The 115,343-nt window shown below is 57.2% G+C and carries 102 protein-coding genes (1 of these 102 only partly in view); 39 read left to right on the forward strand and 63 right to left on the reverse strand.

What is annotated here, in order from left to right; all coding sequences use genetic code 11:
• Positions 1-164 precede the first annotated feature (164 nt).
• Entirely contained in the window at positions 165-539 is a 375-nt protein-coding gene (locus tag B0H98_RS12065) for a phasin family protein (protein WP_106375318.1), read from the forward strand.
• Between the two features lie 58 nt (positions 540-597).
• On the opposite strand, the gene hda is transcribed toward B0H98_RS12065, so the two are convergent.
• Together hda and B0H98_RS12075 are read right to left on the reverse strand one after the other, a co-directional pair.
• Complete coding sequence (hda, locus tag B0H98_RS12070; RefSeq protein WP_106375319.1) at positions 598-1,302, reverse strand: DnaA regulatory inactivator Hda; 705 nt, start codon at positions 1,300-1,302, stop codon at positions 598-600.
• Entirely contained in the window at positions 1,299-2,411 is a 1,113-nt protein-coding gene (locus B0H98_RS12075) for an AI-2E family transporter (RefSeq protein WP_106375320.1), read from the reverse strand. The genes hda and B0H98_RS12075 overlap by 4 nt, the downstream gene beginning before the upstream one ends.
• Positions 2,412-2,609: 198 nt before the next feature.
• Between B0H98_RS12075 and purM the strand changes: the two genes are divergently transcribed.
• Both purM and purN read left to right on the forward strand, forming a co-directional pair.
• Entirely contained in the window at positions 2,610-3,677 is a 1,068-nt protein-coding gene (gene purM / locus B0H98_RS12080; RefSeq protein WP_106375321.1) for a phosphoribosylformylglycinamidine cyclo-ligase, read from the forward strand.
• Positions 3,674-4,414 carry a phosphoribosylglycinamide formyltransferase gene (gene purN, locus B0H98_RS12085; RefSeq protein WP_106375322.1) on the forward strand — a complete coding sequence of 247 codons (741 nt, stop codon included), beginning with the start codon at positions 3,674-3,676 and terminating at the stop codon, positions 4,412-4,414. The genes purM and purN overlap by 4 nt, the downstream gene beginning before the upstream one ends.
• A 107-nt stretch (positions 4,415-4,521) precedes the next feature.
• Here the strand turns inward: purN and dcd are convergent, their stop codons facing one another.
• From dcd to cobA, 4 genes are all read right to left on the reverse strand, one after another.
• Entirely contained in the window at positions 4,522-5,088 is a 567-nt protein-coding gene (dcd, locus tag B0H98_RS12090) for a dCTP deaminase (RefSeq protein ID WP_106375323.1), read from the reverse strand.
• Between the two features lie 9 nt (positions 5,089-5,097).
• Positions 5,098-5,898 (reverse strand): iron-sulfur cluster carrier protein ApbC, encoded by an 801-nt coding sequence (gene apbC / locus B0H98_RS12095; protein ID WP_106375324.1) that lies wholly within the window; start codon positions 5,896-5,898, stop codon positions 5,098-5,100.
• Positions 5,899-6,043: 145 nt separating this feature from the next.
• A complete protein-coding gene (locus B0H98_RS12100) occupies positions 6,044-7,207 on the reverse strand; it encodes a coiled-coil domain-containing protein (protein ID WP_106375325.1) in 1,164 nt (387 codons plus the stop codon).
• 140 nt (positions 7,208-7,347) lie between these two features.
• Positions 7,348-8,127: a uroporphyrinogen-III C-methyltransferase gene (gene cobA, locus B0H98_RS12105; RefSeq protein ID WP_106375326.1), complete on the reverse strand. Its 780-nt coding sequence runs from the start codon at positions 8,125-8,127 to the stop codon at positions 7,348-7,350.
• 297 nt (positions 8,128-8,424) lie between these two features.
• Here cobA and B0H98_RS12110 point away from each other — a divergent pair, with 297 nt between their 5' ends.
• From B0H98_RS12110 to B0H98_RS12125, 3 genes are all read left to right on the forward strand, one after another.
• The gene (locus tag B0H98_RS12110; RefSeq protein ID WP_106375327.1) at positions 8,425-9,321 is read left to right on the forward strand and encodes a GGDEF domain-containing protein; all 897 of its coding nucleotides are present in this window, start codon (positions 8,425-8,427) and stop codon (positions 9,319-9,321) included.
• 265 nt (positions 9,322-9,586) lie between these two features.
• Positions 9,587-10,777 carry an amino acid aminotransferase gene (locus tag B0H98_RS12120; protein WP_106375328.1) on the forward strand — a complete coding sequence of 397 codons (1,191 nt, stop codon included), beginning with the start codon at positions 9,587-9,589 and terminating at the stop codon, positions 10,775-10,777.
• Positions 10,778-11,003: 226 nt separating this feature from the next.
• Complete coding sequence (locus tag B0H98_RS12125; protein ID WP_106375329.1) at positions 11,004-12,488, forward strand: uracil permease; 1,485 nt, start codon at positions 11,004-11,006, stop codon at positions 12,486-12,488.
• Between the two features lie 7 nt (positions 12,489-12,495).
• On the opposite strand, the gene B0H98_RS12130 is transcribed toward B0H98_RS12125, so the two are convergent.
• The 3 genes from B0H98_RS12130 to B0H98_RS12140 form a co-directional block, all read right to left on the reverse strand.
• Positions 12,496-13,782, reverse strand: a complete 1,287-nt coding sequence (locus tag B0H98_RS12130) for an MATE family efflux transporter (protein ID WP_422822151.1) — start codon at positions 13,780-13,782, stop codon at positions 12,496-12,498.
• Positions 13,783-13,926: 144 nt separating this feature from the next.
• Complete coding sequence (locus B0H98_RS12135; protein WP_106375462.1) at positions 13,927-14,511, reverse strand: YceI family protein; 585 nt, start codon at positions 14,509-14,511, stop codon at positions 13,927-13,929.
• Between the two features lie 124 nt (positions 14,512-14,635).
• Complete coding sequence (locus tag B0H98_RS12140; protein ID WP_106375331.1) at positions 14,636-15,193, reverse strand: cytochrome b; 558 nt, start codon at positions 15,191-15,193, stop codon at positions 14,636-14,638.
• Between the two features lie 361 nt (positions 15,194-15,554).
• On the opposite strand from B0H98_RS12140, the gene B0H98_RS12145 reads away from it, so the two are divergent.
• Positions 15,555-15,827 carry a hypothetical protein gene (locus B0H98_RS12145; RefSeq protein WP_106375332.1) on the forward strand — a complete coding sequence of 91 codons (273 nt, stop codon included), beginning with the start codon at positions 15,555-15,557 and terminating at the stop codon, positions 15,825-15,827.
• 98 nt (positions 15,828-15,925) lie between these two features.
• Here B0H98_RS12145 and B0H98_RS12150 read toward each other — a convergent pair whose 3' ends face one another.
• The 15 genes from B0H98_RS12150 to leuC all read right to left on the reverse strand — a co-directional run bounded on the left by B0H98_RS12150 (position 15,926) and on the right by leuC (position 32,562).
• Positions 15,926-17,125: an O-succinylhomoserine sulfhydrylase gene (locus tag B0H98_RS12150; RefSeq protein WP_106375333.1), complete on the reverse strand. Its 1,200-nt coding sequence runs from the start codon at positions 17,123-17,125 to the stop codon at positions 15,926-15,928.
• Positions 17,126-17,164: 39 nt separating this feature from the next.
• Entirely contained in the window at positions 17,165-18,685 is a 1,521-nt protein-coding gene (gene purF, locus B0H98_RS12155; protein WP_106375334.1) for an amidophosphoribosyltransferase, read from the reverse strand.
• 108 nt (positions 18,686-18,793) lie between these two features.
• The gene (locus B0H98_RS12160) at positions 18,794-19,366 is read right to left on the reverse strand and encodes a CvpA family protein (protein ID WP_106375335.1); all 573 of its coding nucleotides are present in this window, start codon (positions 19,364-19,366) and stop codon (positions 18,794-18,796) included.
• A 3-nt stretch (positions 19,367-19,369) separates the two neighbouring features.
• Positions 19,370-20,047, reverse strand: a complete 678-nt coding sequence (locus B0H98_RS12165; RefSeq protein WP_106375336.1) for an SPOR domain-containing protein — start codon at positions 20,045-20,047, stop codon at positions 19,370-19,372.
• Positions 20,048-20,098: 51 nt separating this feature from the next.
• Entirely contained in the window at positions 20,099-21,379 is a 1,281-nt protein-coding gene (folC, locus tag B0H98_RS12170; RefSeq protein ID WP_106375337.1) for a bifunctional tetrahydrofolate synthase/dihydrofolate synthase, read from the reverse strand.
• The gene (accD, locus tag B0H98_RS12175) at positions 21,372-22,379 is read right to left on the reverse strand and encodes an acetyl-CoA carboxylase, carboxyltransferase subunit beta (RefSeq protein ID WP_106375338.1); all 1,008 of its coding nucleotides are present in this window, start codon (positions 22,377-22,379) and stop codon (positions 21,372-21,374) included. Before accD ends, folC begins: the two co-directional genes overlap by 8 nt.
• A 92-nt stretch (positions 22,380-22,471) precedes the next feature.
• Entirely contained in the window at positions 22,472-23,275 is an 804-nt protein-coding gene (gene trpA / locus B0H98_RS12180) for a tryptophan synthase subunit alpha (protein WP_106375339.1), read from the reverse strand.
• A gap of 21 nt (positions 23,276-23,296) precedes the next feature.
• On the reverse strand, positions 23,297-24,556 hold the full coding sequence (trpB, locus tag B0H98_RS12185) for a tryptophan synthase subunit beta (protein ID WP_422822152.1): 1,260 nt from the start codon (positions 24,554-24,556) through the stop codon (positions 23,297-23,299).
• Between the two features lie 78 nt (positions 24,557-24,634).
• Positions 24,635-25,276, reverse strand: coding sequence for a phosphoribosylanthranilate isomerase (locus B0H98_RS12190; RefSeq protein ID WP_106375341.1), 642 nt, complete (start codon positions 25,274-25,276; stop codon positions 24,635-24,637).
• The gene (gene truA, locus B0H98_RS12195; RefSeq protein WP_106375342.1) at positions 25,276-26,208 is read right to left on the reverse strand and encodes a tRNA pseudouridine(38-40) synthase TruA; all 933 of its coding nucleotides are present in this window, start codon (positions 26,206-26,208) and stop codon (positions 25,276-25,278) included. The genes B0H98_RS12190 and truA overlap by 1 nt, the downstream gene beginning before the upstream one ends.
• A 28-nt stretch (positions 26,209-26,236) precedes the next feature.
• Entirely contained in the window at positions 26,237-27,874 is a 1,638-nt protein-coding gene (locus B0H98_RS12200) for a type IV pilus assembly protein FimV (RefSeq protein ID WP_167392676.1), read from the reverse strand.
• Positions 27,875-28,094: 220 nt separating this feature from the next.
• Positions 28,095-29,207: an aspartate-semialdehyde dehydrogenase gene (gene asd / locus B0H98_RS12205; RefSeq protein WP_106375344.1), complete on the reverse strand. Its 1,113-nt coding sequence runs from the start codon at positions 29,205-29,207 to the stop codon at positions 28,095-28,097.
• 138 nt (positions 29,208-29,345) lie between these two features.
• Positions 29,346-30,425, reverse strand: a complete 1,080-nt coding sequence (gene leuB / locus B0H98_RS12210) for a 3-isopropylmalate dehydrogenase (protein ID WP_106375345.1) — start codon at positions 30,423-30,425, stop codon at positions 29,346-29,348.
• A 34-nt stretch (positions 30,426-30,459) separates the two neighbouring features.
• Entirely contained in the window at positions 30,460-31,107 is a 648-nt protein-coding gene (gene leuD, locus B0H98_RS12215) for a 3-isopropylmalate dehydratase small subunit (RefSeq protein WP_106375346.1), read from the reverse strand.
• A gap of 3 nt (positions 31,108-31,110) precedes the next feature.
• Positions 31,111-32,562, reverse strand: a complete 1,452-nt coding sequence (gene leuC / locus B0H98_RS12220) for a 3-isopropylmalate dehydratase large subunit (protein WP_106375347.1) — start codon at positions 32,560-32,562, stop codon at positions 31,111-31,113.
• Between the two features lie 164 nt (positions 32,563-32,726).
• Here leuC and B0H98_RS12225 point away from each other — a divergent pair, with 164 nt between their 5' ends.
• From B0H98_RS12225 to B0H98_RS12245, 5 genes are all read left to right on the forward strand, one after another.
• Positions 32,727-33,602, forward strand: coding sequence for a LysR family transcriptional regulator (locus tag B0H98_RS12225; RefSeq protein WP_106375348.1), 876 nt, complete (start codon positions 32,727-32,729; stop codon positions 33,600-33,602).
• A 474-nt stretch (positions 33,603-34,076) separates the two neighbouring features.
• Positions 34,077-36,503: a poly-beta-1,6 N-acetyl-D-glucosamine export porin PgaA gene (pgaA, locus tag B0H98_RS12230; RefSeq protein WP_106375349.1), complete on the forward strand. Its 2,427-nt coding sequence runs from the start codon at positions 34,077-34,079 to the stop codon at positions 36,501-36,503.
• The gene (pgaB, locus tag B0H98_RS12235) at positions 36,500-38,464 is read left to right on the forward strand and encodes a poly-beta-1,6-N-acetyl-D-glucosamine N-deacetylase PgaB (protein ID WP_106375350.1); all 1,965 of its coding nucleotides are present in this window, start codon (positions 36,500-36,502) and stop codon (positions 38,462-38,464) included. Before pgaA ends, pgaB begins: the two co-directional genes overlap by 4 nt.
• Positions 38,461-39,711 carry a poly-beta-1,6-N-acetyl-D-glucosamine synthase gene (gene pgaC / locus B0H98_RS12240; RefSeq protein ID WP_106375351.1) on the forward strand — a complete coding sequence of 417 codons (1,251 nt, stop codon included), beginning with the start codon at positions 38,461-38,463 and terminating at the stop codon, positions 39,709-39,711. Before pgaB ends, pgaC begins: the two co-directional genes overlap by 4 nt.
• The gene (locus tag B0H98_RS12245; protein ID WP_106375352.1) at positions 39,701-40,102 is read left to right on the forward strand and encodes a hypothetical protein; all 402 of its coding nucleotides are present in this window, start codon (positions 39,701-39,703) and stop codon (positions 40,100-40,102) included. Before pgaC ends, B0H98_RS12245 begins: the two co-directional genes overlap by 11 nt.
• A gap of 99 nt (positions 40,103-40,201) precedes the next feature.
• Here B0H98_RS12245 and B0H98_RS17330 read toward each other — a convergent pair whose 3' ends face one another.
• Together B0H98_RS17330 and B0H98_RS12255 are read right to left on the reverse strand one after the other, a co-directional pair.
• Positions 40,202-40,339: a nucleotidyltransferase family protein gene (locus tag B0H98_RS17330; RefSeq protein WP_106375353.1), complete on the reverse strand. Its 138-nt coding sequence runs from the start codon at positions 40,337-40,339 to the stop codon at positions 40,202-40,204.
• Positions 40,340-40,552: 213 nt separating this feature from the next.
• Positions 40,553-43,153, reverse strand: a complete 2,601-nt coding sequence (locus B0H98_RS12255; RefSeq protein ID WP_106375354.1) for an SIR2 family protein — start codon at positions 43,151-43,153, stop codon at positions 40,553-40,555.
• A 329-nt stretch (positions 43,154-43,482) separates the two neighbouring features.
• Here B0H98_RS12255 and B0H98_RS12260 point away from each other — a divergent pair, with 329 nt between their 5' ends.
• Positions 43,483-44,796, forward strand: a complete 1,314-nt coding sequence (locus B0H98_RS12260; RefSeq protein ID WP_106375355.1) for a hypothetical protein — start codon at positions 43,483-43,485, stop codon at positions 44,794-44,796.
• On the opposite strand, the gene B0H98_RS12265 is transcribed toward B0H98_RS12260, so the two are convergent.
• Positions 44,793-45,314 (reverse strand): zinc ribbon-containing protein, encoded by a 522-nt coding sequence (locus B0H98_RS12265; protein ID WP_106375356.1) that lies wholly within the window; start codon positions 45,312-45,314, stop codon positions 44,793-44,795. The two genes, B0H98_RS12260 and B0H98_RS12265, sit on opposite strands and share 4 nt — an antisense overlap.
• 161 nt (positions 45,315-45,475) lie before the next feature.
• Between B0H98_RS12265 and leuS the strand changes: the two genes are divergently transcribed.
• From leuS to B0H98_RS12290, 5 genes are all read left to right on the forward strand, one after another.
• Positions 45,476-48,061, forward strand: a complete 2,586-nt coding sequence (gene leuS, locus B0H98_RS12270; protein WP_106375357.1) for a leucine--tRNA ligase — start codon at positions 45,476-45,478, stop codon at positions 48,059-48,061.
• Positions 48,058-48,552: an LPS-assembly lipoprotein LptE gene (locus B0H98_RS12275; RefSeq protein WP_106375358.1), complete on the forward strand. Its 495-nt coding sequence runs from the start codon at positions 48,058-48,060 to the stop codon at positions 48,550-48,552. The genes leuS and B0H98_RS12275 overlap by 4 nt, the downstream gene beginning before the upstream one ends.
• The gene (gene holA, locus B0H98_RS12280; RefSeq protein WP_106375359.1) at positions 48,549-49,616 is read left to right on the forward strand and encodes a DNA polymerase III subunit delta; all 1,068 of its coding nucleotides are present in this window, start codon (positions 48,549-48,551) and stop codon (positions 49,614-49,616) included. The genes B0H98_RS12275 and holA overlap by 4 nt, the downstream gene beginning before the upstream one ends.
• A gap of 103 nt (positions 49,617-49,719) precedes the next feature.
• Complete coding sequence (locus B0H98_RS12285; protein WP_106375360.1) at positions 49,720-50,124, forward strand: PA2779 family protein; 405 nt, start codon at positions 49,720-49,722, stop codon at positions 50,122-50,124.
• Between the two features lie 12 nt (positions 50,125-50,136).
• Complete coding sequence (locus B0H98_RS12290) at positions 50,137-51,066, forward strand: PA2778 family cysteine peptidase (protein ID WP_106375361.1); 930 nt, start codon at positions 50,137-50,139, stop codon at positions 51,064-51,066.
• A gap of 106 nt (positions 51,067-51,172) precedes the next feature.
• On the opposite strand, the gene sthA is transcribed toward B0H98_RS12290, so the two are convergent.
• From sthA to B0H98_RS12335, 9 genes are all read right to left on the reverse strand, one after another.
• On the reverse strand, positions 51,173-52,564 hold the full coding sequence (gene sthA, locus B0H98_RS12295) for a Si-specific NAD(P)(+) transhydrogenase (protein WP_106375362.1): 1,392 nt from the start codon (positions 52,562-52,564) through the stop codon (positions 51,173-51,175).
• An 80-nt stretch (positions 52,565-52,644) separates the two neighbouring features.
• Positions 52,645-52,899, reverse strand: coding sequence for a (Na+)-NQR maturation NqrM (gene nqrM, locus B0H98_RS12300; protein WP_106375363.1), 255 nt, complete (start codon positions 52,897-52,899; stop codon positions 52,645-52,647).
• A 326-nt stretch (positions 52,900-53,225) separates the two neighbouring features.
• Complete coding sequence (gene nqrF / locus B0H98_RS12305) at positions 53,226-54,458, reverse strand: NADH:ubiquinone reductase (Na(+)-transporting) subunit F (protein ID WP_106375364.1); 1,233 nt, start codon at positions 54,456-54,458, stop codon at positions 53,226-53,228.
• A gap of 69 nt (positions 54,459-54,527) precedes the next feature.
• On the reverse strand, positions 54,528-55,145 hold the full coding sequence (gene nqrE / locus B0H98_RS12310; RefSeq protein ID WP_106375365.1) for an NADH:ubiquinone reductase (Na(+)-transporting) subunit E: 618 nt from the start codon (positions 55,143-55,145) through the stop codon (positions 54,528-54,530).
• 1 nt (position 55,146) lies between these two features.
• On the reverse strand, positions 55,147-55,815 hold the full coding sequence (locus tag B0H98_RS12315) for an NADH:ubiquinone reductase (Na(+)-transporting) subunit D (protein WP_106375366.1): 669 nt from the start codon (positions 55,813-55,815) through the stop codon (positions 55,147-55,149).
• Between the two features lie 2 nt (positions 55,816-55,817).
• Positions 55,818-56,639 carry a Na(+)-translocating NADH-quinone reductase subunit C gene (locus tag B0H98_RS12320; RefSeq protein WP_106375367.1) on the reverse strand — a complete coding sequence of 274 codons (822 nt, stop codon included), beginning with the start codon at positions 56,637-56,639 and terminating at the stop codon, positions 55,818-55,820.
• A complete protein-coding gene (locus B0H98_RS12325; protein ID WP_106375368.1) occupies positions 56,639-57,865 on the reverse strand; it encodes an NADH:ubiquinone reductase (Na(+)-transporting) subunit B in 1,227 nt (408 codons plus the stop codon). Before B0H98_RS12325 ends, B0H98_RS12320 begins: the two co-directional genes overlap by 1 nt.
• Positions 57,865-59,214: a Na(+)-translocating NADH-quinone reductase subunit A gene (locus B0H98_RS12330; RefSeq protein ID WP_106375369.1), complete on the reverse strand. Its 1,350-nt coding sequence runs from the start codon at positions 59,212-59,214 to the stop codon at positions 57,865-57,867. The genes B0H98_RS12325 and B0H98_RS12330 overlap by 1 nt, the downstream gene beginning before the upstream one ends.
• Before the next feature lie 312 nt (positions 59,215-59,526).
• Positions 59,527-60,987, reverse strand: a complete 1,461-nt coding sequence (locus tag B0H98_RS12335; RefSeq protein WP_106375370.1) for a glyceraldehyde-3-phosphate dehydrogenase — start codon at positions 60,985-60,987, stop codon at positions 59,527-59,529.
• A gap of 224 nt (positions 60,988-61,211) precedes the next feature.
• Here B0H98_RS12335 and mfd point away from each other — a divergent pair, with 224 nt between their 5' ends.
• Together mfd and B0H98_RS12345 are read left to right on the forward strand one after the other, a co-directional pair.
• Positions 61,212-64,661, forward strand: a complete 3,450-nt coding sequence (mfd, locus tag B0H98_RS12340) for a transcription-repair coupling factor (RefSeq protein ID WP_106375371.1) — start codon at positions 61,212-61,214, stop codon at positions 64,659-64,661.
• 84 nt (positions 64,662-64,745) lie between these two features.
• A complete protein-coding gene (locus tag B0H98_RS12345) occupies positions 64,746-65,873 on the forward strand; it encodes a L,D-transpeptidase family protein (protein WP_106375372.1) in 1,128 nt (375 codons plus the stop codon).
• Positions 65,874-65,976: 103 nt separating this feature from the next.
• Here the strand turns inward: B0H98_RS12345 and B0H98_RS12350 are convergent, their stop codons facing one another.
• The 6 genes from B0H98_RS12350 to B0H98_RS12375 form a co-directional block, all read right to left on the reverse strand.
• Positions 65,977-66,240: an Lpp/OprI family alanine-zipper lipoprotein gene (locus B0H98_RS12350; protein WP_018917296.1), complete on the reverse strand. Its 264-nt coding sequence runs from the start codon at positions 66,238-66,240 to the stop codon at positions 65,977-65,979.
• Between the two features lie 209 nt (positions 66,241-66,449).
• Positions 66,450-67,079: a L,D-transpeptidase family protein gene (locus B0H98_RS12355; protein ID WP_106375373.1), complete on the reverse strand. Its 630-nt coding sequence runs from the start codon at positions 67,077-67,079 to the stop codon at positions 66,450-66,452.
• Positions 67,080-67,236: 157 nt separating this feature from the next.
• Positions 67,237-67,701: a hypothetical protein gene (locus B0H98_RS12360; protein WP_106375374.1), complete on the reverse strand. Its 465-nt coding sequence runs from the start codon at positions 67,699-67,701 to the stop codon at positions 67,237-67,239.
• 117 nt (positions 67,702-67,818) lie between these two features.
• Positions 67,819-68,280, reverse strand: coding sequence for a DUF6586 family protein (locus B0H98_RS12365; protein WP_106375375.1), 462 nt, complete (start codon positions 68,278-68,280; stop codon positions 67,819-67,821).
• Positions 68,277-70,904 (reverse strand): type I DNA topoisomerase, encoded by a 2,628-nt coding sequence (gene topA / locus B0H98_RS12370; protein WP_106375376.1) that lies wholly within the window; start codon positions 70,902-70,904, stop codon positions 68,277-68,279. The genes B0H98_RS12365 and topA overlap by 4 nt, the downstream gene beginning before the upstream one ends.
• A 299-nt stretch (positions 70,905-71,203) precedes the next feature.
• The gene (locus B0H98_RS12375; RefSeq protein WP_106375377.1) at positions 71,204-73,810 is read right to left on the reverse strand and encodes a DUF3141 domain-containing protein; all 2,607 of its coding nucleotides are present in this window, start codon (positions 73,808-73,810) and stop codon (positions 71,204-71,206) included.
• A gap of 243 nt (positions 73,811-74,053) precedes the next feature.
• Between B0H98_RS12375 and B0H98_RS12380 the strand changes: the two genes are divergently transcribed.
• The gene (locus B0H98_RS12380) at positions 74,054-75,037 is read left to right on the forward strand and encodes a LysR family transcriptional regulator (protein ID WP_106375378.1); all 984 of its coding nucleotides are present in this window, start codon (positions 74,054-74,056) and stop codon (positions 75,035-75,037) included.
• A gap of 159 nt (positions 75,038-75,196) precedes the next feature.
• Positions 75,197-76,249 (forward strand): lipoyl synthase, encoded by a 1,053-nt coding sequence (lipA, locus tag B0H98_RS12385; protein WP_106375379.1) that lies wholly within the window; start codon positions 75,197-75,199, stop codon positions 76,247-76,249.
• A 62-nt stretch (positions 76,250-76,311) separates the two neighbouring features.
• Here lipA and lipB read toward each other — a convergent pair whose 3' ends face one another.
• From lipB to B0H98_RS12440, 11 genes are all read right to left on the reverse strand, one after another.
• Positions 76,312-76,965, reverse strand: coding sequence for a lipoyl(octanoyl) transferase LipB (lipB, locus tag B0H98_RS12390; RefSeq protein WP_106375380.1), 654 nt, complete (start codon positions 76,963-76,965; stop codon positions 76,312-76,314).
• Entirely contained in the window at positions 76,966-77,277 is a 312-nt protein-coding gene (locus B0H98_RS12395; RefSeq protein WP_106375381.1) for an HP0495 family protein, read from the reverse strand.
• 57 nt (positions 77,278-77,334) lie between these two features.
• Positions 77,335-78,552: a D-alanyl-D-alanine carboxypeptidase family protein gene (locus B0H98_RS12400; protein WP_106375382.1), complete on the reverse strand. Its 1,218-nt coding sequence runs from the start codon at positions 78,550-78,552 to the stop codon at positions 77,335-77,337.
• Between the two features lie 57 nt (positions 78,553-78,609).
• A complete protein-coding gene (locus tag B0H98_RS12405; protein WP_106375383.1) occupies positions 78,610-79,614 on the reverse strand; it encodes a septal ring lytic transglycosylase RlpA family protein in 1,005 nt (334 codons plus the stop codon).
• The gene (gene mltB, locus B0H98_RS12410; RefSeq protein ID WP_106375384.1) at positions 79,611-80,636 is read right to left on the reverse strand and encodes a lytic murein transglycosylase B; all 1,026 of its coding nucleotides are present in this window, start codon (positions 80,634-80,636) and stop codon (positions 79,611-79,613) included. Before mltB ends, B0H98_RS12405 begins: the two co-directional genes overlap by 4 nt.
• Positions 80,637-80,677: 41 nt before the next feature.
• On the reverse strand, positions 80,678-81,838 hold the full coding sequence (gene rodA, locus B0H98_RS12415; protein WP_106375385.1) for a rod shape-determining protein RodA: 1,161 nt from the start codon (positions 81,836-81,838) through the stop codon (positions 80,678-80,680).
• 3 nt (positions 81,839-81,841) lie between these two features.
• The gene (mrdA, locus tag B0H98_RS12420) at positions 81,842-83,749 is read right to left on the reverse strand and encodes a penicillin-binding protein 2 (RefSeq protein ID WP_106375386.1); all 1,908 of its coding nucleotides are present in this window, start codon (positions 83,747-83,749) and stop codon (positions 81,842-81,844) included.
• Positions 83,750-83,819: 70 nt separating this feature from the next.
• Complete coding sequence (gene rlmH / locus B0H98_RS12425; RefSeq protein WP_106375387.1) at positions 83,820-84,287, reverse strand: 23S rRNA (pseudouridine(1915)-N(3))-methyltransferase RlmH; 468 nt, start codon at positions 84,285-84,287, stop codon at positions 83,820-83,822.
• Positions 84,284-84,670, reverse strand: a complete 387-nt coding sequence (rsfS, locus tag B0H98_RS12430; RefSeq protein WP_106375388.1) for a ribosome silencing factor — start codon at positions 84,668-84,670, stop codon at positions 84,284-84,286. The genes rlmH and rsfS overlap by 4 nt, the downstream gene beginning before the upstream one ends.
• Before the next feature lie 78 nt (positions 84,671-84,748).
• Positions 84,749-85,420: a nicotinate-nucleotide adenylyltransferase gene (nadD, locus tag B0H98_RS12435; RefSeq protein ID WP_106375389.1), complete on the reverse strand. Its 672-nt coding sequence runs from the start codon at positions 85,418-85,420 to the stop codon at positions 84,749-84,751.
• Complete coding sequence (locus B0H98_RS12440) at positions 85,417-86,724, reverse strand: glutamate-5-semialdehyde dehydrogenase (protein ID WP_106375390.1); 1,308 nt, start codon at positions 86,722-86,724, stop codon at positions 85,417-85,419. The genes nadD and B0H98_RS12440 overlap by 4 nt, the downstream gene beginning before the upstream one ends.
• Before the next feature lie 175 nt (positions 86,725-86,899).
• Between B0H98_RS12440 and B0H98_RS12445 the strand changes: the two genes are divergently transcribed.
• The 3 genes from B0H98_RS12445 to B0H98_RS12455 are packed head-to-tail and all read left to right on the forward strand — an operon-like array spanning position 86,900 to position 90,097.
• The gene (locus tag B0H98_RS12445; RefSeq protein ID WP_106375391.1) at positions 86,900-87,748 is read left to right on the forward strand and encodes a hypothetical protein; all 849 of its coding nucleotides are present in this window, start codon (positions 86,900-86,902) and stop codon (positions 87,746-87,748) included.
• Entirely contained in the window at positions 87,745-88,674 is a 930-nt protein-coding gene (locus tag B0H98_RS12450) for a diguanylate cyclase domain-containing protein (RefSeq protein ID WP_106375463.1), read from the forward strand. The genes B0H98_RS12445 and B0H98_RS12450 overlap by 4 nt, the downstream gene beginning before the upstream one ends.
• A gap of 25 nt (positions 88,675-88,699) precedes the next feature.
• The gene (locus B0H98_RS12455; protein ID WP_106375392.1) at positions 88,700-90,097 is read left to right on the forward strand and encodes a bifunctional DedA family/phosphatase PAP2 family protein; all 1,398 of its coding nucleotides are present in this window, start codon (positions 88,700-88,702) and stop codon (positions 90,095-90,097) included.
• Between the two features lie 4 nt (positions 90,098-90,101).
• Here the strand turns inward: B0H98_RS12455 and B0H98_RS12460 are convergent, their stop codons facing one another.
• From B0H98_RS12460 to mpl, 3 genes are read right to left on the reverse strand one after another with little or no spacing between them, the layout of a single operon-like run.
• Positions 90,102-90,722, reverse strand: coding sequence for a LysE family translocator (locus B0H98_RS12460; protein WP_106375393.1), 621 nt, complete (start codon positions 90,720-90,722; stop codon positions 90,102-90,104).
• Positions 90,719-91,390: a flavin prenyltransferase UbiX gene (locus B0H98_RS12465; protein ID WP_106375394.1), complete on the reverse strand. Its 672-nt coding sequence runs from the start codon at positions 91,388-91,390 to the stop codon at positions 90,719-90,721. Before B0H98_RS12465 ends, B0H98_RS12460 begins: the two co-directional genes overlap by 4 nt.
• Complete coding sequence (gene mpl / locus B0H98_RS12470) at positions 91,387-92,772, reverse strand: UDP-N-acetylmuramate:L-alanyl-gamma-D-glutamyl-meso-diaminopimelate ligase (RefSeq protein ID WP_106375464.1); 1,386 nt, start codon at positions 92,770-92,772, stop codon at positions 91,387-91,389. Before mpl ends, B0H98_RS12465 begins: the two co-directional genes overlap by 4 nt.
• A gap of 252 nt (positions 92,773-93,024) precedes the next feature.
• Here mpl and B0H98_RS12475 point away from each other — a divergent pair, with 252 nt between their 5' ends.
• From B0H98_RS12475 to pepQ, 8 genes are all read left to right on the forward strand, one after another.
• Positions 93,025-93,414, forward strand: coding sequence for a glutaredoxin family protein (locus B0H98_RS12475; RefSeq protein ID WP_106375395.1), 390 nt, complete (start codon positions 93,025-93,027; stop codon positions 93,412-93,414).
• A gap of 265 nt (positions 93,415-93,679) precedes the next feature.
• On the forward strand, positions 93,680-95,251 hold the full coding sequence (locus B0H98_RS12480; RefSeq protein ID WP_106375396.1) for an ABC transporter substrate-binding protein: 1,572 nt from the start codon (positions 93,680-93,682) through the stop codon (positions 95,249-95,251).
• Between the two features lie 157 nt (positions 95,252-95,408).
• Entirely contained in the window at positions 95,409-96,458 is a 1,050-nt protein-coding gene (locus B0H98_RS12485; protein ID WP_106375397.1) for an ABC transporter permease, read from the forward strand.
• A complete protein-coding gene (locus tag B0H98_RS12490) occupies positions 96,455-97,396 on the forward strand; it encodes an ABC transporter permease (RefSeq protein ID WP_106375398.1) in 942 nt (313 codons plus the stop codon). Before B0H98_RS12485 ends, B0H98_RS12490 begins: the two co-directional genes overlap by 4 nt.
• Before the next feature lie 7 nt (positions 97,397-97,403).
• Positions 97,404-98,420 carry an ABC transporter ATP-binding protein gene (locus B0H98_RS12495; RefSeq protein ID WP_106375399.1) on the forward strand — a complete coding sequence of 339 codons (1,017 nt, stop codon included), beginning with the start codon at positions 97,404-97,406 and terminating at the stop codon, positions 98,418-98,420.
• Complete coding sequence (locus tag B0H98_RS12500) at positions 98,417-99,484, forward strand: ABC transporter ATP-binding protein (RefSeq protein WP_106375400.1); 1,068 nt, start codon at positions 98,417-98,419, stop codon at positions 99,482-99,484. The genes B0H98_RS12495 and B0H98_RS12500 overlap by 4 nt, the downstream gene beginning before the upstream one ends.
• Positions 99,485-99,533: 49 nt before the next feature.
• On the forward strand, positions 99,534-100,463 hold the full coding sequence (locus B0H98_RS12505) for a LysR family transcriptional regulator (RefSeq protein WP_106375401.1): 930 nt from the start codon (positions 99,534-99,536) through the stop codon (positions 100,461-100,463).
• Positions 100,464-100,496: 33 nt separating this feature from the next.
• Positions 100,497-101,795: a Xaa-Pro dipeptidase gene (gene pepQ, locus B0H98_RS12510; protein WP_106375402.1), complete on the forward strand. Its 1,299-nt coding sequence runs from the start codon at positions 100,497-100,499 to the stop codon at positions 101,793-101,795.
• 92 nt (positions 101,796-101,887) lie between these two features.
• Here pepQ and B0H98_RS12515 read toward each other — a convergent pair whose 3' ends face one another.
• Positions 101,888-102,496 (reverse strand): OmpW/AlkL family protein, encoded by a 609-nt coding sequence (locus B0H98_RS12515; RefSeq protein WP_106375403.1) that lies wholly within the window; start codon positions 102,494-102,496, stop codon positions 101,888-101,890.
• Positions 102,497-103,014: 518 nt separating this feature from the next.
• Here B0H98_RS12515 and B0H98_RS12520 point away from each other — a divergent pair.
• The 3 genes from B0H98_RS12520 (at position 103,015) to B0H98_RS12530 (ending at position 105,942) form a co-directional block, all read left to right on the forward strand.
• Positions 103,015-103,779 carry an SDR family oxidoreductase gene (locus tag B0H98_RS12520; protein WP_106375404.1) on the forward strand — a complete coding sequence of 255 codons (765 nt, stop codon included), beginning with the start codon at positions 103,015-103,017 and terminating at the stop codon, positions 103,777-103,779.
• Positions 103,780-103,902: 123 nt separating this feature from the next.
• Positions 103,903-104,757 (forward strand): AAA family ATPase, encoded by an 855-nt coding sequence (locus B0H98_RS12525; protein ID WP_106375405.1) that lies wholly within the window; start codon positions 103,903-103,905, stop codon positions 104,755-104,757.
• A 3-nt stretch (positions 104,758-104,760) separates the two neighbouring features.
• Complete coding sequence (locus B0H98_RS12530) at positions 104,761-105,942, forward strand: vWA domain-containing protein (protein WP_106375406.1); 1,182 nt, start codon at positions 104,761-104,763, stop codon at positions 105,940-105,942.
• Between the two features lie 19 nt (positions 105,943-105,961).
• Here B0H98_RS12530 and B0H98_RS12535 read toward each other — a convergent pair whose 3' ends face one another.
• Complete coding sequence (locus tag B0H98_RS12535) at positions 105,962-106,531, reverse strand: hypothetical protein (RefSeq protein ID WP_106375407.1); 570 nt, start codon at positions 106,529-106,531, stop codon at positions 105,962-105,964.
• A 161-nt stretch (positions 106,532-106,692) separates the two neighbouring features.
• On the opposite strand from B0H98_RS12535, the gene B0H98_RS12540 reads away from it, so the two are divergent.
• A complete protein-coding gene (locus B0H98_RS12540; protein ID WP_106375408.1) occupies positions 106,693-107,085 on the forward strand; it encodes a RidA family protein in 393 nt (130 codons plus the stop codon).
• Here B0H98_RS12540 and B0H98_RS12545 read toward each other — a convergent pair.
• Both B0H98_RS12545 and B0H98_RS12550 read right to left on the reverse strand, forming a co-directional pair.
• On the reverse strand, positions 107,082-108,533 hold the full coding sequence (locus B0H98_RS12545; protein WP_106375409.1) for a cobyric acid synthase: 1,452 nt from the start codon (positions 108,531-108,533) through the stop codon (positions 107,082-107,084). The genes B0H98_RS12540 and B0H98_RS12545 overlap by 4 nt on opposite strands.
• Before the next feature lie 205 nt (positions 108,534-108,738).
• Positions 108,739-110,814, reverse strand: a complete 2,076-nt coding sequence (locus B0H98_RS12550; RefSeq protein WP_244183128.1) for a S8 family serine peptidase — start codon at positions 110,812-110,814, stop codon at positions 108,739-108,741.
• Positions 110,815-111,485: 671 nt separating this feature from the next.
• Here B0H98_RS12550 and B0H98_RS12555 point away from each other — a divergent pair.
• Positions 111,486-112,406, forward strand: a complete 921-nt coding sequence (locus B0H98_RS12555; protein ID WP_106375410.1) for a glutaminase — start codon at positions 111,486-111,488, stop codon at positions 112,404-112,406.
• Between the two features lie 25 nt (positions 112,407-112,431).
• Here the strand turns inward: B0H98_RS12555 and B0H98_RS12560 are convergent, their stop codons facing one another.
• Both B0H98_RS12560 and B0H98_RS12565 read right to left on the reverse strand, forming a co-directional pair.
• Positions 112,432-112,944 carry an O-acetyl-ADP-ribose deacetylase gene (locus B0H98_RS12560; RefSeq protein ID WP_106375411.1) on the reverse strand — a complete coding sequence of 171 codons (513 nt, stop codon included), beginning with the start codon at positions 112,942-112,944 and terminating at the stop codon, positions 112,432-112,434.
• Between the two features lie 19 nt (positions 112,945-112,963).
• Positions 112,964-113,827, reverse strand: coding sequence for a bifunctional transcriptional activator/DNA repair enzyme AdaA (locus B0H98_RS12565; RefSeq protein WP_106375412.1), 864 nt, complete (start codon positions 113,825-113,827; stop codon positions 112,964-112,966).
• Positions 113,828-113,979: 152 nt separating this feature from the next.
• Here B0H98_RS12565 and B0H98_RS12570 point away from each other — a divergent pair, with 152 nt between their 5' ends.
• A complete protein-coding gene (locus B0H98_RS12570; protein WP_106375413.1) occupies positions 113,980-114,573 on the forward strand; it encodes a LysE family translocator in 594 nt (197 codons plus the stop codon).
• A gap of 15 nt (positions 114,574-114,588) precedes the next feature.
• On the opposite strand, the gene B0H98_RS12575 is transcribed toward B0H98_RS12570, so the two are convergent.
• Positions 114,589-115,343, reverse strand: partial view of an AraC family transcriptional regulator gene (locus B0H98_RS12575; protein ID WP_106375414.1) — the 3' portion only. It continues 61 nt past the right edge of the window; the window shows 755 of its 816 coding nt (coding positions 62-816); its start codon lies off the right edge, out of view; the stop codon is at positions 114,589-114,591.

Here is a 115,343-nt window from a genome sequence, read left to right on the forward strand (position 1 = left end):
GGCTTCAAGGCTAGGTGCCTGACACCTATATTGCACCGCACAAAAGTGACTGCTATGCTGGATAAACAGTGCTTGAACGGCGAGTAAACCGCTATGGGTAATGACATTTGCCTGCCGTTACCGCCTACACGATCAGTACGCCAAACCGCTTCAGGAGCTTTTGAATGAATACTTTCAATACCAACGAAATGAATCAGCAGTTCGATAATCTGTTCATGGCACCGGCTCGCGCTTATGCCGCCCTGACTCTTGATCACGCCGAAAAGATGTTCAATGCACAGATGGATACAACCCACGCCTATGCGCAAGCAGGCATTGCACAGCTTCGCGAGCTGAGCAGCATCAAGGATCCAGAGGCGCTGCGTCAGTACATGGAAAGCCAGCAGCAGGTCGTCAAGGAGATGGCTGAACGCGTGAAGGGCGATGCGGACAAGGTCGTATCGCTTCAGCAGGACTTCTTTCAAAAGGGTCAAAAACTTACTGAAGAGAGTGTCAAACAGGCTCAGTCAGCTGCCGGCAAGATGCGTAAACCGGCCTGATATTCAGCACAGCACTCTGTATCGTTCTATGCCCGCGAATATATTTCGCGGGCTTTTTTTACCAGCCAAGGGCCGATTTGACGAACGGAATGGTCAGTTTTCGCTTGGCAGAAAGAGATGCCTGGTCAAGGGTTTCAATGGCTCGACAAAGCTCGCCAAGCTCGCGCGGGCCGCGGTGCAGAATATAGCGCCCCACGTCATCCGGCAGCTGCAGCCCTCTTACGTGGGCACGCAACTTGAGCGCTGCCAGGCGCGCGTCGTCGTCCAGTGGGTTCAGGTGAAAGGTTACTCCCCAGCTCAACCGCGAAGCCAGATCGGGCAAGGCAACATCCAACTGACGAGGTGGCGCGTTTGAGGCAATGACCAACTGTTTGCCCGCATCGCGCAGCCGGTTGAAGGCGTGAAACAGCGCCTCTTCCCAGCGCTTGCGGCCCACCACATACTCCAGGTCATCAATGGCGACCAGATCAAGCCGTTCGATATCTTCAAGCATGAGTGGCGGAAAATGCCCAAGGTCGGCAAGCGGCAGGTAAAGCGAGCGTTTATCGGCATCGGAGGCAGCGTGGCACGCGGCCTGAAGCAGGTGGCTGCGGCCGCTTCCAGGCGCTCCCCACACGTATATGAACGGTTCCGAATTGGGCTGAAGCTGATGGGTCAAATGCTCAACCAGTGATGCGTTTGCCCCTGAAGCGTAATAGTTATTGAAGGTTGCATCATCGCGCAACCCTACTCCTAACGGCAGCTGTGCCGGCATTCGGCTCATGATGATTCCCTTTCGTCGTGACGACCTAGCCCATCATGGTGGTTCAAAGACGTTAATGAGCGCGGCTCGGCTCTGTAGAGCGTGCTCTGCTTGTAACGGTCGTTCAATTCGCGAAGAAGCACCATGAAAACGGCCGCGGCGGGTAGTGCTAACAGCACGCCGGTAAAGCCGAAGATGTTACCTCCTGCCAGCACGGCAAAAATGACCGCCACCGGATGCAGGCCGATCTTATCACCCAGAAGTTTGGGCTGTAGTATGACACTTTCTGCGGCCTGACCGATACTAAATACCACGATCACTCCCAGTACCGCCCACCACGTACCGAATTGAAATAGCGCGACAATTAGTGCGACTGCAATCCCTACGATAAAGCCCAGAAAGGGAACAAAGCTTACAATGCCAGAAACAAATCCGATCAAGAGCCCAAAGTTGAGGCCCATCAACGTAAGGCCCGTGGCGTAGATCACACCAAGGCATAGCATGACCAGCAGTTGACCGCGTAAAAACGACGCCAGCACTTCATCACAGCGCCTGGCCAGGCGAAAAACATCACTTGCCCACTGGCGCGGTACCAGGCTTGCGATGTTGCTCAGCATCCGGTTCCAGTCAAGCAGAAGATAGAAGGTCACGACGGGAATCAGCGCGATATAGGTGATCCAGGTCATGAATGCCACCCCAGAGCGTCCGATATGGCCAAGCGCCTGGGCAAGGTAGCTGCCCGCATCACGCCAGTTCTCCACCAGCACTTCGCGCACGTTGGTAATTTCGGCACGCAGATCGTAGCCGGTCCACTCCTGGACCTGCGGCGCCAGAACGGTTTCAAACCATGCAAAAATTCCCGGCACGGCCTCCCCCAACTGCTTGATCTGCTGCACGACCAGCGGTATGAAAATCAGCAGACTGGCAGTCAGTACAATCAACAGCACCAGAAACACCAGGCTGACCGCGATGGGACGCTTCATTCCCAACCGCTGAAAATAGTTGGTTAACGGGTCGGCCAGATACGCCAGCACCATGCTGGCCACAAACGGCATCAGCACTGAATTGAGCAGGTATACAAGCCCAACTGCCACCACCAGAAGCACCGCTCCTAACCAGGTATTTCGCATCGTTAGACTCTCCTTCCTGGATTCATCAATTGCGCCATTAGCGTTAGATAATAACAAAAGTTGCGTTAACAAAGACCTTAGCTGCATACCGGCGATGCGGCACGCGGCACTGGATGGTACAATCCGCTGCAGTTAATGCCCGGCACTGGCCAATGCGCCAGCACTACCCGTACTGCTATAGGCTTCACAGGAACTGTCATGACCGAGACTTCCACTTCTCCGGCTACCCCCTCACTCAGCTACAAGGATGCCGGTGTCGATATTGATGCTGGAAACGCCCTGGTTGACCGCATCAAACACGTTGCCAAGCGCACCACACGCCCTGAAGTAATGGGCGGGCTGGGGGGCTTTGGTGCACTATGCGAACTGCCTGCAGGCTACAAGCAACCGGTACTGGTATCGGGCACCGATGGGGTGGGTACCAAACTGCGCCTGGCAATGGATCTTGGCAAGCACGACACCATCGGCATCGATCTGGTGGCCATGTGCGTCAACGATTTGATCGTTGCCGGCGCCGAGCCGCTTCTATTCCTGGACTACTATGCCACGGGCAAGCTGGATGTGGATATTGCCGCTGACGTGGTCACCGGCATTGGTGCAGGTTGCGAGCTTGCAGGCTGCGCGCTGGTTGGCGGTGAAACGGCGGAAATGCCGGGAATGTACGAAGGCAGTGACTACGATTTGGCAGGCTTTTGTGTCGGCGTCGTGGAAAAGTCCGAAATTCTTGACGGCAGCAAGGTGGGCGAAGGCGACGTACTGCTCGGGCTCGCCTCTTCAGGCCCTCACTCCAACGGCTACTCGCTGATTCGCAAGATTCTCGAGGTCAGCAACGCATCTCTGGATACCCAGGTAGACAACGCCCCGCTTGGCGATGCGCTGATGGCGCCGACGCGCATTTATGTAAAATCTCTGCTTTCACTAATGCGCGACACTTCGCTTTCCGTTCATGCCCTGTCGCATATTACCGGCGGCGGTCTGCTGGAAAACATTCCCCGCGTCTTGCCGGACAACCTGGCGGCGCATATCGATATCACTACCTGGCAGCGCCCTGCCGTGTTTGACTGGCTTCAAGCCCAGGGCAATGTCAACGAAACCGAAATGCACCGCGTTCTGAACTGCGGTATCGGCATGGTAGTGGTCGTACCGGCGGCTGAAGCCGAACAGATCATGGCGCATCTTCAGGTTCAGGGCGAAACGGTCTACCGTATCGGTCATATCATCGAACGCCAGAATGACGCCGTGGTGCTGGAGAACCTGTCAGCATGAGCGGTACCGACTACCCAAGCGATACGATCACCGACATGTCGCCGGAACCCGTTGGCGCCCGTCGCGTGGTGGTGCTGATTTCAGGCAGCGGCAGCAACCTGCAAGCGCTGATCGATGCCCAGACCCATGACAGGCTGGGCGGCGAGATTGTAGCGGTTATCTCCAATGAACATGACGCCTACGGCCTGAAGCGCGCCCACGAAGCGGGTATTGAAGCCGTTGCGCTGCCCCACCGCGAATACGATAGCCGCGATGCTTATGATGGTGCGCTGATCAAGGTCATCGAGCGTCATGAGCCTGATCTGATCGTACTGGCGGGCTTCATGCGTATTCTGACGCCGCGCTTTGTGCAGCGTTTTCTAGGCCGCATGCTCAACATCCACCCATCGCTTCTCCCCGCGTACCAGGGCTTGAACACGCATGCCCGGGCACTGGCAGATGGTGTCGCAAGCCATGGCTGTAGCGTGCACTTCGTTACCGAAGAGCTGGATGGTGGCCCGGTCGTGCTTCAGGCGGAGCTCGCAGTTACCGCAGATGACACTGTAGAAACGCTAAAGGAGAAGGTGCATGCCCGTGAGCATCTGATCTACCCGATCGCGGTACAGTGGTGTCTTGAAGGCCGCCTGCAGTTCAGCCCTGAAGGCGCCAAGATGGATGGCCATCTACTGCCGCCCCACGGCATGTGCCTTTCCCATGAGGACGCTGCCGAAGAGCTCGACGAAGACGCCGAAGAGTAGCCGGTAGCCGCTTGGCCCTGTGACTTCGACCCTGTGGCTTAATATCGATGTATTAAAAAAGCCTTACGGGAAACCGTAAGGCTTTTTTTGAAGCATGAAACCCGCTATCAGGTCCGCGGCAGGGTTACACCGCGCTGCCCCATGTATTTCCCCCCCCGATCCTTGTAGGACGTTTCGCACACCTCATCGGATTCCAGAAACAGCATCTGGGCCACGCCTTCATGAGCATAGATCTTGGCGGGCAGATTGGTGGTGTTGGAAAACTCGAGCGTCACGTGACCTTCCCACTCGGGCTCAAGCGGTGTCACGTTGACGATGATACCGCAGCGCGCATAGGTAGACTTACCCAGGCAGATCGTCAATACGTTACGCGGAATGCGAAAATACTCGACGGTTCGCGCCAGCGCAAACGAGTTGGGGGGAATGATGCATACGTCCCCTTTTATATCTACAAAGCTCTTGGCGTCAAACGCCTTGGGATCGACAATGGCCGAGTGGATATTGGTGAATACCTTGAACTCATCGGCACAGCGCACATCGTAGCCGTAGCTTGAGGTGCCGTAGGAAATGACCCGCTGGTCATTTACATAGCGAACCTGCTCCGCTTCAAACGGCTCGATCATGGCATCGCTTTGCGCCATGCGACGAATCCACTTATCTGATTTGATACTCATGCGTTACTTCTACTCGCTAAAAGAAATGGTGGGGCCATTGCTTGCCCCGGCACTCACTGATTGAGCAACCTGACGGGCGATATCGGCAAAGGTCTGGCTGACAGCGCTATCCGGTTCGGAAATAACGCTTGGCTTGCCCGAATCCGCCAGCTCTCGAATCGATAGCGTCAGCGGCAGGCGGCCAAGCACGGCTGTCTGATACTCCTGGGCAATCAGGTCGCCACCACCGGTACCGAAAATGGCGGCTTCATGGCCACACTTTTCGCAGTGATAAAGGCTCATGTTCTCGACCACGCCCAGTACCGGTACGTTGACCTTGCGGAACATCTCGATACCCTTGCGCGCATCCAGCAGCGCGATATCCTGGGGAGTGGTGACGATAACCGCGCCGGATACCGGTACTTTCTGCGCCAGCGTCAGCTGTATATCGCCGGTGCCAGGCGGCATGTCAATCAGCAGAAAATCGAGATTGTCCCACTGGGTCTGGGTCAGCATCTGCTGGAATGCCCCTACCACCATCGGCCCACGCCAGACCATTGCTTCACGGCTATTGACCATGAACGCCATGGACATGGCTTGAAGGCCGTGGGCCTGTAGAGGCAGAAACTTGTTATCACCCGTCGCCTGAGGGCGCACACCCTCTTCAACGCCGAGCATCTGGGCTTGGCTTGGGCCGTAAATATCGGCATCCAGTACGCCAACCCGGTACCCAAGTGCAGAAAGGGCCAGAGCCAGATTCACCGTAACGGTTGACTTGCCCACACCGCCTTTACCCGATGCCACTGCGACAATATGTTTTACGCCGTCCATTTAGTCGCACTCCTCTTGTAGGGGTAGATCATTCGCTTGGGCAAATGATACTCGCTGAGCGCGTTTTCATAAACTAACAAACCAAAAAGCGGATGCTGGTGACCCAGCATCCGCCTGAACGATTATCAAAATGAACAATAAAGCCCTACTGAGCGCTACCTTGTTGCTGGCTGTCGTCAGCATCATTGGCGGCTTCCTGGTTCTGACCATTCTGTTCGGAGCCACTATCATTGGAAGCTTCCCCTTCTGAGGCAGCCTCTTCTTCCTGACCGGCAAGTGTAGGCACTTCGCCGCTTTCGACATCATCGACGCTGCCCAGGCGCTGGTCGAGCGAGGAAAGCTCTTCGCGCCACTCGCGAAGCTGGGTTTCCAGGCGAGAAAGCTGCTCTTCACGCGCCTCGATATCATTTTCGACATTGGCCACTTCATTGCGACCAATATCCAGCGCCACCATCAGGTCGTCCATTTCACTGCGAACCTGGCTCAGGCTCTCGTCTTCCTGCTCACGAAGTTCTGCCAGTGAATCGACTTCGTTTTGCAGCTCATCACGCTCGCTGGTGATCGATTCGCGGCTGCTCTCTATTTCATCGAGCTCGCTTTGGGCAGACGAAATCTGCTCCTGCAGATTGCTGAGCTCTTCATTGGCCTGGCTGATCTGCTCTTCGAGGTTGGAGAGCTCTTCTTCTGCGTTACCTAGCGCGTCAATAGCTTCCTGGCGCTGCTCTTCGGCCTGCTGGCGGGCAGTCTCGGCTTCCTGGCGAGCCTCATCGGCACTTTCGCGCGACGCTTCAATCTGCTGAAGCGTAGATTGTGCTTCATCACGCGTGGCAACGATTTCATCACGCTCATCACGCAGTGACTGCATACCGCTTTCTGCACTTTCAAGCTCTTGGGTCAGAGCGTCGACCTCTTGTTGAAGCGAGTTACGCTCAGACTCCAACGTTTCCAGACGCGACTGGGTTGAGGCGGCCTCGCTCTGGGCATTTTCAAGTGCGGCGGTGGCTTCGTTGCGCTGCTCTTCCAGGGACGCTATTTCAGCCTGAAGGTCGGCCATGTTCGTTTCGGCCTGATCGATCTCCTGGATGCGGCGGCTATAGCGGCGGTTGTCCTGCTCGACGCTTGCCAGCTGCGCTTCAAGGGTTTCAACGCGGTCCTTATGGGTATTGGCATTGGACTGCGCCATGATGGCCCAGATAACCGCAATGGCGGTGATACCGGCCATCGCCCTGACGCGGTTATCCTTGAACAGGCTTTTGGTGCCCAACCGACTTGTAGGCGTGGGGTGGTCTGAGCGGTTTGCTTCTGACATTCTGCGTCCCTCTTTTCTAGGCTACCGATACCAGCAGCGTTAATTGTGCGCTTACCCTGTATGTCTTTACTAGCATACACAGCAAATGGCATCTAGCCAGTCCATTAGCGAATTCAACGTATTAACGCTAAACCCTCTTACTAATGTAGATCATTTCCATGATCAGGCCCGCTCGTCTTCTGCCCTTCAAACCAGGATAGCCTTGAATGCAGTGATACCACGCTGCCCACGATTAAAAGCGCCGGCGATTGGATATGCCCAGCTGTCAATGCGCTCGGCAGACATGCCAACGTTCCCACATGGGTTTTTTGGGCGCTAGTCGTGCCCTGCTCGATGACGGCAAGCGGCGTATCAGACGCCAAGCCATGAACCTGGAGCTTGTCGCTAATCACCTCAACGCTGCTCAAGCCCATGTAGAACACCAGTGTCTGACCCGACCGGGCTAACGCCGCCCAGTCCAGTGCGTTCTCATCACCTGCCACGTGGCCGGTAACAAGGTGTACCTCCTGAGCATGATCGCGGTGGGTCAATGGAATACCGGCATAGGCTGCGCAGCCGGAAGCCGCGGTAATCCCCGGCACGACTTCAACCGCCAGGTTATCGGCCATCAGTGCTTCAAGCTCTTCACCGCCGCGTCCAAAGATGAAGGGGTCACCCCCCTTTAACCTGACCACTCGCTTGCCTTCGCTCGCCCAGCCCACCAGTGCCTGATTGATATCCGCCTGAGGAACGCTATGCATCGAGCGCGCCTTGCCTACATAAAATCGCTGGACGCTTTCAGGTACCAGATCAAGAATCTCCTTACTCACCAGCCGGTCATACACCAGGATATCGGCCTGCTGTAAACGTTTATAGGCTTTCAATGTGAGTAGCTCGGCATCACCTGGTCCTGCCCCTATCAGGCTGACTAACCCGCGCATTCCTTTCCCCTGATCGATGTTTGCTTACGTTAATCTGTAAGCGCATGTTAATGACAACTTGGCTATTAATTGAACAAAGTGGCAGCAAAAATTACACAGAAAAATATATAGTCTAACCTTCATATAATTAAATACACTTAAAAGACGATAAACTCGCTTTTTATAATAAAAAAGAATCTATTAATACTAATTTATTATTAAAAATATACGCATTTGTCAGCAATAGCTTACAACTCAATTACGTAAATAGGGCTAGTCTTCACAGTCATCTTTTGGCATTCGTCTGGAGCTTCACGCATGTCCGTGAAAGACAACCCTACATTCTTGAGCGCTGACGGCTTGGTACCACGGTTACCCGGCGTCGTTTTTCAGTTTTTCCGCTCGTTCAATGGTCATATGAACTTCCCCTATCTCGAAGGAGGCGGAAGTGCGCTTGACTATATCGACCGCGAACAGCTGGCGCTTGATGCGGGTGGCCTGATTGAACATATAACAGGTAATGAATACCCCAAGGTCATGTCGGCCATCGAGCGCTCGGCACGCTGGATGCTACCACTTACCACACGCTTCAAGTTCCCCATGACCGGCACCCGTTCACACTGGATAGCCGTTTCCGCCAATCCTGAACCTACGGTAGAGGGCGTACTGTGGACAGGCTTGATGATGGATATCACCGAACAGGTGGTTGAAGAGCAAAGGCTACGCAAACTGTGCGATACCGATGCGCTTACCGGCCTGCCCAATCGGCGCAAGCTGATGCTGCACCTGTCCCATCTGGCCTCGCTAAGCACGCGCCACGGCACGCCGCTTTCCATCATGATGGTCGATATTGATCACTTCAAGCTGCTTAATGACCGCTGGGGGCATTTACAGGGCGATGAAGTGCTCAAGCAGCTAGCAACAGAAATGAAAAAGCTTTTACGCTGCGAGGACATGGTGGCGCGTCTAGGGGGTGAGGAGTTTATGGTCGTGTTGCCGCTAACACCGCTGCAACAATGCCATAAACTTGCCGACCGTTTACGTCTGTCTGTTTCTCAACAGGATTTTGGTGTGGGTGTAGGCGAAGTGACGCTTAGTATTGGGGTGGCCGAGTATCGATGTGGCGAGCCTTTAATGCACTTTATAGAGCGTACGGACCAGGCACTCTACAGCGCTAAAGATGTCGGACGCGACTGCGTCTGCTTATTACCCTGACCGTATAACGTCGAAGGGCATCAGAGTGGCGGATTGTCGAGCACGATGGCATCATGAAGCTGTCACGATGTTTTACGTCGTGACGCTGCCAACGCGCGGGTATCTACTCAGCGAGTTGGCAAGCCAATCGCGCAGGCTGGATAACGTCCATTGCCTTGCCGGCCAGTTTAAACCCGCCTTGCACGGGTAGCCGCATCGCATCCACTGCCTGCAGCACCTAAATGATTTCCTTCTTGCCGCCAGAACCGACGAGGTAGCTGAGTACATGTTTGAGCATATAGAGCGAGTCCCTGGAGATGCCATTCTCGGGCTGATCGAAGCTTTCAAAAAAGACACCAATCCCCAGAAGGTTGACCTGGGCGTAGGTGTTTACCGCGACTCCAACGGTAATACGCCTGTCATGCGCGCCGTCAAGGAAGCCGAAGCTCGCCTGCTCAAGAATGAAAGCACCAAAACCTATATTGGCTCGCACGGCGCACCGGCTTATGGCCATGTCGTGCTCCCCATGGTACTGGGCGGCGACTCGCCCGTTCTTGCGGCCAACCGCGCAAGCGCAACGCAATCCCCCGGCGGTACCGGTGCACTGCGTCTGGCGGCGGATTTCATCGCCACACAGCTGCCGGGCAAAGGTATCTGGGTGAGCGACCCTACCTGGCCTAACCATCACGGAATCTTCACCTCCGCAGGCATCGAGCTCCATAAGTACCCCTATGTGGATGCCGATAACCGCCTGGACTTCTCCGGCATGCTCAATGCCCTGAAACAGATCCCCGAAGGCGATGTGGTCGTGCTTCACGCCTGCTGTCATAACCCGACAGGCTTCGATCTTTCCCAGGAGCAGTGGCAGGAAGTACTCGAGGTCCTGCGCGAGCGCAAGCTGCTGCCGCTGGTTGATTTTGCCTACCAGGGGTTTGGTGAAGGCCTGGATGAAGACGCTTACGGCGTACGCCTTCTGGCAGAGAAGCTCGATGAAGTCATCATCACCAGCTCCTGCTCCAAGAACTTCGGCATTTACTGCGAGCGCACGGGTTGTCTGATCACCGTTGCCAAGGATGCCGAGCAGATGGAGAACGTACGCTCACAGGTAGCCATCGTTGCCCGTGAAAACTACTCCAATCCGCCGGCTCACGGTGGTGCTATCGTCAGTGAAATCCTGGGCGATGCAGAGCTTACGGACATGTGGCGCGAAGAGCTCACGGAAATGCGTGATCGGATCAATACTCTGCGTCGTGATTTCGTGGAAGCCCTGAAGCCTTATGGACTCGACCAGAAATATGCCTGCGTTGCCGAGCAGCGCGGCATGTTCTCCTACACGGGCCTGACGCCTGAACAGGTTGACCGTCTGCGCGATGAGTTTGGCATCTACATGGTGCGCTCTGGCCGCGCCAACGTGGCGGGCTTCTCGCATGAGAATCTGCCCTACCTCGCCAAGGCGATCGCCGCTGTCAACGAATAAGCCGTACCGGTACGCCCCCTTGACGCCCAGGCTCTGCCTGGGCGTTTTGCGTTGTGAGCATCACGCTTGGGAACGGTTTTAATGTTGTGTACAATTGCGCGCTTGCCGCCAGAGCCTGGGGCGCCCGTGCGGCGTTCCTTTCAGCGCAACACCTGACCGATTAGTCAAATCCAAGGACAACTCGCAGGTAGCGCGCTGACGACATCACTCGTAAACGAGGCCTTTCATGGCGGCTGCCAGCACACACTATCCCTGGTACAAAAAAGAAGACACCGACGCGTTCTTCGCTCTCTTCCAGAACAATATCGCCAACTTCATCGTGATTGCGATCACCATGCTGGGCATGGGGTTTCCAACGTCGATTGTCTATGGGCAGGTGCTCCCGGGGGCGGCCGTTGCCGTCATGGTAGGTAACTTCTACTATGCCTGGAGCGCCGCGCGCCTTGCGCGCAAGGAGAATCGCACCGATGTCACCGCCCTCTCCTACGGTATCTCAACCCCGGTCATGTTCGTCTTTCTGTTCGGCGTACTGCTTCCCGCCAAGCAGCTGACCGGAGATGCGGAGCTTGCCTGGAAGGTCGCGGTAGCCGCCTGCTTTATCAGCGGCGCCATTGAAGCTGCCATCAGCGTGATTGGCCGCTGGGTGCAGTATCATCTTCCCCGCGCCGCCATGCTGGGCGCGGTGGCGGGTGTGGCGCTTACCTTCATCGCCGGTGAAATGCTGTTCAAGACGCTTGAAGTACCGGTAATCGGTCTGCTGGTGCTGGGAATCATCATTATCGGCCTGGTTGCCCGAGTCAGCATGCCGTTCAAATTACCCACCTCTCTGTTCGCCATTGTGATCGGCACGGCCATGGCGTACCTGATTGGCGATGCGGGCAGCGAGCGTTTCAGCGATGCCTTCACTCACCTGGGCTTCTACCCGCTGCTGCCCAACCTGGCCTGGTTCGAAGGTCTTGGCCTGCTGTTTACCGGCATGCTGGCCGTACTGACCGTAGTGCTGCCCATCACGCTCTACAATGCCATTGAAACCATGAACAATGTGGAAGCCATGGAGGCCGCCGGCGACAAGTACGATGTGCGCGAATGTCAGGCCGTGGACGGCGTGGGCACCATGTTAGGCGCCCTGTTTGGTGGCGTATTCCCGACGACTGTTTATATTGCAACGGTAGGAGCCAAATGGATGGGTGCCGGACGCGGCTACAGCCTTCTCAACGGCGCGGTTTATGCCTTGGCGACCATGACAGGCTTGATCGCCGCGCTGGCAGCGATCATTCCGGTATCGGTAGTGGCCCCCATTCTGGTGTTCGTCGGCATGTCGATGATTGCAACCGCCTTCCAGGCCAACGACACGCGCTACTACCCGGCCGTGGCGCTCGCCATGCTGCCCTACTTCGCCAACTACCTGATGACGCGTTTCAACCGGGGCGCCGGTGAGGTGGTCAGTGATATCTCCAGCGCCATCGTCGTGATGGGCCAAGGCGCCATGTTCATGGCCATTCTGCTGGGCGCCATGACGGTGTCGGTGATCGATCATCAGTTCAGAAGAGCCGCGGTGTTTGCAGGTATTGCCGCAGGCTTCTCCTTTGTAGGGTTGATGCACGCGCCAAAGCTTGCCGTCAATGCGGCACCGGAGTTTGTGATGGGCTATCTAGCCATGGCACTGCTGTTTGTTTACTTCTCTTTTCAAGAGGCGCACCGCGTCCGCTGATAGCATCTCAAGCGCTGTATCCCGCCTGCCGTTCGGGGCGGGATAGTATGCGCCGCAACACAACCCAGGCAAAAAGTCCCGCCAGAAGGTTACCCAGCGCTGCCCCGGCAGCCAACCCCAGCCAGCCAAACAGCTGCGCGCCTACCCACAGGCAGGGCAAGTAGAAGACAAACAGCCGCGCGCTGGAAAGCAGCATGGCGCGCAGCGGCCAGCCCAGCGCGTTACCCGCCGAGACCACCAGCATGCATATCCCAAGGGCCGCGTAGCTGGGCAGCAAAAACCGGATTACCAGGGTCAGCTCGCTCTGAACGTTCGGCGTACCTGCCAGTACCAGGGCAAGCCAGGGCGCGCAGAGGGCAAGCAGCACGCCAAGCGTTAGTTGCCAGGCAAGGGCCACTTTCAGCGCCAGGCGCATGAGCTGCTGAATCTGCCCCCAGTCACCGGCACCATAGCAGCGGCCAAGCCAGGGCGGAAGCGACATGGTCATGGCCAGTATGACCATCAGTGAAAGCGTCTCCAATCGGCTGGCAAGCCCCCAGGCCGCGACCTGGGTATCCCCCAGCCCCGCGACTACCGAAATGGTCAGCATACTGGCAAGCGGCGGCATCAGCTGGCTTACCATGGCAGGCGCGGCAATGCCCATGTAGGGTCGCCAGGAGCGCTGGGCTTCCTGCCAGATTCCTACACGGGTTACCCACTGCTTGCGAATCAGCTTTTGGGTGGTTATCAAAAGCCCAAGCGTAAACGCAATACAGGTAGCCCATGCCGCGCCCGGCAGGCCCCAGCCCTCCCATGAGCCCACTCCAAAGATCAGCAGCGGGTCAAGCACCAGATTGGCAACACTGCTTAGCACCATCATCTTGCCCGGTAGCCGCGTATTACCGTGGGCGCGAAATACGCTATACATGAAGTAAAGCAGCGCACCAAGCCATGCCGATAAGAGCTGTGGCCCCCAGTAGATGCGAATGTAGGCAAGCGCCGTCGTATCGGCACCCAGCTGGCGAAAAATGGGCGCATGAAATAACCACAGTCCTATGCAGATCACACCGATGATTACTCCACCGGCAAGCAGTACCAGGCTGCTCAGTCGCTTGGCCCGGGCGTGTTCATTGCCACCCAGAGCGCGCGATATAAGCGCGGCGATAGCAATGCCCATCCCCACCTGAATACCGATGATGAGAAACGAGAGAGGAAAGGTAAATGATTGCGCCGCCAGAGGCGCGGTGCCCAATCGGGCGATGAAAGCACTATCGACAAGTTGAAAACCCAATAACGCCAATACACCAATGGCCATCGGCCATGTCTGGCGCCATAAGGTTATAGCCAACTCGCGCTGTTGCAAGGTGTTACTCAAGCTCGTCACTCCTTTTCAAAATCGCGGGTCATAAACAAAAAAACCACCGCCCGGCAAGGGCGGTGGCGTTTCAAGCATTAACGCTTACTGACGAATGCCTTCAAACGTCACGTAAAGCTCGAGCTCGTGCATCGGCTCGGGGAAATCGCTCATGTCGATGCCGAAATCGCTCAGCGTCAGCGTTGTCTTGCCTTCAAACCCGGCGCGGTAGTTGCCCCACGGGTCATCGCCTTCACCAATAAGAGTAACCGGCATTTCGATTTCCTGGGTTTCACCATGCAGCATCAGGTCACCGGTAAGAACACCTTCGTTATCGCCGGTTGACTCAAAGCCGGTGGAGGTGAACGTGGCGGTGGGATACTCGCTCGCGTTCAGGAAATCATCGCTCAGGATATGACGGTCACGCTCAGCATGGTTGGAATCCAGGCTGTCGACCTTTACTTCAAACTCGACGGAAGAAGCATCCAGGTCATCTTCGTCGTAGGTGAACTGCCCATCAAATTCCTTGAAGCTGCCCAGCAGGTAAGACATGCCCAGATGGCTGATCTTGAACTGGACAAAAGCGTGCTGGCCTTCGGTATCCACCTGATAGTCGGCGGCTTGCGCCTGGCTCAGGGGTACCAGCAATGCAGCAGCAACGGCAGAGGCACATGCAGTCTTTTTCAACATCATCAATATCTCCTTACTTTCCGTAGTAGGCACTGCGAGTATAGTCTGCTCACAGCGTTCAAAACCCGTTTCATCAAACTCTACATGGCAAGCGCAAGTTTGCCATTCCCGGCGGCGTAGATGTTTACATCTGCCTGGGACGATACCAGGGATTGATCATCCGAATCAGCGTATCGTGCTTGTTGATCCAATGATGTTTGAAGGCAGCCAGCGCGTGTCCGGCAGCCAGAATGATCAGTGCCAGTGCGCTGTACCAGTGGATGTCGCCAGCAATGCTGGCCTGATTGGGCAGCCCATGAACCAGGGCTGGCACATCAAACCAGCCAAATACGCTGATACTACGTCCGTTGGCGGTAGAGATCAGATAGCCACTCCCCATGACCAGCAGCAGAATCGCGTAAAGCGCAATATGCCCAAGGTGCGCGGCCAGCTGTTCAAAGCGACTGCCCTCACCGGCAGGCGTAGGCTGCACCAGACGCCAGATAATCCTCGCCACGGTGCCTGCCAGCAATAAAATACCGATCGAGCGATGGACCCAGGGACCCAGGTTGTACCAGCTGTCGTAATAGCCAAGTCCCGTCATCCACCAACCCAGAGCAAACAGGCCAATAATCGCCAGAGCACTCAGCCAATGAAGAAAAACACTTACCACTCCCCAGCGCATGCGCGTGTTACGCCACATCATTTATTCCTCATCGAGCCGCCCGTGTTATTGCAGGGCTATCGGCTTGAGCGTGCCATTAATATGAGGTAAATCTTGAATTTACCTGCAAAGCATACTGATAACGAACATGCATGACTGCTGAAAAAACCAGAACACTTCATTCGTAAAAACCACTGAATAACCCGCTAACAATTTTTACACATGCATGGCTGCCAGCCTTCCTGAAATCGCTCACCACCATTCGATAAAGTAGCAAATAAACGGCAATTTTAATCAATTTTATTATTTGCTTTGCGCGCTTAATATTAGCGCATGCCTTAACACGGCACGTCGAAACGACTTGGTACCGAATTTAAAAAATCAAGAGAGAACGCCACTCATGAAAAAATCTACACTGATCGCCGCTATCGCCCTGACGCTGACCTCTACTGCTGCACTGGCTGAGCAGGGCTCTGGAGAACTCAATGAAATCGTTCACGCCAGCTCCACAGCAGGCTACAGCACCGACGAACTGTACATGACGCCCGCTGACCTGCCGCTGGTCAATGGCGACGCCGCCAAGAACCGCGTTATCGAGCCGAGCTCAGAAGCACATCACGGCAGCCACGACGAGATTGTCCAGTCAGACCTGCCGCACCGCAACGCTTCCTGAAACCGGCTGCCGCTGATTTAAACAGCGCAAGCCCAGGTTACGAAAGCAAAAAACCCACCGCGAGGTGGGTTTTTCGTTATGCGCACGAACGCCTTACATCAACCGGCAGCCAATGCGTCCAGACCTCGTGCCAGGTCGCGCTGTAGATCCTGCTGGCTTTCCAGGCCAACGGCTACACGAATCAACCCGGGGGCGATGCCCGCCGCCTCCTTTTGAACATCAGAGAGACGACCATGGGTAGTGGTTGCCGGATGAGTGATCGTGGTTTTCACATCACCCAGGTTGCCGGTGATCGACAGCAGGCGCGTGGCATCGATTACCTGCCAGGCGCCCTCCTGCCCGTTGATCACTTCAAACCCCAGCACGGCGCCAAAGCCTTTCTGCTGCTGCTTGGCAAGGGCGTGCTGAGGATGCGTTTCCAGACCGCTGTAGTGCACCTTGCTTACCGCGGGATGCTGGTCAAGCCAGCGTGCCAGCGTCAGGGCGTTTTCACAGTGAGCCTTCATGCGCAGCGAAAGCGTTTCAAGGCCCTTGGTAAAGATCCAGGCGTTGAAGGGGCTCATGCACGGGCCACAGGTGCGGACGACGCCAAAGACCTCTTCCAGCAGGTCGTGCCTGCCAACCACCGCCCCGCCAATTGCCCTGCCCTGCCCATCCAGGTACTTGGTCGCGGAGTGAATCACCAGATCGGCACCCAGTGCCAGGGGCTGCTGAAGTACCGGCGTCAGAAAGCAGTTATCAATCGCCAGCAGAGCGTCATGCTTTCTGGCAAGTGCAGCAAGTGCCTTGATATCGGCAACTTCAGAAAGCGGGTTGGACGGCGTTTCGGCAAACAGCAGGCGCGTCTTGGGGGTAATGGCCGCTTCCCAGGCCTGCTGGTTTGAAAGCTCGACGTAGCGTGTAGTAATGCCGAACTTGCCCAGGTACTTGTCGAACAGACTGACCGTTGAACCGAACAGTGAACGCGACGCTACGATCTCATCCCCGGCTGACAACAGTGCAAGGGCGGTGGAAAGAATTGCCGCCATGCCCGAACTCGTGGCCACGCACCGCTCGCCGCCTTCAAGGGCGGCAAGACGACGCTCGAAAGTATGCACCGTGGGGTTGGTAAAGCGCGAGTAGACGTTGCCCGGTTCCTTGCCGCCAAACTTGCGTGCCGCCTCGGCGGCACTTTCATAGACAAAGCTTGAGGTAGGAAAGATCGGCTCGGAGTGCTCCTGCTCGAATGTGCGCTGGTGGCCTGCACGAATCGCCAGCGTCTCCAACGACCAGTCGTCCTGTTGGTTGTCATCCTGCATGGGCGTGCCCCTTATATTCAGTAAACATCACGATCCGGTTCAGTCGTCGAGATCATCGTCCTGGTTATGCATATCCACCAGCGCATGATCGCCGGCGCTCTGATCCTTGGCAGAATCGTTGCGGCTGGCTTCCAGGACTGCAAGGTAGGCCTCGTCGATGTCGCCGGTCACATAATTGCCATCAAACACCGAGCAATCAAAGGCTTCCATTTCCGGATTGACTTCACGGCAGGCATTCTTGAGGTCTTCCAGATCCTGATAGAAGATACGGTCGGCGCCAATCAGCTCGCCCACTTCCTCTTCCGTACGGCCATGGGCGATCAGCTCGACCGCCGCGGGCATATCGATGCCGTACACGTTGGGGTAACGTACCGGCGGCGCGGCGGAGGCAAAGTAGACCTTGCGGGCGCCCGCATCGCGCGCCATCTGAATGATCTGTTTACAGGTTGTGCCACGCACGATGGAGTCATCCACCAGCAGCACGTTCTTGCCCTTGAACTCAACGTCGATGGCGTTGAGCTTCTGGCGCACCGACTTTTTCCGCTGGGTCTGGCCCGGCATGATGAAGGTCCGGCCGATATAGCGGTTCTTCATGAAGCCTTCGCGGTAGGTAACCCCCAGGTGCTGGGCCATCTCGAGTGCCGAGGTACGTGAGGTATCGGGGATCGGAATTACCACATCGATATCGTGATCCGGCCACTCGCTGAGAATACGGTCACCGAGCTTGCGCCCCATCTGCATCCGCGTGCCGTATACGTAGGCGCCGTCGAGAATGGAGTCAGGACGCGCCAGATACACGTGCTCGAAGATGCACGAACGCAGCTGTGGGCGGTCTGCACATACCTGGGTATGGAACTGTCCCTGCATATCGACAAAAATCGCTTCCCCAGGGCCGAGGTCGCGCTCAAGCTCAAAACCGCCCACGTCGAGCGCCACCGACTCGGAAGCGATCATCACTTCCTGACCGCTATCGGTCTGGCGCGTACCGAACACCACAGGGCGAATGCCGTGAGGATCACGAAAGGCCACCATGCCAAAACCGTTGATGATCGCGACCGCCGCGTAGCCGCCCTTGCAGCGCCGGTGCACTCTACGAACGGCATCGAAGATGTCTTCCGCTTCCAGGTGCAGCCCCTGCTTGCCAAGCTCATGGGCAAACACGTTAAGCAGCACTTCCGAATCGGAACTGGTATTGATATGGCGAAGGTCGGTCGAGAACAGCTCCTGCTTCAACTGCTCGGAGTTGGTCAGATTGCCGTTATGCGCAAGCGCAATACCGTAGGGGGAGTTGACGTAAAACGGCTGTGATTCCGCTTCGCTGGAGGAACCGGCGGTTGGGTAACGTACGTGGCCGATGCCCAGGTTGCCCTTGAGGCGAGCCATGTGACGGGTGTGAAATACATCGCGCACCAGTCCGTTGCTCTTGCGCAGTAGGAAGCGTCCCTCGCTCCAGGTCATCATGCCGGCAGCGTCCTGGCCCCGATGCTGAAGTACGGTCAGGGCATCGTAGATTCCCTGATTTACCGCCTGCTTGGCCAGAAGGCCTACTATACCGCACATTCAAGTTACCTCGCTTTAGTGCCATGGCTTGCCAAAACAAGCCCGTACGTTCCTGAAACTCATTTTCAAACTGCCTTTCGCACCGACGGCGCCAAAGGCAGTTGAATACTACTGGCTATTCGCTGGCGGGGGTGTGAACCCTTCGCGGGTTCGAAGCTCCGGCAGGGATATATCGCGCAGTGACGCAGGCGCTTCGGGCAACTCGCGCTCCCACTGGTCAAGCTGACTGACCGCCCAGTCACGCAATTCGATGAAGGTCGGGCGCAGCGTTGCCTGCTGCCACGCCTGAAGCTCGGCAAGCGGCGTCAGGGTGATCAGCACCGTGGCCACCAGCAGAATCACTGCCCCGCGCGCAAGTCCGAATGCAGCGCCCGCAAAGCGGTTTAAAAGCCCCATGCCCACCCATACCACAGCGGCGTGCACCAGGCGAATGACGATGCCGCAGAGCAGGATCACGGCAAAAATCACCAGGGCAAAGGCCAGCACCAGGCGGGCATCGAAGCTTTCGATAAAGCCGCTCATCAGCTCGGCCACCGGCTCGGCAAGCACCCGAGCCACCATCAGCGCGACCACCCAAGCCCCCAGGCCTAGCGCTTCTCGGACAAAACCACGCACAAACCCTGACAGCATTGAAAGCGCCAACACGGCCAGAAAGACAGCATCTATCCACGTCAATGCCATCGTTTAATCTCTAACCCGTACTAATAGACCTTGAACATTGGCTCGCTGCTTGATCAAGGCCATGGCGGCCTCCCCATCTTCAGACGATGCGTAGGGCCCTACCAGTACCGTGGTCAGGTTGTTATCACGCTGACGCTTGAAGACACTGAACCCTTCGCCGGTAAGCTGGCTACCCAGGCGCTCGGCGTTGGCGGCATCGCCAAAGCTTCCCACCTGAACCGCCCACTCGCCCTGCTGCGTCGAGGATGGAGCCGAGGCCGCTGAAGAAGAGCTGCTGCTCTGGCTGCTGCCTTGTGTAGTGCTATTGGAAGCCACCAGATCAGCAATGGGATCGTTTTGAGGTGCGGATCCGCTTGATGAGGAGCTCGGCTCCTGGGTCGTCGCCGTTTCACTCGGCGGGTCGATCCGATCGGTCTGCGGCAGTGCAGGAGAAGCATCGATTGGCGCGTTGACCGCATCACTTGTGGAGACACCGTTCGATGAAGGCGTATTGATGGTTGAGGGCATTTCCGGTATTGCCACGTCACGCCGCGCTGTATCAATAGGCTGTTCGATGATGAACGTCGGCTGAGGCCGCTCTTCGCGAGGTGCCGGATCACTCATCAACCAAGGTACAAAGATCGCCAGTAGGGCAAGCAGGATCACGATACCGCTGATGCGTTCTGTTCTACCGTATTTCATATATCATCTCCCTCAAGCGAACTTGTGCCTTACGCGCGGTACCTGATAAAGCTACTCGGCCTGTGGCAAGGGCCGAGCCAGCAGAGCAGCAACGGTCAGAAAGGACCCGAGTGCCAACACACGATCCTGGGGGGTCAACTGGGATGCCAGGATATCCGCACCACCTTGCGGTGAGTCTGCACAGCCGTAGACGTGCCCACCCTGGGCCTTGATACGCTCGGCAAGCTCGCTTGCCTCCCGCCCCCGCTCACCCTCCAGCGTGACACATACCCAATCCGTAATAAGCGGGGCAAGTGCTGCAATGACGCCATCGGCATCTTTATCATCAAGCATGCCAATCAGCGCCCACTGCCGGCCACCTTCAGGTGGCGCGGGAAGCCGATGTGCCAGGTAGGCGGCGGCATGCGGGTTGTGCCCGACATCCAGGCACCATTGCCCCTGCCACTGCATTCTGCCCGGCAGTTTCACCTGTGCCAGGGCGTTTTGGGTGACGCTGGATTTCAGCACAAGGCCGCTCATGGCGAGCGCCTGAAGCGCCGTTGCCGCATTATCTATCGGCAGACCAGGATCAGGAAGCGCATCGAGCGAAATAGTGTCGCCTTCTGCGGTCAGCCCATGCCAGCACCAGGGCCGACCGGCGGCCAACCCTGCGCTATGGCTGAATGCAAGCCCCAAGCGATACACCGGAGCCGCCATGCCAATGGCGGTTTCCGCCACGCTGCCGGGCAGCGTCTGGCTACCTAGTATCGCGGGTTTTAATGGACGAAAGATACCGGCTTTCTCGAATCCGATCTGAGAGATATCGGTGCCCAGAAAGCTCGCATGATCCTGTGCAATGGTGGTTACCACAGCGACATCGGCATCGATGATATTGACCGCGTCAAGGCGCCCGCCCAGGCCAATCTCCAGCACGGCAAGATCGAGTTCTGTCTGGGCCAGACACCATAGGGCACACAGGGTGCCGGCCTCGAAGTAGGTAAGGCTGACTTCGGGCGCTTGCAGGCGAGCCTGCTCGACACGTTCAAAACCATCAACGAGAGGCTGATCGTCGATCTCCTGCCCGGCAATCCTTACCCGCTCGTTATAGCGCAGCAGATGCGGCGATGAATAAGCTCCTACGCGCAGCCCGTGCGCCAGGGCGACCGCTTCTGCCATGGCAACGGTAGAACCCTTGCCGTTGGTACCTGCAACAACCACGACCCGCTTGGCAATGGGGCTTTCAAGAAGCCCCATACGCTCAGCCACTTCCGAGACGCGCTCGAGACCCATATCGATCCCGACCGGGTGCAGGGTTTCCAGATGCTGAAGCCATTCGGCAAGAGATTTAGCCATTGCGGTGGGCTTCATCGCTCTTGTCGATCGTCTCGTGACCGGCGTCGTTGCGAAGGCCATCGGCGTCAGCAGCAATATGAGCTTCGTCCACCATCGGCTCGGCCACTTCACCAGTAGCGTTCAGCTCTTCGGCGTAAGCCAGCGCTTCCTGATGGGTCAGCTTGCGCAGCACGCCGCCTATCCGGGTGCGCATTTCGTGACGATGCACGATCATGTCTACTGTGCCGTGCTCCAGCAGAAATTCGCTGCGCTGGAAGCCTTCGGGTAGCGTTTCGCGCACGGTCTGCTCGATGACCCGCGGTCCGGCAAAGCCGATCAGCGCATTGGGCTCGGCGATATTCAGATCACCCAACATGGCCAGCGAAGCAGATACCCCACCAAATACGGGATCCGTCAGCACGGAAATATACGGCACACCCGCCTGCTTGAGTTTCTCAAGAGCAGCCGACGTCTTGGCCATCTGCATCAATGAGAACAGCGCTTCCTGCATCCGAGCACCGCCAGACGCGGCAAAGCAGACCAGCGGAATGCCTTCATCGAGCGCGATAGTCGCTGCGCGAACGAATTTTTCGCCAACCACCGCGCCCATGGAGCCACCCATGAAGGTGAACTCGAAGGCAACGGCGACCACCGGCAGGCCATCCAGTTCGCCACGCATGGCAATCAGGGCGTCTTTTTCACCGGTATCCTTCTGCGCGGCGGTCAGGCGATCCTTGTACTTCTTGGAGTCACGGAACTTCAGACGATCAACGGGCTCAAGCTCCGCTGCGATCTCTTCACGCCCGTTTTTATCCAGGAACCAGTCCAAGCGTTTGCGTGCGGTCAGGCGCAAGTGGTGGTCACATTTAGGACACACGCTGTTGTGCTTCTCTAACTCCGGAAGATAGAGAACGGCTTCACACTTGGGACATTTACGCCAGAGGCCGTCGGGCACGCTAGCGCGACGGTCTTTACGCTGGATACGCCCCATGGAGGGCACTATCTTGTCTAACCAGCTCATATCAAAAAGGCTTCCGTTTACGTCAATGCCTGCTAACGCCAGGCTTGATGAGTGTCGTCAATCAAATGCAGTCTAGACGATGAGAGGCAGCTTCAGGCGTCCATTGCAGTACGCATTTCTGCAAGCACGCTTTTTAGCTGTCCCGCGATAATTTCGGGTGTTTCGGCGTTCTCGGCAATACGGTTAACCAGCGCGCTGCCTACAATCACCCCATCGGCCACTTTAGCTACTTCCGCCGCCGTCACACCGTCGCGGATACCGAAACCGACACACAGCGGCAAATCGGTCATCTCGCGAAGCGGCGCCAGATGCTCGGCGACATCGGCTGCATTGAGCGTGGCCGCACCGGTGACTCCTTTAAGCGAAACATAATAAAGGTAGCCTTCACCGTGGGCGCATATTGTAGCGGCTCGCGCAGGGGAAGTGGTAGGCGCGACAAGGAAAATCGCCGCTAAATTACGTACTTTTAACAGCGGACCAAACTCATCGGCCTCTTCGGGCGGCATATCCACCACCAGGACGCCATCCACACCTGCCTTGGCGGCCTTGTCGGCAAAGGTTTCATAGCCAATTCGCTCAATCGGGTTCAGGTAACCCATCAACACCACGGGTGTCGTGGTATCGGCCTGACGAAACTCGGCGACCATGTCCAGCAGATCCACCAATCGCGTTCCCTGCTTGAGCGCGCGCTCGCAGGCTTTCTGAATCACCGGGCCATCCGCCATGGGATCTGAAAATGGCACGCCAAGCTCGATGATATCGGCGCCCGCCTCAACGAGCGCATGCATGAAGCCCACGGTGTACTGAGGTGCCGGATCCCCTGCAGTAATGTAAGGGATCAGAGCCTTGCGACCCTGCTGCTTAAGTTCACTGAAACGCTGATCAATACGGTTCATGTCTGTCCTTGAAAGCTGCCCTTAGAATTCGATACCGTCAATCTTGGCGACCGTCATGATGTCCTTGTCGCCACGCCCGGAAAGGTTGACCACGATATGTTGGTCAGGGCGCATGGTAGGCGCCAGCACCTTGGCATGCGCCAGGGCGTGGGCGGACTCGAGGGCGGGCATGATGCCTTCCATCTGGGTCAGCTCGCGAAACGCTTCCAGCACCTCTTTATCGTTCGCAGCCACGTACTTCACCCGTCCCACGTCTTTCCAGTGCGAGTGCTCGGGACCCACGCCCGGGTAGTCGAGGCCTGCGGATATCGAGTGGGTATCGGACACCTGCCCGGCTTCATCGGACATCAAATAGGTGCGATTGCCGTGGAGTACACCGCGCGGCGCGTTGGAAGCCAGCGGCGCGGCATGGCGGCCAGTCTCGACGCCGTCGCCACCGGCTTCAACGCCATACATCGCCACCGCGTCATCCTCGACAAACGGATAAAACAGGCCGATGGCGTTGGAACCACCGCCCACACAGGCAATGAGCGCATCAGGCAGGCGACCAATCTGTTCAAGCGACTGGCGCCGCGCCTCGCGCCCTACAACTGCGTTGAAGTCACGTACCAGCTGCGGATAGGGGTGCGGGCCAGCCACCGTACCGATGATATAGAAGGTGTTATCGACGTTGGTCACCCAGTCGCGCAACGCTTCGTTCATGGCATCTTTCAAGGTCCGGGTACCCGACTCGACCGGGATGACCCGCGCGCCAAGCAGGCGCATACGATACACGTTGAGCTTCTGACGCTGCACGTCTTCCGCCCCCATGTAGACATCGCACTCAAGGCCCAGGCGCGCCGCAACGGTTGCCGTGGCAACCCCATGCTGGCCGGCGCCGGTTTCGGCAATCACGCGTGGCTTGCCGGTCTTCTTGGCAAGAAGCGCCTGGCCAATCGTATTGTTGACCTTGTGCGCGCCGGTATGGTTGAGGTCTTCGCGCTTCAACCAGATCTGCGCGCCGCCCAGGGCGTTGGACCAGCGCTCGGCGTGATAAAGCGGGGATGGGCGGCCGACATAATGCGCCAGGTCGCGATCAAACTCCGCCTGAAAAGCCGGATCATCGCGCAGGCTCAAATAGATCTTTTCGAGGTCCTCGAGCGCGTAGCTCAGGGTCTCCGACACGAACCGGCCGCCATAAGGCCCAAAATGACCGCGGGCATCAGGCATGCGGGTCAGGTCGCTGAACCGGGTTTCAGGCCTATTTTCAGGTGTACCAGTTGCTGAGACAGTCACAGAGATACCTCACAGATTGCCAGCGCAGGCAAATGTTGAAAAAAACCAGAGTGCGCAGTGGAAAAGATTCACTGCGCGGCGTGCTTAGCGAGCGTCGGCTAACGCTAATTGATTGACGAACATGGCCATCTTTTCGGCGTCCTTGCTGCCAGGCGTGGATTCGATCCCACCTGAAACATCAACGGCATAGGGCGTTACCTGGACCACGGCAGCCGCAATATTGTCTGGCGTGAGCCCTCCGGCGAGAATAACAGGTTTTGCAAGATCCGCGGGAATTCTCGACCAATCAAAGACTTCCCCGGTGCCGCCCGGCGTTCCAGGCCGGTAGGCATCCAGCAGTAGCGCCTGAGCACGGGCGTACTGCGCTGCCGCCTGATGCAGGTCAATACCGTCACGCATGCGCAGCGCCTTTATCCAAGGGCGGTCAAATTGGGTACAAAACGCCGCTGATTCATCGCCATGAAACTGAATCACATCCAGATACGGCAGGCACGCCTTGATAAGCTCGGCAGGCTGATCGACGAACAGCCCAACCCGGGTAACAAAAGCAGGCACGGATTCGGTGAGCGCTGCCAGTTGATCTGGGGTAATGCCACGCTTGCTCGCCGGCCACATGACAAAGCCAAGCGCATCGGCTCCCAGCGAAACCGCTCGCGCAATATCATCGGCACGGGTAAAGCCACAAAACTTGATCCGCGTTCGCTGAGGTCTGGCGCTGTGTGTCATTAACTCTCCTTGGCGGGGTGCGGCGTTTTCTTGGCGAATGTCAGGTTACGCCGTGCCGCTACCCGAGGGCTATCAGGAAGTACACGCTCGCCGGTCCACTCGCCGGTAAACGCGAGCAGGTTGGGGCCCAACGCCTCTTTCGGCAAGTCAAAGCGCTCGTCATAGAGCGAATCGACAAAGTGCAGGCCACATGCCGGTGCCGTCACGTCACCCTTCTTACGATTCCTGAGCGCCAGCAATCGTTCAATATAACCTTCATCCTGGGCACCACGCCCTACACTGACCAAGGCACCGGCTATATTGCGAATCATGTGGTGCAAGAACGCATTGCCCTGGATATCGATCACCACCAGCAGCCCGAAACGCTTGACCTCGACAAAGTGCATCTGTCGCCAGGGCGTTTTTGATTGGCAACCAGCGGCGCGGAAGCTTGAAAAGTCATGCTCGCCGACCAACGCCTGCGCTGCGCGGTGCATGGCGTCGGCATCCAGCGGGTCACGACACCAGGTGACGTTGGTGCGTTCAAGCACCGGGCGACTGATCTGGTTGAGCAGCAGGTAGCGGTAGCGCCTGCCAAGCGCGCCAAGGCGCGAATGGAAATCGTCGGATACCGGCTTGACCCAACGCACTGCTACATCACGGGGCAGATTGGTATTGGCACCAAAAATCCACGCTTTCTCGGTCCGCTCGGCAGGTGGGTCAAAATGAATGATCTGGCGCGTGGCATGAACACCGGAGTCGGTACGCCCGCTGGCATGAATCTGAACCGGCGCGTTCGCCACTTTGGCCAAGGCATCCTCTATTGCCCCCTGAACAGAAGCAGCATGCTTCAAGCGCTGAAAGCCACAAAAGCGCGAGCCGTCGTATTCGATGCCCATCGCCAGGCGGCCTTTCAGCGGATTTTTTTCATCAAAGTGGTAGAACAGGGTCATCAAGCCACGTCATCAAGAGTTTGAAAGGTTAGCTATTATCCCGGCCTCGGGGCTTGAATGCTACCTCTTCGACCTCCCGGCGGGGCAATGCCTGCTCGCTATCAGAAGGTACGGAAGGTGCAAAAACGGTGGGGGTTGCGCGGCCTTGCACACGTGTAAGGTCGCTATAGCGCTGCCCTGTCAGTCCAGCCGCCTGACTTCTCGAGTAATCACTGCTCTGACTCAACGCCTGCTCTTCTTCCAGCAAAGCGGCCTCATGGGCGTGCGAACCTGCACCCGCAGGGTGATCTAGTCCATCGCTCTTCTCATCTCCTGGACTCTTCGAGTTCGAGTATACATTTGCGCCTGCTGACGAAGATAACGGTATATTTTGAGGTGCTGGCGGATTCGGCTCGTTATAGGAGGACATTGTGGTGGTAAAAAGTCCAGGGCCCGGTTGTGATGCGCCCCGCCACTGATCGTCAGTTTCACGCCGCTTGCGAAGCCATATCAAGCCTACCAGCAACAAGCACAGCGCCAGACTGATCAGCGGCCACTGATAGCGCTCCAGCCCGGTCAAAAGATCGTGGGCGGGCTCCTGATGCTGACCATGCAAACCTGCATCAGTGGGCCCGGCGCTGGCAGCCGCGACTGGGCCAGGCAAAGCTGGCTGAGGTTCATCGATGCGCTGTCTTAACGCATCAACGCTTTCGCGCAGCTCTCCAAGCGCCAGGCGCAGCTGCTCACGCTCCGCCTCGGCATGCTGCAAGCGAGCCTGGCTCTCTTCAAGGCGAGCGGTAAGCTCGGCGATAGCGTCAGACGTTGCGGGAGTATCCGCCATGGCGGGTGTATTCAGCGGGGCGCTTACCGCCAACGGCATATCCCCCGCTTCATCGACCTCGCTCGCCTGTGTCAGCAGTGGCTCCACGGCCGATGAAGCGCGCGGGTATTGCCCCGTTCTCACCATGACTTGCACCGCATCAGCGGCATCTGTTCGCGAGCGCGCCAGCGCCTGTTCAGCACCGGGCACGTTCAGCGCCTGCCCCGCCTGCAGGCGGTTAATGTCACCGCGCGGGAAAATGACCGGATTTGCCTGTACCAGCGCGAGCATCATTTGCTGGACGCTGGCCTCGGCAGGCTTGCTGCGCTCGGCAATGCTCCAGAGCGTATCGCCCGCACGTACAAGCGCTTTATCTGCGCTGGTCTCGGGTGACTCCACGCTCGCCGGAGTGGCATGGCGTTCCCATGCGGCACTTTGCGAGTGCTCGTTCTGCCCGTAGCCGGGTGGATCCAGCAGCAGCGTAACAGGATGAGTCAAGCGTCCTTCGGGATACTCGATGTTCAGCAGCAGGTCGATCCAGGACGATGTTATGGGCTGCGCCGAATGGATAGCTATATATCGGCTACCCTGCGTCTGTTTGAGTTCGACGTCTACGCCCTCGGTCCCAGGCATCCATTCAAGCCCCTGCTCCTCGAACGCACTTTTCTCTGCCAGCGAAACATGAATCTCGCTAAGCGGATAGATGTCGGCATCGTGCAACGCTATCGTCGCATTCAAAGGCGCTCGCAAGGTGGAGGCAACCGAAGCAGGCGCCAGCTCAAGCGCACAGGCCGGGAAGCTCGCGGCAGAAAGTGCCAGCCCAGCGGCCACTGTAAACGCCGCCGGTGGCAATAATGGTTTAAACACGTTTGGGTAAGCCCCCTGCTCTTCAGCGCGTCTCACGGCCTTCATTCACGCCAAGTATAATTAACATACATAAAACATAAATACCCGCACCCGCTCATGACGCAGCCTGAAGCTTGATCCTGTTTGGCCCCGTTTTGCTGGTCCAGCACTTGCAAAAAAACGGGGAGCTTCAAAGCTCCCCGTCATGCTTGGTTCTCAGGTCTAACGACCCGAGCGCAGCTTACTGCTCACGCAGGATTTTCAGCATACGCTTGAGCGGCTCCGCCGCGCCCCACAAGAGCTGGTCGCCAACGCTGAAGGCCGAGAGGTATTCACCGCCCATATTGAGCTTACGCAGGCGGCCTACCGGAATATTCAAGGTGCCGGTGGCAGCAGCAGGCGTCAAACCGGCAACCGTGGCCTCTTTATCGTTGGGGATCAGCTTGACCCACTCGTTATGACTGGCGATACGATCCTCGATCTCATCAAGCGGCACATCCTGCTTCAGCTTGATGGTAAAGGCTTGGCTATGCGAGCGCATGGCGCCAATGCGAACGCAAAGGCCGTCGATGGGCACCGGGTGGTCGCCACGACCCAGGATCTTGTTGGTTTCAACGAAGCCTTTCCACTCTTCGCGGCTCTGGCCGTTGTCCAGCTTGGTATCGATCCAGGGCAGCAGGCTGCCAGCCAGCGGGGCACCGAAGTTATCAACCAGGAAATCGTCTCCGCGCATGGCGGCGGTCACCTTGCGGTCAATTTCCAGAATGGCGCTGGAAGGATCAGCCAGCTCGCCGCTTACACTATCGCGCAGCTGGCCCATCTGATTGAGCAGTTCGCGCATGTGCTTGGCACCCGAGCCGGACGCCGCCTGGTAGGTCATGGAGGTCATCCACTCGACCATATCGGCCTCGAACAGACCACCCAGGCCCATCAACATCAGGCTGACGGTGCAGTTGCCGCCCACAAAGGTTTTTGCGCCCTTGGCCAACTGCGCATCGATCACCTTGCGGTTGACCGGATCAAGCACGATGGTGGCATCATCTTCCATGCGCAGCGTACTGGCCGCATCGATCCAGTAGCCCTGCCAGCCGTTCTTGCGCAGATCGGCATACACCTGCTTGGTGTAATCACCGCCCTGGCAGGTAATGATGACGTCCAGCGCCTTGAGCTCTTCAAGGGCAAACGCATCCTTTAGCGGAGGTACGTCCACGCCGATGTCGGGGCCAGGTTGACCCACCTGGGAGGTGGTAAAAAACACCGGCTCGATGCCGCTGAAATCACCATCTTCCTGCATGCGCTGCATCAGCACAGAGCCAACCATGCCACGCCATCCCACGAAACCGACTTTCAACATGTGAAGTCCTCCTGAAAAGAATGAGACCATTATTATACACAAACGCGATACAAAGATCAGACACGACGTCGGCCACCATTACGGTGGCCGCGTCATGACGCCTTTCGGCACTAACGTTTTCGCAGGTGTGAACTTGCGCTACTGCTGTGCAAACGCCGCCAGCACGGCATCGCCCATTTCCACGGTAGACACGCACCGAGTACCTTCAGAGGCGATATCGGCAGTGCGCAGGCCATCATCCAGCACGGCGCCCACGGCGGCCTCAATACGCTCGGCCATGGCCGTCTCGTTCAACGAGTAGCGCAGCATCATGGCTACCGAAAGCATCATCGCCAGCGGGTTGGCAATATTCTGCCCGGCAATGTCCGGTGCGCTGCCGTGGCAGGGCTCGTACATGCCCTGGCCGCTTTCATTGAGCGAGGCTGAGGGCAGCATGCCGATGGAGCCGGTAAGCATGGCGGCGGCATCCGAAAGAATATCGCCAAACATGTTGCCGGTCACGACGACATCAAACTGCTTCGGCGCACGCACCAGCTGCATGGCGGCGTTATCCACGTACATGTGCGAAAGCTCGACATCCGGGTACTCCGGCGCCAGCCGCTCCATTACTTCGCGCCACAGAATGGTCACTTCCAGCACGTTGGCCTTGTCCACCGAACAGAGCTTGCCGCCGCGCTTTTGAGCCATTTCAAACGCCACGCGGCCGATACGCTCGATTTCGCTTTCCGAATAGATGTAGGTATTGAAGCCAACGCGTTCGCCATTGCGCTCCTCGATACCCCGTGGCTGGCCGAAGTAGATGCCGCCGGTCAGCTCGCGCACGATCATGATATCCAGTCCAGCCACCAGTTCGGGCTTGAGGCTCGAGGCGCTCGCCAACTGCGGGTAAAGCATGGCCGGGCGCAGGTTGCCAAACAGCCCCAGATTCTTGCGCAGGCCCAGGAGGCCCTTTTCAGGGCGCTTGGAAAGATCTTCGATCTTGTCCCACTTCGGCCCGCCTACAGCCCCCAGCAAAATGGCGCTGGCCGCCTTGGCCTTTTCAAGCGTCTCAGCGGGCAGTGGCTCACCGTGAACGTCGTAAGCAGAGCCGCCGACCAGCGCCTCCTCGACGTCGATATCCAGACCCGCTTCCTGGCAGGCTTTCAGCAAACGTGCCGCCTGGGCGGCGATTTCAGGGCCAATACCATCGCCCGGCAGCAGTAATACCTTGTGCGTCATGCTTTTTCCTTAACTATAAACGGTGCTACAAGCTTCATGCGGGCTGGCGGAAAAGCCAGGGGCGGGCTTGCTTGTGCTTCTGCTCGAAGGCGCGAATGGCGTCTTCGTCCTGTAGCGTGATGCCGATATCGTCCAGGCCATTGAGCAGGCAGTGCTTGCGAAAGGCATCTACCTCGAATGCCAGCGCTTTGCCATCGGGCGTTATCACGCGCTGGTTCTCAAGGTCGATCTCAAGCCGGTAGCCTTCGCTGGCTTCAACGCCGGCAAACAGCTGGTCCACGTCCTCTTCGCTCAGGGTAATCAGCAAAATGCCGTTCTTGAACGCATTGTTGTAGAAGATATCCGCAAAGCTTGGGGCGATGACCACTCTGAAGCCAAAATCTTCAAGTGCCCAAGGGGCGTGCTCACGAGAGCTGCCGCAGCCGAAGTTACGCCGTGCCAGCAGCACCTCGGCGCCCTTGTAGCGCGGCTGATTCAAGACAAAATCCGGGTTCAGCGGGCGGTTGGAGCAGTCCTGCCCCGGCTGGCCCTCGTCCAGGTAGCGCAGCTCGTCAAACAGGTTGACGCCGAAGCCGGTGCGCTTGATCGATTTCAGAAACTGCTTCGGGATGATCAAATCGGTATCGACGTTGGCGCGATCAAGCGGCGCCACCACGCCATCAAAATGGGTAAACTTTTTCATGGTTCAGGCCTCCTGGGCGTGGGTAGCGTCGTTGGCGGGCAGGCTGCGAACGTCGACGAAGTGGCCGGCAATCGCTGCCGCCGCGGCCATGGCCGGGCTGACCAGGTGCGTGCGCCCGCCGTAACCCTGGCGACCTTCAAAGTTGCGGTTGGAAGTCGACGCGCAGTGTTCACCGGCACCCAGCTTGTCGGCGTTCATGGCCAGGCACATGGAGCAGCCCGGCTCGCGCCACTCGAAACCGGCTTCGATAAAGATCTTGTCCAGCCCTTCCGCTTCCGCCTGACGCTTCACAAGGCCAGAACCCGGCACCACCATGGCAAGCTTGATGGAGTCTGCCACCTTGTTGCCCCGGGCCACCTTGGCCGCTTCACGCAGGTCTTCAATGCGTGAGTTGGTACACGAGCCGATGAACACCTTATCGAGCTTGATGTCGGTAATCTTCTGGTTGGCCTGCAGGCCCATGTACTCAAGCGCCCGGGTATGGCTGCGCTGTACGGTTTCATCCCGCGCGGCCTTGGGGTCCGGCACCTGCCCTGAAATACCCGTGACCATATCAGGGCTCGTTCCCCAGCTTACCTGGGGTTCGATCTCTTCGGCTTTGAGCGTGACCACTTTATCGAACGCGGCATCATGATCGGATACAAGCGCACGCCAGTCGGCAACGGCGGCTTCCCACTGCTCGGCGGTGGGCGCAAAGGGACGCTTGGCAAGATACTCGATGGTGGTATCGTCCACGGCAATCAGGCCCACCCGGGCGCCCGCCTCAATGGCCATGTTGCACACGGTCATGCGGCCTTCCATGGAGAGCGATGCAATGGCGCTGCCGGCAAACTCGATAGCGTACCCCGTACCGCCGGCGGTACCAATCTCGCCGATAATCGCCAGTACCACGTCCTTGGCGGTTACCCCCAGGCCGAGCTTGCCTTCCACCCGCACCTGCATGTTCTTCATCTTCTGGGCCAGCAGACACTGGGTGGCCAGCACGTGCTCCACTTCCGAGGTACCGATGCCGTGAGCCAACGCACCAAATGCGCCATGCGTTGCGGTATGGGAATCACCACACACCACGGTCATGCCCGGCAGCGTCGCGCCCTGCTCGGGCCCGACCACGTGCACGATGCCCTGGCGCGGGTCGTTGATCTTGAACTCTTCGATACCGTACTCGACGCAGTTGTCATCCAGGGTCTGCACCTGAATCAGCGACACCGGGTCCTTGATACCGATGTTGCCTTCGGCGCGCTCCTTCAAGGTGGTCGGCACGTTGTGATCCGGCGTGGCCAGGTTGGCATCCAGGCGCCAGGGCTTGCGCTTGGCAAGTCGCAGGCCCTCAAACGCTTGTGGCGATGTCACTTCATGAAGCAGCTGGCGGTCGATATAGATCAGCGCGGTACCATCATCGCGCTGTTTCACCAAGTGTTGATTCCAGAGTTTATCGTAGAGGGTTTGACCTGACATATGGCTCTCCCGGGCAGCGCCCTGCTAGTTTTTTGCGCCGACGTCTTTGCGTCAGTGATGGTAGGAGTGTTACGCGTGTCGTTCATAAAAGCAATTCATGTTATTTATAGATGTAATTCCATATTGGAATAGCAGCAATCCCACTACCCCACTGCCGGAATCTTATGGATACACAAAGCCTCCAAGCCTTCCTGGCCGTTGCCGAAACCCAAAGCTTCTCCCGTGCCGCCGAGCAGCTCTACCTGACCCAGCCTGCGGTCAGCAAACGCATTGCCGCGCTTGAATCTCAGGTGAACACGCGCCTGTTTGATCGCATCGGCCGACGCATATCGCTTACCGAAGCAGGCCGCCTGCTGCTGCCCCAGGCCAAGCGCATACTCATGGCGGTGGAAGATAGCCGCCGAGCGCTTGCCAATCTTTCCGGGCAGGTGGGCGGGCGGCTGACCCTGGCCACCAGCCACCATATTGGCCTGCACCGACTGCCGCCGATTCTCAAGCGCTACACCCAGCGCCATCCGGAAGTTGAGCTGGATCTTCACTTTCTGGACTCAGAGTTCGCCTATCAGGGCGTGCAGGACGGTACGCTGGAAATGGCGCTGGTGACGCTGGCCCCCCACCCTATCGAACAGCTTCATGTAGTGAAGCTGTGGCATGATCGGCTATGTTTCGTATGCGCGCCGGACCACCCCTTGGCCCATGCATCATCGTTGACGCTCGAGGCACTGTGCCAATACAAGTGCGTACTCCCCGGCGCCATGACGTTTACCCGCACGCTGATTGAAGCGCGCTTTACCCAGGCAGGCCTTGCGTTGCCGGTCAGCATGGCCACCAACTACCTGGAAACCCTGAAAATGATGTGCAGCGTCGGGCTCGGCTGGAGCTTGCTGCCTGAAGGCATGGTGGATAATGAGCTGGTGGAACTCAGCGTCGATACTGCGCCGATTCATCGTCCATTGGGTTATCTGGTGCATACCAACCGAACGCTTTCCAACGCCGCCCAAACCATGATTGACGCTCTGGAAAACACCCGGGAGATATAAAATACGCGTCAGTTTGAGGCCGACTAATACTCCAAGTCTTACTTTTTATAACCAGATTTAAATGAATACTAAAACGCTTGGCATCAGTTTGCATCGACACGATAACCACGTGACGATTCCCACACTTATTGGCAAATCACACTCAACAAGAGAGTCAATTACTTTTAAACAGCATTTACCAAAACAGTAAAAACATAATAGCAGACAATCAAAACAACCACTTGAGCATGCATGATCATTCATTAAAACCCCAGCTACTGGCAAGACCTAAACGATCAAGCGGTCACTCACCATTCGTCATCATTAAGACTTAGCCTGTCCGCTTTTTATCGCTACTAATATCCCCTTCAATATCAACAGATGTGCTAGTTCAGCCTGTTAGATACTCCTATACACTTGGAAGTACGCTTTTATTAATAAATAAGCGATAGCCACTTCCTTCTAGTGCAGGAATAACAGTGTAGGAATAACACCATGTACGGTCGCCATCGCTCGTTACTGCCGATTTGCTTATTTGCCTGCCTCGCCACAGAAACGGCGTATGGGCAAACCACTACCGATGCACAACGAGAAGCCCTGGTGATACAAGCGCGCAATGGTGCGCTGGAAACGTCGATTGCAGACATGCAGATACTCTTTGAGCAAACCCAGAACCGACGCGTGCGTGAGGACCTGATTGCGCTGCTGGTACGTGCCTCCCGTTACCAGCAGGCGCTTGCGGTCTGCCCGGGCTGCGAAGCCGATGACTATAGCGATTCCGAACTTGCCACCTTGGGCGGTGCCGCGCGCAGCGCCGGTGAATACCCCCGGGCACTCCGCCTGTTTCAGACGCTGACCTACCGCAACCCGGCCAACGCCGAAGGCTGGCTGGGTCAGGCGCTGGTTCATACTGACATGGGGGCCTACACCCTTGCCGATATCGCGCTGCAACAGTATAGCCAGGTGGCGGGTAGCACCACGGCAGGTCTTGAAGCGCGCGGCTACCTGGCGGCAAGCACCTCCAATGCCATGCAGGAGCTTCAGGCCCGCCAGGCGCTGGTCGACCAGAATCCAGACAATACCAACGAGCTTCAGGCGCTTTATCGCCTGGCCGTCGGGCTGGGCGCAAGCTCCGCCGCACGTCAGATCATGCAGGCCAACCCGGAAGTCTTCTCGGAAAGCGACCGACTCTGGCTTGCCTACTATGAAGCAGTTACCGACATACGTCTGGGCATTCATACCGACCAGCCTGTCAGAACCCAGAGTGGCCTGACGCTATTGAACCAGGTACTGCGCGACCCAGCCGCACCGCAGGAACTCGTCACCCTGGCCGAATACGACAAAGTCGTGGCGCTTGCCGAACTCAGGCAGTTCCCCGAAGCCGAGGCCCTGGCTGCAAGGCTCCACGCCCAGCAGCGCCAGCTGCCAAGCTATGTCAGCCGCGCCCGTGCCTATGCGCTCAACGGCCTGGGTCGGCCAAGCGATGCCATCCCGCTTTATGAAAGCCTGATTCGGCAAGCTCCGGAGCAGGCAACCAATCCTGATGACCCGCTCAATGAAGGGCTCTTTTATAGCTATACCGATGCCCAGCAGTTTCGTGACGCCGACAGGTTGCTTGCCGCCTGGCGCGCGAAAGAGCCGGAGCAGCGGCTGGACTTTACACGAACCCTGCGCATCGATAACCCCAACTACCAGAAGGTGCTGCTGCTGGATGTGCTGCTGACCGCCTGGCGCGGCGATGCGGGCAAGGCCAGCGAGCAACTGGCTGGCTACCAGGCGCAGGCGCCGGCGGACCCTTATCTATGGTTACTGAAGGGCGACCTTGAGCGCGACCGCGGCTGGCCTCGAAAAGCCGAAGCCTCTTACCAGCAAGCCGAGCAGTTGATGCCACCGGCCCAGCGCGATGCCGCTCGCCACGGAGGGCTGCTTTCCGAACTGCAGCGCGGTCAATGGCGGGGTACCACCACACAGATCGCCGCAGAGATTGCTACCGCCAGACCCAGCCCCACCCGCGATCAGTTGGCCCGCGAGTGGCGCGAACTACGCGCCCCCCAAATAAGCAGCACGGTGGCGCGTAGCGAAGGCGAAGGCAGCGGCACACAGGCTTCACGCGAGTGGCGCTACGAAGTACTGCTGGAAGGCCCGCGCAACCAGAACGGCTCGCGCCCCTTTGCTCAGCGCATCGGCCAGTACGGCGAGTTCGAAGACGAGGCCCTGCATGCCGCCTATACCATTGCCGGTTACGAATGGAACCTGCACCCGGCCACGTTAAGGCTGGCCGCCGGGCAAGGGGCACAGCTCAACGAGGATTTTCTAGCCCTGGCCGAACTGCGCTACGCCGTTTCCGATCACCTGACGACCACGCTGGGTGTCGAGATCAACACACCGGATACCCCTTTACGCGCACTACGCGATGGCGTGAATGCCGACCGCTACCGGGGCGAGCTTGCCTACCGGCGTGACGAGCGGGGCGCCGGTGCGGTTGGTGTCATGGCCACCGACTTCGACGATGGCAACCTGCGCCAGGCCATTTACGGCTACTGGGCCCAGACGCTTTATCACTTCGACCGCTGGCAGATAAACGGGGAAGTTCGCGGCGCGGCCTCGCGTAACGACGAGGTCGAGGCCAGCTATTTCAATCCGCGCAAGGACGCAAGCCTGGGCGGCACGCTATCCGTTGATTACGAGCTGCCGCTTGATTACCGCAAGTCGTTTACCCAGCGCCTTTCCGCCGGTTCAGGTCACTACTGGCAGCAGGATAACGACAGCGAAAACACCTGGACGGTGGGTTATGAGCATCAATGGGAGCTGGCCCCCACGCTAAGTATCGAGTACGGCATATTCAGGCAAAGGGCCGTCTACGACGGTACTCCCGAGTATGACAACAGCATTTCAGCAAGCTTTACATGGAGATTCTTATGAAACACTGGCGCACCTATCTCGTCAGCGCTGCCTTGCTGGTCATGCTGGGGCTGCAACAGGCCCAGGCCGCCCGGACGGCCAACGACTACGTGGTCATCAGCTACCACGATATCGTCGATACCGCGACGACCCCGGACCTGCCCATCTACTCCCAGACCATCACCCGCAACCGGCTGGTCGAACACTTCAACCTGCTCGCCCTAGGCGGCTATCAGCCGGTCAGTCTGCAGCAGATTCTGGATGCCAAGGCCGGCGGCACGCCGCTGCCGGACAATGCCGTACTGTTGACCTTCGATGACGGCTACAGAAGCTTTTACGATATCGTCTTTCCCCTGCTCAAGCTTTATGGCTTTCCGGCGGTGCAGGCGGTTGTCGGCAGTTGGCTGGACGTTCCCGAAGGCGGACGGGTGCCCTACGGCAGCACGACGCTTCCCCGCGAACGCTTTCTTACCTGGGAACAGGTGAAGACTCTGGATGAATCGCCGCTGGTGGAGATCGCCTCGCATACCTACAACCTGCACTACGGGGTAAAGGGTAATCCTATGGGCAATGAACAGGCAGCGGCTGTCACCAGCATCTGGAACACGCAAACCGGCTATGAAAGCGAAGCGGACTATCTGGAGCGCATTCGCGGCGATATGGCACGCACCCAGGAGCAGTTTCAGGCACATATGGGCCGCTCGCCGCGCATGATGGTATGGCCTTACGGCGCCTATAGCGAAGCAACGCTCAATATCGCTGCAGAGTACGGCATGATCTATACCTTCAGCCTGCTGAGTTCGCCCAATCAGCTCAATGACCCCATGCGCACCATCAACCGCTACCTGATTGATCAGGAAACCAGCCTGCAGACCATTGAGGAGATTCTTACCAATCGCGTCTGGGACCCGCAGGCACAGCGTATTGTTCATGTCGATCTGGATTATGTCTTCGATACGGACCCGGTTCAGCAGGAGCAGAACCTTGACCGACTGATCGAGCGCATCTTCAACTACGGTGTTACAACGGTGTACCTGCAGGCGTTCTCGGACCCGGATGGCGATGGCGTGACCGACGCACTCTACTTCCCAAATCGCCACCTGCCGGTCAGGGCTGACCTTTTCAACCGGGTCGCCTGGCAGCTAAAGAAACGTGCAGGCGTCAAGGTATACGCCTGGATGCCCGTGCTCTCCTTTGATCTGGGCGACGATCATCGCTACGTAACCGACTCGCGGACAGGTCTGGAATCTCCCGACCGCTATCGCAGACTTTCTCCCTACGTCGAGGAAAACCGTCAGCTCATCCGCGAGATCTATCAAGACCTTGGCCGGCTGACCAAATTCGATGGACTGCTGTTTCATGACGACGCCTTCCTGAACGATTTCGAGGATGCCAATCCGGAAGCGCTGACCGCCTATGCCCAAGCTACCCTGCCCGCGGATATTGCCGCCATCAACGATGATGACACTCTGATGGCCGCCTGGACGCAGCATAAGACGCAGTTTCTTACCGACTTCACACAGCAGCTTGCCCAGGCTGCCAACTACTACCGCCAGGCAGATAACAAGCAGTTCACCACGGCGCGCAACCTGTATGCCGGCACCGTCATGAACCCTGAAAGCCAGCAATGGTTTTCCCAGGATATCCAGAATTTTGCCGCGGGTTACGATTTCGTTGCGGTCATGGCGATGCCCTACATGGAGCTTGCCGACGACGACCCGGATGGCTGGCTGCGATCACTTGCACGGCGCTCGCTTTCTCAGGTCAGCGCCGATCAGCTGGTATTCGAGCTGCAGACCCAGGATTGGCGTACCCAGACCCCGATCTCCAGTGAAGAGCTGGCCCGCTGGGTGCGCCTGCTGCGCGAAGAAGGCATCAAGCATATTGGCTACTACCCTGACGACTTCCTTCAGAACCACCCGGATATCAATGTACTCCGCCCGGTATTCTCCCTCGGCCGTCGTTTCAGAGCGATCCCATGAACATACTCGACTATCTCGCCATCTTCACGCTGGGTTATCCGAGCATGATGGCCACGATATGGATTTGCGGCGGGGTGTACTTCTACCTTCACTGGGAGCGCAAACAGCCCTGGCCGGCCACGTTTGTCTGGGATGACAGCGCCCCCAACGTGACGGTGCTGCTGCCCTGCTACAACGAAGGCGCCAATGTCGATGAAACGGTTCACCATCTTTTCAAGCAGAACTACCCCAAGATGGACGTTATCGCCATCAATGACGGCAGTACCGATGACACGGGCAGTCGGCTTGACGCGCTGGCGCTCGGCTATCCCAATCTCAAGGTGCTCCATCAGACCAACCAAGGCAAGGCCAGCGCCATGAACAACGGTCTGCGCGAAGTGACCAGCGAGATCATCGTGGGCATCGATGGCGACGCCATTCTCGACTATGACGCTATCCCCTACATGGTGGGCCACTTCATGAGCAGCCCCAACGTCAGTGGGGTGACCGGCAATCCTCGGGTGCGCACGCGCTCCACCGCAATCGGCAAGATTCAGACCGGCGAGTTTTCCGCGATTATCGGTTTGATCAAACGCGCCCAGCGGATCTACGGCATGGTATTTACCATCTCCGGCGTCATCTGCGCCTTCAAACGCTCGGCTCTTGAAAGCATCGGCGGCTGGAATACCGATATGGTCACCGAAGATATCGATGTCAGCTGGCGGATGCAGCTGGCCGGGGGCCAGGTTCGCTACGAGCCGCGCGCCATGTGCTGGGTGCTGATGCCTGAAACCCTGCGCGGCCTGTTCAAGCAGCGCCTGCGCTGGTCACAAGGTGGCGGTGAAGTCGTGATCCGCTACTTTTCCCAGACCGTGCGCTGGAAGAACCGTCGCTTCTGGCCGCTGATGCTGGAGTACATGATCAGCGTGGCCTGGTGCTACTCCGTGATTGCGCTGCTGCTTGCCTGGCTGATTTCTCAAGTAACGCTGCCCATGGCCTGGCCCATCACCACGCGAGTGTTCTCCTACTTCGGCAGCCTCTTGATCGCCATCAGCTTCATTCAGTTTACCGTCAGCTTCTATATCGATAGCCGCTACGACAAGGAAATCTTTCGCTGCGTCTATTGGAGCATCTGGTATCCGTTCGCCTACTGGATTCTCAACATGGCCACGGTGGTGATTGCCTTCCCCAAGGCCATGGTGCGCCGCAAAGGCAAGCTTGCCACCTGGACCAGCCCCGACCGAGGAGAGCGTTTCCATGAACAATAAACTCGTGCCCATCATCATCAATAACCCCTGCCAGAAAGGCTGGGGTTACCGTACCCGCGATGCCGTGATCACGCTTGCCACGCTGATACTCTGGGTACTGGTAATGTCACGCTTATACGTCTTCTTTGTCATGGAAGAAGCCGTTCTGGAGCAGCTCTGCGGCTCCTTCATGATCAAGGCGGTAGGCATTGGCTTCATACTGACGTTTTTCACGTTTCATTGCTGGGCGGTCTATAACCGATACCTGTATACCAGCTACCTGAAAAGCCAGCCGCGTCATGTTGAACAGCCCCCGCTGACGATGGAGGAAAAAGTGCCAGTCGACGATATCACTCCCCCGATACCGCAAGCGCAAACAACGCAAGAGGCGCATCGCCATGTAACCCATTAGCCTGAAAGTGACAGGCGTGCAGCGTATGGTTCAACGTCCGTGACAAAACGAACGGCCCCCTCGCGAAAGTCACCTGCCCAACAACATCGCACGCTTGTCTTAAACGCCGACCGGCCTCAGTCGTGGCCAGTTTTGATACCACTGTCTTTGCACAACGCTCTGCCTGAAATCACCCGAATTAGGCCTTTTCGGGTTCAGCGTTATGGTGAGCGCAAACAACGGCTCGATACCAACTATGAGTGCTTAGTTTAGGTATCAAAATACAAGGTTTATAGTCACATTGTTCGTCCGAAATGCTCACTCTAATCTATACAACATAAATAAAATTTTTTGAGTATTTAAAATAACTATTAAGTATCGTCATTTAATTCTAAATTCTTCTTGTAACCAACTTAAACTAGTTATTAAAAAAGCCCACTTATAGCGGGCTAAATTATAGAAACCTCTAATTTATTTTTCCAACTCTATTCCTTCAAGTATGGGCCATCTTAAAAAGCGATAATAATTAAGTTTATTTCTTGCAATTTCTTTATTAGCGATCTGAGATGCTTTAGTAGTTTCTCCAAGCATATATCGCGCACATATTTCTACACCCTTATCTTTTGTTTTATTATATACGTTTCTAATATCGATATCTCTATAAATTTGATCACCTAACTTTTTGGCTGCAAAGTAACCATTTAAGAAGAAAGCTTCATGCTCGACTTGAGATATATTTTCACGATATTTTTTAAACAAAACTAAGCAGTCATCAAAATACCCAAATTTTATATGACAAAAAGACTTAGCTGTTAGATATGTTTCAAAACTTAGCCCTGACTTATAAGCTTTATCAATAGAAACTATCGCCCGCTCATAGTCCTCATTAAAAACTGCCAACTCATGTTGCAATCGATAATAAGCACTATCATCAATAATGCCAAAACTTTTGTTAGCTATAACTTCTATATCCTCATACAACTCTGGAAGAAAAGCAGCTACTAAAGTTAAAGCTTTTTCTAAATAAATATCAGCGTTTTTATTGTTTAGCGCAGAAACCACGCACTCTTTAGCTTTTTGTTCATCACCCATCACGCCATACATATATTCAGCTTTACATAGTAAAACATAAGGACTTATCTTTTTACCAAAATCTTGAATATAAAACTCTTTAACCCTTCTTTGCAAATCTTCACTAACATCTTTTTCGTTAAGAATATTAAAGATTCTATTTTTTAGAAAAACAATTCTTTGTTTTTTTCTTTCAACAGATTTACTAGATGCTAAATCAAGCAAATCTAATTGCTTTAAAGCATTTTCTTCATCAAATTTCTTATAGATTTTGCCAGTTAATAAATCTAAAGTTCTTATATGCATTTTGTTTAATTTCTCAAGATGCATATATAATTCACTAATTTGGCCTTCAATATCATTTACATCTTTTTTCGAACCATGATGATCAAATGTTTTTAACTCTCTTCTAGCATACAGCAAATCTAGCTTCAACGACCAAGCATCATTAGAAAGACTAGGCTCAAGCGCTAGACTTTTATCAATCCAAATACTAATATCATTTAAAACAGCTTCATCTCTTTTTACATTCTTTTCTTTATTATTAAATAGCTCATATCCAACTTCTGCGGCTCGGTTATATAACTCATAATTAAACTCAAAATAATTTGCTCTTTCTTCCAAGAAATCTCTTTTTTCTTTAATATTATCGAAGCAGTTTGCCTTTAATAGATAATATGCAACATTATTACTATCAATATCAATAAGTTGATCAGCCCATTTAGTTGCTGTATATTTATCATTATTCAAGTTAGCCAAACTTACTAATTTAGAAATATATCTAGTTCTTGCATCATCATTTACTAAATTCTTAAAATAGTTTTCGCACAACTCATAAGCTGCATGCACTCCTTTTTCATCTCTCACACTATCAATTTCAAGCAAATTTCTAAGATCTGTTATTCCTATATCTGAATAATTATCATCATCTTTTTCCATATTACTTAAAAATTCAGATATATCTTGCTTACTACTTTCATTCTTTAGGGTATTAACATCTTGTTCGATAAATGTATTTTTTGACAATAAAAATTCATCTGAAATAATATTCTGTATAGTTTTTTGAAGCTTAGATTCCTTATTGTTAGGTCTTAAATCTAAGTTTTTACCTACTATAGAATGATAGCAATTAGCAAAAAATTCATCAAAGCCATCAATTAAAACTGGATAAACCTTATCTTTCCACAATAAATTTCTAAGAGTATGAGAAATTTCGTCATCCTTTCTCAAACACCAGTAGATGCCATTTTTAAGATAGTTATCCTGCTTTATTAAAAACTCAAGCGTATCCATGATTGATCTATCATTTCCCGAATAGCCAACTACTACTAAACCATACTCTTTACAGAACTCTACAAGCTTTTCTTTAGTATTTTGTTCTAATGACTCGGTTTCTTTTAACGTACTTTTTATATCATCAAATAAATAATCACCATGCAATTTTATTATTTTAGGTCTTTTTGACGTGATTGAAATAGAGTGAATCGAAGAATCATGCGCACAATGTATGGGCCTAACGCTCGAAAACTGATAAAAAGCTTCATTTATTAAGTCATCAAAATTTGTTGTAAATATATTGCTAAAATAATGCTCTTTCACCATCGAAATCAAATAAGAATACCCAATTGATGGTAGTTTTTCATCAACTTCATATTCAACAAACCTTCTACGCTGAGAAGGCAAATCAAATTTCTTTTCAAATAAAGATGAGTAAGGGTTTGCAGAACTATACCAACTAGCATGCTCTCTTTCTAAATAGCTTCTAGACTCAACGATGTCAGCTTTGACATTATTATATCTTTCGTATAACTCAAGCGTCCATTCATCAATAAGATTATTTGCTGTTCTTATACCAGATGTAACAGAACATCCAGCACCCATCAATAAATTATAGTTTGACATCCCTCCTTCGCGAGTTCTTATATGCCTGATTAAGTCCATTTCTGTTCTAACTTTATGGAACAACTCACCGTTATTTTCAAAAAGCTGTGAAGCTTTCATTTTTTATCCTCGATAAATATTAGTCATGCAATAAGTCAACATAAGACCAAGAAAGTTAAAATGAAATTATTAAAATTATATATCATAGCAATTAGCTATAACGATATAGCGGAGCTAACTATAATTTAAGTAAACCAAGGCATAGAATAGAGGAAGTTTAAAAAAAAGCTATAGCTCTTCTAAAGCAACTAAAATCATCCTATACGCGCAGACCAATAACACAACAGAGAAATTCATTCAACACTTAATTAACCTAAAGCGCACTTTTGGTAATTAGCCTTTCCAAGTTTATTCTATTAGCCTGCTAATTCCAGGTGAAAGGACCAGGCATGGAAAAGATCTCTTCCCGGCATCGTGCGGCCGGCGTATTAGCATTACTTGGGCTGGTAACTCAGATCGTCGGGTTCACTAGCTGGGCGGAGACCACTCAGCTCGTAAGCTACCTGCTTTGGGGAGCAGTGGCATTGCTCTGGCGCGATATTCCCGGGCGCTCACGGATACAGGCGGGCGCGTTGATGGCGACCGGCGCGCTAATGCTGCTGGTGGCGCGATTTGTGTATGACGCCTCTATTGATTGGCCCCGGGTGCTGGAAGGCAACGTGTTCGTCGTGGCGATGCTGATCGGCGTGAGTTTTATCTCGCTGATTGGCAGGCAGGGTAATCAGTCTGTCGGGGGCAAGCGGCTGACCGGTAGTGGCGGTATTCTACGCACCTGGCTGGGCGTACATTTTCTCGGCACCATCTTGAACCTTTCTACCATTTTCATGGTGGGCGACCGCATCGCACGGCGGGCTCCCTTGACGACGCCGCAGTACCTGGCACTCAACCGCGGCCTTTCCAGCGCCGCCCTTTGGTCGCCGTTCTTCGCCTCGATGGGTCTGGTCATCGCGCTCGCCCCGGAAGTCCGCTACCTGCATATCGCGCTAGTCGGGTTTCCCATCGCCATGCTGTCTGGAGCCATTACCACGCTGGAACTTCGCCGCCGGTTCGATCTCACCGAGGTCGATGGTTTTTCGCTCTCGCCTAAAAGTCTTCTGATGCCCCTGGGCATGGCCGCTGGCGTCATGCTCTTTCATTTCTGGCTCACGCCGTCGCTTTCCATCATCAGTATCATCACCTTTCTATTGCCCGGCGTGGCGGTCATCGCCAATCTTCGCAACGGGCCTGTGTTCACACTAAAACGCGTACGGCAGCACGCCTTCCACCGCCTGCCCGCCATGCGTGGTGAATTTTCGCTATTTCTGGCGGCGGGGCTTCTGACCATCGGACTCTCCACGCTGGTCAGCGCCGCGGCAGGCCAGGAGTGGACGCTTTTCGAGAATTTCGGTATCGGGCAGGGACTTTTAAGCTTCGTGGGTATCGTGGCAAGCGCCTTGCTGGGGCTTCATCCGATCATCGGCATTTCGGTACTGGCATCGATGCTTGATCTGGCGGCCAGCGACCAGACACTCTTTGCCTTCGTGGCCTTGAGTGCCTGGTCAGTGGGTACAAGCGTTGGCCCCTTGTCAGGTATCAACCTGTCACTGCAGGGACGCTACGGGGTAAGCAGCTATCAGATGATGCGTGACAATCTACTCTATGCAGGCATCATGAGCCTGCTTTCGCTGGGCGCGATTGCAGGCATCGGATTCATCCAGCCCTAGCTTTCAATGACCTTGTTGACCACTCGGTAGAAGTAACGGTGCCCACACTGGTGGCAAGGCTCCAGGCGTGCAACGTTAGGCAGGCTCACCTGGGCGTCGCAATGAACGCAGGCCATCAGGCCGGGGGCCGCCATTTCACCCTCGCAGTAGTCCGCCCGCGCCGCTTCTAGATTTTCGTCAAAACGCTCGCGCTCGACCACGCTGCGGTCTGCAATGGATAGAAGCGACTCCACTACGCGACGCGAAAGCCCGGTGACATCGATTCCCAGCCAGGTCGCCACCTGCATGCCGGTATCGGCCAGGTAGTGACGCATATCCTTCAGATCGCGCTCGACCCAGGCGCGCAACAGGGCCAGCTCGTCCTTGGTGTACTCTTCAAGCTCGGCTTCAAAGGCGACTGCGTCGTCCAGATCTTTTTGCAGATTGTCCCAGGTCAAATCCTTTGTGCCATCCTGCATGCGTTCCAGAAGGCGTTCGTAGCCTTCGCGCAAGCGGTGGTCGTTATGCTGTTCACTCATCGAACCTCTCCTTTTATCGACGCAGGTGTTTCCTATCATCAGCTTGCCGTTCAAGGATACTCCTTCATAGGATACAATCGACATTACTTATCTGACAGCTGTCATCTACCATTCACCATGCGCCCGCATTGGGCGAATACGCCAAGGCATTAAAAAAACCGATGGACGCACATTACAGCCCTCGTGAAATTGAACGTGACGCCCAGCAGTACTGGGACAAACATCAGTGCTTCAAGGCAGTGGAAGACGCGAATCGCGAGAAGTTTTACTGCCTATCCATGTTCCCCTACCCCAGCGGCAAGCTGCATATGGGCCATGTGCGTAACTATACTATCGGTGACGTTGTCTCCCGTTTCCAGCGCATGCAGGGTAAAAATGTCATGCAGCCCATGGGCTGGGACGCCTTCGGCATGCCGGCGGAAAACGCCGCCATTCAAAACCAGGTGCCGCCTGCCGAGTGGACTTATCAGAACATCGATTACATGCGTAACCAGTTGAAGGCGCTGGGCTTCGCCTACGACTGGAACCGCGAGTTCGCCACCTGCGATACCAGCTACTACCGCTGGGAGCAGTGGTTCTTCACCAAGCTCGTTGAAAAGGGCATGGTCTACAAGAAGATGTCCACGGTGAACTGGGACCCGGTGGATCAGACCGTACTGGCCAATGAACAGGTCATCGACGGCCGCGGCTGGCGCTCCGGCGCTTTAGTCGAGCGCAAGGAAATCCCGCTGTGGTTCTTGAAGATCACCGACTATGCCGAAGAGCTGCTGGCGGATCTCGACAAGGTGGAATGGCCCGAGCAGGTCAAGACCATGCAGCGCAACTGGATCGGCAAATCCCGCGGTGTCGAGCTGAGCTTTGATATCGAAGCGGCCGATGGCAGCAAGGCCGAGCCGCTCGCGGTGTATACCACGCGCCCAGACACTCTGCTGGGCGTGACCTATGTCGCGGTGGCGGCGGGCCATCCGCTTGCCAAGCAGGCCGCCGAGCAGAACAGCGAGCTTGCCGCGTTCTGTGAAGAGTGTGCCAAGGGCGGCACCTCGGAAGCGGAAATGGCCACCAAGGAAAAGCTTGGCATGGCCACCGGGCACATGGCGGTGCATCCGCTGACCGGCGACAAGGTGCCGGTTTTCGTGGCCAACTTCGTGCTCATGGAGTTCGGCACCGGTGCGGTCATGGCGGTACCCGCCCATGATCAGCGCGACTGGGAGTTCGCCACCAAGTATGGCGTGAACATCAAGCCCGTGATTGCCGATGAAAACGGCCAGACCCCTGATCTATCCGAGGCCGCCTATACCGAGCACGGCACGCTGATCAACTCCGGCGAGTTCGACGGACTGGCATTCGAAGCGGCGTTTGACGCCATCGCCGCCAAGCTTGCTGACATGGGGCGTGGCGAGGTCAAGACCAACTTCCGCCTGCGCGACTGGGGCGTGGCCCGCCAGCGCTACTGGGGTGCGCCAATTCCGGTCAAGTACGGCCCGGAAGGCCAGACCGTGCCGCTGACCGATGACGAGCTGCCGGTCGAGCTTCCCATGGAAGTGACCGTGGACGCCTCGGGCTCACCACTCAAGAAGATGCCAGCCTTTTCCGATCTGGGCGACGGCTGGACGCGTGAAACCGATACCTTCGATACCTTCATGGAGTCCTCCTGGTACTTCGCGCGCTTCTGCTGCGCAGACAATCATGACGCCATGCTCGACGAACGCGCCAACTACTGGCTGCCGGTGGATCTGTACATCGGCGGGATCGAGCACGCCATCCTGCACCTGCTTTACGCGCGCTTCTTCCACAAGCTGATGCGTGATTTCGGCCTGGTCGAGTGCGACGAGCCCTTCCAGCAATTGCTGACTCAGGGCATGGTGATCGCGGAAACCTTCTACCGCACCCAAGCCAACGGCGGCAAGCAGTGGTTCAACCCGGCGGATGTGGAAGTGAAGCGCGACGAAAAAGGCCGCCCGCTCAGCGCAGTGTTGATGAGCGATGGTGAGCCGGTCGAGATGGGCGGCATCGAGAAGATGTCAAAGTCGAAGAACAACGGCGTCGACCCGCAGTCGATGATCGACAGGTTCGGCGCCGACACGGTGCGCCTGTTCATGATGTTCGCCGCCCCGCCGGAGCAGTCGCTCGAGTGGTCGGATTCCGGCGTGGAAGGCGCACACCGCTTCCTCAAACGTCTCTGGCGCCAGGTCAGTGAGCATCTTGAGGCGGGAACACCGGGCGAGCTGAACATTGAAGCGCTGAACGACGATCAGAAAGTGCTGCGCCGTAAAACTCACGAAACGATCAAGAAAGCCAGTGATGATATCGGCCGTCGGACCACCTTCAATACGGCCATCGCCGCCGTCATGGAGCTTTCCAACGCAATTGGCAAGTTCGAGGACACTTCAGAACTGGGCTTGGCGGTCAGCCGCGAAGCGCTCGAAGCCTGCGTACTGCTGCTGTCACCCATTACGCCCCACGTATGTCATCAGCTGTGGCAGAACCTGGGCCATAGCCAGCCGGCCATCGAAGCTCGCTGGCCCGCCATTGATGAAGCGGCCCTGACCCGTGACAGCATTGAACTGGTAGTTCAGGTAAACGGTAAATTGCGCGCACGCCTGGAAGCCCCAGCGAGCGCAGACAAAGCGGCCATCGAGAAGCTCGCGATGGAAAACGAGAACGTCCAGCGCCACCTGGAAAATAAAACGGTGCGTAAAGTCATCGTTGTGCCAGGCAAGCTGGTAAACATCGTGGTAAGCGGATGAACCGACGTACATTCTTGGCTACCAGCATCGCCGCTTCAGCGGCGGTGCTATTAAGCGGCTGTGGCTTTCATCTTCGGGGCAGCGAATCCATGCCGGATTTGCCTGCCCTGGCGCTGGAAGGCGATAACACCAGTGCGACTGCCCTGCAGCTGCGTGCGCGCCTTGAGCGCGTAGGCACCCAGGTAACGCCGGATGCGCAGTGGCGCGTCACGCTGGGCACCCCCGTCTTGCAGCAACGGCGTATCGGCAGCGATAGCCGCGCCAGCCGGGAGCACGAGCTGACGCTTGGCACCACGCTTTCCGTGCAGCAACGCGATACCAACGCCTATGCGCTCAACAATGCCAATGTGGCGGTAAGCACGCGTATACGCGTCAATGATGACGACTTGCTCAACCGCGAAACACTCTTCCAGGAAGCCGAACAGTCACTGGCCCGCCAGTTGGCACAACGTATTCTGGAACGTCTGGCCAATGTAAAGGGGATTGAGTGAAGGTCTTTGCCGACCAGCTGCCGGCAGCGCTTGCCAAGAAACTGCCTAAAGCCGTGATCGTGGCAGGCGATGAGCCGCTGCAACACCGCGATGCCTGCGATACGGTACGCGCAGCGGCGCGCCAGGCCGGAATCGAAGAGCGCGAAGTGCTGGATGTGGATGCCAACTTCGCCTGGGGGCGCTTGCTCGAAGCCGCCAGCAATCTTTCACTGTTTGCTACCAGCAAGCTGATGGAAGTGCGACTAGGTACTCACAAGCTGGGCCAGGAAGGTAGCAAAGCGCTTGCTCAATATGCCGAGATGCTGGAAACCAGCGACGATATCCTGCTGATCAGCATGGGCAAGCTGGACGGTAAACAGCAGAAAAGCGCCTGGTTCAAGGCGCTGGACAAGCACGGCTTGTTTGTGCCGGTATGGCCGGTAGACAACGCCCGCCTTGGCTACTGGCTACGTGACCGGGCCGCGCTGCATGGCCTTCAGATCGACCTCGAAGCGGCACGGCTTCTGGGCGAGCGCACCGAAGGCAATCTACTGGCCGCCGACCAGGAATTGCAGAAGCTTTCCCTGATCCACCCACAGGGCATGCGCCTGAACGTCGAAAGTATTGCCCAAGGAGTGGAGGACAGTTCGCGGTTTGACGTCTTCAATCTGGCGGATGCCTGCCTGAAAGGCGAACCCAGCCGCGTTTCGCGTATCGTTCAAGGGTTGCGTAGTGAAGGTGTCGAAGCACCCATTGTGCTCTGGGCATTGAGCCGTGAACTGCGCACCCTGCTGTCGCTGCATCAGCATCTCGATCAGGGCCAGAGCTTCGAGCACGCCTGCAAGACGCAAAAGCCAATGATCTTTGACAAGCGCCGCCCGGCCTATCAGAAGGCCATCAAGCGGCTTTCCATGAAGCGTTTGCATAAGCTTCTGCTGATGGCACAGCGCCTTGATCTGGCCATCAAGGGCGCCAGTGCCGTTCCCCTTTGGGCCGGCCTGCACGACCTGGCGATGACCATGGCAGGAGGCAAAGGAATTCTTGCCGAGACCGCCTGGACCTACCGTATTAGTGCAAATAATTAGCATCTTGCATAATTGACTTAAAACCCACGCGTTTTATTTCTATACTCTTGATTCGAGCAATAAAATGCTTGGCCACTCCGACCAGTCTATAAGGAAGAAGACGATGAAGACATTGCGCGCATACCTCTCTACACTGTTGATTGCTGCACTGGTGATTACCAGCCTGCCGGTGGCGGCAGCGCCTGCGGCCCCCCAGTCGATGGATCTCGTATCGACCCAGTCAGCGCTGGCCGGTGATCGTGCCGGTGCCGACCGCGAGCGTATCAACGAGATTCTGGCCCGCGCCGATGTACAGGAGCAGCTGATCAAGCAAGGCGTTGATCTTGACGAAGTGGATGCTCGTGTCGCTGCCCTTAGCGATGCCGAAGCGCAGCAGATGGCCCAACAGCTCGAGCAACTGCCAGCCGGTGCCGGTGGCGGCGTCGTTGGTGCCCTGTTTGCCGTTTTCATCATCCTGCTGATTACTGATATTCTCGGCCTGACCGACGTCTATCCGTTTACGCGCTAAGTCAGGCAGGTCATGAAAACACTGCTTTCTAACGCCCGCTTCGCGGGCGTTTTCGCGCTTGCCCTGCTGCTTTCAGCCTGTGCCCAGAGCCCAGTATTGCTGGATAGCACCTATGAATCACTCACCCCTCAAGTAGAGAACCGCGAGGTGCCGTTTTTTGCTCAGAGCGAATATCAGTGCGGCCCGGCAACGCTTGCGATGGTACTCAGCTACCAGGGCGTGGATACCAGTGTCGAAGAGTTGATCCCCCAGGTCTTTCTGCCTGGCCGCGACGGCAGCGTTCAGCCGGAAATGCTGGCCACAGTCCGCCGCCATCACAAGCTTGCCTACCCGATTCGCGGCACCATGGATGCGCTGTTGAATCACCTGGCGGCAGGTGACCCGGTAGTCGTCATGCAGAATCTGTCACTGCCTATCTACCCCATGTGGCACTACGCGGTAGCGATTGGTTTTGACCTGCCGGATGAGACCATCGTCCTGCGCAGCGGCGATCGCAAGCGCCACACGCTCTCTTTCAGCCGCTTTGACGCTACCTGGGCACGCAGCGACCGCTGGGGGTTTATCGTTGCCGACCCTGGCACGCTGCCCGAAGGCATCAGTGCACGCAACGCACTTGAAGCCATCAGCGCCTATGAAGAGGCTCACGGCCCAGAAGCCGCGCTGAGCAGCTGGCAGGCGTTGGTAAAACGCTACCCCGATAACGCCATGGGTCAGTTTGCGTTGGGCAATGCGCTGTACGCAGCCCAGCAGGTGAATGAGGCCACGGCAGCCTTTCGCGCAGCAACGCAGCAGGATCCACGCATGGGCGCTGCCTGGCTGAACCTGGGTATTGTACTGCTGCAGCAGGATAGGCCCGGTGATGCACGCGATGCATTGCGCCAAGCCGCCGCGCTTGACGGTAGCTGGCAGGTGCGTGCAGAGGCGTTGCTGAACGAGATGTAGCGCTTGAATGCCAGAGCCAGAATCGGCCAAGCGCTGACACCATGGATATACAAAAGGGGCCGAATGGCCCCTTTTGTTGCGTTCAACCACAGGTCAACAGAGCGATCTAGAATACCCGATTCAAACCATTCTGGGCGGCTACTCGATAAGCTTCGGCCATGGTCGGATAGTTGAAGGTGGTATTCACGAAATACTTGAGCGTGTTTGCCTCCCCCGGCTGCTGCATGATGGCCTGACCGATATGCAGAATCTCGGAGGCCTGATCACCAAAGCAGTGAATACCCAGAATCTCCAGCGTGTCCTGGTGAAACAGAATCTTGAGCATTCCCACCACATCGCCGGTGATCTGCGCCCGGGCGGTATCCTTGAAGAACGCCTTGCCCACTTCGTAAGGTACCTTGGCTTCGGTCAGCTCACGTTCGTTGGGGCCAAACGAGCTGATTTCCGGAATGGTATAGATGCCGGTGGGTACATCGCTGACAAACCGGTACTCCTTGTCGAGCAACTCGTTGCAGGAGTTGAGCCCCTGGTCGTAGGCGGCGCTGGCAAGGCTTGGCCAACCGATGACGTCGCCCGCGGCATAGATGTGCGGTATCGATGTCCGATAGTGCTCGTCCACCCTCAGCTGCCCCCGGCTGTTGGCCTCGAGTCCAATATTTTCAAGTCCCAGGCTGTCGGTATTACCGGTACGCCCATTGGCCCACAGGAAGGCATCGGCACGGATCTTCTTACCCGACTTGAGATGTACGACCACCCCTGACTCATCGCCTTCAACGCTTGCATACTCTTCATTGTGCCGAATGAGCACGCCGTGCTTGCGTAGATGGTAGGAGAGCGCGTCACTGATTTCGTCATCCAGAAACGAGAGCAGGCTGTCGCGGTTGTTGATCAGATCGACCTTCAGGCCCAGGCCCGAGAATATCGACGCGTACTCGCAGCCGATCACCCCTGCCCCGAAGATGACCAGCGTCTTGGGCGTATGCGCAAGGCTGAGAATGGTATCCGAACAGTAGATACGTGGATGGCGAAAATTGATATCAGCCGGGCGATAGGGCCGCGAGCCGGTAGCAATGACGATCTTCTTGGCTACGAGCTCTTCCATGCCTTCGTGCTGGTCGCGTACGACCAGCGTATGCTCATCCTTGAAGCGGGCGATACCGTGGAACAGGTCGATGCGGTTGCGAGCGTAGAAGGTGGTACGCATTTCGACTTGCTTGTCGATGGTACCGCGGGAGCGCTCCATCACTTTGGGAAACGAGAACCAGCGGGGTTCACCAATATCGCGGAACATGCGGTTGGTGTTGAACGCCATGATCTGCTTGACCTGATGGCGCAGCGCCTTGGAAGGAATCGTGCCCCAGTGGGTGCAGTTACCGCCAACCTGGGCCTGCTTTTCAATGATCGCTACACGCTTGCCGTGCTTGGCCGCATTGATGGCCGCGCTTTCCCCGGCCGGGCCTGTACCAATAACCACCACATCGTAATTGTGAACCGCCATACTCGCTGCGTCTCCCCTGTTCCTAAAAAACAGGCGCAGCGGATCTCTCGGCTGCGCCTCGCTATTTCCTGCGTGCGTGGCTAGCGGCGAGTCGCTTCGTAACCCAGGTCAGCCCCGCGGCTTTCGTCACTACGCCGGCGCACACCACCGCGCTTGCGATTCTCTTCCTCGCACACTTCATCTTTACCGCCACAGATATCGCAGCCGTCTTTCATACCAATCTGATTCAAGCCGCCACAGGAGCCTGCAATGGGCTTGCGGCCCATCAACACGCCTACCGCCATTGCGCACATGATCAGTGCCATGAATCCTAAAACCAGTAGCCAGATTGCCATACGAACCTCCCAGCATTGCTATTGAAGCCTTACCTGCGGACAACCGCTCAGCTTAAAAGTGCCCGGCGGGTGTTTTCTATAACTCCATTATACCTTACCTGAGACCGACTTATCATTGCCGTAGCCACTTTGAAAGCCCCATAGCGCCTGCCTATTGCACTTGTCTGCTACGCGTGTCTGCTACGCGCGTCTGCTACACGTGTCTGTAACATGCTCTGATTATTTCTATACCAGCGGCTGTTTGAACAACGCTTGCCGCAAATAAAAAAGGGCCAGCCTTGCGGCCAGCCCCTTTTGCGCTTGAAAGCGCCCTGCTGTTTGAATCATCAACCGCCGAAATCATCCAGCATGATGTTTTCCGGTTCAACACCCAGGTCAAGCAACAGCTTGATGACCGAGGCGTTCATCATGGGCGGCCCGCACATGTAGTATTCACAGTCTTCAGGCGCCGGGTGGTCCTTCAGATAGTTTTCATACAGCACGTTATGGATAAACCCGGTAGGGCCTTCCCAGTTGTCTTCGGGCTGCGGATCGGAGAGCGCCAGGTGCCATTCGAAGTTCGGGAACTCTTCGGCCAGCTGGTCGTACTCTTCGTTGTAGAAGGTCTCACGCCAAGAGCGCGCGCCATACCAGAAGGACATCTTGCGATCCGACTTGAGACGCTTGAGCTGATCGAAGATGTGGCTACGCATTGGCGCCATGCCGGCACCGCCACCAATGAAGACCATTTCCGCGTCGGTATCCTTGGCAAAGAACTCGCCAAACGGACCCATGACGGTTACCTTGTCACCGGGCTTCAGGCTGAAGACATAGGTGGACATCAGACCGGGCGGATGGCTTGACTTGGGCGGCGGCGTCGCGATGCGGATGTTGAACTTGAGAAGCCCCTTTTCTTCCGGGTAGTTCGCCATGGAATAAGCGCGAATCACTTCCTCGTTGTTCTTGTGGGAAACGTCGAACAGGCCGAATTTTTCCCAATCACCGCGGTACTCTTCCTCGATATCGAAGTCAGAGAACTTGATATCGTAAGGCGGTGCTACCAGCTGAACGTAACCGCCGGCACGGAAGGCGACTTCTTCACCTTCGGGCAGCTTGAGGTTCAGCTCCTTGATAAAGGTGGCGACGTTGGGGTTGGCCGTTACTTCGGTTTCCCACTTCTTGACGCCAAACACCTCTTCAGGCACTTCGATCTTCATGTCCTGCTTGACCGGCACCTGACAGGAAAGACGCCAGCCTTCCTTCTTTTCACGCATGGTGAAGTGCGACTCTTCGGTCGGCAGAATGGAGCCACCGCCCTCTTCCACGCGGCACTTGCACTGGGCGCAGGAACCGCCGCCACCGCACGCCGAGGAGAGGAAGATTCCGTTTGCCGCCAGCGTATTCAAGAGCTTGCCGCCGGCCTGAGTCTTCAGAGTGTGCTCAGGGTCGTGATTGACCTCGATGGTCACGTCCCCGCTACTTACTAGCTTGCTGCGTGCTGCCAGAATGATCCCCGTCAAGCTGATGACGATGATCGTGAACATGACAACACCGAGCAAGATGATAGTTGTATCAACCATATCGGCTTCCTATTGCTAAGGTTTCCTGTAACCCGGCGATGCATCATCGCCGGGAAAAACCGGCCCCGATTAGAGCTGAATGCCCGAGAAGGACATGAAGCCCAGCGACATCAGACCCACGGTGATGAACGTGATACCCAGCCCTTGCAGACCGCCTGGCACGTCGCTGTATTTGAGCTTTTCGCGAATGCCGGCAAGTGCGGCAATCGCCAGCGCCCAGCCGGTGCCCGCGCCAAAACCGTAGACCACGGATTCACCAAAGGTGTAGCTACGCTCGACCATGAACAGTACACCACCCAGGATGGCGCAGTTAACGGTGATCAACGGCAGGAATACGCCCAGCGCGTTGTAAAGCGAAGGTACGTACTTATCAAGGAACATCTCCATGATCTGTACCAGTGCCGCGATCACGCCGATATAGGAGAGCAGCCCCAGAAACGACAGATCGATATTTTCAGCACCGCTGATACCGGTCCAGGTCAGCGCGCCTTCCTGCAGCAGGTAGGTATACACCAGGTTGTTCACCGGTACGGTTACCGTCAGTACCACGATAACGGCGATACCCAGACCAATGGCCGATGACACCTTCTTGGATACGGCAAGGAAGGTACACATGCCGAGGAAGAAGGCCAGGGCCATGTTCTCGACAAAGACCGAAGCAACGAAAAGGCTTAAATAGTGTTCCATGTTACACGGCCTCCTGCGGCTTGGAGTTTTCCTTCATCTTGAACTCGTTCTCTTCTACCTGCTCGGGGTTGACCGAGCGCAGCACCCAGATCAGCAGACCGATGATGAAGAAGGCCGAAGGCGGCAGCAGCAGCAGACCATTGGGCACGTACCAGCCGCCGTTTTGAACCGTCGGCAGGATGGTGAAGCCAAATACGCTGCCCGCACCCAGCAGTTCGCGGAAGAAGCCGACGACCATCAGAACGAAACCGTAGCCCAGCCCGTTACCGATACCGTCCAGGAACGACATGCCGGGGGTGTTGGACATGGCAAAGCCTTCAGCACGACCCATTACAATACAGTTGGTAATAATCAGGCCCACAAACACCGACAGCTGCTTGGACATCTCGTAAGCGTAGGCTTTGAGAATCTGATCCACCACGATAACCAGCGACGCGATGATGGTCATCTGTACGATAATACGGATCGCGGAAGGAATATGGTTCCGGATCAGCGAGACAAAGAAGTTAGAGAGCGAGGTTACAAAGATAACGGCCAGCGCCATTACCAACGACACGCTCATGCTGGTGGTTACCGCCAGCGCCGAACAAATCCCCAGAATCTGTAGTGCAATAGGGTTGTTCTGGAAGATTGGCGCTGTTAAAACGCTTTTTGCATTGACGTCCGCCATGATTAAGCCCCCTCACCGTCTTCGAAGTCAGTATCGGTGTTTTCGGCATCTTCAGGCTCGGTACCGTCGCGGAATTTCGCAAGGTAAGGACCGAAACCCTCTTCGCTCAGCCAGAACTGCAGCATGTTGGTCACACCATTACTGGTGAGCGTTGCACCGGATAACGCGTCTACTTCATTTTCGTTGCTAGCGCCGCCTTTGGTCAGGTGGATTGCCGGTGAGAGGTCACCCTCTTCATCGTAAATCTCCTTGCCTTCCCACTGGGCCTGCCAGCGCGGATTGTTTACCTCGGCACCGAGTCCCGGCGTTTCGCTATGATCGTAATACGTGATACTCACGATCGTATTGCCGTCGCCCTCAACCGATAGAAAGCCCATCATGCGGCCCCACAGGCCTTGACCACGAATCGGCAGAACGATCTGGTCCGGGTTTTCCTCATCGCCAACGAGGTAGACAGTGGCGTAGTTTTCAACGCGCGAAAGACCTGCGATATCACGATCACCTGAGAGGGTACGGCCCGTTGCCGGGTCACGTGCCGCTTCAAAGCCGTCGTAGGTATCAGGATCAAACTCATCGGAGTAGTCGCCGGTTTCAAGCTCGACCACACGCGCGGTGATTTGCTCTCGGAACGCCTCTTCCACATCCATACCCGGCTCGTACAAGCGTGCCACGTTGAGGATGTTGGTTTTACGATCCAGTTCCTGGTTGAGCTGCTGCGTCGGGCGCAGTGCGACGGCGGCCGTCGAAACGATCACCGAACACACGATGCACAGCGCAAACGCCACAATCAGGATCTTCTTGATGGAGTTATTACCTTGTGCCATTAGGCAGTCTCCTCGGCCGGTACGCCAGTACGCTTGATGCGGCGCTTGATATTGGCCTGGACGAAGAAATGGTCAATCAGCGGTGCAAACAGGTTGGCGAACAGGATGGCCAGCATGATGCCTTCCGGGAAAGCCGGGTTGACCACACGAATCAACACCGTCAATACACCGATCAGCGCGCCAAACAGCAGGCGGCCCTGGGAGGTCATTGAAGCCGACACCGGGTCGGTCGCCATGAAGACCATACCAAACGCAAACCCACCAATCACGAAGTGCCAGTACCACGGCATGTCGAACATGGCGTTGGTATCGGAACCAATCAGGTTGAAGAGCGTACTGGTGGCCACCATCCCGAGAAACACTCCCAACATGATCCGCCAGGAAGCGATACGGGTATAGAGCAACACCAAGGCGCCTATCATGATGGCAAGCGTTGACACCTCACCGACAGACCCCGGCACGAAGCCCAGGAAGGCATCCCACCAGCTGAAGGTATTGGTCAGCGTGTCCATGCCATCCTGGAAAGCCATGGAAAGCGCGGTTGCACCGGTATAACCATCGGCTGCCACCCAGATTGCATCACCGGAGATCTGCGCCGGGTAGGCAAAGTAGAGAAAGGCACGACCGGTCAGCGCCGGGTTGAGGAAGTTCTTGCCGGTACCGCCAAAAATCTCCTTGCCGATCACTACACCAAAGGTAATACCGAGGGCTACCTGCCAAAGCGGAATGGTTGCCGGAAGAATCAACGCGTAGAGCACAGAGGTCACGAAGAAACCTTCATTGACTTCATGGCCGCGCTTGATGGCAAACAGAACTTCCCAGAAGCCGCCGACCGCAAAGGTCACCAGATAGATCGGCAGGAAGTAGACAGCGCCCAGTGCAAAGTTCGCCCAGAGACTGCCCGGGTCATGCCCTGCAGCAATCGCCATGAACAGCGTTTCACGCCAGCCGCTTAAAGCGGCGTAGCCTGAGTCGATGGCAACGTTGGCCTGCCAGCCCGCGTTCCACATGCCGAAGAACATGGCCGGGAAGGTGCAGAGCCAGACGGTGATCATGATGCGCTTTAGATCGATACCATCACGCACGTGCGCCGTGGTTTTGGCAACGCTGGGCGGCGAGTAGAAAATGGTGTCTACCGCTTCGTAGAGCGGGTAGAACTTTTCATACTTGCCGCCTTTATGGAAGTGCGGCTCGATATTATCGAGTGTTTGTCGAATACCCATCATCAGGCCTCTTTCTCGATCATGGTGAGATTGTCACGCAGGATAGGGCCATACTCGTATTTGCCGGGGCAAACGTACGTGCAGAGCGCCAGATCCTCTTCGTCTAGCTCAAGACACCCAAGTTGCATGGCAACTTCAATGTCGCCCACGATCAGCGAACGCAAGAGCTGCGTTGGCATGATGTCCAGTGGCATGACCGTCTCGTACGAACCCACCGGTACCATGGCACGCTCGGAGCCGTTGGTAGAAGTGGTAGGTGCGTAGTTGCGCAGGCCTTTGATGCGGGAAAGATAAATTCCAAGAACCGAATGGCGATCAGTACCCAGCGACAGCCAACCCAGCAAGGCACGCTTGTTGCCTTCTTCGAGCAGGCTGATCTGGTTGCTGAACCGTCCCAGGTAGCTCAGTTGGCCTTCCGCGGTAAAGCCCGAGAAGACGGAGCCGGAGATGACGCGAGTGTCATCGGGTTTGATGACTTCGCCGGCCAGGAGTTCCTCAGTGCTGGCACCCATGCGGGTACGAACAAGGCGAGGCTTCTCGGCGCGCGGACCGCCAATGGCGACAACGCGCTCGGTGCTCAGTTTGCCTTCGGTGAAGAGCTTGCCGAAGGCGATGACATCCTGATAACCGATATGCCAGACTTTCTTATGCAGTGCGACGGGCGAGAGGTAGTGGATATGCGTGCCTACCAGGCCAGCCGGGTGTGGGCCTGCAAAGCTTTCAGCCCTTACACCGTCGATATCACCGCCAGGGATATTGGCGTCAGCACCCGTGCACAGGAAAACGTTGCCCTCGGTCAGGCGTGTTAGCACCTTGAGGCCGTCTTCAAACGCTTGGGTATTTTCATTGATGATGACGGCAGGGTCGGCACTCAGCGGATGAGTATCCACAGCCGTTACAAAAATATCGGCAGGCTTGCTGTCTATCGCAGGTGTTCGAGAGAAAGGACGCGTACGCAGTGCCGTCCAGAGTCCTGTTTCAACCAGTTGGTCGACTACCAGCTGACGATCAAGTTGCGCTAAAGAAGAGCGATCATGGGAAGCGAATGTCATCGCTTCTTCATTTTCTTCGACTTTAATGACCACAGACAGCAGACGACGCTTTTCGCCACGGTTTATTGCAACCACTTCACCGCTGGCAGGTGCGGTGAAGCGCACCCCTTCCACTTTCTTGTCGGTAAAGAGTAGCTGGCCCAGTTTGACCTTATCCCCTTCCTGAACTTCCATGGTTGGCTTCATGCCAACATAGTCAGTGCCCAGGATTGCCACGTAACGCACAGGCTGCGCATCTTCAATACGCTGCTCGGGCGCTCCCGTGATGGGGAGATCCAGGCCTTTTTTGACTTCGATCATAGTCTCGCCCAGTTGATGGATCGGATATACGAAGGTAAGGGGTTCGAATGCTTATTTTCTGCTCAGTGAATTCTTATTTTCTGTCAGATCGTTACCAGTCAGGCCCAAGCACCGCTTGAACCACCCCGAAAAATCCTCCGTATTATAAAGATAAGCGCGGCCAATGACCACATCCCTGATACCCACAAAAAGTGTTATGCACCTATCAATCAGGTTTGATTTTACAATTAAAAACGCCACCCGAAGGTGGCGTTGAAAAAAACCGCGGCGCTGGAAAAGCCGTTTGACAGGCGATTCACCAACTTATAGGCATTAACCGTGGTGTGGCAGCTTGAGAAACTGAACGTTCGACATTTGCTGCAGGATGCGAATCACCTGGCAGCTGTAGCCAAATTCGTTGTCGTACCATACGTACACCACCGCGTGATTATCGTTGGCAATGGTTGCCTTGGCATCCACGATGCCCGCGTGGCGGTTGCCGACGAAGTCCGACGACACCACTTCAGCCGAATCCACGAAGTCGATCTGCTTCTGGTAAGAAGAGTCGATGGACATGCGACGCAGGTAGTCGTTGAGTGACGCTGCATCCGTCGGCTTGTCCAGCGTCAGGTTCAAGATGGCCATGGAGACGTTGGGAGTAGGCACGCGGATGGCGTTACCGGTCAGCTTGCCTTCAAGCTCGGGCAGCGCCTTGGCCGCCGCTTTCGCCGCGCCGGTTTCCGTCAATACCATGTTGAGCGCCGCGCTGCGGCCGCGACGGTCACCCTTGTGATAGTTATCGATCAGGTTCTGGTCGTTGGTGTAGGCATGCACGGTTTCCACGTGGCCATTGGCAACGCCGTACTCATCATTGAGCACCTTGAGTACCGGAACGATGGCATTGGTAGTACAGGAGGCCGCCGAGACAATCCGGTCACTCTCATCGATGGTCGTGTGATTCACGCCGTAAACGATATTCTTGATATCGCCCTTACCCGGAGCGGTCAACAGGGCCTTGGCAGCGCCCTTGCACTCCAGGTGCTGACCCAGGCCCGCTTCATCGCGCCAGATACCGGTGTTATCGACAATCACGGCGTTGTTGATGCCGTAAGTGGTGTAGTCGATTTCGCTGGGCGAATCAGCGTAGATTACCTGAACCACGTTACCGTTAACGGTCAGCGTACGCGCCTCGGCATCAACGGAAATAGTGCCTTCAAACGGGCCGTGCACGGAGTCACGGCGCAGCAAGCTGGCACGCTTTTCCAGGTCCTTGGCCACATCGCCCCGACCACGCACCACAATAGCGCGAAGACGCAGCAGGTTGCCGCCGCCAGCTTTCTCGACCAGCACGCGCGCCAGCAGGCGGCCAATACGGCCAAATCCATACAGCACGACGTCCTGCGGCTCGCCCTTGCTGGCGCCGGGCTGATAACCCTCGATGATGTCCTTGAGCTCGCTGCGCAAGAACGCATCAAGGTCGCCGCCGCCCTGCTTCTTGAACGTCACCGCAAGCTTGCCCACATCCACGTGAGCCGGACCCAGGTTGAGGGCATTCATGGCCTCAACGATGGGGAAGGTATCCTCGACCGAAAGCTCGGTACCTTCAATCTTGCGCACGAAGCGGTGGTCTTTGATGATGCGGATAACCGACTGATTGATCAGCGAGCGCCCAAACATGGTGGCCACAACGTTGTTCTGGCGATACAGGCGTCCGACCAGCGGGATCATCTGCTCTGCCAGGGCTTGATTGTTCTGCCATTCCTGAAAAACGTTCTCGGAAGCTTGCTGACTCACGTGCGGCCTCATAGGGTTAATAAAATTCAACGTATTATCCCGGCCTTACCGCCGAGTCGCAATGAATGGATGGTCGCAGGTCATGTAGGGTTATTACAGAAAACGACGTTTGACTACAAACTCGAAATAGACTCTCTGTGAAACCGCAGCGGCCAAGTCCTCTAATTGAAACGGGTCATCGTGTATGATCACTCCTCCGTTTCAGCGCAAAACGATACCTGACTATGCCATCATTCTCTCTGCTCGAACCGCCCCAGCCGCAAGGAACACGCGACACGCTCTATTGGACAGCGCCACCGGGCAGCGCGTCTGCACTGGCGCTTTCCCAGGTAGCGTCGAGCGCCCCGCTGCTGGTGATTACCCCCAGCACCGCCAGCGCCCAACGCCTGGAACAGGACCTGGCATTTTACAGCGATGTGCCGGTACTGCCCTTTCCGGATTGGGAAACCCTGCCCTACGACAGCTTTTCGCCACACCAGGACATCGTCTCGGCACGCCTGCGCACGCTGCGCCTGCTTCAGGACGGTGTGCGCGGCATCGTACTGGTCCCCATCAATACCCTGATGCAGCGCCTGTCGCCGGTTTCCTATATCGCCGGGCGAGTGATGTCGCTCAAGGCCGGCGCCAAGCTTGATCGAGAGACGTTTCGGGAGTCGCTGACCCGCGCCGGGTATCGCGCCGTCGAAACCGTTTATGAACCCGGCGAATATGCCATGCGCGGCGCCTTGATCGACCTGTTTGCCATGGGCATGGACGAGCCGATCCGCATTGATCTGTTCGACGATGAGATCGATACGCTGCGCCACTTCGATCCCGGCAGCCAACGCTCAACCGACAAGGTCGGCACCATCGAGCTGCTGCCAGCGCATGAATACTCGCTGAGCCGCAGCGCCATTGCCTGTTTTCGCGAGCAGTTCGAGACCCTGTTCGACGTCGATCCGCGCCAGTGCCCGCTGTATAACGACGCCCTCAAGGCTATTCCCTCGCCCGGGCTTGAGCACTATCTGCCGCTGTTTTTCGACGAAACCGCCTCGCTTTTCGATCACGTGACCAGTGACACGCGCGTGGCACTGCTGCCCGGTGTCTTCGAAGCGGCTGAGCAGCACTGGCGCTCCATCGAAGCGCGCTATACCAATCTCGGTGTCGACCCTACCCGCCCGCTACTTCCACCGCACCGGGCGTTCTTTTCGGTCAGCGATGTGTTTTCGGCCATCAAGGCGCGCCCGCGTATCGAGCTTACCGAAAGCACCGAACAGCGCCATGCCCTGCCCCCCAACGCTCAGGCGCTGCCGCCACTTGCCATCAACGCCCGCGCCAAGGAACCCCTGGCGGAGCTGGCTGACTTTCTGGAGAAGCAGCCTAAACTTCGCGTGCTGTTTGTCGCCGAGTCTCGCGGGCGGCGTGAAGCGCTTGAAGAAATACTCGCGCCGCTTACCCGCGCCCTGCCCCACGTGGAAAGCTTCCAGGCCTTTCTGGCAAGCCCGCATACCTATGCGATTACCGAAAGTCTGGTCGATAGCGGCCTGTGGCTGACAGAGCCCGCCGTTGCGGTTATCAGCGAAACCGAGCTGTTCGGCGAAGTGGTACGCCAAAGCCGGCGGCGCGAAAAGGCCACCGACGACAACGAGCTGGCGGTACGCCATCTGTCAGAGCTTCGTGAAGGCGCACCGGTGGTTCACCAAGCCCACGGCGTGGGCCGCTATCTGGGGCTTGAAACGCTTTCGGCCGGGGGCCAGGCCAACGAGTTTCTCGCACTTTCCTATGCCGATGGCGCCAAGCTTTACGTTCCGGTGGACAGCCTGCACCTCATTTCACGCTACAGCGGTGCCGACGACGAGCTGGCTCCGTTGCATAAGCTAGGCTCGGATCAGTGGGAGAAAGCCAGACGCAAGGCGGCCGAGAAGATTCGCGATACGGCGGCGGAGCTGCTCGACGTCTACGCGAGGCGCGAAGCCCAGCAAGGGGTGGTCTACGACGCCCCTGCCGATGAGTATGTGCGCTTTGCCGCCAGCTTCCCGTTTGAAGAGACGCCGGATCAGCAGGCCGCTATCGAAGCCGTGATCGACGATATGGTCTCCCCCCAGCCAATGGACCGCGTGGTGTGTGGCGATGTCGGGTTCGGCAAGACCGAAGTAGCCATGCGCGCGGCGTTTCTGGCAGTGCAGTCAGGCCGTCAGGTGGTCGTGCTGGTGCCCACCACTCTGCTCGCCCGTCAGCATTTCGAGAACTTCCGCGACCGCTTTGCCGACACGGCCGTCAATATCCGCCTTATCTCGCGCTTTACGGCCGGCAAGGAGATGACGCAGACGCTGGAGAGCATCAAGAGCGGCCAGACCGATATCGTGATCGGTACGCACAAGCTGCTGTCCAAAAGCGTCGAGCTGCCCAAGATGGGGCTTCTGATCATCGATGAAGAGCACCGCTTTGGCGTCGCCCAGAAGGAGAAGCTCAAGACACTTCGTGCCGAGGTCGACATTCTGACGCTAACCGCCACGCCCATTCCGCGCACGCTGAACATGGCGATGAGCGGTATTCGTGATCTCTCGATCATTGCAACCCCCCCGGCACGCCGCCTGTCGGTGAAGACCTTTGTCCAGCAGCGTGACAACAGCATCATCAAGGAAGCATTGCTGCGCGAGATACTTCGCGGTGGCCAGGTCTACTTTCTACACAATGAAGTCAAGAGCATCGAAAATGCCGCCGAGCAGATCCGCGAACTGGTGCCCGAAGCAAGAGTAGCGGTGGCTCATGGGCAACTGCCCGAGCGCAGCCTCGAACGAGTCATGTCCGACTTTTACCACCGGCGCTTCAATGTACTGGTGTGCTCGACCATCATTGAAACCGGCATCGATGTGCCCAGCGCCAACACCATCTTGATCGAGCGGGCCGACAAATTCGGTCTGGCACAGCTTCACCAGCTACGCGGGCGTGTAGGACGCAGCCACCACCAGGCGTATGCCTACCTGCTGACTCCGCCACCCAAGGCCATGACCCGCGATGCCGTCAAGCGCCTGGAGGCCATCAGTGCCTCTGACGATCTGGGAGCCGGCTTTACCCTGGCAAGCCATGATATGGAAATTCGCGGGGCGGGTGAGCTGCTGGGCGATGAGCAAAGCGGCCAGATGGAAACCATTGGCTACACTCTATACATGGAAATGCTGGACCGGGCCGTGAAGGCCATTCGTGCCGGCAAGACGCCAAATATCGATGCGCCCTTCAATACCGGCGTGGAAATTAGCCTAAACTTACCGGCATTGATACCCGACGACTATATTCATGATGTGCAGCAGCGTCTGGTGATGTATAAGCGCATTGCCAATACGCAAAGCGAGGGTGAACTCAAGGAGCTGCAGGTCGAGCTGATTGACCGCTTTGGCCTGCTGCCTCAGCCGCTCAAGAATCTGGTACGCCAGACCCGCCTGCGCCAGCGGGCCGAGCAGCTGGGCGTCAGTCGAATAGAGGCAAGCGAAAGCCGCGGCAGAGTACTGTTTGGAGGCTCGACCCAGGTAGATCCTTTAACCCTGGTCACTCTGATCCAGACATCGCCGCAGCACTATCGTCTGGATGGCTCAGATACCCTTCGCTTTGAATTTGCAATGGAAACCGCTGAACAGCGTTTTAAACAGATAGAGTCGCTTTTAAGTACCCTTAATCAAAAAGTAGCGGCGGCGTGAACCTTGGGGCAAACTGGTATCAAGCAACCTCCCCGTTTGCCCGTTTACGCGTACTAGCAGTGCATCAACTCATTAGGAATGACCATGAACACTCGTCAAAAATTCAACCTTTGGGGCCCGACCAGTCTGGCGGTCCTGCTGGCTGCCTCTCTTACCGGCCCGGTTTACGCGCAACAAGCGCCTGAACAGGCAGATAGCGCGCAGACCGTTTCAGCTGAAGCGCAGGCGGGTGCTGAGCAGGCAGTCGAACAGGACCAGCGCGAGCTTCCCCGCGGGCATTTTCGTCTACCCGACCAAGGCGACATCATCGGTGAGTACTACACCGTGACCGTCGAAGACCCCAAGGAAACCCTGATCGATATCGCCCGTCGCCATAACATCGGCTACGAGGAAATGCGCATGGCCAACCCCGGCGTAAGCATGTGGGTACCCGGCGAAGGCACGGAAGTGGTCATTCCGGCCCGCTATATTCTGCCGCCCGCCCCGCGTGAGGGTGTTGTGGTCAATTTGTCTGAACTGCGCATGTACTACTACCCCGCCGACAAGCCCGGCATCGTCGAGACTTATCCGGTGAGCGTTGGCCGTGAAGAGTTCGCAACGCCGGTGGGCATCACGCGCACTACGGTCAAGGTCAAGGACCCTGCCTGGGCGCCACCCGCGTCCATGCGCCGTGAAGCAGCAGAGCGTGGCGACCCTGCCCCCTCTGTGGTACCGCCTGGCCCGGACAACCCCCTGGGCGAACACGCCATCCTGCTGGCCATGCCGAGCTACCTGATCCACGGCACCAACCGTCCTGACGGTGTTGGCATGCGCGCCAGCCGCGGCTGTATCCGCATGTATCCGGAAGACATCAAGTCCCTGTATGAACGCCTGCCAAGCGGCACCCAGGTAAACCTGATGGACGCCCCCTTCAAGGCTGGCTGGGCCGCGGACGGTACGCTGTTCGTGCAGTCCTATCCTCAGCTTGAAGAGAACAAGGGCGACTTCGAGCCGTTGATCAACGCCATTGAGCGCGTCGACGCGCTTATCGAAGACCAGGTGGAAGTAGATTACGAGCAGGTCAAACGCGCCGTAGAATCCCCTGACGGCCACTTCGTTGCCCTGTACGGCCCTCAGGCACCAGCGCCAGCTGAAGAGGCGCCTGCAGAGCTTAACGGCCTGTTTGAAGAAGTTGAGCTAAGCCAGGCACCGCCTGCTGAAGAAGATGCTTGACGCAATGAAGTGATCAGCCACAAAAAAACCCCGCCGAGGCGGGGTTTTTTTACATCTTCAGCAAACCGCTGAGCCAAACTGCTGCCCAGTGGTCCAAGCAGAATTACTTCTGCATGGAGCGCTGGAACATGCGGTTCATTTCTTCGCGGTTCTGCTCGGACATCTGCAGGGCAGCTTGCGCGTCGCGCTGAGCTTGGTTAGCAGTGTTCAGAGCTTGTGAAGCCATGCTGCGTGCTTCTGCGGCGTCAGCCTGTGCAGATTCAGCAGTCATGCGAACTTCTTCCAGAGCGCTGGTAGAAGCACAGCCAGCCAGGATTGCCAGAGAAGCGGCAGCGGCGGTCATTTTCAGAGTAGTCTTCAGAGTCATGATGTTCTCCTTGAGTCTTCCTTGGGTACAACGTTAATGGTATGACAAAGTCAGGCTAAGTGCTTAGTGCCACTTTGTCTACCTGCGGTGCAGGTTCTCTACAGTGACTTGTGCATGAGCACGTAAGTCAAACGCTGTTTTATAATAGACCACAACGCTTGTCTATAGCCACTTGTACAAAACCTCGTACTTCCTTCAACGACATAAGACTAGCGGATCACGACGCGAGTGCCAACATCAACGAGTTCTGCAACTCGCTCAATTTGCTCATTTGTCACTGCCACGCACCCTTGGGTCCAGTGATAGCGGCCATGAATCTCGGGATCACCGCTTCCGATGCCATGAATTCCGATTGCCCCACCCAGCGCAGTATCCTGCGGTGGATGTCCATAACGACGATAGTAATCGAAATAGGCTTCATAGTCGCCTTGCGAGTAGATGCCTTTTTCCAACGCCATTCGCGCATGGGCTGGCGTAGGATAATCGATACCGAGGAATATATGCCACCGACTTTGGTAATTAAATCGGTTAATGCGAAATTCACCCAACGGCGTGACGTTATCACCCCGTACACGCTGTGTCTTGGCGCCCGAGCGGCCCAATGAAATGGGCCCATAGTGCTCCACCAACGCATCACCACGATACACGCTGAGCGTTGACTGCTGATCGTCGATCATCAGCCATAGCTCACTGCTGTAGCGGGGAATATGCGCCCGCGACAACAGCGTTTCAACCAGGTCGGTTGGCTGGGTATCAAGGGTGACGCTTGACGTGGCAGCGCTGGCAACCGCTGGCCAGCCTAGCGCCAGCGCTAAAAAACGGCGGCGGTTCAATGGCATGAAAGAGCCCTCAAAACGGGCCAGCTAGCGGCTGACCAACTAAGCATTTCTGGGGGCTGTTATACCCTATAACCGCCGCCGGTGTCAGTGATATCACCCAACTATTTAACACTGATTCTTACAAAAACGTGTCAATTCGGCATCATTCAACGCAGCGCTAGATATCGGCAAACTCCTGCATGTTAGTCACAAGCTTGCGCACCTGCGCCTCATGGCCTTGTGCCAACGAAGTGAAGAAGGTGGCTTCTGGCTCGATTCTCGCCCGCAGGGCGCGATGCTCATAAAGCGCCTGAAGCCGCGTATGAGTTTCAATCGCCACTTGGGTGATGTCATCTACAGAACCGGTTACCGATTTATCGGCCAACTGTTCAAGCTCGGGGGGCTCGGGAAACTCACTGGACTCATCGAACCACGTTTCAAGCACTTTCGAATGATCTGCACCGTCATGAAAAAGGTCATCGAGGCCTTTTTGCATCTTGATTTCCTGGCTTGCAAGGTACGTCAGCGCCATTTGCATACGCTCATTATCTGTCTTGTCTGCCGCTTCACTGTATTGCTGGGCCATTTGCTTGTGAAAACCCTCCGCCCAAACAATGAGATCCTTGACCGTATTGTAACGCATCCTTGTCTCCTCTCTACTTGCCAAACTTGCCAATCACAAAGTGAGGCCACCATAACGCTAGTGGCCAACTGTTTGATATTGAAAGTACAGCGTAGTTCAGTCGCGATGTTTCCAGCGCTACCACTCCAGGCTGGTTTCCCGGAGCGAGGCTATTTCACGCTTGGCAGACTCTAGGCAGGCAAGCAGTTGAGTGGCTAAATCGGCCTGATTTCCCACGGCGATCATGGCGGGGTTGGCAGGCGCACGTCGGGCAGCGCCTTCACTACTGTGCAACTGCTCAAGTTGATGGACCAGCCAGCCAAGCCAGCTTTCCGGCGTGTTCATTACGTCACGCAAGCGCTGAAGCTCGGCAAGCTGCGGGCCACCATCTGCAAGCAGCAGACGCCAAGCGTGATTTTCCAGCCGCGCATGCTCGGTAACTTCCTTGAGCAGCGAATTCAGCGCAAGCTCCAACAGCGCAAGCGCGCTCTCCTCAAGCGCCATCTGACGAGCCTGGGCATGCTCGTCATCGCCTTTCGCCATGCCGACCAGCAGTTCGACCTGGTAAAGGAGCTGATTGGTACGGGCACGCGGGCTCATTTACGCTTGTCTTCCACGTGCCATTTACCTGCCTCATACGTGGCTTTCCAGCCAGTCGCCTTGCCCTCTTCATCGGTCATCACGTACTGCTCTTTGTTCTTGCGCGAGTAGCGGATCTGCGCCGGCCGGCCATCCGGATCTTCGCTGGGTGCGTCAAGGATGAAGTGATACTTCTCCGGCAGCTCATCGCGGTGAGCCTTGAGCTCCTTGACCAGCGGCGGTCGCGTCTCACGATTCTTGGGGAATTTGCTGGCCGCCAGAAACAGTCCGCTTGCCCCGTCGCGCAGCACGTAGTGGTCATCCACTTTCTGACAGGCCAGTTCCGGCATCGGGATAGGGTCCATCTTCGGCGGCGCCACTTCGCCGCTTTTCAACAGCTTGCGGGTATTCTTGCACTCGCTGTTGGTGCAGCCGAAGTACTTGCCAAACCGACCCGACTTGAGCTGCATTTCAGAGCCACACTTGTCGCACTCGATGACCGGGCCGTCATAGCCCTTGATCTTGAACTTGCCCTGCTCGATCTCATAACCGTCGCAATCCGGGCTGTTGCCACAGATATGCAGCTTGCGGGTTTCATCAATCAGGTAGTTGTCCATCGCCGTGCCGCACTTGGTGCAGCGGCGCTTGGCACGCAGGGCATTGGTCTCGGCCTCGTCGCCGGCATCCGCCGCCACGGCCTCTTCACCAGGGATAAGATCAATGGTTGTCTTGCAGCGCTCCTTGGGCGGCAGGTTATAGCCACTGCAGCCCAGGAACACACCGGTCGAGGCGGTACGAATCTGCATCTTGCGCCCACAGGAGGGGCAGTCGATATCCGTCGGCACCGGCTGGTTGGGGCGCATTCCGTCGTCGCTTTCCGCCTTGGCGAGCTCTTCACGAAACTCGCCGTAAAAGGCATCCAGCAGCGCCTGCCAGTTGCGCTCGCCCTCGGCCACCTCATCGAGGCTATCTTCCATGCGCGCGGTAAACGAGAAATCCATCAGGTCCGGGAACGACTCTTTCAAGCGCTCAGTGACAATATCGCCCAGCTTCTCAGCATAGAAGCGGCGATTTTCCAGCTTCACATAGCCGCGATCCTGAATCGTGGAAATGATCGACGCGTAGGTAGAGGGCCGGCCAATGCCCTGCTTCTCAAGCTCCTTGACCAGGCTGGCCTCGGTGTAACGTGCCGGCGGCTTGGTAAAGTGCTGCTGCGGGTCGAGGGTTTCCAGCGCCATGGGTGTGCCCTTAGGCAGGTCCGGCAGCGTCTGGTCTTCGTTCTTGCCGCTGGGCTTCATCACCCGCGTATAGCCGTCAAACTGGAGCACGCGGCCTTTGGCGCGCAGGTCATAGCCCTCTACCTCAACACTCAGCGTGCTGGAAAGGTACTCGGCCGGGGTCATCTGACACGCCACGAACTGGCGCCAGATCAGCTCGTACAAACGCTCGGCATCGCGCTCCATGCCGGCAAGGTCGGTCGCCTTGCGCTCAACGCTTGAAGGCCGGATAGCTTCGTGGGCCTCCTGAGCGCTCTCCTTGCTGCTGTAGCGATTGGGCGCCTCGGGCAGGTAGCGCTCGCCGTACTCGCTGCCGATAAACTCGCGAACGCTCTCGACGGCATCCTTGGAAAGATTGGTCGAGTCGGTACGCATATAGGTAATGTAGCCAGCTTCATACAGGCGCTGAGCCATGGTCATGGTTTTCTTGACCGAGAAGCCCAGGCGGCCGCTGGCCGCCTGCTGCAGTGTAGAGGTAATAAAAGGCGCCGCCGGCTTGGAACTGGTCGGCTTGTCTTCCCGGGAAGTGATCGAGAGCTTGGCCTTGCGCAGCGCCTCGATGCTGGCCATGGTTTCCTTTTCAGAGGTAGGCCGATACGCCTTGCCATCCTGCCGTGCAAGAGCGAAGCGCACCAGCTCACCGTCAGGGGATACCAGGTCGGCATGCACATCCCAGAACTCTTCAGGAATGAACGCACGAATATCCCGCTCGCGCTCGACGATAAGGCGTACCGCCACGGACTGAACCCGCCCGGCGGAGAGCCCGCGGGCAATCTTGGCCCACAGCAGCGGGGAAAGCATGAAGCCCACTACCCGGTCGAGAAAACGCCGCGCCTGCTGCGCTTCCACGCGGGGAATATTCAGAACCCCCGGCGCCTTGAACGCATCCTGAATGGCGTTTTTGGTGATTTCGTTGAATACCACGCGCTTGTAGCGGCTATCGTCACCGCCAATGGTTTCGCGAAGGTGCCAGGCGATGGCTTCCCCTTCACGGTCCAAATCCGTCGCCAGGTAAACGGCGTCAGCCTTTTCAGCGAGCTTCTTTAATTCGGCCACCACCTTCTCTTTACCGGGCAGCACCTCATAGTGCGCTTCCCACCCATTGTTCGGGTCGATCCCCATGCGCCGGATCAGCTGATCCTGACTCTTGCGCTTTTTATACTCAGCCTTCTCTTCCGCCGACATCTTGCGTGTTGCCGCGGCCTGGCGAGCGCGCTCCTTGGGGTCGGAAGCTGCCTTGCCCGAGCCGCTGGTCGGCAGGTCACGGATGTGACCCACGCTCGACTTAACGATGAAATCGTTGCCGAGATACTTATTGATCGTCTTCGCTTTAGCCGGCGACTCGACGATGACCAGTGACTTGCCCATAGTGCTCCACTTATCTATTGCTTAGGCTGACCAGCCCACGCCTGAATACGGTACCGTACAGTGTGAGGATAAACGGCCTGACCCGTGACCAGCACAATTATACGGATGAAAAAATGCGCCTACCCTACCCCAGCCCTTGACTAAGCGCCAGTAGCAAGCGAACGCTAAAGAACAAACCTTACTTTTTATACCGAAGTAGCTAGACACTAGACCGCCACTTGAAGAACGGCAACCCACCATTGCGCTATAAACAAAACGCCCCTGCCTTAAGGCAGGGGCGTGGTCAGGTCAGAAAGCGCTTAACGTTTACGTGGCGTTTTGCGCTGAGTGATGTCGGCAGCCGGTTTTTTCACCTCGGCGGTTTTTTCAGACTCATCGGCTTTCGGTGGCGGTGAAACCGCCTTGACTGCCTGCTCATCAGTAGCGGATGAAGCTTTCACAGCCCCCTTTTTATTGACCTCACTGCCCTGCTTGACGACAGCCTTGGTCACTACCGGGTTTTCAACCTGGGCGTCTGTCACCGCCGCTTTCGCTTTACTGGGTGCAGCAGGCTTTTTAGCTACGGGTTTGCTTTCAGCGGATTTCTTCACCGACGCATTGGTAGATGCCGCTGACGCTTTGGGCGCTGCCACACCCTTTGGCGCAGACTCCTCAGGGCGGGCTTGGTCAAACAGCGCTTTCACCTGGACAAAACGCTCGGCGGCGTGCTCTGAAAGTTCACCGCTTGCTGCAAACACGTGCTCGAGATTTTTGATATGCGCATCGATATCGCTGCTGCCTTGCCCAGCCAGCAGCGCAGGCAGCGTCTTCAATGCCTGCTCGCGATCCAGCTTCAAAATGGAGAACTGTTCGCGTACAAGGCGCTTGAACTCGCTAAGCTCGATACTCGTTTCAAGCTTGGCCCGCGAGGCGCGCAGACGCTTGAAGTTGCGCTCATCGGTCGCCGGCGCCCCGCCCATGACGTAAATCAACGAGCGCATGATGGCTTCCTGGGGGCCGCCCTTGGCAATCTGCTCACGCAGCTCTTCCTGACGGCGCGCCAGAAAGCGGCGGTGCTCGGGTTCTGCACCCGGGCGGCGGCGATGCACGTGCGCATCACCGTATAGTCCAACCGCTGCCTGAAGCTGAGGCTGACCGTAGATATCCATGAACAGCCGCTCTGTATGGCTGTCGCGCAGGTCACGCATGGCATTCAACGAGGCTACGATGTGATCAGAGCCCATTGTTTCAAGCGCCTTGAACAGATTATCCGGCGCCACTTCCCGGCGGTTCTTGCGAATGGCCTCGGCCATGACCGGCAGCGGCACAGACAATGGATTGCGATCCGACAACAGCTTGTACCCAAGCCGAATGGGGTGCATGCGGCGAATGAAACGCGCCGCTTCCGGCGTCATGACCGCCTGCAGCCACGGCTGCACGTAGAGCCGATAAAGCCCCAGATTGATTTCTGACAGTCGCGCCACGGTGGCAAAGCGGCGATCATCCTCGGCGCTATGCTGCACTTCCTGATCCAATTCTTCAAAGTTGCGCGGAGTAAACTCAAGCAGGTAGTCGCGCTCGTAGAGACTTGCATCGCTGCCTTCTGGTGGCTTGGTGGCCGTTGTCTCGTAAAGACCGGGCGGCAGCACATCGATGTAGTCCATGTTGGCAGTGAACTCGGAATGCTCCTTGCGCGATACGCTGCCGGACACAAAGATTCCCAGGTGCCCGGTAGTGTCGTGCATGCAGTAAACGATGGTCTGGTCGTTGGCAATGATATCGTCGGTGTCTTCGTAAAGATCGCGTATCCAGCCAAGCGCCTGCGGGGGCGGCGTAATATCGTCTCCTCGCGAGCAGAACACCACGACAGGCGAGCGCAGATTGCGCAGATCGATACGCCGCCCGTCGCGAGTGACCAGCTGTGCCGTCGAGAGCCGGTTGCCCACAAACAGGTTATCGACGATGTACTGAATCTCTTCGCCACCCAACACCACATGGCCGCCCCACCAGCGCTCGAAGTCCAGATAGCGCTGGCTCTCTGTGTCCACGTTGGCGTAAAGGTGATACTGCTTTTTCCAATAGGTATTGGCCGGGTTAAGACGCTCGAAGTTCTGCACCAGCCAAGCGCCGTCGAACAGGCCATTGCCCATATCGCTGGTAAACGCCGTTACCCAGCTACCGCCGGTCATCCCGCCGGTATAGCGCATGGGCGCCTTGCCATGCTCACCCGCCCAATAGGAAAGTGGCGCGCCGGCGATCAGAATGGGACCAAAGAGATCCGGCTCGAGCGCGGCGGCCATCATCAGCTGCCAGCCCGCCTGACAGTTACCCACCACCATGGGCTTTTCGCTGGTGTCTGGATGAAGCTCGATCACATGACGCAAAAAGGCAATTTCGGCTTCGACCACATCCTCAACGGTTTGCCCCGGTTCGGGGAACGGCAGAAACCCGACGAAGTAGCAGGGGTGTCCCGCCTTCAACGCCACGCCCAGCTCGCTGTCGGGCTTGAAACCGCCAATGCCAGGGCCATGGCCGGCACGCGGGTCAACGACCACGAAGGGGCGCTTTTTTGTGTCGATGACGGTGCCTTCCGGGGGCAACACACGCAACAGTTCGTAGTTGGTAGGCTGGGGCAGCGTTCGGCCGTCGAGCAGTACCTCGGTTTCAAAACCCAGCACGTTGGGCTTGGTTTGCTCCATGTGCTCAAGATACTGGTTACCGCGCTCGCGCATGACATCCCAGTACAGCACGCTGCGCTCAACGCTATCGCGCCAGTAGTCGGTCGCCGCACGGCCGATCCCGAAAGGGTCCATCATCGAGGTCAAGACATTGCTGCCAGCCAAGCGATCCGACGGTTCGCCTGATGCTTTTGTCCAGGCGCTTAGCAGGGGATTAGCGGCGAGCAAAGAATTGGCAAGAAAATTCATAGAGTCTCCCAAGGGTGAATGCGCAGGCGATCAACCCAACAGCCAGAATGCTGCGATGCAATATAGTCTAGGCCACTCCATGGCCAGCGTCGATAAATAGCGCTGCTGTTTTTACACGTTCAACGTAACCTACCGACACAGCAGGCAGAAACCATCAAACAGTGATAGCATTTTCCCAGGCTTTCGTGGTTTATAGCGCCGCCCGCAGCTTTCGCGTGCGCAGGCCGATTTTCAGAGGTTGTCATGTCATCTCCCAAGCTGCTTAACCGGCTGACCTTTCGCCAACTGCAGGTATTTCAAGCCGTACACCGCCAGCGCTCCTACTCCCGCGCGGCGGAACAGCTTGGATTGACCCAGCCTGCGGTCAGCGCCCAGATTCGCCAGCTTGAACAGGCGCTCGGTCAGACGCTTTTCAAATACGCGGGCAAGACCCTACACGTGCTGCCGGCGGCGGACACGCTGGCGCTTTCGACTCAGGAAATATTTGGTCAGCTTTCGCGTCTGCAGATGAATCTTTCGGATATCAACGGCAAGATTTCCGGCGAGCTGAACCTGGCAGCCGTATCCTCCGCCCAGTACATCGTGCCGTACATTCTGGCGCGCTTTCGCGCCCGCTATCCGGACATCCAGGTACGCCTGAAAGTTTGTAACCGCAGTCAAGCGCTCGAACGCCTGGCACAGCAGCAGGATGACCTGGTGATCATGGCCATGGTGCCGGAAGATGACCGTCTGGAGGTGATGCCTATCATTGACAACGAGCTGGTGGCGGTCGTGTGGCCGGAGCACCCTCTTCTGGATATGCAGGCGGCCACCCTCGCCGACTTTGCCCGCCACTATGTACTGATGCGTGAGCCCGGCTCGGGCGTGCGCAGCGCCTTTGAGCAACTGGCGGCGTTTCAGAAAGTCGCGCTTTCGCACCGTATTGAACTAGGCACCAACGAAGCCATCAAACAGGGCGTCATGGCGCACCTGGGGGTTGCCGTACTGCCTCGTCTGGCGGTACGCCTGGAGCTTGAGCAGGGTCTACTGACCGAGCTTTCACTGGCGGATTTCCCCATACGCCGCGCCTGGTGCACGGTGTACCGCCGCGAACGCTTTCCCACTCCGGTAGCCGAACTCTTCTTGCGCTTTGTGCGCGAACACCTGACGCAGTTCCAGCACCATTTCAGGGCTCCATCAAGCCCGCTGCCCAGCCACGGCGTTGCCTGTTTGCCCATGACCCCCTAGGCAAGGCAGCGGTGTCCAGTTAATCCACAGATATGTTACATTACGCCCTACTACCTACGTATTAATTGGCAACGTATCAATCGGCATGACTTGAGGGGCAAGCGCTTAGGTTTTCTGTGATAAGCCCTGCCTGCCGCACAGTAGAGAGGCTCTATTTCTATGAGCAATAACCCCACGCAGCGTGTGCCCAGCGGCCAGAAATTTCGCAATGAACATGGCACCACGGCGATCAAGGATGGCATGAAGGTGCGCGCCGCTCAGGCCGAGGCGCCCTCCCTTGAACGCAAGCCCAAATGGCTACGCGCCCAGATTCCCGGTGGCGAACGCTTTGAAGCGGTCAAGCGCAACGTTGCCACTCATCGCCTGAGCACCGTGTGCGCCGAGTCGCACTGCCCCAACATGGGCGAGTGCTGGAGCAACGGTACGGCTACCATCATGCTGATGGGCTCGGTATGCACTCGCGCCTGTCGGTTCTGCGCCGTGGATACGGGTAACCCCAAGGGCTGGCTGGACCTTGAAGAGCCGGAGAACACCGCCAAGTCCGTCGAGCTGATGGGGCTTCGCTACATTGTGCTTACTTCTGTGGATCGCGACGACCTGGAAGACGGTGGCGCCTCCCACTACGCCAGCTGTATCCAGTCCATCAAGGCGCGCACGCCGGAAGTGGTCGTCGAAGCGCTGACGCCAGATTTCGACGGCGAGCTTCAGGCAATCGAGCGCGTGGTCGATTCGGGTCTGGAAGTATTTGCCCAGAACGTTGAAACCGTGGAGCGTTTGACCAGTCGGGTACGCGATCCGCGTGCGGGCTATCGCAAGACGCTGGACGTACTGGCCCATGCCAAGAAGCACCGCCCCGAGGTGATTACCAAAACCAGCATCATGCTGGGCCTGGGTGAAACGGATGAAGAGATTCTGCAGACCTTTGATGACCTGCGCGAAATCGGCGTGGATATCGTGACGCTCGGCCAGTATCTGCGCCCCACGAAAAACCACCTGCCCGTCGAGCGCTGGGTGAGCCCTGAAGAGTTTGATCGGTATCGTGAAATAGGCCTTGAGAAAGGCTTTATGGAAGTGCCTTCAGGTCCCCTGGTTCGTTCAAGCTACCGTGCCGACCGGGTATTCGAAAAGAACAATCTGGGCCTGGCCTCTCCGGCCAAGGTGCCGGGTCAGGAACCCGACCCCAACATCATCCCCGCGTTTAACGTCGGCTAGCCGTTTGTGGCTGACAAAAAACCGCCGCAGCCTCGGGCTGCGGCGGTTTTTTTAAATACAGGCTAGGCGCAGACGGGCAGAAGCTCTCGCTTCAACTCAGACGCCAGCGCACTCGCCAGTTGAGTGCCTACCTGATGCTCGGCGGGTAGTGCCGCCAGATCCGCCAAACGGGTAACCGCCATGCCGGCATAACCGCAAGGATTGATGCGCTGAAACGCCGCCAGATCGTTATCTACATTGAGCGCCACGCCGTGATAGCTCGCCCCGCGCCGAATGCGCAGACCCAGCGAGGCAATCTTGGCCTCGCCCAGCACGCTTTTGACGTAAACGCCTGGCGCATCAGGGCGCGCGTGCGCTTCAACACCGTAGTCGGCCAATAGTGCAATAACGGCATTTTCTAGCGCCGACACCAGGTCACGCACCCCTATCTTGCTGCGCCTTACATCCAACAGCGGGTAAAGCACCACCTGCCCGGGGCCGTGGTAGGTTACCTGGCCGCCGCGGTCGGTCTGCACCACGGGTATATCGCCAGGCATCAATAGATGCTCAGGCTTGCCCGCCTGCCCCTGGGTAAATACCGGGTCATGCTCAACCAGCCAGAACTGGTCGGGCGTATCGCTGTCGCGCGTATCGGTCAGTGAGCGCATCGCCTCCCAAACCGGCAAATAGGGCCTGCGCCCCAGGCAATGCAGCTCGATAGGCGGCGAGATGCTCATCTAGACCACCATGTGGACGCGGCCGGTGGCCTTTAGATCATCAAACAGCTGGCTGATCTGCGCTTCACTGGTGGCGCGAATGGAAATACGCACCGACTGAAAACGACCGGTGCGGCTTTCGACTACCTGCATTGTCGATTCATCGAAATCCGGTGCATGGCGCACCACGACCTGACACACGCAAGCGGGAAAATCTTCGGCAGCATCCCCCACCACTTTCAAGGGGTAGTCACAGGGATAGGTGATCTTGGGCGCCTCGGGCGCTACCGGGTCGCGCATATCGCGAAATGTCTTCTGGGGACCCTTTTTCATCATATACCTTCTACTTGGCGTGAACCTTGGCCCGGGTAGTGCCCCGGGCCTGACCGGTTAATCGGTAAAGTTGGCGATCAAGCCGCTGAAGAAGCGCCGAACCTGATCGAAGAGACGCTTGAACAGACCGCCCTCTTCAACGTTTTCAAGCGCTACCAGCTCGCGCTCGCCGACCATCTCTTCACCCAGGTAGACTTCCAGCGTGCCCACATCATCGCCAACGGCAATGGGTGCCTGCAGTTCAGAGTTAAGGTTGAGGCGCGCGCGCAGCTCTTCGTTACGATTACGCGGCAGGGTCATGTAGACTTCTTCGTCAACGCCTACGCGCAGCTCGTTGATATCACCGCCCCAGACGCGCGGCGTGGAGAGCACGGCACCGCGCTCATAAAGCTTCATGGTTTCGTAGAAGCGAAAGCCGTAGCTCAAGAGCTTCTGGGCTTCCTGGGCACGCGCCTCTTCAGAATTGGTACCCATTACCACGGAGATAAGGCGCATGCCGTCACGCTCGGCAGAAGACACCAGGCAGTAGCCAGCCGCTTCAGTCCAGCCGGTCTTCAGACCGTCAACGGACGGGTCACGCCACAGCAGGCGGTTGCGGTTGGGCTGGTCGATGCCGCCGTAGGAGAAGTGGCGCTGGGAGTAGACAGCGTAGTGCTCCGGGTAGTCATTGATGATATGACGTGACAGCCGCGCCAGGTCGTGGGCGGTCGAGTAATGGTTGTCGCTGGGCAGGCCCGTGGCATTCTCGAAGTGGGTATTGACCATGCCAAGCCGCGCCGCGTGCTGGTTCATGAGATCGGCAAACGGGCCTTCACCACCGGCCAGGTGCTCGGCCATGGCCACACTCGCGTCGTTGCCCGACACGATGATGATACCGTGCAGCAAGTCATCGACCGCTACCTGGTTACCTACCTCGATGAACATCTTGGAACCGCCGGTACGCCAGGCCGTTTCGCTGACATTGACCAGATCTTCAGGCTTGATGGTGCCGCGATCCAGCTCACGCTCCACCAGGTAAGCCGTCATCAATTTGGTAAGACTGGCCGGTGGCAGGCGCTCATCCGAGTTGTGCTCGGCAAGAATGCGCCCGCTGTTGGCATCCATCAGGATCCAGGAGCTGGCTGCAATCTGCGGGGCCGCCGGAATAATAGTCTGCGGTTGGGGCTGCGGCTGAGGCTGGGGTAACTCCTGAGCCGCCGTCGGCAGCGCTACCGCCGTAATGGCCGCAAACAGGCAGAGTTGGGCAGAGCGGCGAATCGACACAAATACATTCATCACTAACATCTCGCTTACAAGAAAACGGCGCCAGGCACCAAGAGTATAAAAAGTGGATTATCTCACGATAAAGACTTGAGGAAAGCCCGCTTGACGAAGCTCTTCGCGCGCTCGCGTTTCCTGAGCTGGGCCCACCGGCCCCACCTGCACGCGATACACATTGGCATCACTCATCACACGCACTCCCATGGGTAGTTCGTTTTCCAGGCGCTTTTGAAGCTGCTGCGCGCCTTCAGCACTGCCCAGGGCGGCGATCTGAAGATAGATGGCGCCCTCGCCCGGTGTGTCGGCGTAGGCCGCCGGCGCCGAGGCCGACTGGGCGGGCGCTGCATCCGGCGCGGGAACGCGGCGCGGCTGCTCACCCGGCGGCGAGGTGGCAGGCGCTCTAGAAGCCGCCACCGGGGCGCTTGAAGGCGCCCGATCACCCGCCAGCCAGCGCTCCGGGTCTACCGCTTCGACTTTTACCCGCCCGGTGCCGTTATCCAGTATGCCCAGGCGCGCGGCGGCGGCGTAAGAGAGGTCGATCTCACGGTCGCTATGAAAAGGCCCGCGGTCATTGACCCGCACGATGACCGACTGGCCGCTATCCAGGCTGGTAACCCGTGCAAAGGTAGGCAGCGGAAGCGAGCGGTGAGCCGCCGACATCTTGTACATGTCGTAAATTTCACCGTTGGAGGTCGCGTAGCCGTGAAATTTTTCGCCATACCAGGAAGCCGTTCCCTGCTTGGCATAGCCTCGTGAGTCGGGCATGACGTGGTAGGTCTCCCCCCACACTTCATAGGTGGAGCGGTTGCCCGCCCGTGAAGGCGCCTCGATGCGCGGCTCGGCATCCGGCACCGTTGATACGTCCGGCGGCTCGACCGGATACGCATCGCCATTCATGGCATAGCGCCCGCCGCTGCTGGCAGGGGTAGTACTGGCGCTACTCGCCGCAGGTTTGGAAGGCTGCGCCTGAGAAGGCGCCTCCACACGCTGGGTTTTATTGCTGGCGCACCCACTGATCAGGGCCGCCAGAGCTAATGCACTACCTAACCGCCACGTCGCTGTCTGCAGCATTCTCATCCCTGTTCCTCAACCTGTTGCTCAATGGCCTCGGCAAGCTCGGTGACCGCCATGGCATACAGATGGCTGTGGTTATAGCGCGTAATGACATAGAAATTGTTTTCACCCAACCGGTAGCGCGTATGCTCTTCGTCCATTTCAAACGCCAGCGGCACCACGCGCAGCGCGTCATCAAGCGGCTCTTGAGGCTCGATACCGGCAGCTTTCATATCGGCCACGGTAATACTGGGTGCGAATGTCTGATTGAAGACAAGTGCATCAGGAAGCTCGTCCGGCCCGGTTGCTTCGTGATAGATAGCGCCATCGCGCTGCCAGCCATGCTCGGCAAAATAATTGGCAACGCTGCCGATGGCATCTACCGAGTTTTCCCACAGGTCGCGGTGCCCATCGCCGTCGAAATCAATCGCGTAGGCCTGATAGCTTGTGGGAATGAACTGCGGATACCCCATGGCACCGGCATAGGAGCCGTAAAGATCGGCAGGGTCCACCTCCTGCTCGTAGGCGATCTCAAGAAATGCGGCCAGTTCGCCGCGGAAAAAGTCACCGCGGGTGGGGTGATAAAATGCCAGTGTCGATAAGGAGTCCAGCACGCGATGCTGGCCTTTATGACGCCCGTAATAGGTTTCAACACCGATAATGGCGGTAATGATGCTGCCCGGCACGCCGTACACCTCTTCGGCTCGCGCCAGCGTATCGGCATGCACCTGCATGAACGCAGCGCCCTCTTCAATGCGCTGCTGTTTCAAGAATATGTCACGATACTCAAACCAGCGCAGACGGCGCTCCGCCGCTCCGTCCATGGCATCAAGCACCCCCTGGGAGTAGTTTGCCTCGGCGAAGGCGTTGCGTAACCACGCGTCTGGTACGCCCTGGGCCGCCACTTCTTCAATCAGCTGTTGAACGCTCTCGTTCTCCTGCAGATTTACCGGCTCGCGCTCCTGTTCAGCCAACGCCTGGGGAATCGAACACACTAGTAGCGCGGCAACCAGACAGCCGCCAGCTCTATTTCGGGCCCTGTTCATCAACTCACCACTCCTTTGAAAACGCAACGCCTATATGTCAATCAACGTGGCAACAGCCGACGATGGGCATGAATGGACATGAGAATACCGAACCCGGCCAGCAAGGTCACGCTGGAGGTGCCACCATAGCTCACCAGCGGAAGCGGTACCCCCACCACCGGGAGAATACCGCTGACCATGCCCACGTTCACGAATACATAAATAAAGAAGGTCAGGATAATACTGCCAGCGAACAGCCGTCCAAATGTATCCTGCGAAGACGCAGCAAGCCACAGCCCGCGCCCGACAATCATCAGATAAAGCGCGAGCAGCACCAGCATGCCGACCAGGCCAAACTCCTCGCCCAGCACCGCGATAATGAAGTCGGTATGCCGCTCGGGCAGAAACTCGAGCTGGGACTGGGTGCCATCCAGCCAGCCCTTGCCCCAAAGACCCCCGCTGCCGATAGCCGTGGTCGACTGAATGATGTTCCAGCCAGAACCTAGCGGATCACTTTCAGGATCGAGAAACGTCAGCACCCGCTGGCGCTGATAGTTGTGCATGTTCATCCACAAAAGCGGCACACAGGCACCCAATACCGCGACGACAAAGCCGATCAGACGCCAAGACAACCCTGCCAGCAGCACCACGATAACAGCGGCGCTCGCTACCAGCAGCGAGGTTCCAAGGTCCGGCTGAATGGCGGTCAGCACGACCGGAACACCGATGATCACGGCGCACACCATGATATCGCGCAGCCGCGGTGGTAGCTGGCAGCGGTTCAGGTACGCCGCCACCATCAGCGGTACTGCAAGTTTCATCATCTCGGAGGGCTGAAAACGGATCACCCCGGGGATTTCCAGCCAGCGCTTGGCGCCCATGCCTATATCACCGGCGATTTCCACCGCCAGCAGCATGATGACGCCGATACCATAGGCAAACGGCGCCCAGCGCAAAAAAGTGGTGGGCGAAAGCTGGGCCAAAAACACCATGCCCACCAGCGCAATGCCAAACCGCATGGCCTGAGCGATCACAGACTCGATACGCTGACCCGAGGCGCTATACAGCACCAACAACCCGCCCGCCATCAGCACGAGCAACAGGGCCAATAGCCAGGGGTCCAGGTGAATACGTTCCCAAATGCTTTTACGCCGTGCAATACCGCTATCCGGTGGACGAACGGGGTGGCGACGTAAAGGACGTGTCAGGGTCTGCCAGGCCATAGGTCAGTTACCCTCCACGTTGGCGCTGTCTTCTTCAAGAACTTCCCGTATTTCGTCGGCTTCGGGGGCGTCATCCTTCAATAGCCAGGCGTCGGTCATCGCGCGGGCCAGATGAGCGGCGTGAGTACTGCCACCCCCGGCATTTTCAACGATGACCGACACGGCTATCTGCGGGTCTTCAATCGGGGCGAACGCCATGAACAGGGCGTGATCACGCAGGCGCTCGGCAAGCTCATCGGCGTTGTAGCGCTGATCCTGACCAAGCGAAAACACCTGAGCAGTGCCCGATTTCCCGCCCATGCGGTACTCAAGGCCTACCCCGGTTCGCCGTGCGGTACCCTCACTGCCACTGACGACCTTTTCCATACCGCTGAAGACCCGATCCCACCAGGCGTCATTTTCCAGATGAATGTCGTCAAGCGTACCGGGAAGATCATGAGCTACCGGCTCATCGCCGATTTCCAGCGCCAGGCGCGGCTTTACCCAGTGGCCGCGATTGGCAAGGGTTGCCGTGGCACTGGCCAGTTGCAAAGGAGTAACCTGCCAATACCCCTGACCAATGCCCACTGAAAGGGTCTCGCCGGGGTACCACGGCTGATTGAAGCGTTCGCGCTTCCACTCCCGCGAAGGCATCAAGCCGCTGCTTTCACCCTGTACATCGTGGGCAACGCGCTGACCAAAACCAAAGCCGCTCATGCGCTCATCGAGCTTGTCGATCCCCAGGTCATGAGCCAGCGTGTAGTAATAGGTATTGTTGGATACCGCCAGGGAGCGCTCCAGATCAACCCGCCCATGCCCCCAGCGCAGCCAGTTGCGGTAGCGGCGCGAATCGTTGGGCAGCTGATAATAGCCGGGGTCGTTGATCGTGCTATCCGGGGTAATCACCCCTTCGGCAAGCCCTGCCAAGGCAAGAAAAGGCTTGATGGTGGAGCCCGGCGGGTAATGACCGCGGATCGAGCGGTTGAATAGCGGAAGATCAAGATCCTCCTGCAGTCCGCGATAGGAGGCCACGTCGATGCCGGTAACGAACTGGTTACTGTCAAATCCTGGCGTCGACACCATGGCCAGAATTTCGCCGGTGGCAGGGGCAATGGCCACGATCGAACCGCGTCGGCCATCCATCAGCTCATAAGCCAGGGTCTGCAGCGACTTGTCGATGGTCAGCACCAGGTTCTGGCCGGGCACCGGGTCAGTGCGACCAAGCTCTCGCAACACGCGCCCGCGGGCATTGGTTTCAACCTTGCGTAGCCCCGCCTCCCCGTGCAGCTCTTCTTCGTAGAAGCGCTCTACACCGGTTTTACCGATAAAGTGAGTGCCCGCGTAGCGGCCGGCATCCAGGTTCTGAAGCTCTTCGGCGTTGATTCGCCCGACATACCCAAGCGTATGAGCCATGACCTCGGCATCGGGGTAGTAGCGCAGCAGCTGCGCTTCCACCTCGACCCCCGGCAGGCGATGACGGTTTACTGCCAGTCGAGCAATCTGGTCTTCGCTTAAATCGCTCATCAAAAGCGCAGGCTGAAAAGGTCGTTGGCGCTGGCGAGAGCGCACGTTGAACGCCTCGATATCCTCTTCGGGAAGCTCCAGGAGCTCGACCAGCAGCGCCAGAGTGTCATCAAGATTATCGACACGCTCACGCACCAGCGTCAGGTTATAGGTAGGGCGGTTTTCGGCGAGCAGTACGCCGTTGCGATCATAGATCAAGCCACGATTGGGCGGTAAAGGCTCAACGCGAACGCGGTTTTTTTCCGAACGCGTGGTATAGATATCGTGTTTGACGATTTGTAGATACCCAAGCCGCCCTACCAGCAGGCAGGCCAGGGTAATAACCACCAAAACGGCAAGCAGCGCCCTGACACGGAAAATGCGCAGTTCTTGCTCGGAATTTTTTAGCGTGTCACGGCGCTGGCGCATGGCAACAGGGAACTCTCAAATCAGACAATTGACGCAACAGCGGCCAGCATCCGCCACCGTTTCACTAGCCTCAACGATGATAGGGATGGCCTACCAGTAACGTCCAGGCACGATAAAGCTGCTCGGCGAGCATGATGCGAACTAGCGGATGCGGCAGGGTAAGCGAAGAGAGCGACCACGCCTTGTCGGCCATGGCCGACAGCGAAGGCTCCAGACCGTCAGGGCCGCCTACCAGCAGAACGATATCGCGGCCTTCCATTCGCCAGGCATCGGCCTCCTGGGCAAGCTGTTCGGTAGTCCAGGGCTTACCCTTGACTTCAAGCGCCACGATATATTCGTCACCACGCAGCTTATCGCGAATGCGCTGCGCCTCCTGGGCACGGGCTTTCACGATATCTGCATTCTTGCCGCGCTGACCAAGCGGGATCTCTTCTATTTCCAGGCTGAAATCCCGAGGGAGCCGTTTACGGTAGGTTTCGATGCCCTCTTCCACCCACGCAGGCATTTTGGTTCCTACCGCCAACAGCCTGATCCTCATGACATGCGGACTCGCTCTTCAAAGTGCTCGAACGACTCATCGCGAGTCAGCCCTTCGCTGGGCAGGTCAGACCACAGACGCTCGAGGTCATAAAGCGTACGCGCTTCGGGCAGCATGACGTGAACCACGATATCGCCAAGATCCACCAGTACCCAGTCGGCATTATCGCCGCCTTCAACGCCACGCGGCTGCAAACCTGCCGCCTTAGCCTTCTCCACCACGTTTTGCGCCAGTGCCGCAACGTGACGAGTAGAGGTACCGCTGGCGATCAGCATGAGGTCGGTCACCTCTGTCAGGCTGGAAACGTCCAGATGGGTAATATCACGTGCTTTAAGTTCTTCTAACGCATCAAGCGCTAGGCTTTTCAGTGTATCGATGTGCATGACTCCTGAAGACAACCCTGTGTAGTATTCGGCTGATAAAGCCGGCCATTGTAACGGCTTCTATGGTGACTGCCAGCGCTATTCGTCGTGAGACGAAAAGTGTCGATAAAAGCCATTTTTGCCAATGGCCTCTTCTACCGCTTCTGGAAGCAGATAGCGGGTGCTTTTACCCTCGCCCAGCCGCTTGCGAATATAGGTCGCTGAAATCGCCATCTGCGAGGGCAGTGTCAGCATCATGACCCCACCGCTTGGGCGCTGCATCAGCGAATCCGCTCCTTCGACTTCGCGCGCGCCGACCAGTTCCGTCAATTCCTCGGGCCAGGGCGCGGCGTAACCCGGCCGCGCCATGACCGCGAGATGCGCGTGATCGAAAAGCGCCTGCGCCTGATGCCACTGAGCAAGGCGCAAGAACGCGTCAAACCCGATGATCATTACAAGCCGAGCCTGAGGGCCGTACTCCTTGCGCAGCTCAATCAGAGTATCAATACTGTAGGAAGGCCCGTCGCGGCGAAGCTCGCGGTCATCGGCATATAGCCCTGGCGTCTCTCCAATGCCCAGCGTCAGAAGGGTCAGGCGCTGCTCTGCTGATACCTGCGGCTCGCCGCGTAGCGGCGGCTTGGGTGCCGGTATCATGTGCAACCGATCAAGCCCGAGCGCTTCGCGTGCTTCAAGCGCACTGCGTAAATGACCGTGGTGAATGGGGTCAAACGTACCCCCCAGCATGCCGACTCTTAACGCTTGGGAACTCATTGCCGAACCTGACCATCCCCGAAGACGACGTACTTCTGCGTGGTCAGCCCTTCGAGTCCTACCGGCCCGCGCGCATGCAGCTTGTCGGTGGAAATGCCGATTTCCGCGCCCAGGCCGTACTCGAAGCCGTCGGCAAACCGGGTGGAGGCATTGACCATGACCGAGCTTGAATCCACTTCTGCCATGAAGCGGCGCGCCAGCGAGTAGTCCTGGGTCACGATGGCATCGGTGTGGTGCGAGCCGTACTGCTCGATATGCGCAATCGCCTCATCCATACCGTCGACGACCTTGATGGCCAGAATCGGCGCCAGATATTCCGCCTGCCAGTCCTCTTCCGAGGCAGCAATCGCCTGGGGTAACAGAGCACGGGTACGCTCACAGCCACGCAGCTCGACATTATGCTCAGCGTAAGCACGTGCCAGCTCAGGCAGTATCAGATCGGCGATCGGCGCATCCACCAGCAAGGTTTCCATGGTGTTGCAGGTACCATAACGGTGAGTCTTGGCATTCACCGCGATGGCCAGCGCCTTGGCCGGGTCCGCCGTGGTATCGATATACACATGGCATACGCCGTCCAGGTGCTTGATGACCGGCACCTTCGCTTCGCGGGAAATACGCTCGATCAACGATTTGCCACCGCGCGGAATGATGACGTCCACATAGTCCGGCATGCTGATCATGGCGCCCACCGCAGCACGGTCGGTGGTAGCGACTACCTGCACGCAACTGGCGGGCAGGCCCGCATCAAGCAGCCCCTGAGTAATACAATCACTGATGGCGGCATTGGAAGCGCTGGCTTCAGAGCCCCCGCGCAAAATACATGCATTACCCGATTTCAGGCACAGACTGGCCGCTTCCATGGTCACATTGGGGCGTGATTCGTAGATGATGCCCACAACCCCGAGCGGCACACGCATCTTGCCTACCTGAATACCACTTGGCCGGTAGCTCATGCCATCAATCTCGCCGACCGGGTCAGGCAGTGCCGCCACTTGGCGAAGCCCTTCGATCATGGCATCGATACGCGCGTCGTTCAGCGCCAGGCGATCCAGCAGGGCGCTATCCAGCCCGTTTTCCTTGCCGCGAGCAAGGTCTTCGGCATTAGCATCAAGAACCTGCCGGCGTGCGTCTTCCAGTCGGCTCGCCATGGCATCAAGGGCACGATTCTTGGTTCCCGTTTCCGCACGACGCAACGCGCTTGCCGCTGACCGCGCCGCTTTGCCCAGCGTCTGCATGTACGCGGGCACGTCGCCGGCGTCGAGTTGCTGCTGGGCCTCATCGTGAAACGGTGCTAAAACGCTCATGCTCTCTCCCTCGTGTCGTCGTCTGCGCAATCGTGGCAATTGTGCTCGGTGGTAGGCAATATATTACGCTACTTGGACGTTATAATGGGTGCCTTGGGTTTCCTATTTCAGTCAGCTGCTTAGCGCATTTACTGACCGTATAAATGGCGTTATTAAGGATGAATAGTAAGCCACCATGCAAAGCAAATACAAAATTCGCCTGCTCAAGGCCAACCTATTCGCGGCAGCGAGCATACTGGCTGCGTGGTCGCTTTCGGCAACGCCGGTGGTGGCGCTGGCACTCTGGGTATCGTTCGGCTGGCTTTTCATTACCGCGCTGCTGCTTGATTTCAGCCATCGCTACTCCCACGGCCTGCCTTGGCAGGTCGTTCCCGGCGCGCTCTTGCTGGGGTTGATAGCCACCGACCCCCAGCGGCACAGCCTACTTGTCTGGGCATGGGCTGCCGTGTTCATGCTTCCCCAGGCGCGCTGGGCATTCATGTTCAACACAAGTGCCGCGGTATTTAGCTGGGTATTGATCATGCCAGGCCTCAATATTGCCGAAGGGGTCTTGATGCTTACCCTGCTGGGGATTCTGGGCGTACTGGCGCTCTCCAGAGCACGTCAACTCGTCGATATGAACGGGGCTATCCGCCAGCGCTCACGCCTTATTCCTGGTGCCAATTTCTGGGCAGGTGAGCAACTGCTTCGCGACCTGCCCCGTGAGCAGACACGCGCTGAGCGCGAGGTCATTTACGCAGAACTTCTTGTACTGAAGGTCAAGCGTCGCCAACTCTGGGCCACGGCCAAGAAACTCTGCTCGCTCACCTATTCGTTTGAAAATACCTACCGGCTGAATAACACCACCCTGGCCACACTCATGCTTTCCCGTTCACCTCAGGAGGCGTCACTGCGTCGCAAACAGCTGCATGCGGCCTTGACTGATAATATAGCCAGCCATTACTTGGCGCTGATCGATATAGAGCCCACCACGCTGACCCTCAACCAGCTATGCCACGCCCCCGTGCCTGGGAGCGCGACGTGAGCCTGCATCCGCTTTCAAGGCGGCTGATGACGCTGGCCTATAGCGCCAGTCTGGTGCTGATGATGGGCTACGCGCTATGGCTTTACGCCATGGGCAACTACCTGAGCCTGCTGGTACCCGCCTTCATGACCCTGCTGCTGCTGGCGGCCCTGCTGCTGCACCTTGGCCGAACGGCCAAAGGCCATATCGCGCAGATAATCTTGCTGATTGCCACCTGCCTTGCGGTCTTGAATGCGCTCTGCAACCCGCCCTACGCCTCTGCGATGTGGCTTGGTCTGCCCATGGCAACGGCATTTTTACTGCTACCCTTGTGGGCGGCACTGGTCTTGACAGGGGTGATTGGCCCGCTCATATGGGGCGCCATTGATCACCCGGCGCTGCCAAGCGCTTATGTATTTGGCTATCTGGCGCTTTTGCTTCTGCTGGCGCTACCTCGCTGGGAGCACGGCCGACGGCGGGCGCTTTTAAACGCCACCGACCCCAACGACTGCTACTGTAACGCGCTGAATATCGGCACCTTGAAAGAGCGTCTGCAAAACGAATTTCAGCGCGCAGCCATGTTGAATAAGCGCCTGGCCGTGCTGGTGATCCACTTACCCCAGCTGGACATGGCCGAAGAGCAGTTCGGCCCGCGGGCAAAGATTGCGCTGCTCGACACGCTATGCAACGAAGTACACGCCCGCTGCCGCGACCATGACATTCTGGGCCGTGCCGAAGAGGCCACGTTCTGGCTGGTACTGCCCGACACCAGCGAGAGCGGTGCCCTGCTGGTGCGTGAACGACTACACTATGCCCTTTCGCAGTGCGTATTGATTGAAACCGGCCAGCTTGAAGCGCGCATTGCCGCCTGCTTGCCACATAAAGAGAGCTTTGAACGCTACGTACAACGTCTGAACGGCCGTGCCCAGGCGCTGGCAAATGGATGACGGCTTTTATTTTCAGGAGTGTTAAGTGTCTTTAGCCGATACCCTTCACCAGCTCTCGCTCTCCCCGCCCATGCTGCTGCTGGTAATTCTGCTGATCTCACTGGCGGAATCTCTGGCGCTGGTGGGCCTTCTAGTGCCGGGCGTGGTGCTGATTACGGCGGCCGCGTCGCTGGCGGGCCATGAATCCGTCAGCTTGCTGTGGGTCGTCATGGCCGCCTTTCTAGGCGCGGTCATAGGCGATGGAGTGAGTTTCAGGCTGGGCTATCACCACCGCGAGCAGATTACTCAGCGGTGGCCGCTGTCCGTACACCCGGAGTGGCTGGGACGCGGTGCGCGATTTTTCGAACGCTACGGCCTTTACTCGGTTTTCTTTGGCCGCTTCGTAGGCCCGGTGCGGCCGATCATCCCTTTGGTGGCGGGCATGATGCGCATGCCGCCACGCACTTTCCTGTGGGCCAACGTAGGTTCGGCGTTGCTCTGGGCACCGGCCTATGTGCTGCCGGGGTATCTGCTGGGCCGTACCTGGCAGGAGCACCTTCTGTTACCGCCAGGCGTCAAGACAGCGCTTGTGATGCTGGCGGCCTGCATCGTGGTGCTCGCGGTCATCTTTTCCTGGGGGCGAGCGCAGGTGGGGCGTCAAGGCCGGATATATCTGGCCATCGCCCGCCTTGCCAGGCGCATTCCTTTCCTGCGCCGCCCATGGCTTGCCATGAGCCAATCCGGCGAGGTACCGATCGCCTCACTGCTGCTGTTGATCATTGCACTGGCAAGCCTGTCGGGCTGGACGCTGCTGGTGGTATATCACGATGGTCCTTTGAATCTGGATCTTTATGTGCAGCGTCTGTTCGCATGGATTCAGGTCGGCTGGCTCATTTCAGCCGGCGCCGTGTTCGCCAAGATTGGCGACAAGCTGGGCATTGCGGTGCTGTTGCTACCCTGGGCGCTGTGGATGCTGCGTCATAAACGCCTCGATGCCCTGCTTCACTGGGGGGCTGCGGTCGGCGGCATTGCACTTTTAAATACCTTTGGCAAAGCCTATTTTGGTCGCGCCCGTCCGGATACCCCAGACTATCTGACCGGCTCGCTCTCCTACCCAAGCGCCCATACCTCGACATCCGTTGTCGTACTGGGGCTACTCGCCGCCTTTATTGCTTCCGAGTTGCCACGCAAAAAGCGAGTCTGGGTTTACTGGACGGCCATTGCCCTTGCCGTCCCTATGGCACTTTCGCGGCTGGTCATAGGCGTGCACTGGTTTAGCGACCTGGTAGGCGGCGCGCTATTGGGGCTTGTCGTCTGCGCGCTGGTACGCCTTAGCTGGCAAAGCTACCCGCGCCCGCCGCTAAGACCCTGCCCGTGGTGGCAGCTGGGTCTTGCCTCGCTGCTGCTGGTCAGCGCGCGCATCGTCTTCTACCCGCCGGTTTAGCCGCTTAGCCCAGCGCCAGCCAGAGCCCGACGCCAATCATCAAGGAGCCTGCGATGCGGTTTAAAAGCCGCACGTTGCCGCTTTTACCCAGCGTCTTGCGCAGGGTTTTGCCGCCCGTGGCATAGACCAGCATGCTGACAAACTCGATCATCAGAATCACTGCGATCAGCAGCACCAACTGGCTGCCGAGTGGGCGGCTGCTGTCCAGAAAAGGCGGCAACAGTACCATGAAAAACGCCCAGCCCTTGGGGTTGGCAACGGCGGTGACGAAACCCTGAATGGCGAGCTGCAAGCGCCCCGCGGCGGGACCGGCATCCAGTTCAGCAGGGATCGCCATGCGCCCGCGCGAGCGCCACATCATGATGCCGAGATAGGCAAGGTAGGCCCCACCGATCCACTTGAACGCGGTAAACAGTTCAGGCTGGCGCAGCATCAGTGCGGCAACACCCGCACCAGCCGCCGCGGCGACAAGCCCCACCCCCAAAAGCTCGCCAATCATCATCCAGAGGGTACGTTTGACGCCCTGAGTCATGCCCAGCACCATGGCAAGCGTCATGCACATCCCAGGGGTCAGCGAGACAAATAGAAACGTGGGAATAAAGATGGAGAGCGTAGCCCAGGTCATGGCTGGTCCTTGGTATGATTACTTACGTTGTCATCTTGCGTATCACTTGCCTGCTCACCCCAGCGAGGCACCAGGGTGTGCGCGATGCCCAGTTGATTGAGAATCCTTGCCACGATGAAATCCACCAGATCCTCGATGCGCTGCGGACGATGATAGAAGCCCGGAGCGGCTGGCAGTATCACCACACCCAACCGGCTTAGCCCCAGCATGTGCTCCAGGTGAATGGGGGACAGCGGGCTTTCCCGGGGCACGAGTACCAGCGTGCGGCGCTCCTTGATGGCAACGTCCGCCGCGCGCTCGATCAGGTTGTTGCTCGCCCCTGTCGCCACCGCCGAAAGCGTGCCGGTGGAACACGGACAGACCACCATGGCCGATGGCGCGCCGGAACCAGACGCCACCGGCGCCATCCAGTCCTCGCGGCCAAAGCAGCGGATCTGCCCCGGCCGGGCACCGCTTTGCTCGCGTAGCGCCTCAGCCAGACGCTCGGGCTGCGCGGGCAGACTGATATCCGTTTCGGTAGCAACCACCATATGGGCCGCCTTGGATATCATCACCCACACTTCATGGCCTGCTTCGACCAGCACATCGATCAAGCGCAAGCCGTACTGCACACCAGAGGCGCCGGTCAGTGCCACGGTAATCGGTTTCTTGAAAGACGTATCGCTCATGCCACAGGCTCCCGAGTGGCCAGTGCCGTAAGCAGGCGCTCGTGCACATTCTCAAAGCCACCGTTGGACATCACCACGATGCGGTCCAGGGGTGCGGCCTGCGCGGCCACCGCGCTTACCAGCGTATCGATATCGCGATACAAGTTAGCCTTGGCACCCTGCTCGGCCACTAGCGCCTCCATTGACCATTCGATATTGGCCGGCTGATACCAGTACACCTGATCGGCATCGCTGATGCTTTCGTTCAACCGATCGCGTAGTGCGCCCAAACGCATGGTATTGGAGCGCGGCTCGATTACCGCCAGCAGCCGGCCCTTGGTCGTGGTGGCGCGCAGCCCTTCAAGCGTCGCGGCGATGGCCGTGGGGTGATGGGCGAAGTCATCGATCACCTGAACGCCGTTGACCTCACCGCGCACTTCCTGGCGTCGCCGCGGCGTTTCAAAGCGGGCCAGCGCCGCGCAGGCACGGGCAAGATCAACCCCACACTGATGGGCCGCGGCCAATGCGGCCAGGGCATTACGCGCATTGTGCGCGCCGCTTAACGGCCACTCGACCACGCTATCCTCCTCGCCGTGCTCCAGACGGTGAATCACCTGGAAGCGGCTGGCATCCGGGCGTTCCAGACACAGCTGCCAGCTGCTTTCGGGCTGCTCGCCAAAGTGCTCGACCGGCGTCCAGGCGCCCATGGCCAGCACGCGCTCAAGGGCCGGCTGCTCGTCGGCGACCAGCAGCCGGCCCTTGGCTGGCACGGTGCGCACCAGATGATGAAACTGGCGCTCGATGGCGGCAAGGTCGGGGAAGATATCTGCGTGGTCGAACTCGAGATTATTGAGCACGGCGATATCCGGGCGGTAATGAACGAATTTGGAGCGCTTGTCGAAAAAGGCGGTGTCGTACTCGTCGGCCTCGACGATGAACGGGCCGTGAGGATCGCCAAGGCGCGCCGAAACGCCAAAATTACGCGGCACGCCGCCAATCAGAAAACCCGGTACCTGGCCCGCGCTCTCCAGAAGCCAGGCCAGCAGACTTGCCGTGGTGGTTTTCCCGTGGGTACCGGCTATGGCAATGACCTTGCGCCCTGGCAGCACGTGCTCGGCCAGCCACTGGGCGCCGGAGGTATAGGGCAGGCCGCTATCAAGGAGCGCCTCTACTTCCACGTTCCCCCGGGAAAGCGCATTACCGACGATCACCAGATCCACAGAGGTGTCCAGATGCTCCGCTCGGTAGCCCTCCATCAAGGTGATACCCGCCTCGGCAAGCTGGGTGCTCATCGGCGGATAGACATTGGCATCCGAGCCGCTGACCTGATGGCCCTGTTCACGCGCGAGCAGCGCAAGACTGCCCATGAAAGTGCCACAAATACCGATAATATGGAGATGCATGTTGCGCCCCTGAAACGTAATCAATACAGCCATGAAATTGCCAGAAAGACTATCACGACCGGCCTGATTGCTCATCCCTAAGCATTGGTTTTAGCGCTTGAAACTGCCGCGCATGCAGCCTGCCATCCGTAGGCCTTCAAGTGACAAATGCTCACGATTGTTGCAGGATGCGCCCACGCTAACCGACTACCGGTATTCAATACCGACCTTTCAACAACCGCTGAACGTCTTGGTGTCAGCAAGGAGCCTACCGTGCGCGTATTGATTCGCTATTTCTTCCGGGGTGTTCGTCTGGTACTGGCACCGGTAATGATCGTCTCGGAAAAGCTCACCACTCCAAGTGCTATCGAGCGCACGCCCGCCGAGCAGGCGCGCGTCGACGAGGCCTGCCAGCGCCTGGCGCTCTATCAGTTCAAGACCTGCCCATTCTGCATCAAGGTACGCAAGGAGATTGCACGCCTAGGGTTGAATATCGAACTGCGCGATACCCAGCAGAACCCGGCGCATAAGCAGGCGCTGGTGGAAGGCGGTGGCAAGCCCAAGGTGCCGTGCCTCTACATCCACCACGAAGATGGTCGTGAAGAGTGGCTGTACGAGTCCGACGATATCAATCGTTGGCTACATCAGCAGTTCGGCGCTTAAAGCTTGCGCATTCGTGCCCGTGGTCAAACAAGCGTTTACTTTCAATATGCGACTTTCGGCTAATAGCGAAAGCCTGTACGGCGCCAACTAGCATGGTCATTCAGTAGATGAATAGAGCCTGTCATTATTTCGATTGTGCGACGCTAGGCCATCTCTCTATGTTAGTAGGATAGCTTACAAGCTGACCGTGTCTGCTTTGCTGGCTAAAGGCGGGATTTCAGACGGTAAAGCGAACAATAAGACCATCAATAAAACGGGAACAATCATGACGCTCAAGAAAACCTTACTGGCTTCAATCATTGGGGCAACCGTTGCTGGCAGCGCTCTGCTTCCGCTGACCGCAAGTGCCGAAGCACTGCGTATCGGCTACTCCGCCGACCCGGAAACCCTGGATATCCATGAGCAGCTTTCTGGCGGCATGCTGCGCTTCTCCCACCTGGCCTTTGATCCGCTGGTTCGTTGGACAAAAGATTTCGATTTTGAACCGCGCCTGGCCACCGAGTGGGAGCAGACCGACGACACCCATATCCGCATGACACTGCGTGAAGGCGTTACTTTCCATTCAGGTAACCCGTTCACCGCAAAGGACGTCGTGTGGACCATCGAGCGTCTGCAGGAGAGCCCCGATTACAAAGCCATTTTTGAGCCGATTGCCAGCGCCGAAGCCATCGACGACTACACGGTAGAAATCACCACTACCGAGCCCTACCCGCTGATGCTGAACCTGGCGACCTACATCTTCCCGATGGACAGCGAGTTCTATACCGGCGAAACCGACAGCGGCAATGACAAGGCGGAAATCGTCAAAGCCGGCAACTCCTTTGCCTCGCGCAATGTTTCCGGTACTGGCCCCTTCCGTCTGACCGATCGCCGCCAGGGCGTGCGTGTCGACTTCGAGCGCTTTGAAGATTACTGGGACACCGAAACGGAAGGCAACGTTTCCAGCATCGTGCTGACCCCGATCTCTGAAAACGCGTCACGCGTGGCGGCTCTGCTGTCCGGTGGCGTTGACTTCATCGATGCCGTACCGCCCAACGATCTGGAGCGTATTCGCGAATCCGGTGATGTCGAGCTGATCGAAGTGCCCGGCACCCGCATCATTGGCTTCCAGCTCAACCAGGAAAAGGTTGAAGCGTTCCAGGACGTACGCGTGCGTCAAGCCGTTGATCTTGCCATCAATCAGGAAGGCATTGCCGACCGCTTGATGCGTGGCTTCGCCACCCCGGCGGGTCAGTTCTCACCGGAAGGCTACTCCGGCCACAACCCGGATCTGGTGCCACGCTACGATCTCGAGCGTGCTCAGGAGCTGATGGCAGAAGCAGGCTATGAAGATGGCTTCACGGTCGACATGATCGCGCCCAACAACCGCTACGTTAACGATGCGCAGATCGCCCAGGCCGTTGCCAACATGCTGTCGCGCATCAACATCAAGGTGAATCTGCGCACCATGCCGCTGGCCCAGTACTGGCCGGAGTATGATACTCGTCAGTCGGATATCGCCATGCTTGGCTGGCACTCGGATACCGAAGATAGCGCCAACTTCTTCCAATACCTCTCGTTCTGTATCGATGACGAAACCGGTGCCGGTCAATACAACTACGGTAACTACTGCAACGAAGAGATTGATGCGCTGGTAACCGAAGCCGATAGCGTGACGGATCTTGAGCGGCGTAACGAAATGCTGCGCGAAGCCGAAGCCATGCTGTATGAAGACGTGGGCTTTGTCATGCTGCACTGGCAGAACCTGGCCTACGCTGCGGCTAACGGTGTCGATATCGAGCCGGTGGTCAATGCGATCGACTTCCCCTACCTGGGTGATCTTGTGATCAACCGCTAAGTCTGCTGAACGCCCCTTAAGCGCTAAAGCAAGGATGCTTCGCTCTCCAGGCAACTGGAGAGCGAAGCACTTGTCATGTCCAAAAGCAGCGGTAACGCGTTTAAAACACTTACCGATAGACCCTTTGTTAAACACTATTACATAGGTGGCGTACGCCATGATTGCCTTTTTAATCAAGCGGCTGATGCACGCGGTATTGGTGATGTTCGTCATCAGCGTGCTGGCCTTCGCCATTCAGGACAACCTGGGTGACCCGATACAGCAGATGGTGGGCCAGTCGGTCCCGGAAAGTGAGCGCGAAGCCCTTCGCGAACGCTTGGGATTGAATGACTCCTTTCTGGTGCAGTATGGCCGCTTTGCCAAGAACGCGGTCCAGGGCGACTTCGGGTACTCATACTTCTATCGCGAACCCGCGCTTGGCGTAATTGCCCGCCATCTGCCGGCCACGCTCGAGCTTGTGTTCGCCGCGACGCTGATCATTGTGCTGTTATCGGTACCCATCGGGGTCTACAGCGCGATCAAGCCCCGCGCGGTCCTTTCACGCTTTTTCATGGGCGCGTCGATCATCGGTATTTCCATTCCGGTATTTCTGACCGCCATTGTGCTCATCCAGATATTCTCCATCGGCATTACCGTCTCCCTCTTTCCGGAAAGTACCGGTTGGGGCGCCTGGCTCAATGGCCTGCTCTCGACTCAGGGCAACATGCCGTCCTTCGGGCGTGGCTATGACCTGGTGCACGTTGTCGGCCACTGGGACACCAATATGGCTTCCTGGGACGGGCTCAAGCACCTGGTACTGCCGGCCATTTCGCTGGCCTCCATCATGCTGCCGCTGTTTATCCGCCTGATCCGCGCGGAAATGATGGAAGTACTGCAGTCTGAGTACGTCAAGTACGCCCGCGCCAAGGGCATTTCCATGCGCCGCGTCTACTTCGTGCATGCGCTGAAGAACACCATGCTGCCGGTCATTACCGTGGGTGGTGTGCAGATTGGCACCATGGTGGCCTACACCATCCTGACCGAGACCGTTTTCCAGTGGCCGGGCATGGGCCTGATGTTCCTGGATGCGATCAACCGTGCCGATATCCCGCTTATCGTGGCCTATCTAATGATTGTCGGCGTCATTTTCGTGGTGACCAACACCATCGTGGATCTGATCTACGGCTTTGTGAACCCCACTGTAAAACTGACTGGTAAGCCCGCATGACGATGACAACGAACAAGGCACCCAGCCGCCTGGATCGCTTTCGCGACTCCTTCGTGTGGTACAGCTTCAAGCGCGACCGCACCGCGCAGCTCTGCCTGGCCGTTTTTCTCTGCCTGGTAGTGGCCGCCTTCTCGGCACCCTTGCTGGCCCCGACAGACCCTTACGACCTACGCCAGATCGATATCATGGCCTCGGAACTACCGCCTTTCTGGATCGATGGCGCCGATGAGCAGTACTCCCTGGGCACCGATGCCCAGGGTCGCGATCTGTGGTCGATCATTCTCTACGGCACCCGCGTGTCGCTATTGATCGGCTTTGGCGCGGTGATTCTCCAGGCGCTTCTAGGCGTGACCTTTGGCTTGATGGCGGGTTATCTGGGCGGGCGCGTGGATGCCTTCCTGATGCGCCTGGCGGATATCCAGCTCTCGTTCTCGACGCTGATGGTGGCCATCGTCGTCGGTGCCGTGGTCAAGGCGACCCTCGGCGGCGCATTCTACAGCCAGTACGCCGTGCTCATGCTGGTGCTGATCATCGGCCTGGCCGAGTGGCCGCAGTATGCGCGTACCGTGCGCGCCTCGGTTCTCGCCGAAAGGAGCAAGGAGTACGTGGATGCCGCCCGGGTCATGGGCCTGCGCAGCAAGCGGATCATGTTCCGCCACGTGCTGCCCAATACGCTTTCGCCGATTTTTGTCATCTCCACGGTGCAGATTGCCAACGCGATCATTTCTGAAGCGGCGCTTTCGTTTCTGGGTCTGGGTATGCCGGAAACCCATCCGTCACTGGGTTCGTTGATCAAGGCAGGGTTTGACTACATTCAGTCAGGCTCCTGGTGGATCACGCTGATCCCCGGTGCGGTACTGGTGGTGCTGGTGCTGTCTATCAATCTCCTGGGCGACTGGCTGCGCGATGTCATGAACCCACGACTCTACAAAGGCTGAGGACACCATGGCATTACTCGAAGTTTCCCAGTTGGATGTACGCTTCGCCCTGCGCCAGGGCGAAGTCAAGGCCATACGCGATGTGAGCTTTACCCTCGAGCGCGGCGAGCGCCTGGGGATCGTTGGCGAGTCCGGTGCGGGTAAATCCGTCGCGGCCTTTTCGCTTCTGAACCTGATTTCCAAGCCAGGCTTCATTGCCGGGGGCAGCATCCGCTTTGAAGGTCAGACGCTGAACACCATGTCCGAGCGCGGTCTGCGGAAAATTCGCGGCAACCGCATCTCGATGATCTTTCAGGATCCGATGATGACCCTGAATCCGGTGCTCTCCATCGGCGAGCAGATGGTCGAGTGCCTGAAGGCGCACCGACGCATCTCCTCGCGGGAGGCGCGCGCCATTGCGCTGGACAAGCTGCGTCAGGTGCAGATTCCCTCGCCGGAAAAGCGTCTGGACCAGTACCCCCACGAGCTCTCCGGCGGGATGCGTCAGCGCATCATCATCGCCATCGCCCTGCTGCTCGACCCGGACATCATCATTGCCGATGAGCCAACCACCGCACTGGATGTCACCATTCAGGCGGAGATCATGGCGCTGCTGCTGGACCTGTGTGAGCAGCACAACGTCGGCCTGATCCTGATCACCCATGACCTTGGCGTGGTAAGCCAGGTGACCCAGCGCATGCTGGTCATGTACGCCGGCCGGGTGATCGAACAGGGCCCGACGCGGGAGATCATCAACGACCCTCAGCACCCCTATACTCAAGGGCTGATCAACGCCCTGCCCCAGATGGCAACACCGGGCGAGAAGCTCAACCAGATTCGCGGCAGCATGCCGTCGCTTTCCAATCTGCCGAGCGGCTGCGCCTTCCATCCGCGCTGCGACTTCATCAAACGCGCCGATGGGCAGACGCGTCCTGCCTGCGTCGAGCAGGTGCCCGGTTTCGTACAGACCGGTAACTGTCAGGTGGCCTGCCACATGGTGGCGGAGCTGCTGGAAGATCGTCGCTTGAAGGAGGAGAGCCAATGAGTGCCCAGGCAAGTGCGGCGGCCGTGAATCATATTCCCGCTGAAAACGTTGAAACCGCCACCCCGCTGCTGCAGATTCGTGATCTGAAAAAGCGCTTCTCGCTCTCCGGTGATTTTCTCGAGCAGCTGCGTTTCAAGGGCGGCAAGCTTGTTCGCCACCAGGAGCACGTGCATGCCATCAACGGCGTAAACCTGGACATCAGCCGCGGCGAAGCCCTGTGCGTGGTGGGCGAATCCGGTTGCGGCAAGTCCACCGTGGCGCGCACGGTCATGGGGCTTTTGAGCCCTTCCGAGGGCGAGATCCACTACGACGGCCAGCGGATCGACAACTTGAGTTCGCGCCAGCTGCTGCCCTATCGCAAGCGCATGCAGATGATCTTCCAGAACCCTTACGCGTCGCTGAACCCGCGCATGACCATTCAGCAGACCCTGGAAGAGCCGCTGCGCCTGCACCACCCCAAGTGGAACCGCCAGCAGATTGCCGACAAGGTCGAAGAGGTAATGCGCTCGGTAGGTATCGACCCGGACTGGGGCAAGCGCTTTGGCCATGAGTTTTCCGGCGGCCAGCGTCAACGTATCGCCATTGCCCGGGCCCTTGCCGTGGACCCGGAGTTTATCGTGGCCGATGAGCCCATCTCGGCACTGGATGTCTCCATCCAGGCGCAGGTACTCAACCTGCTCATGGAAGCCCAGCACGCGCGTAACCTGACCTATCTGTTCATCACCCACGACCTGGCCGTGGTCGAGCACTTCGGTACCCGAGTGGCGGTAATGTACCTGGGTACGGTGTGTGAAATAGCCACCACGGCCACGCTGTTTGCCAAGCCGCGTCACCCCTATACCCAGGCGCTGCTCTCCTCCATTCCACGTCTGGAAGATGACCGCCCGCAGCATATCCGGCTGGAAGGCGAAGTGCCGACACCGGTACACCTGCCCAGTGGCTGCGTGTTCCACGGCCGCTGCCCGTATGCCAATGCGCGCTGCCGCCAGGAGATCCCGCTGTTACAGATGCAGAATGACGGCACTCGCGTTGCGTGCCACGCTGTTGAAGAAGGCCGCTTATGAATCGCGGCGCTTCAGGTGCGAGGCACGCCACATCACTGCGAGGTAAGGCATGGAAATTCGCTGGCTAGAAGACTTTATCGCCCTGGCCAGAACTCGGCATTTTTCACGCGCAGCAGATGATCAACACGTTACCCAGCCTACCTTCTCTCGGCGCATCAAGCTTCTGGAAGAGGAAATGGGGGTAACGTTGATCAATCGCCAGACGCTACCGCTTTCACTGACCCCGGCCGGCGAGGAGTTTCTCACCCTGTGCGAGCAGGTCACCGACCGGGTACGACTGACCCGCGAGCGTCTGCGTGAAATCAGTGCAGGCCAGCAGCGGCGTATCATGGTCGCCGCGCCGCAAAGCCTGCTGGCCCATTTCCTGCCGGAGTGGCTCGCCTCCTCGGGTTGGGAAAACCGGGTACAGCCCTACTTGCGCGCTACCGGCTGGATCGCTCACGACTACTTTCAGGCCCTGGCGCGCGCCGAATGCGACCTGGCCATCTGCTACTGGCCCGTAGGGCGCTGTGACCTGGATATTGATACCAGCGACTGCCATCACCGGGTAATTGGCCACGAACGGCTGATTCCCGTCACCGGCGTCACCGCCCAAGGGGAGCCCCACGCCGTGCTGCCCGGAACGCGCCAGCAGCCCACGCCCTGGCTTGCCTACCCCAAGCGCGGCCTGCTGGGCTCGGCCATCAAGGCGCATCTGGCAAGGCTTCCTCAGAGCACGCATTTGATTGCGCAGAGTGAAAACCTGTACGCCGCGGGTATAAAGGAGCTTTTGCTGCTGGGCTACGGCATGAGCTGGCTACCCGAGCGCTGTGTGTCAACGGAACTGGCCGAAGGCACGCTGGTGCGCGCCGGCGATAGCCGCTGGGACGTACCCATGGAGCTTCGCCTCTACCGCCATCAAAAGCAGCATCATGCCGAACTCGATGGCCTCTGGGGTGAGCTCCCCTCGTCGTCAAGCTATTCACGCAGTCAGTCATAAACCGTCGATAAGACCGCCAACAGGACCCCCTGCATGTCAGCAACCTTATTCAATCAGCAGCTTGAACATATTGCCCACCTACAGCGCGAGTACGACGCGCTGCTGGCGCAGCACGGCTTTGATAGCCTGGCTATCTACAGCGGCCACGCCGCCATGCATTTTGCTGATGACCACGCGGCTTCTTTTCAATCTTACGGGCATTTCATGCACTGGGTGGGGCTTGCGGACGTGCAGCACAGCTGGCTGGTCATCCAGCCCGGCAAACGGCCGCAGCTGCACCTCTATGCACCGGATGATTTCTGGCATCTCACGACTCAATTACCGGATGAGCCCTGGGTATCCGCACTGGATATTAAGCTTTGCACCCGCCGAACCACGCCATCACTTGATGGCAAGGCAGCGGTGATCGGTGACGTGGCCAGCCTGCCGCAAGACACGCAACAAGCGCTGAACGCCGAGCGCGCTCCTGATGCGCTGATGCGCAGCCTGGATGAGCTGCGCGTAACGAAAACACCTTATGAGATCGCCTGCCTGCGTGAAGCCAACCGCCTGGCCATGGCCGGCCATCAGGCAGCCCAGGCCGCGTTCATTGGTGCTTCAGGAGAGCTGGATATCCAGCTTGCCTACCTGGCGGCCAGCCGTCAGCGTGAATCGCTGGTGCCCTATCAAAATATCATTGGCCTCAACGAGCACGCCGGCGTATTGCACTACCAGCACTACGAACTGACCCCACCCAAGCAGCGCTTCAGCCTGCTGGTGGATGCCGGGCGACGTTTCAGAGGCTACTGCGCGGATATTACGCGTGCTTATGCTGGCGCTGACGCCCCTGAGGCGTTTGCGGAACTGGTCACAGCGCTGCACGGTTTGAAGGATGAGCTAGTCTACAGTATCGCGCCGGGAGTGGATTTTGTCGCTCTGCACGAACGCATGCATGAGCATCTGGCAGAAATACTGGTGGCTCACGACCTCTTCAAGGGCACCCCGGAACAGGCGGTAACAGACGGGGTTACACGCGCCTTCTGTCCACATGGGCTTGGCCACCTGCTGGGGATTCAAGTTCACGATGTGGCGGGCCTTCGTCATCCGGATGGCTCGCCCGCGCCAGCACCACAAGACCACCCGGCCCTGCGCCTGACCCGCACACTACGCCCAGGCATGGTCGTAACCATTGAGCCGGGGCTCTACTTCATTCCCATGCTTTTAGAGCCGCTGCGTGATAAAGCGCTGCCCGTTAACTGGGCGCTGATCGATGAGCTACTGCCCTGCGGCGGAATCCGCATCGAAGATAACGTACTGGTGACTGAAAGCGGTCACGATAACCTGACGCCCTGAGACGGCCCCCAGCCCGAATCGGGCTGGCTATTCACCTACAAAAACACCCGGCGCAAGGCCGGGTGTTGAGTAACTCTTCTACTGGTTGACGCTTAGAAGCGCAGTGTAACACCGCCACCCACTGTCAGCGGATCCATATCCACTTTACCGACGGTATCACCACCAGTGCGGATATCGGAGCTGACGTCTGCATAGCTTGCAAAGCTGTTCAGCGATACGTTGTCAGTAACCGCCAGATCAACACCTACCTGACCGATGGCACCATAGCTTGCCTTGACATCAACGTCGCTCGGCTCGCCGGAGAAACGCGTGTAGTTCAAGCCAGCACCTACATAGGGCTGAACACGTGAATCCATGCCACCCAGCGGATAGTAGTTCACCAGCAGGTTGACCGGCAGACGATCGATGCTGCCAATACCGCCAGCAAGATCGGTATTCAGTTCGTGTTCAAACTTCTCGGAACTGTTCAGCTCGAGGCCAACTTTATCAGTGAACAGGTAACCGGCGCCGAAAGTGAAGCCGCTTTCGTTTTGAACGTTGAGCGAGTCGCCTGCGATATTGCCATTGCCTGAACCGGTATCGGTCTTGGCGTAGCCACCACGAACGAATGCATCACCCGCGTTATAGGCTAGCGCTGCCTGGCTTGCCAGCACAAAGCCAGCAGTCATCACAGCGGCAGAAATCAATTTTACGTTGCGCATATGTCAATCCTCTTTGCTTTTTAGCTGGGACAAGCGCCGGACAACCGGCTTACCTATACAATGTATACTATTCGAACACTGTTTCCAAATATTTTGTTGTTTTTTTGTTATAGGTTTGTACAGGATCAACTTTTATCAAGCATAAAAAAAGACCTCCCGAAGGAGGCCTAGGTGGAGCACGCCAGCTCACTCTATGTATCGCTCAGTCAATTTGCCCTGGCGATATAGCAAAGAAGGGAGAGCACTCACTATCGTGGTCGATATCGATGCCAATGACTCTATTCATTTGCTGCTTGGTAATTATATTGCGATCTACGTGCCAAAAAATTATTTATCCTTAAAATACAATAAGTTAAATATTTTTACTATTGATACTATACTGAGTAGTCTGGAAATATGGGTAAAAGCGCACCAGCGCGGCGCACCTTTTACCGTTTTGCCTCATTAAGCATCACCTAATCCTTGCGGCAACTACTTCACAGCTAATGACCAGTTGACACTACATAGGCAACACTTTCATGACACAACCTCACACCTATTACATTACCGGCGGTGCTCAGGGCATTGGCCTGGGTATCGCGCAAACGTTATTGTCCGAAGGCCATCAGGTCGCCATCACCGACATCGATAAAGAAGCGCTCGACGCGGCAGTTGAACGATTGCCCAACCGCCAACAGCTATTGGCCCTGCAGGCGGACGCAGGCATTGAGACACAGGTAGTAAAGAGTCTTGAAGAGACCGTCAGCCGCTTTGGCCGCCTGGACGGCATCGTGCACAACGCAGGCATCGCCGACCCTTTTCACGGTCCGGTCGAGCAGCTTTCACTGGACACCTGGCAGGCCTACCTGAACACCAACCTTACCGGGGCGTTCCTTTGCGCCAAACACGGTGCCCCGTATCTACGTGCTCAGGGCGGCAGTATCGTGCTGATGGCATCCTCCCGCGCGATCCAGTCCGAGCCGGATACCGAAGCCTACGCCGCCAGTAAAGGCGGTATTGTGGCCCTGACCCACGCACTGGCGGTCAGTCTCGGCCCGGATATTCGCGTGAATGCGGTAAGCCCCGGCTGGATAGAAGTCGGCAACTGGCAAAAACCCGCCGGGCAACAGCCCGTCGAGCACCGCGCCATTGACCGTGCGCAGCATCCCGTTGGACGCGTTGGCACGCCGGAGGATATCGGCGCGCTGACCCGCTTTCTGCTCTCCGAAGAGGCCAGCTTTATCACCGGCCAGAACGTCGTGGCGGACGGCGGCATGACGCGCAAGATGGTCTACGCCGAGTAGCGAAAACGACGCTGAAAAACGGCCAATCATGATGGCCCAGGCGCACCGCTTGGCCTGGGCGGCCAGCCTCACGTACACTTGTTTGAATCTCTATTTCAAGACTCAACAAGCCGAGGCCCTTTCATGGCGTTTGAATCCACCGCTTCCTATATAGCCACCGATGCACTCAAACAGGCGGTGAATGCTGCCGTCATGCTCGAGCGCCCGCTGCTCATCAAGGGCGAGCCGGGCACGGGCAAGACCCTGCTGGCCGAGGAGCTGGCGGCATCGCTTGACACTCAACTGATCACCTGGCACATCAAGTCCAGCACCAAGGCGGCCCAGGGGCTTTACGAGTACGACGCGGTCAGCCGCCTGCGCGATTCGCAGCTTGGCGTCGAGGGTGTGGAAAACGTCGCCAACTACATCAAGCCCGGCAAGCTCTGGGAAGCGTTCACCGCCGGCGAGCGCGTCGTGCTGTTGATCGATGAGATCGACAAGGCGGATATCGAGTTTCCCAACGACCTGCTCCAGGAACTGGATCGCATGGAGTTTCACGTTTACGAGACCGGTGAAACCATCCGTGCCGAGAAGCGCCCGATCATCATCATCACGTCCAACAATGAAAAGGAACTGCCCGACGCCTTCCTGCGCCGCTGCTTCTTTCACTACATCGATTTCCCCGACCGCGATACGCTGCAGGCCATTGTCGATGTGCACTTCCCGGACATCGCCCCGCGTCTGGTCAGCGAAGCGCTGAACGTCTTTTTCGAGCTGCGCGACGCCCCCGGCCTGAAGAAAAAGCCTTCCACCTCGGAGCTGGTCGACTGGCTCAAACTGCTCATGGCCGACGAGCTTGCCCAGGAAGCGCTTTATCACCGCGACCCAGCCAAGGCTCTGCCGCCCATGGCCGGTGCACTGATAAAGAACGAGCAGGACACTCACCTGCTCGAACGCCTGGCGTTCATGCTGCGCCGCCAGAAGAGCAGCGGGCGCTAAGCCATGTTTATCGGCCTGTTTGATACCTTGAAGCGTGCTGGCGTGCCCGTTTCGCTGCGTGAACTGCTGGATCTTCATGCCGTGGTGGAGCGCGGCGTCGTGTTCGCCGATATGGAAGCGTTCTATCAGGTAGCGCGCACGGTGATGGTAAAGGACGAGCGCTATTTCGACCGCTTCGATCGCGCCTTCTCGGCGTGGTTCGAAGGCCTTGAAGATATGGACGCCGCCATCGAAGCGCTGATTCCGCAAGAGTGGCTGCGCCGCGAATTTGAAAAGCAGCTGACGGAGGAAGAGAAAGCCAACATCGAATCCCTCGGCGGGCTCGAGGCGCTGATCGAGACGTTCAAGAAACGCCTGGAAGAGCAGAAAGAGCGCCACGCCGGGGGCAACAAGTGGATCGGTACCGGCGGCACCAGCCCGTTTGGTGCCTACGGCTACAATCCGGAAGGCATTCGCATCGGCCAGGACGGCTCGCGCCATCGCCGAGCCATCAAGGTGTGGGACGAGCGGCGCTTTCGCGACTACGACGACTCCCTGGAGCTTGGCACGCGCAACATAAAGATGGCGCTGCGGCGGCTGCGCAAGTTTGCCCGCCAGGGTGCTCTTCAGGAGTTCGACGTAGACAGCACCATACGTGAAACCGCTCGCGACGCTGGCCTTCTCAACGTGCAGATGCGCCCGGAGCGACACAATGCTGTCAAGGTGCTGCTGTTTCTGGATGTAGGCGGCTCCATGGATGATCATATCCGCGTGTGTGAAGAGCTGTTTTCCGCGGCGCGCTCGGAGTTCAAGCATCTCGAGCACTACTACTTTCACAACTGCCTTTATGAAGGCGTGTGGAAGAATAATATGCGCCGGGGCAATGAGCGCATCCCCACCATGGAGGTCTTGAATACCTACAGTGCAGACTATCAGGTGGTGGTAGTCGGCGATGCAGCCATGTCACCCTATGAAGTGACCCATCCAGGTGGCAGCGTGGAGCATTTCAATGATGAGCCCGGCGGCGTATGGCTCAAGCGGCTATGCCAGGCCTTTCCGCGTCTGGCATGGCTCAACCCCATGCCCACGCGCGCCTGGGAGTACACCTACTCCACCCAGCTGATTCAGGAAATCATCGATAGCCGCATGTATCCCATGACCCTGGAGGGGCTTGAAACCGCCATGCGCGAACTGGCCAGAAAGTAGCCTGCGCAGGCGGTCAACGTCAGGCCTTGATGCTGGAAGGAAACGCTTTGAGTCCGCTCAAAAAATCCTGCTTGGCGACCTCGAAAGCCTTGGCGTCATGCTTGAAGCGCCGCAGGATCAGCGCTTCATCCAGCGCCACCGTGGCTGCCAGCTCAGCAATACCGCCTGCCGGATGGCGCCCGCTCAAGCCAATGTGCGCGCCGTTATCGGCCTTGAACCAGCGCTTGATGCCACAGCCCTGATAGAACGCCTGCTGCTCGGGGCTATCCACTTCCACCCGCAGCGGCGCCTTCAGCGTCAGCTCGCTGATCAAACGCTGCTTGGCCCCGTCGGATTCAAGCCCACAGGCATGGGTGATGGTCATGCCCTCACCCGCTTCATCGAGCACCAGCAGCGCCAGCGCCAGCGGCTTGCCGGTGTTATCCACGCCCGCCAGCAGGCGTGCCACTTCCTGTTTGAACAGCACATTGCGCGTGCCGGTAAAGACCACCAGCGGAGTCAATCCCGCTGCCTGGCCGTACACTTCAGCGCATAAGCGCGCCAGGCAGGCATCTCGCTGTCCCGCCTCTTTGATCTGAACTACCTTCATTACGCTCTCTTTACGCCGTTGCAATCGATATCAGCCACATTGATGCCCGCAAGCCTAGAGTAAACGGGCGCGCCGCACCAGCCACTATTAACCAATATGAACGCATTGGCCCTTACGTAGTCGCAAGAGGGTGCACCCGTTTTGGATGCCGAGGAGAATCAATGCTTCAGTTCAATAACGACCCGACCCTGCCCAAGCCAAGTTTTCCTGGAAGTCATATGGTGATGGACGATCACTATGTGTTCATCTCCGGGCTTACCGTGGCCGATCTTTCCAATGGCGATGCCGTGCGTGGCGATATCCAGGAAGAAACTCGCCTGATCATGCGCGCACTGCAACGCATGCTGGTGCAGGAAGAAGGCAGCCTGGCCGATGTGATCCGCGTCGACATTCACCTGACGGATCTTGGCGACATCAATAGCGTGGACGCCATTTACGCCGAGTTTTTTGAACCAGGCCGCTATCCGGCACGCACCTGTACTGAATCAGCCCATCTGTGTGGTGGTGGCAGTATTGAAATCACCATGATGGCCAAGCGCGCCACACATGATTAAGCGCGCCCTACAAGTGACAAGATCTCACTGATGTCCAGGTGGGTTTCCAACGTATCGGCAAGCCGGTCAAGCTCCCGCTCGCGGTGAGCCAGGTAATCCACCAGCAGCGCTTCAGCAAGCCCCAGGCGTTTTAAAAGCGCCTGGCACGCCTGCGCATGATCGAACAGGCCGTGCAGGTAAGTGCCCAGCACCTGGCGGTCTTCACTGATGGCACCATCCTGATGAGTCCCCAGATCGAACAACGGCTTTTCAAGCGCAGGCCCTCTGCTGACGCCATTGTGAATCTCATAACCGGTTACCTGCGCCGTATCGCCCGCCAGCACGCCGTTGACGTTGCGCAGTTGCTTGCCTGCCACCATGCGAGTGGTCAAGGGCAACAACCCTAACCCTTGTACTCTTCCGGGCGTGCCCTCCAGGCCTTCAGCGTCTTCTACCCACTCCCCCAGCATCTGAAAGCCACCGCAAATGCCTAACACTTTCCCCCCGTAGCGCAGATGCCGCTGGATAGCCGCTTCCCAGCCCTGGCGCTTGAGCCAGGCAAGGTCGCTGGCGGTACTTTTACTGCCGGGCAGAATGATCACATCGGCGGGGGGAATCGGCTGGCCAGGACCCACCATATGCAGCGCCACCTGAGGGTGCAGGCGAAGCGGGTCGAAATCGGTATGGTTGCTGATGCGCGGCAACGCAGGCACGACGACGTCAAGCAGTGCCTCCCGGGGTGAATGGCGGGTCAGGCCCACGCTATCCTCGGCATCCAGCAGTAGCCCTTGAAGATACGGCAAGGTGCCGAAAACGCGTTTGCCGGTTCGCGATTCTAGCCACTCAAGGCCCGGCGCCAGCAGCCCTATATCGCCGCGAAAGCGGTTCACGATAAATCCGCGGGTACGCGCCTGTTCACTGCTACTCAGCAGTTCGAGCGTGCCGACCAGTTGCGCAAACACGCCGCCCCGGTCAATGTCGCCAACCAGCAGCACCGGGCAATCGGCCGCTTCGGCAAAGCCCATATTGGCGATATCGCCCTTGCGCAGGTTGATCTCGGCGGGGCTGCCCGCGCCTTCGGCAATGATGATATCAAAGCGGGATTCAAGCGCCTGCCAGGCGGCCATCACACTCTCTTTGGCGGTTTCTTTGAACGCGTGATAGTCAAGCGCATCCATGTGCCCATGGACCTTGCCCCGCAGAATCACCTGGGAGCCGCGGTCGCTTTCCGGCTTGAGCAGTACAGGGTTCATGTCGCTATGCGGGGCAACGCCTGCCGCCTGAGCCTGCAAGGCGGTCGAGCGGCCAATTTCACCGCCATCGATCGTGACGGCACTATTGAGCGCCATGTTCTGAGGCTTGAACGGCGCCACGCTAAAACCGCGGCGCTGCAATACCCGGCAAAGCCCTGCTACCACCGTGCTTTTTCCCGCATCGGAAGTAGTGCCTTGAATCATTAGGGTGGGCATGCGCCGGCTCCGCGTTTTATAGGCTTGAAAGAGGCGAAACTTTAGCGAGCGCTCTACCAGGATGCAATGCGCTGACACACGAGGTTTCAGAAAAAAGAAAGGCCCGAGCCCGGCACAGGGGATCAGGCCATTAATGCGCTCTGCATAAACCGCCCACAGGGCTGGCTCGCTATGCAGATATCGTGCTTATATCCTTGCTGACAATTTACAGCAGGGTAGAGAAGCTCACCATTCCAGCGGTATCAGAGGATGCATCAGCATCGTGCCCGGGTTCAAGCGTATGTAACAGGTTGAACTGCCAGCGGGTATTGGCGCTGGGCGAATACGTATAACCGAACTCGATATCCACCTGACGGCCCGAAGGCGAAAGCTGCGCTTCGCGCTCTTCGCGGATAACACCGCCATCCAGCGTGCGTCCTACCGGCACATCAAGGGTGGCAATACCACTTTCGATACGCAGCGGCTGCTGTAGTGAAAATGCTGCCCGTTCGTTGTCGTCCTGCCACTGCAATCCCATGGCTACTTTCTGCGCACGAATATCGCGCAGATGCGCCAGCAGGCCGTTGCCTTCAGCGTCTCCACGGCCCTGTTCGAACTCGGCAAACGAGCTTATTCCATTGCCGTGCTGGGCTTGCAGGGTAATACCTGCAAAGGTCATTTCGTTACGCTCGCCCAGGCCCAAGGCACCCGAACCGCTCGCGCCCATCAAGCCATTGCGCTCTTGCAGGCGGCCGACCTGGGTCGTCATGCTCAGCGCCGGCGATAGCTGCCACTGGAAGCCGACATCAGAACGGTTGGCCTGGTAGTCACGATCATTGGTGGTCTCAAGCTCGTTACCGGCCCAGTGCGTGGCGATAAAACTCAGGGTATCACCCAGTGCATAATTCGCTTTTACGCCGTTAACGCTATCCAGCGACTGAGTAAGTGCAGACCCGCTCTGGAAAGAGATCATCGGCATCATGCCCGACTCAGCGTAGGCGCTCATCGGGCTTGCCTGAGAGCCTGCAAAGTTGAAGGCGCTCAATGAAGCGTTACCCAGTGCACCGTCAAAGCGGCTGCTCAGCAGATCACCGGCACCGTTGATGCTGGACGTGAAGCTATAAGGCCCCATGCTGACCGACTCCGTTTGCAAGGAGGCGGACGAGTATTGGGTCAACTGCTCCATCTGGCTACGCAGCTGTGTTGCGCGCTGTGTACGCGGCTGGGCGCGCCCGCTCAAATTGACCTGATAGTCGCGGCCCAGACTGTCAAAGGCGGCCACGTTATCCAGCGCGCCTGCTTCGCTCAGCGACTTGCCGAAGGCGCTTGACAACAGTATCTCAGAGCGCTCTGCCAGCTCGCCACCCGCCGCTACCTGCTCGCTTTGTGCCACTACGAGCTCACCCTCGGGCGCCAGAGCTGCATTGATGTCGGCAATACCCTGGCCAAGGTAGTAGGTGCCACAGTTGGTCGTTGCCTGGCTTCCGCAATCGTTTTGAGCAAACAGTGCGCTATCCTGACTGGCCGTATCCAGCAACCGCTTACTGGCCTGCTGGGCGTTCAAGTGCGGCCAGCGCGCCAGAATGCCCGCCGCGTACTCGGAAATACGCGCGGCAGAAAACGATGTACCCTGAGCGTTTACCTGTCGATGCACGTAGTCAGTGGCAATTGCCCGTTCCTGCAAGCGCGTATCATCGCCCGGGTAGGAACTCGAGGGATGGATATTGCCATCGGGGGTCGTGCCCACGGCAATCAGCATCATGTTGTAAAGCTCAGGGTAGCTTTCATAAATCGGCCGCCCTTCTGTCTGCATGGCCGTTCCCTCATTGCCGGCGCTGATAACGTAAACAGCGCCGCTGCCGCCGTTGGCGTTGACCACCTGATCAAGAGACTGCCGGGCCGTTACGCCGTTAAACGCAAGGCGCGGGTCACTGGCCAGGTAGCGCTTGGAAAAGCTTGCATTGATAACGCGAGCGCCCCGCTCGGCGGCTTCGCCTACGGCATAGTTGATCGCGCTGCTGCGGTTGACGCCATCCTGCTCGACCTTGATCAGATCAAGCCGTGCGTTACCCAACGTGCCGCCCGTAATGACCGATGCAACGGCGTTACCATGCCATTCGTTACCACCGCTCACGTCAGTACTGTTGGTATGAACATTTAACGTATCAATGACCAGATGGTTATTGGTTAAATTTTCAACATCAAACGCGCTATCGACCACGGCCAATCGGATGTCAGTAGATAGCGTTACGCTTTCTTTTTTACTGGCCACCATCATGGGGGCAATAGTGGCAGGTTGCATGACGGGGGCAGCGTTATGAATCCCCAAGTTAGGGTCACTTTCACCAGTGCCACCACCACCGCCACCAGAACTACATCCAGCTATCGAGATAGTGCCCAGTGCCATTCCAATGGCCAAGACAAGGGGATGCCGGTTACCCATAAAAAGGCACCTGCAGGGAGACTTTAAAAGTCATGTTTATTTACGCTCGCTAATAGGTAGGGCATCGGGGAGGATGCGCAGGCATTAAACAATAACTTTAAAAACCCGGCAACATATACTTTGCAAAAAGACTAAAAAACTTTATTAAAAAAATAATGATTAAAAATACCAATCACGAGAATTGGAATTTGTTATCGAATAAAATAAAAAACAATAAAAGAGAACAAATAACCAGCTAACTAAATTATTAAAAATTTATTAAAATCAAAGAGCTTTAAAACATAATACTTTTAGACACAAAAAAACAAAGCAAAATAAAAAGCATGTCCACTTTTTTTAAGAAAAAATATAAAATCGATAAATACGAACGAATAATTCGAAAAAAAAGAAAGTTATTTTTATATTAAAGTTTGAATGCCTGCGGCCGATATCAAGCATCTTTGTTTCTTCAGAAAAGGCTTAAGAAGACATGAACTCTTTTTTCAGCTAAAGTAGCCGTTTTTATCGGTTCATTACTAAAGCGGCATTAAATGCAAGAACTACTCAATGAAATCGCCGAAGCGATGGCGACCAAGACCGAGCGCGGCAAGGTTGCCGACTACATTCCTGAACTTGCTCATGTCGACCCCAACCGGTTTGCCATTTCCCTTGCTACCGTCAATGGCGAGCGCTACTCGGCAGGCTGTGCGGCGGCACCGTTCTCCATTCAAAGCATTTCAAAGGTATTCACGCTTACCATTGCCCTTGGCAAGATGGGCGATGCGCTTTGGGCAAACGTAGGGCGCGAGCCATCCGGCGACCCGTTCAACTCCATCGTTCAGCTTGAGCATGAAGGCGGCAAACCGCGTAATCCCTTCATCAATGCCGGCGCTATCGCCGTCGTCGATGCCATCATGATGGGCCACGAGCCCAAGGAAACGCTCGCCGAGCTTCTCAACTTTGTGCGCTATATCGCGGATGACGAGAGTATCTGCTTTGACCATACGGTCGCCGCTTCCGAAATGGCCCACCGCGACCGTAACGCCTCCCTCGCCCATTTCATGAAAGCCTTCGGCCGCCTGCGTCACGATGTAGACAAGGTGCTGGGTACCTATTTCCATCAATGCGCGATCGCCATGAGCTGCGAACAGCTTGCCCACGCGGGGCTCTTTCTAGCCTCCGACGGCGTCAACCAACCCAGCAATATACGCGTGGTTTCCCCCCAGCGCGCACGCCGTATCAACTCGCTGATGATGATGTGCGGCCACTATGACGCCTCGGGCGAATTCGCCTTTCGGGTCGGGCTGCCGGGTAAAAGCGGGGTGGGCGGCGGCATTCTGGCCATTGCGCCAGGCCAGGGCGCTATCGCCGTTTGGTCGCCGGGTCTTGATGAGTATGGTAATAGCCTGCTGGGCACAGAAGCGCTTGAAATGTTTGTTCAGCGTACCGGCTGGTCGGTGTTTGGGCACTGAGCCAGCCGTCTAGCACCACAGCGAGTTACGCGGACAGTTGCTCAAGATATGCCTGGTAAACCGCCAGATCAGCGTCGGAAAAGCAGCAGAACGTGACCGCCTCAACAGCAGTGCACTGTTTCAGCGCCTCACTTACCGTTGAGACGGCAATACGTGCAGCGTCTTCGATAGGATAGCGGTATACGCCAGTGCTTATGCTTGGAAATGCCACCGTGCGAGCACCAGCAGATTCCGCCAATGCCATGGCGCGCTGATAGCACGATGCCAACAGGTCAGCTTCACCGCGTGTGCCACCATGCCATACCGGGCCAACCGTATGGATGATATAGCGTGCCGGTAGCTTAAACCCTTCGGTGAGCTTTGCGTCTCCGGTCGGGCATCCGCCCAGCGTTCGACAGGTTTCAAGCAGCTCAGGTCCTGCTGCTCGATGAATGGCGCCGTCCACCCCGCCGCCACCCAGTAGTGACGTATTGGCAGCGTTGACGATGGCATCAACATTGAGGGTCGTAATATCGGCTTGAATGGCAGTGATGTTCATTTACAGCCTCCGTGAGTCGCTAGTGGATGGTTAACAGCTCGGGTTCAGACACGGGTGTTTGCATCTGGGCAATCTCCCAGGCTTGCACCATCTGCTTTTTAGGTAGACCCCAGCGGTAACCACCCAGTGCACCGCTTTGTTGAATAACTCTGTGGCAGGGAATCCATAGCGCAATGGGATTAGCCCCCACCGCATTACCCACGGCTCGCGACGACTTAGGCATGCCCAATGCCTGAGCAATATGCGTATAGCTTGCCAGCTGCCCTTCAGGAATGGTGAGCAGCGCCCGCCATACGGCCACCTGGAAATTGGTACCGGTCACGTGAAGCGCTAACGTACCGGGCTCGGCTTTCGGCGCTGCAAATAACGCATCGACCACATACGCCGTCGCCTCAGGGCGATGATGGAGCGTACTTCGCGGCCACTCCCTGGCAAGTCGCGCCAGCAGTTCATCGGCGCTGGTAGCATCCACAAAGCCCATTCGACAAATGCCGCGCGGGGTTGTCGCTACCAGCACGCTACCCAAGGGCGTTGCGTGCACACCGTACTCGATACATACGCCTTCCCCCTGACGCTTGTGCTCGCCAGGGGTAACCGCTTCCAACTGAACGAAATGATCGTAAAGCCGTGAGCCGCCGCTCAGCCCAAGCTCATGGGCAACATCGAGCAATGCACGCGGCTCCTTTAACAATCGCTTGGCTCGCTCAAGTGTCAACGCCTGCAAAAAGCGCTTGGGCGAAACGCCCGCATAGCGGCAGAACAGGCGCTGAAAGTGATAGGCGCTCAAGTGAACGTGAGCCGCCACCTCATCAAGGCTGGGCTGAAGCACTGCCCGCTCCACCATGTACGCCATGGCCTTCTCGATACGCGCATAATCATCCATCGAAAGCTCCTGACAGTTCCCAGTCATCACAGATTACGCGCCTGCACGCCCGCTGCCGACCCGAATCTTGCGCAGTGGCAACCCCACATAAATTTTATTCAATACACGTCACCCAGGGCGCAGCAAAATCCCTCCACATCTGGAGGATTACCATGAGCGCTTCACTACTACTTTCCATGTCCGCTTTCGCCCTGGCGGCATCCATTTCTCCCGGGCCGGTCAATCTGGTGTGCCTGAGTAGCGGTACCCACTATTCCCTCGCGAAGGGACTGATTTTCGTAACGGGCGCGACGCTTGGCTTTGTTGCCTTGTTTCTAGGTATCGGTGCAGGGCTTTACTCACTGCTGGAAAGCCTGCCCCTGCTTGAGAAGTTACTGCGCTGGGGCGGTGTGGTCTTTCTTCTCTATTTGAGCGTCAAACTCGCCAGGGATAACGGAAGACTATCTCAGCAAGCCTCACTGAAAGCGCCGAGTTTCATGACCGGCGCGCTGATGCAATGGCTAAACCCCAAGGCCTGGATTGCCTCGGCATCCGGAATCAGCGCTTATACCAGTGGCAGCGACCTGACGTTGATTGCCGTATTCGCTCTACTCTATCTGCCCATCTGCTGGCTTTCACTGGCCAGCTGGGTAGTCGCCGGTGCTTTTCTGAAACACCATGTTCAAAAGCCTTGGCTGCTGGTTAGCATTAATCGCCTGCTTGCGGCGCTTCTGGCGATAAGCTGTGTCTATTTACTGCTCGACTAAAACTAGCGATACCAATCACTGACGATACTGGTTCGGCGTAGCCGCCACCAGACGCTTGAAGGTTCGTTGAAAATGGGGCTGGTCATTGAAGCCTGCATCAAGGGCCGCAGCGGCGATGGTTTTACCCTGCTTCAACTCATGCTGGCCCAACTGTACGCGTCGATTGATCAGATAGGCGTGAGGTGTCAGCCCATAGTGTTGCTTGAAGGCGCGAATAAGGTGCCCCGTGCTATAGCCTGAAAAACGACAAAGCTGTTCAAGCGATATATCGCAGCCAGCGTGGGTATTCAGGTAGTCAGCCACTGCCTGTAATCCCTCTGGAATACGGCGAGTCTCTGAATCGGACGCGGGCTCCAGGGCATGCATCACTTCAAGCAGATAGTTGACGAGTGTCGCCTGCTTTTCAGCAGTGCTTTGCTGGCTCAACAGGCACGCCGCCATGTGTTGGTAATTCGCATATAAGCGTGGTTCTGATACCACCGCCGTAGTGAAATCCAGCCAATCAGGTGATGAGAGTAGCCCAGCCTTGAAGCGCAACTCCGTCAACCACGGCGTGTCCACATATAACATCAGATAAGCCCAGGCCTCACCGCTGACCGGATTGCACGCATGCACCCAGTGCGGGTTCATCAGCACCAGATCTCCCGCACGGATTGAGTAGGTTGCCTCACCATACTGAAACGTACTTCTGCCCGCAGTCACCGCGCCTAACGACCAGTGCTCATGGCTATGAGGCGCATAACAGATCTCGCGGGCATCATGGATGACGC

The organism is Vreelandella songnenensis, assembly GCF_003002925.1.
GTDB classification, from domain to species: domain Bacteria; phylum Pseudomonadota; class Gammaproteobacteria; order Pseudomonadales; family Halomonadaceae; genus Vreelandella; species Vreelandella songnenensis.

Coding starts and splice junctions, on each gene's coding strand:
- B0H98_RS12500 (WP_106375400.1), top strand. CDS start 98,417: ATGAGTGCCCAGGCAAGTGCGGCGGCCGTGAATCATATTCCCGCTGAA.
- B0H98_RS12275 (WP_106375358.1), top strand. CDS start 48,058: ATGAACCGACGTACATTCTTGGCTACCAGCATCGCCGCTTCAGCGGCG.
- B0H98_RS12160 (WP_106375335.1), bottom strand. CDS start 19,366: ATGGCATTGACGTGGATAGATGCTGTCTTTCTGGCCGTGTTGGCGCTT.
- B0H98_RS12480 (WP_106375396.1), top strand. CDS start 93,680: ATGACGCTCAAGAAAACCTTACTGGCTTCAATCATTGGGGCAACCGTT.
- rsfS (WP_106375388.1), bottom strand. CDS start 84,670: ATGCACATCGATACACTGAAAAGCCTAGCGCTTGATGCGTTAGAAGAA.
- B0H98_RS12120 (WP_106375328.1), top strand. CDS start 9,587: ATGTTTGAGCATATAGAGCGAGTCCCTGGAGATGCCATTCTCGGGCTG.
- B0H98_RS12485 (WP_106375397.1), top strand. CDS start 95,409: ATGATTGCCTTTTTAATCAAGCGGCTGATGCACGCGGTATTGGTGATG.
- B0H98_RS12285 (WP_106375360.1), top strand. CDS start 49,720: ATGAAGACATTGCGCGCATACCTCTCTACACTGTTGATTGCTGCACTG.
- purM (WP_106375321.1), top strand. CDS start 2,610: ATGACCGAGACTTCCACTTCTCCGGCTACCCCCTCACTCAGCTACAAG.
- lipB (WP_106375380.1), bottom strand. CDS start 76,965: ATGAGCATCTCGCCGCCTATCGAGCTGCATTGCCTGGGGCGCAGGCCC.
- B0H98_RS12350 (WP_018917296.1), bottom strand. CDS start 66,240: ATGACTCTGAAGACTACTCTGAAAATGACCGCCGCTGCCGCTTCTCTG.
- B0H98_RS12375 (WP_106375377.1), bottom strand. CDS start 73,810: ATGAATTTTCTTGCCAATTCTTTGCTCGCCGCTAATCCCCTGCTAAGC.
- leuS (WP_106375357.1), top strand. CDS start 45,476: ATGGACGCACATTACAGCCCTCGTGAAATTGAACGTGACGCCCAGCAG.
- B0H98_RS12360 (WP_106375374.1), bottom strand. CDS start 67,701: ATGCGTTACAATACGGTCAAGGATCTCATTGTTTGGGCGGAGGGTTTT.
- accD (WP_106375338.1), bottom strand. CDS start 22,379: ATGAGCTGGTTAGACAAGATAGTGCCCTCCATGGGGCGTATCCAGCGT.
- leuC (WP_106375347.1), bottom strand. CDS start 32,562: ATGTCAGGTCAAACCCTCTACGATAAACTCTGGAATCAACACTTGGTG.
- B0H98_RS12395 (WP_106375381.1), bottom strand. CDS start 77,277: ATGAAAAAGGGTCCCCAGAAGACATTTCGCGATATGCGCGACCCGGTA.
- B0H98_RS12400 (WP_106375382.1), bottom strand. CDS start 78,552: ATGAATGTATTTGTGTCGATTCGCCGCTCTGCCCAACTCTGCCTGTTT.
- B0H98_RS12550 (WP_244183128.1), bottom strand. CDS start 110,814: ATGCAACCTGCCACTATTGCCCCCATGATGGTGGCCAGTAAAAAAGAA.
- B0H98_RS12325 (WP_106375368.1), bottom strand. CDS start 57,865: ATGATGGGTATTCGACAAACACTCGATAATATCGAGCCGCACTTCCAT.
- B0H98_RS12520 (WP_106375404.1), top strand. CDS start 103,015: ATGACACAACCTCACACCTATTACATTACCGGCGGTGCTCAGGGCATT.
- leuD (WP_106375346.1), bottom strand. CDS start 31,107: ATGAAAAAGTTTACCCATTTTGATGGCGTGGTGGCGCCGCTTGATCGC.
- B0H98_RS12460 (WP_106375393.1), bottom strand. CDS start 90,722: ATGACCTGGGCTACGCTCTCCATCTTTATTCCCACGTTTCTATTTGTC.
- B0H98_RS12555 (WP_106375410.1), top strand. CDS start 111,486: ATGCAAGAACTACTCAATGAAATCGCCGAAGCGATGGCGACCAAGACC.
- B0H98_RS12495 (WP_106375399.1), top strand. CDS start 97,404: ATGGCATTACTCGAAGTTTCCCAGTTGGATGTACGCTTCGCCCTGCGC.
- pgaA (WP_106375349.1), top strand. CDS start 34,077: ATGTACGGTCGCCATCGCTCGTTACTGCCGATTTGCTTATTTGCCTGC.
- B0H98_RS12075 (WP_106375320.1), bottom strand. CDS start 2,411: ATGCGAAATACCTGGTTAGGAGCGGTGCTTCTGGTGGTGGCAGTTGGG.
- B0H98_RS12545 (WP_106375409.1), bottom strand. CDS start 108,533: ATGCCCACCCTAATGATTCAAGGCACTACTTCCGATGCGGGAAAAAGC.
- B0H98_RS12515 (WP_106375403.1), bottom strand. CDS start 102,496: ATGCGCAACGTAAAATTGATTTCTGCCGCTGTGATGACTGCTGGCTTT.
- B0H98_RS12505 (WP_106375401.1), top strand. CDS start 99,534: ATGGAAATTCGCTGGCTAGAAGACTTTATCGCCCTGGCCAGAACTCGG.
- topA (WP_106375376.1), bottom strand. CDS start 70,904: ATGGGCAAGTCACTGGTCATCGTCGAGTCGCCGGCTAAAGCGAAGACG.
- folC (WP_106375337.1), bottom strand. CDS start 21,379: ATGGCTAAATCTCTTGCCGAATGGCTTCAGCATCTGGAAACCCTGCAC.
- purF (WP_106375334.1), bottom strand. CDS start 18,685: ATGTGCGGTATAGTAGGCCTTCTGGCCAAGCAGGCGGTAAATCAGGGA.
- nadD (WP_106375389.1), bottom strand. CDS start 85,420: ATGAGTTCCCAAGCGTTAAGAGTCGGCATGCTGGGGGGTACGTTTGAC.
- pgaC (WP_106375351.1), top strand. CDS start 38,461: ATGAACATACTCGACTATCTCGCCATCTTCACGCTGGGTTATCCGAGC.
- asd (WP_106375344.1), bottom strand. CDS start 29,207: ATGTTGAAAGTCGGTTTCGTGGGATGGCGTGGCATGGTTGGCTCTGTG.
- B0H98_RS12260 (WP_106375355.1), top strand. CDS start 43,483: ATGGAAAAGATCTCTTCCCGGCATCGTGCGGCCGGCGTATTAGCATTA.
- nqrF (WP_106375364.1), bottom strand. CDS start 54,458: ATGGTTGATACAACTATCATCTTGCTCGGTGTTGTCATGTTCACGATC.
- rodA (WP_106375385.1), bottom strand. CDS start 81,838: ATGGCCTGGCAGACCCTGACACGTCCTTTACGTCGCCACCCCGTTCGT.
- B0H98_RS12100 (WP_106375325.1), bottom strand. CDS start 7,207: ATGTCAGAAGCAAACCGCTCAGACCACCCCACGCCTACAAGTCGGTTG.
- B0H98_RS12150 (WP_106375333.1), bottom strand. CDS start 17,125: ATGCAGGATGACAACCAACAGGACGACTGGTCGTTGGAGACGCTGGCG.
- lipA (WP_106375379.1), top strand. CDS start 75,197: ATGAGCAATAACCCCACGCAGCGTGTGCCCAGCGGCCAGAAATTTCGC.
- B0H98_RS12320 (WP_106375367.1), bottom strand. CDS start 56,639: ATGGCACAAGGTAATAACTCCATCAAGAAGATCCTGATTGTGGCGTTT.
- B0H98_RS12165 (WP_106375336.1), bottom strand. CDS start 20,047: ATGAAATACGGTAGAACAGAACGCATCAGCGGTATCGTGATCCTGCTT.
- apbC (WP_106375324.1), bottom strand. CDS start 5,898: ATGGACGGCGTAAAACATATTGTCGCAGTGGCATCGGGTAAAGGCGGT.
- rlmH (WP_106375387.1), bottom strand. CDS start 84,287: ATGAGGATCAGGCTGTTGGCGGTAGGAACCAAAATGCCTGCGTGGGTG.
- truA (WP_106375342.1), bottom strand. CDS start 26,208: ATGACCCTGTTCTACCACTTTGATGAAAAAAATCCGCTGAAAGGCCGC.
- B0H98_RS12345 (WP_106375372.1), top strand. CDS start 64,746: ATGAACACTCGTCAAAAATTCAACCTTTGGGGCCCGACCAGTCTGGCG.
- B0H98_RS12560 (WP_106375411.1), bottom strand. CDS start 112,944: ATGAACATCACTGCCATTCAAGCCGATATTACGACCCTCAATGTTGAT.
- B0H98_RS12445 (WP_106375391.1), top strand. CDS start 86,900: ATGCAAAGCAAATACAAAATTCGCCTGCTCAAGGCCAACCTATTCGCG.
- B0H98_RS12530 (WP_106375406.1), top strand. CDS start 104,761: ATGTTTATCGGCCTGTTTGATACCTTGAAGCGTGCTGGCGTGCCCGTT.
- B0H98_RS12565 (WP_106375412.1), bottom strand. CDS start 113,827: ATGGATGATTATGCGCGTATCGAGAAGGCCATGGCGTACATGGTGGAG.
- pgaB (WP_106375350.1), top strand. CDS start 36,500: ATGAAACACTGGCGCACCTATCTCGTCAGCGCTGCCTTGCTGGTCATG.
- B0H98_RS12225 (WP_106375348.1), top strand. CDS start 32,727: ATGGATACACAAAGCCTCCAAGCCTTCCTGGCCGTTGCCGAAACCCAA.
- B0H98_RS12265 (WP_106375356.1), bottom strand. CDS start 45,314: ATGAGTGAACAGCATAACGACCACCGCTTGCGCGAAGGCTACGAACGC.
- B0H98_RS12525 (WP_106375405.1), top strand. CDS start 103,903: ATGGCGTTTGAATCCACCGCTTCCTATATAGCCACCGATGCACTCAAA.
- B0H98_RS12315 (WP_106375366.1), bottom strand. CDS start 55,815: ATGGCGGACGTCAATGCAAAAAGCGTTTTAACAGCGCCAATCTTCCAG.
- purN (WP_106375322.1), top strand. CDS start 3,674: ATGAGCGGTACCGACTACCCAAGCGATACGATCACCGACATGTCGCCG.
- B0H98_RS12490 (WP_106375398.1), top strand. CDS start 96,455: ATGACGATGACAACGAACAAGGCACCCAGCCGCCTGGATCGCTTTCGC.
- B0H98_RS12190 (WP_106375341.1), bottom strand. CDS start 25,276: ATGACACACAGCGCCAGACCTCAGCGAACGCGGATCAAGTTTTGTGGC.
- mpl (WP_106375464.1), bottom strand. CDS start 92,772: ATGCATCTCCATATTATCGGTATTTGTGGCACTTTCATGGGCAGTCTT.
- nqrE (WP_106375365.1), bottom strand. CDS start 55,145: ATGGAACACTATTTAAGCCTTTTCGTTGCTTCGGTCTTTGTCGAGAAC.
- nqrM (WP_106375363.1), bottom strand. CDS start 52,899: ATGGCAATCTGGCTACTGGTTTTAGGATTCATGGCACTGATCATGTGC.
- B0H98_RS12535 (WP_106375407.1), bottom strand. CDS start 106,531: ATGAAGGTAGTTCAGATCAAAGAGGCGGGACAGCGAGATGCCTGCCTG.
- B0H98_RS12355 (WP_106375373.1), bottom strand. CDS start 67,079: ATGCCATTGAACCGCCGCCGTTTTTTAGCGCTGGCGCTAGGCTGGCCA.
- B0H98_RS12130 (WP_422822151.1), bottom strand. CDS start 13,782: ATGGCCATTGGTGTATTGGCGTTATTGGGTTTTCAACTTGTCGATAGT.
- hda (WP_106375319.1), bottom strand. CDS start 1,302: ATGAGCCGAATGCCGGCACAGCTGCCGTTAGGAGTAGGGTTGCGCGAT.
- leuB (WP_106375345.1), bottom strand. CDS start 30,425: ATGACGCACAAGGTATTACTGCTGCCGGGCGATGGTATTGGCCCTGAA.
- B0H98_RS12405 (WP_106375383.1), bottom strand. CDS start 79,614: ATGAGAATGCTGCAGACAGCGACGTGGCGGTTAGGTAGTGCATTAGCT.
- B0H98_RS12110 (WP_106375327.1), top strand. CDS start 8,425: ATGTCCGTGAAAGACAACCCTACATTCTTGAGCGCTGACGGCTTGGTA.
- trpA (WP_106375339.1), bottom strand. CDS start 23,275: ATGAACCGTATTGATCAGCGTTTCAGTGAACTTAAGCAGCAGGGTCGC.
- B0H98_RS12140 (WP_106375331.1), bottom strand. CDS start 15,193: ATGTGGCGTAACACGCGCATGCGCTGGGGAGTGGTAAGTGTTTTTCTT.
- dcd (WP_106375323.1), bottom strand. CDS start 5,088: ATGAGTATCAAATCAGATAAGTGGATTCGTCGCATGGCGCAAAGCGAT.
- sthA (WP_106375362.1), bottom strand. CDS start 52,564: ATGGCGGTTCACAATTACGATGTGGTGGTTATTGGTACAGGCCCGGCC.
- mltB (WP_106375384.1), bottom strand. CDS start 80,636: ATGAACAGGGCCCGAAATAGAGCTGGCGGCTGTCTGGTTGCCGCGCTA.
- B0H98_RS12145 (WP_106375332.1), top strand. CDS start 15,555: ATGAAAAAATCTACACTGATCGCCGCTATCGCCCTGACGCTGACCTCT.
- B0H98_RS12540 (WP_106375408.1), top strand. CDS start 106,693: ATGCTTCAGTTCAATAACGACCCGACCCTGCCCAAGCCAAGTTTTCCT.
- B0H98_RS12570 (WP_106375413.1), top strand. CDS start 113,980: ATGAGCGCTTCACTACTACTTTCCATGTCCGCTTTCGCCCTGGCGGCA.
- B0H98_RS12065 (WP_106375318.1), top strand. CDS start 165: ATGAATACTTTCAATACCAACGAAATGAATCAGCAGTTCGATAATCTG.
- B0H98_RS12330 (WP_106375369.1), bottom strand. CDS start 59,214: ATGATCGAAGTCAAAAAAGGCCTGGATCTCCCCATCACGGGAGCGCCC.
- mrdA (WP_106375386.1), bottom strand. CDS start 83,749: ATGCGCCAGCGCCGTGACACGCTAAAAAATTCCGAGCAAGAACTGCGC.
- B0H98_RS12365 (WP_106375375.1), bottom strand. CDS start 68,280: ATGAGCCCGCGTGCCCGTACCAATCAGCTCCTTTACCAGGTCGAACTG.
- B0H98_RS12290 (WP_106375361.1), top strand. CDS start 50,137: ATGAAAACACTGCTTTCTAACGCCCGCTTCGCGGGCGTTTTCGCGCTT.
- B0H98_RS12440 (WP_106375390.1), bottom strand. CDS start 86,724: ATGAGCGTTTTAGCACCGTTTCACGATGAGGCCCAGCAGCAACTCGAC.
- mfd (WP_106375371.1), top strand. CDS start 61,212: ATGCCATCATTCTCTCTGCTCGAACCGCCCCAGCCGCAAGGAACACGC.
- B0H98_RS12255 (WP_106375354.1), bottom strand. CDS start 43,153: ATGAAAGCTTCACAGCTTTTTGAAAATAACGGTGAGTTGTTCCATAAA.
- cobA (WP_106375326.1), bottom strand. CDS start 8,127: ATGCGCGGGTTAGTCAGCCTGATAGGGGCAGGACCAGGTGATGCCGAG.
- B0H98_RS12125 (WP_106375329.1), top strand. CDS start 11,004: ATGGCGGCTGCCAGCACACACTATCCCTGGTACAAAAAAGAAGACACC.
- pepQ (WP_106375402.1), top strand. CDS start 100,497: ATGTCAGCAACCTTATTCAATCAGCAGCTTGAACATATTGCCCACCTA.
- B0H98_RS12245 (WP_106375352.1), top strand. CDS start 39,701: ATGAACAATAAACTCGTGCCCATCATCATCAATAACCCCTGCCAGAAA.
- B0H98_RS12135 (WP_106375462.1), bottom strand. CDS start 14,511: ATGTTGAAAAAGACTGCATGTGCCTCTGCCGTTGCTGCTGCATTGCTG.
- B0H98_RS12465 (WP_106375394.1), bottom strand. CDS start 91,390: ATGAGCGATACGTCTTTCAAGAAACCGATTACCGTGGCACTGACCGGC.
- B0H98_RS12380 (WP_106375378.1), top strand. CDS start 74,054: ATGTCATCTCCCAAGCTGCTTAACCGGCTGACCTTTCGCCAACTGCAG.